Raw genomic sequence first — 92,473 nt, forward strand, 5'->3', positions numbered from 1 at the left:
CCTCACCCATGGCGCCCCGCCCCCGGCCCGCCGCCGGGAACCACAGGGCGACGCCCGGACAGCAGCACCATCAGGCGGTGACGGGGGCGCGGCGTGCTGCTGGATCAGGCCGCGCGCGAGTTCAGACGTACGGTGCCGGGCGCCTGGACCGGTGGGAGAGCCGTGCGACCCGCGCCTGATGAGCGCATTGGCGGCCCGCCGAGCCGGTCGCCGGAAAATGGTTGTACGGAATCGCGTTCGGGTTGATAGCGTGCGGGAACCGTGACAGGCCGCAAGGAGGTGAGACCCATGAACGCTGTATCGATGTGGGTGCTCCCCCTCGTCATCACGGTTGGGCGATTGACATAGGTGTCGCCGGGAGTGCCTCAACAAGGCAATCCCGAAAGGCAACAACCTATGAATAATTTCACTTCAGACATGGGCGAGCATCCCGTAGTGGTCGCGCGGGTCTCGGAGCGGCAATGGCACGCTGTGGCGGACGACCGAGTGGTCGGCCGCGGCGACACTTCGCGCAGGCCCGACGGACGGATCTTCGTCAGCATCGACGCGTGGCACGGCGCGGTCTTCGACCAACTCGCCGAAGCCATGCTGGCCGACCTGCCGAAGCCGCTGTACACGCTGGTCGACGAAACCGACCTCGAGTTGACGTCCCACTGGGAACGAGCCGGCTTCACGACCAGACGCCGCGAGTGGGAGTACCTCGTACCCACCGACCCGCAGGTCACGGGACTCGGCTCAGCGCCACCGCCGTCGGACGTGACGATCGTGGGCCTCGGCGAGGCGCAGGAGGGCCCTCTGCGCGAGCTGGACCGCGTGATCCGCGACGAGGTCGAAGCCACCGTCGGATGGCAGGAGATGCCGGCTGAGGTATTGCCCCTCCCGGACGGCGTTACCGTGCTGGACCCGTCGAAGTACGCGGTGGCCGCACAATCGGATGGATATGTGGGGCTGCTCCGCGTGGCGCCGGTCATCCGGCAGCCACGGATCGGGCTGATCGCGGTCCGGTCAGACCAGCACCGCCGCGGTATCGCCCGGGCGCTGCTCGCCCACGTGCTGGGCTCGCTGCACCGCCGCGGGATCGAAACGGCATCGGCCGAGGTGAACGAATCCAACGGGGCGGCCATGGCGCTCTTCGAGCGCGTCGGCGCCCAGCGGGCGAGCAGCAACCTGGAGCTGGTACTCCGCTGACGCCCCACCCATCGCCGGGCGAGACGGTCGGGTCACGGCCGCCGTCCGCGACAACCGCGCCCGCCGAGGCGCCCCGATCACGGTTGCGGCAACAGGATCCGTTTCCGCACCGACCTCACAGCCACTCCGGAGAAATCATGGCAAGAAAAGCAGGCGGCATCGAAGTGGAGGGCACCGTCATCGAGTGCCTACGCAACGCCACCTTCAAGGTAGAGCTCGAGAACGGCCACAAGGTGCTGGCGCACATCAGCGGGAAGATACGGAAGAACTACATCAAGATCTTGCCGTACGACCGGGTGCTCGTGGAGATCAGCCCTTACGACCTCACCCGCGGCCGAATCCTCTACCGCTACAGGTAGCGGCGGGCCTCGGTCGATCCCCCATTCTCCATCGGCTCAGAAGAGGGTGTGCCGTGATCACCGCACACCCTCTCTGGCATTCCGAAGGGATCTTCACGGGGCTCCCAGAGCAGGTGGAGGCGGGCCGAACCATCGGGTCAGAGCGCTGGACGGTGGCCTCACGCCTGTCGGCGGGTTCACTCATCGGTATCTCCTGACGCGGGCGTACAGGTGGGCGGTTTGGGAGCGGGACGGCCCATGACGAGATCGGCCGCGCTGGGAAAGCACTCCACGCACGCGGCGTTGATCCGGTAGAAGGCCGAGGTGCCGACACGTTCGACCAGCACGAACCGCACCTCGGACAGAATCCTGAGGTGCGCCGAGACGGTGGACTGGCCCACGTCGACGGCCTCGACGATCTCGCCCACGCTCATCGGCGCGCCACGCCGGGCCAGCAGCGAGACGATCTGCACGCGGGTGGTGTCCGCCAGAGCCCTGAACCAGGAGGCGTACTCGGCGGCGGTAGGCCGATCGAGCGGCCCCTTCTCTCCAGTCATCGTTAATCGACGATAGACGATGAAGAATGGTGGCGGAAGCCTCAGATGACGCCATTCCATGCGGGCATGAGAGCGACCGGACTCAGCAGAGAGTTCAGGTGACGATGGGGCTCCGACGCTCGATCAGTACGACATCCCGCCAGATGCCGTGGTGGCGGCCGATGCGTTCGCGGGTGCCGATCACCCGGAAGCCGGCGCGGGCATGCAGAGCGAGGCTGGCGATGTTCTCGGGGAAGATGCCGGACTGAATGGTCCAGATGCCCGCGGCTTCGGTTGAGGCGATCAGTGCCCGCAGCAGAGCCAGGCCGACGCCTCGTCGGCGGGCACCGGGGTGTACATAGACCGAATGCTCGACCACTCCGGCGTAGGCGCTGCGGGCCGAAGCGGCCGATGCGGCGATCCAGCCGAGTACCCGGCCGGGCGTGTCATCGAGGGCGCCGAGGGCGACGTGGCGGTGGTCGGACAGCTTGGACGCGTCGAACTGGGGCCAGGCCGGGGCGGTGGTCTCGAAGGTGGCCTGGCCTTCGTCGATGCCGAGCTGGTAGACGGCCAGAACCTGATCGGCCTGGGCGGCACGCATGGGCTCGATGAGTGGCCCGTCCGGATTCGCGGTGACGCTCACCTGACCGCAGTGTCCGCGGGAGTGGAGCCGAGGTCGGCGATCAGCGCGCGCACACGGGCCTCGATCGCGTCCCGGATCGGACGTACGGCTGCGACGCCCTGCCCGGCCGGGTCGTCCAGCACCCAGTCCTCGTACCGTTTGCCGGGAAAGATCGGGCAGGCGTCGCCGCAACCCATGGTGATCACGACGTCGCCGGCCTGGACGGCATCGACCGTGAGCACCTTGGGGATCTCGGCGGAGATGTCGATGCCACGCTCTGCCATCGCCTCCACCACGGCCGGGTTCACCTGGTCGGCGGGGGCGGAACCGGCCGAACGCACGCGTACCCGGTCGCCGGCCAGGTGGGTCAGGAAGGCGGCGGCCATCTGGGAGCGGCCGGCGTTGTGCACGCACACGAACAACACCTGCGGCAGCACGTCGGGCACGGGTTTCTCCTATCGAAGCTGATCGGCGGCGGCCTGGTGGGTGGAACCGGTGACGGGTTGCGGGCTGTTCGGGTAGAGCATGACCAGCAGCAGGCCGCCCAGTGCGGCACCGGCCAGCTGGGCGGCGATGAAGCCGGGCACCGAGGCGGGAGCGATCCCGGCGAAGGTGTCGGTGAAGGCCCGCCCCAGGGTGACGGCAGGGTTGGCGAAGCTCGTACTGCTGGTGAACCAGTAGGCGGCGCCGATGTAGCCACCGACCGCGACCGGTGCCAGCGCGGCGCGGCCTTGCCGGGTCAGGGCGAAGATGACCACGATGAGCCCGGCGGTGGCCACCACCTCGCCCAGCAGTAGGTGCGGCGCGGACCGGGCACGAGCCGAGATCTGAACGGCCGGGAGCGCGTACATGGCGTTCGCCAGGACGGCCCCGGCGATGGCTCCGGCGACTTGGGCGGGCACATAGGCCGCCACGTCCCGGCCACGCACCGCCGGGGCGGCGTCTCGTCGGGTGAGCACCCAGGCCGCCACCGAAACGACCGGATTGAAGTGCGCGCCGGACACGGGTCCGAGGATCAAGATGAGCACCGCCAGGCCCGCCGCCGTGGCCAGGCTGTTGGCCAGCAGTTGCACGCCGACGTCACGCGACAGATCGGCCGCCATGATGCCGGAGCCGACCACCACCGCCACCAGGGCGGCCGTGCCGGCGAACTCGGCCAGCGCCCGGCGCGCCAGGTTCACCGCACGTCCGCGGCAAGCGTCTCGGGCAGAGCCAGCACGCCGGTCAGGCGCTTGAGCGTGGCCGCGACGATCCAGTAGTAGACCCAGGTGCCGCGCCGTTCACTGTCGATCAGACCGGCCTCACGCAACACTTTGAGATGGTGCGAGATCGTCGGCGCGGTGACCGTGAAAGCCTCGGTCAGCTCGCACACGCACACCCCGTCGCCGACCTGGCGGCCACTTTCGTGGGCACCGATCAGGGACAGCAGCCGCAACCGGATCGGGTCGCCCAGTGCCTTGAACACGCGGGCCGTCTCGGCGGCCTCGTCTTCCGTGATCGGCTCCGCGATCAGCGGCGTGCAGCATCCGGAGGCGAACACCGGCAGCTCCTGCTTCGACATATCTCTAATTTGACAGACTTCTAAGCAAGAGCGCAAACTCGAGACTACTTAGACATCCGTCGAAACAACGATCGGAGATCGTCATGTCTCGCGTCCAGCTCGCCCTTCGCGTCGCCGACCTGGAGAGCTCGATCACCTTCTACTCCAAGCTGTTCGGCACCGAACCGGCCAAGCTTCGCCCCGGCTACGCCAACTTCGCCATCGCCGAGCCACCGCTCAAGCTGGTGCTGATCGAAGGCGAGGAGGGAGAGGCGACCCGCATGGACCACCTCGGCGTCGAGGTCGAGGACACCGCCCAGGTCGACGCCGCCACCCGGCGGCTCAAGGACGCCGGCCTGGCCACCTTCGAGGAGAACGACACCTCCTGCTGCTACGCCCTCCAGGACAAGGTGTGGGTGCACGGCCCGGGGGCCGAGCCATGGGAGGTGTACGTGGTCAAGGGCGACGCCGACACCCTGACCAAGGAGACCGACTCAGTCTGCTGCACCCCAGCCACCGCATCGGGCGACGAACCGGTCACCGCCTCGAAGAACTGCTGCTGAGCGCGATCGATCTCGCTGTGGTCTGTGGGTCGGCGGATGAGTGGCTGGGCCGGGCGATGTCGTCAACCGCCAATGAGCGGCTAGGCCAGGCGATGTCGTCAACCGCCAGAAACCGCTCGCCGACCACGGTCGCGGGGGTCAAGCCGGTGAACGCCACGACATCCCGATGGAGGTGGGACTGGTCCGCGTAGCCGGCGTCGGCCGCGACTCGGGCCGCGCCTTCACCCGCGACCAGGCGGTGGGCGGCATGGTCGAACCGGACCAGCTTCACGGCACGCTTGGGCGGCAGGCCGAGCTGCGAGCGGAACCGGGACCAAAGGCGCTTACGGCTCCAACCCACCTCGGCCGCCAGCCCGTCGACCCGGACCAGGCCACGGCCGCCGACGATCCGGTCCCAAGCCCAGGCCACCTCCGGGTCCACCGGCGGCGACCCCGCCGCGTACCGGCGGGTGAGCAGCGCGTCCGTCAACGCGAAGCGATCCTCCCACGACGAGACATCGCCCAGCCGCTCGCGGATCCGTGACGCCTCCCGGCCCCACAGGTCGTCGAGAGCCACCACGGCGCCGTCGAGTTCGGCGGGGGAAGCGCCCAGGATCGCGCGGGCGATCACCGGGGACAGGCGCACCTGTACGCACTCGACGTTCTCCCCTCGCGCCCAAAGCGCGCCTCCGGATCCGATCCCGGGCCCGGCGACGACGCTTCCCAACTGCTGCCGCCCGGCGGCATCGGCGAGGATGGGCGAACCGGCGCCGAAGTCCAGCAGCAGCGTCACGGCCGGGTGCGGGACCATCCGCAGCGCATCCAGGTCACGGACCCGGAACCCGGCCATGGTGACACCGGCCACCCGGCTGGGCCGCTGCGGGGACGCGACCTCCCACACAGCCGCACCGTGTACGAACGTCCGCACCGTCCCATGCTACGCACGCGGAGGAGGGGAACATTTGTCCAATCCGCCGGCGCGTACCGGCGGCGACAGTGGCCTCATGACCATTTCCGACGGCGTCAAAGGCCACGCCGAGACGACCCTGTCCCTGGACGGCGACGACATCTACGTGTGCCAGGACGGCCCCGACGACGCCCCCGTACTCCTGCTCATCCACGGGTCCGCGTCCTCGACCCGCTCATGGGACACGCTGGTTCCGCAGCTGACCACGTCCCATCGCGTCATCCGCATCGACCTGCTCGGCCACGGCCGGTCAGCCAAACCGGCCGACCGCGGCTACGCGACCCCGGAGCAGGGACGCCGGGTGGGCGCGGCACTGGACCGGCTCGGCGTCGAGCACGCCATCGTCGTCGGCCATTCCAGCGGCGGGGCGGTCGCCACCGCCCTCACCGAACAGCGGCCCGACCTGGTGACCGCGCTCGCGCTCATCAACACCGGACCCAGCCTGGGCGCCTTCATCGCCTCGGAGTCCGCCGCCATCGCGCCCTCGCAGTGGCCGCCGACCGACAAGCAGCTCCGCCAGTTCGCGAGCACCGGGTTCAGCCGCGCGGGCTACCAGATCCCCCAAGAGCTCCTGAACGAGGTGCGCGCGATGACCTACCACACGCTCACCGCGACGATGCAGGGCATCCGCGAGTATCTGGAACAGCAGGCGCTCCCGGAGCGGCTGACGCCCCTCGGCAAGCCACTGCTGGTGATCTTCGGCGCGGACGACCGGAGATGGCGATCCTCATCCGCCGCCGACTACCGCGCCATTCCGGGCGCGACGGTCGAGTTGCTGCCCGGTCTCGGGCACTCACCCATGCTCGAGGATCCGCCGCGGACCGCCGCACTCCTTCTAGCCTTCACCGCGCGAGCGAACTGATCACTGTCCCCATTTCGGCAGCCAGACGTCAGTGCCAGGTACGTCCACTCGTCTGGAGTCGAGATAGTCGCGGAGTTCGACGAGCGCGGGATGCGGGTTGTCGTCGCGCCAGATCAGTGACATCGGGTAGAGCGGCGCCGGGTCACGTACCGGTATGCGCCGCAGGTCGTAGCTGTCCGGCCACAGATACCGCGAGCCTTCGCCGACAAGGGTCGCCAGTTCGGCGGAGTCCGCGATCTCGGCCAGCAGCGCCTCGATTCCGAAGCTGGGCCCGACCATGTCGATCGTGAGACCGAACGCGGCGGCGAGTTCGTCGTAGTAGCCGGCCCATTCGGTTTCCGGGGCCATGCCGGGCATCCAGATTCGGTGCCCGGCAAGCTGCGCGGGCGTGACAGCGTGAGCTCTGGCGAGCGCGTGGCGGGGTCCTACGAGTAGTTGGTGCGGCTCGTCGATCACTCGGGCGGTCTTGATCGGGTCTGGCAGCCGCCGCGCGGGAACCGTGACGGCGTGGAACGTGGCGTCGATCGTCCCAGCCTCGACAGCGGCGATCGCGGCCTCGACGTCGCCCTTCAGGGTCACGACATCGAGCTCGATCTCGGGATGCGTACGGTAGAAGTCCTGCAGCAGCACCCCAGCCGCGACCCGCCGGTTGACGACGTCGACGCGTAGCGCACGCCGGCCAGGACGTACGGACGCGTCGGCCCGCTCTTCCACCCGGAGAAGCTCACGGGCGTGAGGCAGGAACGCCTGGCCGTCGATGGTGAGCTGGGCTCCGCGCGCCGTACGGGTGAACAGGCGCACACCGAGGTCCTTCTCCAGCATGGCGACGCGCTTGGAGACGGCCTGCTGGGTGATCGACAGCTCTGCGGCGGCTTCCTGGAACTGGCCGGCGTCCGCGACGGCGACGAAGGTCCGCACGGCGTTGAGATCCACACACCACACGCTACTCCCACAACGAATGGTTGTGGCTTCCCGCCAGTCCCGTTGTTTGATCCGCCTTCTCGGCCTTGCTTTGATCGGAGCGGTCAGCGGCAAGTTGTTCTGAGCGGGGAGATGCGGAGCTTCGTGGCTAGACGATCCTTGGGCCGGCGGTTCGGGTGGCTGTGGGCGGCGTACGCGGTCAGCGCCTACGGCTCCGGCTTGGGATTCGGGGCATTACCCCTGATAGCCGTGCTGGTGTTGCATGCCGGCCCCGCCCAGGTGTCCGCGCTGTCCGCTGTAGGACCGGCGGTTGGCGCGCTGATCGCGTTGCCGCTCGGACCGTGGGTGGAGTTCCGGCGCAAGCGGCCGATCATGATCGCGATGGACCTGGCCCGGTTCGCGGCCATGATGACGATCCCGGTCGCCTACGCGTTCAATCGGCTCAGTTTCGTACAGCTGCTGGTTGTCTCGGCGGTGATAGCCGCTGCCAAGATCGCCTTCGGCGCGGCCAGCGGCGCCTACCTCAGGACCCTCGTACGGCCGGACGATCTGCTCGTGGCCAACGCGCGGTTCGAGTCGACGACGTGGAGCTCGATCGCGATCGGGCCGCCGCTCGGCGGAGCGGCGATCGGCCTGTTCGGGCCGGTGACCACCGTGGTGGCCGACGCGCTCAGCTACCTTTTGTCCGCACTGGGGATCAGCGCCATTCGCGGCCGGGAAGAGCCCCCGAGGCGCACCGACAAGAGCCGGGCCAGGGCCGGCGAGCTGCTCGACGGCTGGCGGCACATCCTGACCCATCCCGGGCTGCGGGCGCTCTACTTCAACAATCTGCTCGTCAGCGGGCTCATCATGGCCACCGAGCCGCTGCTGGCCGTGCTCATGCTCCGCGAGCTCGGGTTCTCCCCCTGGGCGTACGGCCTCGCCTTCGCCGCCCCCTGCGTCGGCGGACTGATCGGCTCACGGCTTGCCCGCCGCGTCGTGGCACGGTACGGCCAGCACCAGATCCTCCGTACGGTCGGCACGCTGCGCGCGGTCTGGTTGATCGGCCTCGCCTTCGTCCGTCCCGGTGTCGCCGGCCTCGCGATCGTGATGGCTGTCGAGTTCGCGATCATCATCAGCATGAGCCTGTACAACCCGGTACTCGCCACCTACCGGCTTGAACACACTCCACACGACCGCACCGCCCGCACCCTGTCGGCCTGGTCGATCAGCAGCAGCGCCGCCATCGCCATCTTGAGCGCGCTCGCCGGACTGCTCGCCGACGCCACCAGCCCACGCGCGGCCATCACGATCGCGGGAGTGCTGATCCTCGCCAGCCCGCTGCTGCTGCCCCGCCGCCAGAGTCCCGAACTTGTACCCGGCCTTGAGCCGACAACAACTGGTCGGACGAAGCCAAGTAATAAGTGAAATTTTCGGCGCGCGAATGCGACTCTTGCAATCAGCTGCCGGGAAACCACTTCTGACAGCAGATTCGCATTCTCTCCCGCACGAGGCCGGCGATATGTGGCCTGCTTCATTCCGGTTTCGGCCCGTTGGCCGCGCGGCTGCTGGAAATTCTTGGTCAGTACGCGGAACGACTGCCGCTGCCCGTTCGCCCGGCGGTCCGCGCCCTGGCCGGTCGTCATACGGCTACGGCTTCCGCGATCACGATGACGGCGACGGCCTTCGGCATCGCGTTGACGGTCGTCGCGGTCGGCGTGACGGGGCAGAGCAGAGCCGACTACCTCCCTCGGGCCCGGCCCGTATCACTACCGCACATCTACCGAAAATTTTCTGCGCACAACAGTCGGCCGGCGGCCTCGCTCGATCCATAAATCAAAAACCCGGCTTGGGGTGCGTCCGAATTATCCGGCGTGGCGACATGAACAGCGGACATGACGCCAGGTGATCATGTCGATACGCGCCACCAATGGTCCGATATCAACAACACGCCATGACGCAGGTCCCGCGAATGCACCTATCGATCTACAGATCGTCAGCCATCTTTGTAAGTATTGCGTTTCTTTCGGACGAGACGGATCATTTCGATCATGGGTTGTGTCGCCGCCCAGGGGGGTGAGTCCCACACCGTTTCGTGCTCAGGAAGGACGATTCATGATCCGTCGCGCACTGGTCGCCGCAGCCCTGGCCACCACTGCTCTCATCGCCCTCCCCACCGGCCCCGCGCAGGCCTTGGCCTGCCCGGAAAACTACCTCTGCATCACCACCTACTACTCCGACGCCACCCACACCACCGAGGTCGGACTGAGAGAGGAACTCTGCGACGGCACCCTGTACGTCTGGGGTGTGCGCACCAACTACTCGGACTACTACCGAGGCCCCTGCTGAGCGGAACGGGAAACGCCGGGCAGTTCGTTTCCAGCGATCCCGCTTTCGTGCTGACGAAGGACCGTTCATGATCCGTCGCGCCTCATCGCCCTAGCCTGGCGACCATCGTCCTCGTCGCCCTCCCGACCGGTCCGGCACAGGCCAGGGCCGTCGCGGACCTATGAGCCGTTTCCCGGCAACTCTGCCGGGTCCCATCCGCTTTCCCGCAATCAGGAAGGACGATTCATGATCCGTCGCGTACTCGGCATCGCGACCTTGGCCGCCGCCGCACTCGCTGTCGTACCGGCCACCGCACAAGCCGGCACGCTGGGCTTCCGCTGCCCGGCCGGCTACATGTGCAACACGGCGTACTACTCCGACCCCGAGCACAACAACGTGGTCGGAGCCAAGACGGAATTCTGCGACGGTCAGGTCAACAGCTGGGGCACCACCTCCCGCTACAGCGAATGGACCTCGAGCCCCTGTAACTGAACGAAGGCATACAGGCGGGGTCGCGCACCGGCGGCCCCGCCGGATTTCCGTCCGGGCGAACAGGCGCCGATATTGTGAGCTCGCTCACAATGTGTCACAGCCGAGCAGGGCATGCCGTCTTAGAGGCCATGACAAACGCGGAACAGACCTCGGTATTGATCACTGGTGCCAACAAAGGACTCGGCCTCGAGGCAGCCCGGCGGCTCGGCGAGCTGGGTTGGACGATCTTTCTCGGCTCGCGTGACGAAGGCCGCGGGCGGGCAGCCGCCGACAAGCTGGCCACCGGTGGCGCGAACGTGGTCATGGTCCCCCTGGACGTGACCTCGGACGAATCGGTCACCGCCGCCGCAGACCTCGTCCGGAAGCACACCGACCGGCTGGATGTGCTGATCAACAACGCCGGCGCGCCAGGAAAGGCCATCGCACCGGCGGACGCGACCGTCGACGAGATTCATTCCGTCTACGACACCAACGTGTACGGACCGATCAGGGTCACGAACGCGTTCCTGCCCTTGCTGCGGGCGGCGGACCATCCGCGGGTGGTGATGGTGTCCAGCGGTGGCGGCTCCTTCGCGGTCGTGACCGATCCGGAGCAGCCCGTCTCGAAGATGCACGAGCTCGCCTACAGCTCGTCGAAAGCGGCGCTGAACATGATCACTGTCCGGTACGCCCAGGCGCTCCCGGAGATCAAGTTCAACATCGCCACTCCCGGAGAAGTCGCCAATCGCACATTCGCCGCCACCGACATGAACCATCACACCGGGCAGCTGACGGTCACCGAGGGCACCGACTCGATCGTGAGGCTGGCGACGATCGACGCCGACGGGCCGACCGGCATCTTCGTCGATCGCCTCGGCCCCGTCGCCTGGTGACCGCCGCGCGACCGTGATCGACGATCCGAGGGCCCCGGTTACCCTCCTCGAAGGACGTGCTGAGGGCCCCGATACTCTCCTCGAACAGCGAGATGAGCGGCAGTAGGCGAGTTGGCGGAGGGATTCGGTGTCTGGGCCGGCGGATGAGACGGGCGCGGTCGCGTACCGGCCGCTGCTGTTCTCCATCGCCTACGGGATGACCGGGTCGGTGGGCGACGCCGAGGACATCGTGCAGGACGCGTTCCTCGGCCTGACCCGGGCACGCCAGGCCGGGACCACGATCGCCGACCTGAAGGCGTACCTGACGACGACGGTGACGCGGCTGGGCATCGACCACCTGCGGTCGGCGCGGGTGCGGCGGGAGACGTACGTCGGGGACTGGCTGCCCGAGCCGGTCGTCGTGACCGCCGATGGGCAGGGGCCGGTCGAGCACGTCGAGCTGGCCGACTCGCTGACGATGGCGTTCCTCGTGCTGCTGGAGTCCCTTTCGCCAGTGGAGCGAGCGGTGTTCATGCTGCGCGAGGTGTTCGGGTACGGCTACCCGGACGTGGCCAAGGTGACCGGCAAGACCGAGGTGAACTGCCGGCAGATCTTCACCCGCGCCAGGCAGCGCATCGCCGCCGGGAGGCGGGGGCGCGACAGCGCTCCGTCCCCGGCGTCGCGCGACAGCGTGCCGCCTCCGGCGCGGCGGGCGGAAGGCGAGAAGCTCGCCCGCAGGTTCTTCGAGGCCGCCGCCGGCGGCGACATGGACGCGCTGCTCGGCATGCTCGCGCCCGACGCCGTGCTCATCGGGGACGGCGGCGGCAAGGCGCAGGCGATCGGCAAGCCCGCGACCGAGCCCCGGCGCGTCGCGCAACTGCTCGTCGGCGGGTTCCGCCGGATCCGGATGCTCGGCGTCTCCTTCCGGCCGGCCTGGGTCAACGACCGGCCGGGCGCGGTGATGTACGACGCCGAAGGGCGCGTGGCCAGCGTGGTCGAGCTCGACATCGCCGACGGCGTGGTCCAGGCGATCCATTCGGTGGCCAATCCCGACAAGCTCGGCCATCTCGGACCGGTATCCGATGTGGCGCGACTGCCGGAGAAGAACTGATCTCGCGTCCGAGCGAGTGGCGAGCGCCGTAGACCCGAGCGAGCGGCAGGTCCGAGCTCGGTAGAACGAGGCGGCTCGACACGTCTGGACAAATTGGGCATTGACGAAAAATACTTACATGTTTTGATGGATCAAGTCGGAAAGTTTCACCACCTCATCGGGGGACCCCCTGCACAGCCCACCCCAAGGAGGACGCGCATGGTGCGCCGCCAGCCCACTGACCCCCCACCCATCGACTTATACGCCTCCGTCCAAGGAGAGGTCTCCTGGTTCTGCTGCGGCACAGCCTGGGGACCGTGCAGCACCACCGGCAAGGGCGCCTGCGGCACCTGCAACTCGGGCAGCCTCCAGCACGCCTGGCCCAACACCTCCGACGCCTGCTTGGCCATCACCCACCCCGACACCTGCGGCGTCAGCCTCTCCCGGCGGACCTGCGGGTTCCAGCACAAGATCACGGCGCTCTGCAGCGGCACCAGCGTCGTCACCGCCATCGCCGACTGCGGCCCCCAGACGGACCTGTTCTGCGGTGAGAAGAGCTGCTGCGGCGCGACCTGCGCCAGCAACCGCCTGATCGACCTCACCCCGGCCGCCTACAGCAAGATCGCCAGCCTCTCCGCCGGCCTGAGGCCCTGCGAGATCTCGACCCCCTAGGGAGCTGACGATGACCAGTAGACGGCAAATGCTCAAGTCCGCCCTGCTCGGGGGCGGGGCCAGCGTGGTCGCCGCGACCGCGCTGGGCTCGCTCGGCCCGGAGGCGGCGTTCGCCACGGCCAGGGCGCCCGAAGTGGAGCCCGGCACCGTCGACCCCAACTTCGCCGAGGGCCGGATCCGCTCCATCAAGGACAACACGCTCCTCGTCCTGGGCTCGAACATGGTCTTCCACAACATCCGGGTCGTGGACGGCACGAGCCTCTGGAAGCTGGGGCCCGTCCCCTTCGACCAGGCCAAGCCGGGTGACGGCCTGTACGCCCGAGGTGTGCGGATGCCCGACGGGGTGCTCGCCGCCGAGTCGGTGTGGCTCAACATCGTCAACATCAAGGGCCACATCAAGAACATCACCAGCGACAAGATCCACCTCGACCACAACGGCCAAGAGGTCCTCTGCCACGTCGTGTCGGGCAAGTCGGTCGCCGTCCACTCCGAGTCACCGCCGTCCGCGGACCTGTCGATGCTGCGGGTGAGCCAGCACGTGCAGATCCTCGGCGCGTGGCGACCGGACACCAACGAGGTCGACATCGCCACCGTCTTCTCCCCCCACTAGGAGCGACACATGCAAGGGATCGCCGCGCTTCAGCCGTACGTGATCGCCCTCTTCCTCGTCTGGGCGGCCCTGATGAAACTGTTCAGCCGTCGAATGCGGGCGGAAGCCGGACGGACCGCACTGGCCCGGCTGGTCGGCTCGGCGCGCGCGGTCCCCACGCTCCGCCTCGTCGGGGTGGTGGAGCTCGCGGTGGCGGCCGCGCTGCTGCTACCGCCCGCCACCCCTGAGGAGGGCGCGGCCGCCGCCGTGCTCTCGGCGGGGTTCCTCGCCTATCTCGCCTATGCGTACGCGGCCGCGCCCACGTCGTCGTGCGGCTGCCTGGGCGCGCACTCCCATCCCGTGGACCTGCGTGCCTTCGCCCGCGCGGGGCTGCTGTGCGTCGCGGGCGTCGCGGCGATCTGGGCAGGGCCTTACCCGCTGGATCTCCCGCTCGTCGCGCTGGGTCTGGTGGAGGTCGTCGCCCTGCTGGGCCTCTCGGCGGAGCTGGACCGTTTCTGGCTGAGCCCACTGCGCCAGCTCCTCGTACGGCTCCGCCGCCCGCTGGCCGTACGCTCACCAGGGGAGATCCCGCTGGAGGTCTCGCTGCACCTGCTCTACCTCAGCCCCGCGTACTGCTCGGCGTCCGCGCAGCTCACCTCGGACGTACAGGACGTGTGGGACGAGGACGGCCTGCGGTTCGTGGTGTATGGGGCGCGCGAGCGGACGGCCGTCTTCTCCATCCCCCTTGCCGGAGCCGACCCCTCGGCCGTCCGCGTCGCGCTCACCTGATCAGGGCGTCTGACCGGGCTGATCGACGATCCCCGAGCCCAGCACGGACATGGAGCGGGTCTCGCCGTCCTGCTCGACCTTGATGCCCATGTAGTGGTAGTCCTCCGGGTCGAGGATGTACGTGCCCTTGCCCGCCTCGCCCAGGTCCAGGACGACGCCTATCCCCTTGCGACCGTCACCGTCCGAGATGTTCTCCTGGACGGTGACGTTCGGGATCTTCGCCAGGGCCCGGTACATCGCCGCCGCCTTGTCCGGCGGGATCATCGGCCCGAACTTCAGATACCACCCGATCGCCCCGAAGGCGTTGACGTCCGGGAGCGAGCCTTCCGGGCAGGCGGGCTGGCAGATGGACATCGGATACCGCTCCTCCTTGAGCCCGCGGAAGTGCGCCAGCAGCTCATCGGCATCGGCGGGCAGGGCCTCCAGTTCCTGTGCGGTCTTGCCCGGGTTCGTCGGGCCCTTCTCTCCGTTTCCGATCTTCAGCTTGCCCTTGACCCGTACGGCGTCCTTCGCCCCGTCCATCCGGCTCCAGTGCTCGAAGTCCGGGATGTTGCCGCCCATGTGCTGTGACTCTCTGAGGTAGAACCACTGGTCGGAGCGGATCTCGACGGCCTTGGTACGCGCGGCGACGAGGGCCGCGTTCTCCAGCAATCCGATCGCGTCGGGCTGCCGCAGTTTGACCGGCTGCTCGGCGCCGCCGAGTTGGGTCACGGTCACCGCGGCGGCGGCCACACCACAGGCGACCAGGGCAAGACCCCAGCGCGGGCGGAGATCGGGCGATCACCGCGGCATCGTCGGCCGTCTCCACGGCCTCGGGCCAGGGTGGTGTGCCCGTCCGGCTCTCGTGTCGCATCTCGTGCCTCTCGGGTGTCTGTCATGACACGAGTAATTGCCGCCAGGAGGCCACCCGGTTCCCGAAATATCGCCCACCGAGCTCAGCCGCGCGGCTGGGGCCGATGGGCCTGAGGCGACGCGCGCCTATGCCGGCGCGAGGGCCTTGGAGCGGTCGGCGATGAGGTGGACGGCGATGCCGGCGAGCACGGTGCCCATGAGGTACCGCTGGATCCGCAGCCAGAGCGGGCGGCCGGCCAGGAAGGCCGCCAGCGTGCCCGCCGACACCGCGATCAGCGCGTTGACCAGGGTGCCGATGAGGATCTGGACCGAGCCGAGCGCGAGGCTCTGCAGCAGCACGTGCCCCATGGCCGGGTCGATGAACTGCGGCAGCAGCGAGAGGTACAGGATCGCGATCTTCGGATTCAGCAGGCAGGTGAGCAGGCCCATGGCGAAGAGCTTGCGCGGCGGCTCGATCGCCAGCTCGCGCGGCTCGAAGGCGGAGGTGCCGCCGGGCTTGACGGCGTTCCAGGCCAGCCAGAGCAGGTAGGCGGCGCCGGCGAGCTTGAGCGCGGTGTAGGCGGCGGGTACGTACGCGAAGATCGCCGTCAGGCCCAGGCAGGTGGCCGTCAAATAGACGGTGAACCCGAGCGCCACCCCGATGAGGGAGATCAGGCCGGCCCGGCGGCCCTGGGTGATGGAGCGCGACACCAGATAGATCATGTTCGGCCCAGGGGTGAGAACCATGCCCAGCGACACCAACGCGATTCCCAGCAGACCACCCGTCATATGGGCAGATTAGCGGACATTGCGCCCGGCCACCTGTGAATACTCTGCGTAAGCGCACGGGTATGAGAGGTTCACCAGTGGCATCTATACGCCCCTTTCGGGAAGCTGTCATCCGAGCAGCACCCGAGAAGGGACCTCAGCGATGGACTTCAGGGACGACGCCAACCTCGATTCCTCACAGGTGGAGGACGTTGGCGGTAGTGGCGGCGGCGGGGGTGGCGGCGGGTTCCCGGGCGGCATGGTCATCGGCGGCGGCGGAATCGTCAGCCTGATCGTGCTCGTCATCGTCTTCGTCCTGAACAACCTGAACGGCGGAACCGACCAACCACCGCAACAGCGGCAGCCGTCCTCGAACCTGTCGCAGCAGTGCCGCACCGGCAAGGACGCCGACCAGTCGGAGAAATGCCGGGTCGTCGGCGTGGTCAACAGCATCCAGGACTACTGGAAGACCCAGATTTCCGACTATCGCCCGGCGAAGACCGTCCTGTACTCCGGCAGCCTGCGCACCGCCTGCGGCGCGGCCAGTTCGGCGGTCGGCCCCTTCTACTGCCCCGGCGACCAGCGCGTGTACCTGGACCTGAGCTTCTTCAACCAGTTGCAAAGCCAATTTGGCGCAAAAGGCGGCCCATTCGCACAGGCTTATGTAATCGCCCACGAGTACGGCCATCACGCCCAGGACCTCCTAGGCGAGCTCTCCCAGGGCAACTCGGTGGCGACGGAGTTGCAGGCCGACTGCTACGCGGGTGTGTGGGCCAAGCACGCCGTCGAGACCGGCTTCTACGAAAAGCCGTTCACCACCACGGAGATGGCCGAGGCGCTCGACGCGGCGGCGGCCGTCGGCGACGACCGGATCCAGCAGCGTACGCAGGGCAGGATCGACCCGGAGTCGTTCACGCACGGCAGCTCCGAGCAACGCGTCAGCGCCCTGAATCGCGGTTACAAGATCGGCGACCCGGCCAAATGCGCACAGGCCGATCTTGTATAACGGCGGCGCAGAACACGAGTAATCGGATTCTCTCCTAAAATCGTTGGGGTGATCTTTAAGCTTGTCGGTGACGGACGTCCTTATCCCGACCATGGTCTGACGCCCAGAGAGTGGGCGCAGATCCCCCCACGGCAGGTCCGGCTCGACTCGTTGATCACCACGAAGGCCATGCTGGACCTGCATTCCCTGCTCGCCGCCGACTCCACGTTCTACGGCGACCTCTTCCCGCACGTGGTGCAGTGGGAGGGCGAGCTCTACCTGGAGGACGGGTTGCACCGGGCGCTCCGGGCGGCCCTGCACCAGCGATCGATCCTGCACGCCCGAGTCCTGGAGATGCCCCGCTGACGGGCCCTGGAGAGTCCTGCTGGGAAAGAATTGTCGGACCCGTCCGGCAGGATGCCTCCATGGTCTCTTTTCAACTGGTGATCGACTGCGCCGACCCCGATCGGCTGGCGCGCTTCTGGGCCGACGGCTTGCGCTATGAGCTGGAGGAGCCGCCGGGCCACTTCGACACCTGGCGAGACTACTGGCAGAGCGTCGGCGTGCCGGATGAGGAGCTCGGCGACGGAGACTGCTCCGACAGCATCGTCGATCCGGAGGGCGGGGGCCCGCGGATCTGGTTCCAGCAGGTGCCTGAGGGCAAGGTGGTTAAAAACCGCTTCCACCTCGACATCAAGGTGGGCGGCAAGCGGGAGGAGGTCCCGCTGGCGATCCGCAGAGAGCGTGTGGACGCCGAGGTGGCGCGGCTGGTCAGCGCGGGCGCCTCCGTCGTACGCGTGCTCGCCGAGCCCGGAATGGACCACTACGCGGTGGCGATGACGGACCCGGAAGGCAACGAGTTCGACGTCGTCTGAGAGGTCGGCTGAGAGATCAGCTGAGGGGCCGTCTCAGGAGGTCGTCTCAGAGGGCGCCTGAGACGCCGTCCGGCTGAGAGTTGGTGCGATGGACGAGGCCATGGCCCGAGCGAAGTTCCTGGCAGCACGCAGCGCCAGGCTGGCCACCGTAGACGAGCAAGGGGCACCGCACCTGGTGCCCATCGTCTTCGCTGTGGACGGCGACATGATCGCCTTCGCTGTGGACGACAAACCAAAACGGACGACAGACCTCCGCAGACTTCGCAACATCGCGGGCGACAACCGGGTGTGCGTCCTGGTCGACCACTACGCCGACGACTGGCGGCGCCTGTGGTGGGCACGAGCCGACGGCACGGCCGCGCTCGTCGAAGACGACGTCACACGCGGCCAGTGGCTCGACCGGCTGGCCGCACGCTACGACCAATACGTGGCGCGACGCCCCACAGGTCCGGTGGTCGCGATCACCGTCGAGCGGTGGAGCGGCTGGGCCTACGACGAGTAGGAGGGACGTTGTCCGACAGCCGCCTTCGGCTCGGCGCCTGCCTGTCCTTGTCGGGCAAGTACGCCAGATTCGGCAGGCAGGCCGGACTCGCCCTGGACATCTGGCGGTCCACGACCGGCGCGGCAGACCTGCTCATCGAGGACGACGGCGGCGATCCCGACCGGCTGGCCGCCCTCCTCCCCAGGCTGTCGGCGGAGTGCGACCTCCTGCTCGGCCCCTACTCGACCATCCTCATGCGAAGAGCGGGAGCCGTCGCCACGGCCCTGGATCGCCTGATCTGGAACCACGGCGGATCGGGCGACGACGTGGAGACCGCCCACCCCGGCCACGTCGTGTCCGTGCCGACGCCGGCGAGCCGCTACGCGGAGCCCTTCGTCCGGCACCTCGCCGCCCGCGAGGATCCCCACCCGCTCCTGATCGTCCCCGGCAAGGGCCGTTTCGGCCGTCAGGTCGCCGACGGAGCCGAGCGCCTGGCGCGCGCCCTCGGGATACACACCATCCGCAGCCGCCCAAGCACACCGGAGGGCTACACCGGCTCGCTCGAAGAGAACTGGGACACCTTCCGCTCCGGCTCATTCGAGGAGGGCTGGGATCTCTTCTGCGCCGGTTCATTCGAGGAGGACGTGGAGACGGTCAACCGCGCCAAGTCCCTGCCGGCGCCCCCGCGGGCGGTGTGCGCAGTGGCAGCGGGCGTTCGCGAGTTCGGCCAGGCCGTCGACAACCCTCTGGGCGTCTACGGTGTCGGGCAGTGGTTTCCTGGCAGAGGCGGTCACGTCGCGCTGTCGTCCATCGCCGAGGACGACTTCCTGGTCGCCTACCGGGAGCGCACCGGTTCGCTCCCGGATTATCCAGCCGTACAGGCCGTCGCCGCTGCGATCATCGCGACGCACTGCGCCCGGCAAGCCGTCAGCACGGCCCGTGAGCCGCTGTGGTCCGCCGCCACGACGCTGGAGACCACCACCCTGTTCGGCACCTTCAAGGTGGATCCCCGCACGGGTGCCCAGATCGGGCACCAGACGGCACTCACCAGGTGGGGCGCCGAAGGCCCCGCCATCGTGACGTCAAGGCCCCGCCACCCCAAGGTCCCGCCATAACAGGGGCGCCGATGGCCCCGCCATCGTGACGTCAAGCTCCCGCCGTAGCGACGTCCTCGCTCGGCCTGGCCTCAGCCGAAAGTCAGCTTTGCGGGCGCTCACCCAGGGCCTCGGCCCAGCCCATGTCCTCGTACGTGACCTGCAGCGTCGGCGTCGATTGCCCTTGGTCGCGGAACTCGTGGGAGAGCAGCTCCGCCGTGTCGTCGTCCACGATCAGTCGAGACTCGCCCGCACCGTCCCCATTGCCCGCTGTGGTCCGCGCCAGGGCGACCCCTGCGCGTCCCAGCGAATCGGTGACCTCTCCCAGCGACTTGATCCCGGGCTGTTCGGCGAGCAGCCGGTAGAGGGCGGAGCGAGTCCCAGGGCTGATCGGACCGGCCAGCAGGTCCTGCGCCGCCGACCACACATAGTCGGTGAACTCCGGCTTGGCGGGCCACCAGTCGCTTTCGGACTCCTCGTCGAACAGCCGCCGCAACTGGCTCTCCAGCCTGTCCTTGCTGGTCGGCAGCTTGAGCAGTTGCCGGACCGTGAAGTTGTGGTTGCCGATCTGGAAGTGGAGTTCCATGTCGTAGTCGTTGGTCGACGGCTTCTCTTCGGCCAGGGCGGGCGAGCCCAGTCGCTTCCACTTCGCCTCGTCTCCCGAGGAAGCGAAGGTGACCTTCGGGTCCTGACCCGTCACGGTTCGGCTGGGCGCGCCTTTTTCGCTCGCGTACCAGCTGTCCTGGCTACTCGCCACGGTCGCCGAGAAGGGGGTCTTCTGCCGTTGCGGCTTCTTGAGTTTCTTCCCGAAATAATGCGCCGGCTGGGAGGTGCGTTGCCGGGTGTACCAGTAGGGGCCTGACGTGGCCGGCTCGCGGGCGGCGGTCTCGGCCGCGGCCAGCAGGACGGACCGGGCGTCCAGGGATTGCGTACGGGGAGAATGCGAAGAACGTGAACCGTCTCCGGAGAGCGGCGCACTGGCAATCGATGGCGGGCCTCCGGCCGGGACGACTCCACCGCTGCCCCAAACCACCACGATGGCTGCCGAGACAATGGCCGTTCCGGCGATGGCGCCCACCACGGCACGGGTCCGCCTGGCCCGGCGTCCCCGGCGTACCAGAGCCGACACCGGCGCGGGCGGGACCGGTTCACGCTGGGCGAGAGTCCGCAAGGCCTGTGCGAGCTCTTCATGCTCGTCGTTCATCGCGCTGCCTCCTGGTTGTCCCGCAGAGCAGTGCGCAGCCGCGCCATCGCTCTGGAGTGCTGACTCTTGACTGTGCCGACCGTGCAGCCGAGTGCCGCCGCGACCGCTTTCTCCGTCAGGTCCTCGTAGTGCCGGAGCACGACGATGGCGCGCTGCCTGCGCGGCAGGGTGAGCAGCGCGCGGCGTAAATCCTCGTGCGGCTCGTACGGCCCGGACCGAGGATCGGCGTGATCGGGCGGGTCGGCAGTGGGCAGTTCGCGTTGACGTCGCCGCCACCAGCTGACATTCCCGTTGACCAGCATGCGGCGCAGATAGGCATGCGGGTCGGTGGGACCTACGCGTCGCCATCGCACGTACAGCCGCACCAGGCAGTCCTGGAGCAGTTCCTCGGCCCGGTGGCGGTCGCCGGTGAGCAGGACGGCCACGGCCATGTGCCTGTTCCAGGCCGCCTCGGCGAAGGCGGCGTACGCGGCGTCTTCCGTTGGATCACTCACATGGCCTCAACGCGGAGGCACCGGAAAAAGGTTGGCAGAAGTGCGGGATTGTTTCCGCGTCCGCCTGGGACACACGTCAAATGGAGGGTGAGCAGTTTGGCAGGGTACCCAGCGTCATGTCCTCCGACAAGATGACATACTCCGTCACCCGCACCTGAGAGGAGCCGACGGTGGCCCTTGAGTGGACCGCGCTGTCCCCCGCCGACATGCCGGCGATCGCCGATCTCGCACGGCGGTGCGTGGCGCACGACGGCGGGCTCCAGGCGACCGCGTCCCCGCCCTTCCTGGAGCGCAGGTACGCCACGGGGACGGCGGTGGGCGCGTTCGCCGACGGCCGCCTGGTGGCCTGCGGGGCCGTGCGCCCCGTGGGCGACGCGTCAGCGGCGACCGGTCTGGTCGACCCGGGGCATCGGGGGCAAGGGCTGGGGTCGGGCCTGCTGGACCGGCTGATCGCGAAAGCGCGACCGGTCCGGCTGATCGGGGACGCGGGGCCGGTTCGGCTGATCGGGGAGCCGGGGCGGGTCCGGCTGGAGACCGAGTCGGTGACCCCGGAGGCCCACGCGCTGTTTCTCTCGCGCGGGCTCCGGCAGACGTTCGCCGAGGACGTCTACCGGCGTGACCTGAGCCGACCGCTGCCGCCGGAGCTGGAGCTGGAGCTGGAGCTGGAGGTCCAGGAATGGTCGCGGGACACCGAAGGGGCCTTCTACGAGGCCTACTCCGCGTCCTTCGCCGACCGTCCCGGCTTTCCCGGCTGGTCGCGGGAGGAGTGGGTGGACTGGCTGGTCGACGACGAGTTCCTGCCCGAGTGCTCGCTGGTGGCACGCGGAGCGGGCGGGGCCGCCGGCTTCGTGGCGTGCGCGGAAGGGTTCCTGATCCAGGTCGGCGCCGTGCCCGCGTGGCGGCGGCGGGGGCTCGCGCGGGCGCTGGCGGTCGCCGCGCTCGGCCGCATGCGTACGCGCGGCGCGACGGAGGTCTTCCTGGACGTCAACGTCAACAACCCGGCCTCGGCGGCGCTCTTCCGCGGCCTCGGATTCGAGGTGATCGCCCGCCGGGCCCGCTACGAATGACGGTCCCGCGTCAGCGGATCGGGAGGCGAATCTTCGGCACCGGCTGAGCGCGGCGGGCGGCCTCGGCCCGGAGCCGGCGCCTCAGCTGTTTGCCGTGGCGGAGAAAGGAGCGGGTCCGCAGGCGGCGGTCCTCGGGCAGGCTCCAGTCGGGCAGCGCGCGCTCGATCGCGACGCTGAGCCGGTCGTCGCCCTGGGCGGTGGCGGTGCCGAGCAGCACGACGTTCTCCTGCCATCGCATGCCGGGATCGTGCCGGTGGAAGGTCAGGCAGACCGGCCCCGGCACGGCCGCCACACCGGCCGGCAGGTCCAGCTCGTACCCGATCGAGGTAGGCGAGAAGGCACGTGCGGGCACGGACACGGGCCGGCCGTCCGCCACCGTCGACACGATCGGCCGGCCCAGGTCGCGGGCCCGGCGGGCGTACGGGCGCCAGTCGGCGGGCGGCGCGGAGCGGCCGGGCAGGCGGGGACCCGACGGAGCCGGGTCGGAGGCGGGGACCGTGGTGCCGGGCGGGCAGGTCCAGGTCAGCGGGTCGCGGGTCAGGTCGCCGCCGGGCCACCAGGTGATCCGCTCGGGGGTCACCTCGACGTAGATCCGCGCGAAATACCAGGTCAAGCGCTTGACCAGGAACCACGGCAGCCCCGCGAAGGCGTCCGGGATCTTGACCTGGGAGTCGCGGACGTACCGGTCGGTGTTGGCCTGCAGGTCGGCGTCGCGGACCGTGGCGCGGCCCTGCACCAGCACCACCGGATCGCCCTCGAACAGCAAGGCGACGCGGGGATCGCGGCGCGCTCGCTCGGCTTTGTCGGGATAGGTCAGGCCGGTGCTGACGTCGATCGTGCCGCGGGGGCCGGTGTACGGAGTGACGGGCCAGGTGATGGCCCGCCCGTCGCGGGTGAGCGAGGTGTAGGCGCACACCACGGAACTCCGGAACGTGGTGACGGGAAGCGTGATCGTCATGACCGCACACGCTAATGAGGAGGTCTTGGGCCCCACTTGAGGCCGATCTTCCAGACTCCCCCAAGAGCGAAGAGCCACGATGCCGGCATCCCTCCAAGATGAGAAGGAGTACGACCATGCGCACCGCCGCACACCCGAACCTGCCGCAGATCACGCTGCCCGGCCAGGCCGCCGCCGCGCCGGGGCCGCTCGACATGACCAACATGTACCTGGCGCACTACGGCTTCCGCCGCGACCTCGGCCATCTGATCACCGCGATCGGCCGGGTCCGCCTCGGCGACCGGCGGCGCGTCACCGCCCTGTGCGAGCACCACGCGTGGGTGCTGTTCGTGCTGCACCACCACCACACCGCCGAGGACGAGACGGTCTGGCCGCGGTTGCGGGAGCGGGCGCCGGAGGCGATCGGCACGATCGACGCGCTGGAGGCCGAGCACGAGGCCTGCGACCACTGGCTCCGCGAGAGCACCGAGGCCTTCCAGACGTTCGACGCCGGCCCGTCGGAGCAGGGGCGCGACCGGCTCATGGTCGCCCTGCGCGCGCTGGCCGACACCCTCGGGGCGCACCTGGCGCACGAGGAGACCGATGGGATCCCGCTGATGATGGCCCACATCATGCCGGAGGAGGACGCGGAAATGCACAAGACGCTCACGAAGCAGTACGGGCTCCGCAAGCTGATCATGCTGCTCGGCTGGATCACCTCTGAGCTGCCGGCCGACGTCGAGGCCCACGTGCGCAAGACCGCGCCCAGGCCGCTGCTGCTGCTCAGCACCCTGGTTGGGGGCCGATACCGGCGGCGCGCGTCCTATCTGTGGGGGTGACTCAGCTCCCGCTCCACGCTTTCGGCGTGCTCGGCATGCCGCCGCGCCGCCTCGGCGTCGCCCAGGGCCTCGGCCAGCTGCGCCAGCGACCGGCTGACCGGCCACATCAGCATGCTCAGTCCAGAGATCCCCATGCGGTCGGCGTACGGGGACGCCTCCTCGTACAGGTCGGCGCAGGCCTGCCGGTCGCCCAGCGCCGCCCAGATCTCGCAGCGGACGACCAGCCAGAACAAGTAGACGAACGTCCGTGGGATCGGCGATTGCCGCTCCCACGGCCCGAGCGCCTCACGCGCCTCCTCCAACCGGCCGCCGGCCACCAGGTAGTGGGCGTACCCGTCCAGGTTGAACTGGTCGAGCTGCTCGTGCGAGATGTTCAGCGGCGACTCCGCCGTATCCGCTGTCCCGCGGCGCAGGCGCATGAGCGCGATCTGGTACGTGGCGCCGGCCGTGGTCGACTCCGCACCCCACATCGAGGTCGCTCGCTGCTCGGCGTCGGTGGCCGCGAGCAGCGACTCGGCCGCCTCCAGGTCGCCGCGTTGGATGATGACGCCGAGCCGCAGCCAGTTCAGCATGATGCGCAGGTACGGCATGTGCGTACGGCCGATCAGCCGCTCCGCCTCGGCCAGCACGTCCAGAGCCTCCCGCACCCGGCACAGCTCCAGCAGCGTGCCGCCCTGGCAGGTGAGCCCGATCGTGCGCAGTTCGTCGTCGCCCGCCTCCAAACCGGCGCGGGCCATCTCCTCGCCCGCGTCCAGCCGCTGGTGCACCGAGTCCGGATCGAGCAGCGCGTAGTAGCGGGCGAACAGCACCCGGCCGAGCAGCGTCGCGTCGCTCTCCTGGCGGGCCAGCCGCGCCGCCTCGGCGCTCCACCGGTCCCGCTCCGCAGGGTCCCGCCCCGGCTGGTAGTACGCCTGAAGGGCCAAGCAAGCCAGCACCCGGGCCCGGGCCGACGGCTCCAGCCCTTTGTCGGCGGCCAGCTCCATCAGGTCCGCCAGCAGATCGGCGTCGTAGTCGCCGTAGACCTTCCAGGGCTGCAGGATGCGGCCGCCGTACCCGGTCGCGGCCTCGATCCAGCGCCGCCGGTCGCCCTCCTGCTTGGCCAGGCGGCGGATCCGCGTCAGCTCGGCCTCCTGTCCCGCCGAGTCGCCCGCCCCGAACCTGGCCTCGGCCAGCGCGAACAGCAGGTCCATCCGCTCGGCCGGGCCCAGCTCGGGGTCGTCCTCGGCCACGCGGTCGGCCCGCTCCAGCAGCTCGACGGCCACGTCGTACGCGCGCAGCCGTTTGGCCTCCTCGGCCGCCCGCCACGCCGCCCGCCAGGCACGCGCGATGTGGCCGGCGGGAATCGCCTGGAACCAGTGGTGCGCGGCGGTGGCCAACCGGTCGGAGGCCGAGCCGCCGGTACGTGACTCGATCGCGGCGGCCACGGCGGCGTGCAGCCGGGCCCGCCGCAGCACCGGCACCACCTCGGTGAGCGCCTCCTGCACCAGCGCGTGCACGAACCGGAACCGGCCGGGCCGCCCCTCCGCGACCAGGGCGGCGGCCATGGCCGGCTCCAGCCGGTCCAGCGCCGCGTCCAGGTCGAGCCCGGCGGCCTCGGCCACGATCGTCACGTCGAACTCCCGCCCGGCCACCGCCGCCACCCGCAACAACTCGGCGGACGGCTCGGGCAGCCGGTTCACCCGGCCGAGCACGACGTCCCGCACGCCCAGCGGCAGCGTGCCGCGGCCCGGTGATCCGGCTTCCAGGTAACGCGTCAGCTCCGTGACGAAGAACGGATTGCCGTTCGTGCGGTCTCTGAGCGCCCGGACGTCCGTGCCCGCCGGGGTCAGCTCGTCCAGTTCGGAAGCCGAAAGGCCGGACAGCGGCAGCCGCACCGCCTGCCGGCGCGAAAGCGCCTCGAACGCCTCGGCCAGCGCGCCCTCCGGCGGCGGCCAGTCGCGTGCCGTGCCCACCACGACCAGCCTGCCGTCCAGCACGTACCCGGCCAGGTAGCTCAGCAGCCGCAGCGAGGACCGGTCCGCCCAGTGCAGGTCGTCCAGCACCACCAGCACCGGCACCTGGCCCGCGGTCAGCGCCCGTGCCGCCGCCTCATAGGTACGAAACCTCGCGCCCTCGGGATCGGTCCCGGTCGCGGAGCCGACTCCGGGCAGGTTCGCGCGCACGTCGGCGGGCAGCGGCGGCAGCGTGTCGGCCAACCGCTCCAGCACCGTCACCCACGGCCAGAACGCCGGCGCGCCCTCCGTCGCCGCGCACCGCCCCACCGCGACCGTGAAACCCCGGGCACGGGCCCGGCTCACCAACGCCTCGGCCAGCCGCGTCTTGCCGATCCCCGGCTCCCCGGTGATCAGCGAGAACCCCGTGCGACCCGCCGCCGCCGCTTCCAGCAGCCCGTCCAGCGCGGCCAGCTCCTCCTCCCGGCCCGTGAGCCCCCGCTCGGCCACCCGCGGCTCAGGCGGCCGCGGCGGCCGGTGGGGGGACAGCGCGGGGGATTGGTCGAGAATGTCGCGTTCCAGCGCGCGCAGCTCCTCGCCCGGATCGATGCCGAGCTCCTCGGCCAGGATCCGGCGGACCGTGCGCAGCGTCTCCAGTGCCTCCCCTTGACGGCCGCTCCGGTAGAGCGCCAGCGCGCGCAGCGCCCACAGCCGTTCGCGCAGGGGGTGCTCGTAGGTCAGGGCCTCCAGCTCACCCAGCAACTCGCCGTGGCGGTCCTGCTGGATGACCGCGCTCACCCGCAGCTCGCGGGCCCGCTCCCGGGCCTCGCTGAGCCGCGCCCTGACAGCGGTCACATACTCCTGACCGTCCAGATCCTGGTACGGCTCACCGCGCCACAGCGCCAGCGCCTCGCCCGCCAACCGCTCCGCCTCGGCCGGCTCGGCCGCCTGCTCGGCCTGCCCGACCAGGCGCAGGAACCGCGTCGAATCCACCCGCTCCGGCTCGATCGCCAGCGTGTAGCCCACCGGCCCGAACATCAGCGACCGGCTCCGCGCCCTGGCCCGGCGTCCGGGCTCCAGCAGGCGGCGCAGGTTGGACACGTACGAGTGCAGCGACGCCATCGCCTCGGCCGGCGACTCCTCGCCCCACAACCGGTCGATCAGCGCCGCCGGGGCCACCGGCCGGCCCTCCGCCAGCACCAGCACGCTCACCAGCGCCCGCAGCTTCAGCGAGGTGATCTGACACAGCCGCCCGTCGTCACCGACGACCTCCAGCGGGCCCAGCACACGGATGTCCACAGCGCTACCACCCTCATGAAATCGCCTGATCTTACGACAAAGAGGAAGGCGGGCGGTCAGCCTGGCGGGGCCCGGTCTTGGGGTAGTCCTCTCAGCCGCCTGTGGCGTCCTTGCACAGCAAAAGGCCCCTGACCCGGTCAGACAGGTCAGAGGCCCAATAGGTGGCGGTGGTGGTGGGATTTGAACCCACGGATGAGTTGCCCCATCACACGCTTTCGAGGCGTGCGCCCTCGGCCACTAGGCGACACCACCGTCGACGAGCTTACCGGATCCGCCGAGTGCCGAAGAACTCCTTTAGTACCGCGGCGCATTCCTCACCCAGCACCCCCATAACGACCTCGGGGCGGTGGTTGAGCCTGCGGTCGCGGACCACGTCCCACAGTGACCCCACGGCCCCGGCCTTCTCGTCGACGGCCCCGTACACGATGCGGTCGACCCGGGCCAGCACCGCGGCCCCCGCGCACATCGTGCACGGCTCCAGCGTGACCACGAGCGTGCAGCCGCTCAGCCGCCACCCCCCTAGCGACCGGGCGGCCTGCTGGAGCGCCAGCACCTCCGCGTGGGCGGTCGGATCGGCGGAAGACTCGCGGGAGTTGCCGGCGGACGCGAGCACCTCGCCCCCCGGACCGAGCACGACCGCGCCGACGGGGACCTCGCCCCGGGCGCCGGCCGCGGCGGCCTCGGACAGGGCCAGGCGCATCGCGTCGGCGTGGTTCACCGCAACCGGTCGAGCTCGTCGGCGAAGGACAGCCGCTCGGCGATCACCGAGAGGATGTCGGCCGGCAGCACGCCTTCTTCCATGCTCAGCTCCAGCAGCTCTTCCGAGCCCACGCCCAGGTCGCTGAGCAGGTCGAAGTCGCCGGACGGCTTGACGCCCAGCCCGTTGCCGTCCTTGTCGGGCGCCACCCCGGCGAACTCCGCGAACAGCTCGCCGAGTGTGTCCGACATGATGGCGTGCGCGTCGGAGAGGAACACCCGCGGCTCGTCGTCACCGCGGTAGCGGACGATGGCGAACCACTCGTCCTCCACCTCGACGCAGAGCAGGGCGAGCTCGTCGCCGGACAGGCCGAGGGCCTCGGTCACCGCGTCGCCGAAGTCGTCGACGATCTCGGCGTCACCGAGATCGACCTCGGCGCCGCTCCAACCGCCGGAGATCTTGACGAAGGCCGCAGAGAAGGTGTTGGACGCCATGTCCGTGCTCCAGGGGTCAGCCGAAGACCGATTCGATGGCCCGCTCGAACGGCTCGGAGAAGCCGAGTCGCGCGGCGATGCTGGAGAGTACGTCTTCCGGGAGGAGTTCGATGTCGCCGGAGAGTATGCCCAGCTCCATCTCGTCGAGTCCCAGATCCGCGAAGATGGACAGATCGCCGGCCGGGAGCACCGTGTCCTCGTCCTGGAGGATCTCGTCGAGCTCCTCCTCGTCGGGGATCGGCACGTCGAGGTAGTCGAGGACCTGCTCGGCCAACGGGAAGTCCCAGGAGGCGGCGATGTCGGACAGGAAGACATCCACGCGATCACCCAGGACGCGCAGCGCCACGAAGAACTCGTCGCCCACGGCGACCAGGCCGATCGTGCCGCTCTCGCTCGGCTGCTGGCGCAGCGCCTTGATCAGCCCATGCAGATCGGACGTCAGCGCGACCGGCAGCAGGCCGGCGTCCCAGCACTCGTCCTCGCGATAGACCACGATGGCGAAGTCGAGCGCATCTTCTTCTGTCATCGTCCACCCCACGACGTGGTCACTACGGGATCCAATCGTTCCAGACCCGGCCACCCCCCGTGGGCTGCTCCGACCAAATTGTGATCAAAACCCATGACGCGACGTGCCGGTTCGTTGCACACAAGATAGCGTTGTCCCTTATGGAAACCCTCGTCGTCGACCATCCTCTCGTAGCGCACAAGCTCACCACGCTGCGCGATGTCCGGACGGACTCGCCGACGTTCCGCCGGCTCGCTGACGAGCTGGTGACGCTGCTGGCGTACGAGGCGACGCGTGATGTGCGGGTCGTGGACGTGAGCGTGCGGACCCCGGTCGCCGAGGCCCATGGAGTGCGGCTGGCCAAGCCCTATCCGCTGGTCGTGCCGATCCTGCGGGCGGGTCTGGGCATGCTCGACGGCATGACCAGGCTGCTGCCCACGGCCGAGGTCGGTTTCCTGGGCATGATCCGCAACGAGTCGACGCTGCAGGCCGAGACCTACGCCACCCGGCTGCCCGACGACCTTTCCGGGCGCCAGTGCTACGTGGTCGACCCCATGCTGGCCACCGGCGGCACGCTGGCCGCGGCCGTGCGGTTCCTGTTCGACCGCGGTGCGGTGGACGTCACGGCGATCTGCCTGCTCGCGGCGCCCGAAGGGCTGGCGTACATGGACAAGGTGTTCGCCAACTCCGGCAAGCCGATCCGCGTCGTGACCGCCGCCCTCGACGAGCGGCTGAACGAGAACGGTTACATCGTTCCAGGTCTGGGTGACGCCGGAGATCGTTTGTACGGGGTGGTCTGACTCGTCACGCTGCGCACTCACTTCGTTACATACTGTTGTCTCGTGGGTATGAGGTGAGAGGAAGGCAACTTCCGCACGCGCGTGGGGGGAGCAGCGATGAGCGTTTTTCCGGCTACCGAGGTGTTGTCGTGAGCGACCACACCGAGGCGGAGCCAAGTCCGTACGCGGACGTGGAGACGGCACTCCGCGAGGAGTTCGTCGGCATCCACTCCGCGATCACCGTAACGCGCTGCGTCGAAGCGGCGCACTACGGCGCGCTGGAGGTCACGGGCTACGCCCATCCGAGTCTCGTCGAGCGGATCGCGCGCAAGCACCTTCACGTCCTGGCTCTCGTGGCCAGCGAACGCGGCTAAGCAAGATCAAAACTATCCCGTCAAGTTACCTTTACCCCGGCATTGGGGTGGGTAATGTAGAGAGCGGGTGGAGTAGGTAAGTGGTACGGAGGCGACAGTGCAGGTCAAAAAGGTCCTCACATACGGTGGTATGGCTTTTGTGGCGTACTACCTGTTCGCGCGACCAACCGATGCCGCTGACGCGGTCAGAGGAGTGTTCGACAACGTGATCAACGCGGCCGACTCACTGGCCCAATTTGTGAACAACCTCGCATGAGACTTGTGACCCACGGGGACTCTGCTCCGGCGTCGGTCAACCGCTACCTTCTCCCCCACGAACAACAGGTCATCATGGTACGGCGTCACCCAGCCGTGCTGCTTCGCCCGGTCGCCGAAGTCTTCGGCGGCCTCATCATCGCCGGGTTGCTCAGCAAGATTTTCGGCGGCGAGGGGAGCAGCACGGCCCTCGTCGTCGTCTGGTGGCTCTGGCTTCTGCTCTTGATCCGTTTTGTTTGGAAAGTCGCGGAGTGGTCGGTCGACTACTTTGTGGTTACCTCAAAGCGGATGTTGCTCACCACGGGCCTCATCACGCGCAAAGTCGCGATGATGCCGTTGGGCAAGGTCACCGACATGAGCTTCCAAAGATCTCTCCTTGGGCGCATGCTCGGTTACGGTGAGTTCATCCTTGAATCCGCAGGTCAGGATCAGGCACTGTCAACAGTCGAGTACATTCCGTATCCGGAGACTCTGTACCTCGAAGTGTGCCAGATGCTTTTCCCCAGCAAGGACGACAGCGACGATTAATCCTGCCGTGGGGAATTCTTCACGTGGGGATACCCGATTGCGCCACTTCATGCAATCATTGCGGAGTGTTGACCCTTCCCCGCCTTGAGAGATGAGATGCCGAGTCAGGGAACCATCGGTGACCGCGTCCGAGGACTGCGGCTAAACAGGCGGATGTCACAGGCCCAACTGGCCGGACCCGACCTGTCTGACAGTTATGTCTCGCTCATCGAGTCGGGCAAGCGGACTCCGACTCCGGTTGTAGCAAGACTCCTGGCCGAGCGCCTGGGGTGCACCACCGAGTTCCTCCTGCATGGGATCGAGCCTCGGCAGCGCATCGATACCGAGCTCGGTCTGCGCCACGCTGAGCTGGAGCTACAGCATGGCGACCCCGTTCTCGCGGCCGACCGCTTCACGGAGATCGTGAAGGCGGCCGACGAGGAAAACGCACTGCTGACCGCGCACGCCCGCCTCGGCAGGGCCCGCGCACTCGAAGCGCAAGGACGACTCGGCCAGGCGGTCGAGGCGTTCGAGCGGCTGCGCAGGGAGGCGGCGGCCCATCCTGAGCGGCTGGCCGACCTGCCGCTCACCGTCGCGCTGAGCCGCTGCTACCAGCGGGCGGGCGACCGCCTGCGGGCCCGCGACCTGGCCACGTACGCGCTGGAGCAGGCGGAGCGGCTGGCGGTCACACAAGGCGAGATCGCCATCGACCTGGCCGCCGCGCTGGTAGAGGTGCGCAGCGGACACGAGGGCGACTCTCCCGAGCTCGGATTCGTCCGGCGGGTGCTCGACGCCGGCGGCGTACCTGAGATTGTGGACCGTTCCGCTGAGATCCACGCCCTCTGGCAGGCCAGTGTGGCCGCGGCCGGTGGCGAGGACTCCGCGCTGGCCGTACGCCTGGCCGACGACGCGATCATGGCGGGCCGACCCGCCAGGCTCACGCTGCAGCTGGCCCGCGTGGCCATGCACTGGGCCAGGCTCGACTCCGCGCCGATCGCCGAAGCAGACCGGTGGGCCGAAGCGGCGACTCGTGTGTTCGCGAGCACCGCGGGCAGCACGCAGGAGCACGGCGAGAGCCTCATCGCGCACGCCAGGGTCAAGCTGCGGGCGCGAGACGCCGTGCGAGCGGGCGAGCTGGCCACCTCGGCGCTCGACCTGGTGCACGACGCCCCGGGCACGGCACCGGCCGAGGCCCACCTCGTGCTCGCCACCGTCGCGCTCGCCCTGGACGCCGACGCGTCGAGGTCTCTCGGCGAGGCCCGGCAGCTGCTCGAGACGCTCAACCGCCCAGTGTTCGGCTCCGACAGGCAGGCCGCACGTTGCTGGCGGGAGCTGGGCGACCTCTACGGCAGCTCCGGGGACAAGGCCCAGCAGACCAGCGCCTATCGCAGGGCGTTGGAGGCCGCCGGAGTCCATTCCGCACTGGCAGGGGTGAAGATCGACGTTTCAGTAAATCGCTGACCCTCCGGGAGCTCCAGATTTGGTTTTTGAGTCTGGAATAATTAGGGTCTACCAGTCATTGACTCATGGGATGACTGGCACCCCCGGAGGAGGCGGACTGTGAGTCTGCGTACGGCTCAGCGAGCTTCGCTCGTCGACCAGGTGATCGATCAGCTCAAGGAGCAGATCACCTCAGGGTTGTGGCAGATGAACGGCAAGATCCCAACTGAGACGGTGCTCGCGGAGCAGCTCGGAGTGGGACGCAACACCGTTCGCGAAGCCGTACGCGCGCTTACACACGCCGGGCTGCTGGAGTGCCGCCAGGGTGACGGGACCTATGTCCGCGCCACCAGCGAGCTCTCCGGCGCCATGCTGAGGCGCCTGCGCCAGGCCGAGCAGCTGGAGATCCTCGAGGTGCGCCGCGCACTGGAGGTCGAATCTGCTCGCCTGGCCGCCACCAGGCGCACCGACGAGGACATCCTGCGCATCGAGGCCGCTCTGGCCGAGCGCGACCGCGCCTGGGAGCTGGACGACCCGGACGCCTTCGTCGAGGCGGACCTGGCCTTCCACATGTCCGTGGCGCACGCCACGCACAACCTCGTGCTGATCGACCTCTATGAGGACTTCTCGGCGGCGCTGCGGGCCAGCATCACGGCCGCGGGCACGTCGCTGAACAAGAGCTACATCCCGCACGACGCCATCGCGCGCGCCATCTCCTCGGGCGACGCCACCGCCGCCGAGCGCGCCGGGCATGCCTGCATGGAGCACATTCTCATCGCGCTCACCGAGGGCGAATAACCCTCACCCGAGGCGGAGCGACATCACCAAGTAGCGGAAGCTGGGCTGCCCGTCGCCAGGAACGTCCTGGATCAGGGCGGCTCTCGTCGGTGACTCCATGTTGAGGCGGGCCAGGTCGGTCTCTATGCCGGTCAGGCCGTCGAGGAGGAACTGCGACTGGAAGGCGATCTGGATGTCGTCGCCGCGCAGCTCGCACTCGACCACCTCGGAGCCGCGGCCGATGTCGCCGCCGCCGGCCTGGATGCGCACGTGGCCCTGGCTGAACGACAGCCGGATAGCGGTGTTGCGCTCGGCCACCAGCGCCACCCGCTTGATGGCGTTGACGAACGCCGTCACCGGCAAGTCGGCCCTGATCGACCAGTCGGCGGTCAGCCTGGCGCGGTAGTCGATGAACTGCTCGTCGAGCAGGCGGACCGTGGTGCTGCGGCCGACGCTCTCGAAGCCCGCCACGCCGTCGCCCAGCGCCACCGCCACCTCGCCGCCGCGCAGCGTCTTGGCCACGTCGACCAGCACACGGGCGGGCACCATGGCCGACACCGCGACGTCGGGCGTGGCCGGGCGCCAGGTGAGGTCGCGGGCCGCGATGCGGTAGCGGTCGGTGGCCGCCATCGTGACCGACTCGCCCTCGATGTCGACCCTGATGCCCGTGAGCATCGGCAGCGTGTCGTCGCGGCTGGAGGCGGGCGCGACCTGGCCAACGGCCGAGGCGAAGACGCCGCCACCGATGGCGCCGATGCTCGGCGGCATCGTGGGCATGGTCGGGAAGTCCTCGACAGGCATCGTGATCAGGCCGAACTCGGCGCTGCCACAGGTCAGGACCGCCTCCTGCCCCTCGGTGACGATCTCGACGTCCTCGGCGGGCAGGCTGCGGCTGATCTCCGCCAGCAGGCGGCCGGGGATGAGCACCTGGCCCTGCTCGGCCACGTCGGCCTCGATCCTGGCCTGAGCCGAGACGTCGTAGTCGAACGCGGACAGGCTCAGCTCCTCATCGGCGCCCAGCAGCAGGCCCGAGAGCACGGGCACCACAGGGCGGCTGGGCAGCACCCTGGCGGCCCATGCCACCGCGTCTGCCAGAACATCGCGGTTTACCCGGATTTTCACCTGACCCACCCTTTCGTGTTGCTGCCTCCTATGAAAGGTAGCCGGTGTCACCGACAATGCGGCTATCTGCTGTTGAGGTAGGCGAGCACCGCCAGGACCCGGCGATTGTCGTCGTCAGAAGGGGCCAGACCCAGCTTGGCGAAGATGCCGGCCGTGTGCTTGGCCACCGCGCTCTCGCTGAGGTAGAGCCGCTGGGAGATGGCGGCGTTGGAGCGTCCTTCGGCCATCGCCTCCAGCACCTCGCGCTCGCGTGGCGTGAGTGCGGCCAGTGGCTCGTTCCTGGCGTTGCTGGCCAGGAGCTTGGCGATCACGTCTGGGTCCATCGCGGTGCCGCCTTGGGCGACCCGGCGTACGGCGTCGATGAACTGCTCGGCGTTGAACACCCGATCCTTGAGCAGGTAGCCGATCGCGCCGGACCCGTCCGCGAGCAGCTCGCGCGCGTACAGCTGCTCGACGTGCTGCGACAGCACCAGGATCGGCAACCCGGGCACCTGCTGACGGGCTGCCAGGGCGGCCTGCAGACCTTCGTCGGTGAAGGTGGGCGGCAACCGTACGTCCACGATCGAGACGTCGGGCCGCAGCTCGATCAGCCCTTTGAGCAGCTCGGGACCGCTCTCCACGGCGGCCACGACCGTGAAGCCGTGCGCCTGGAGCAGGTGGACCAGGCCGTCTCTGAGCAGATAGAGGTCTTCGGCGACGAGAACGCGGTTCATCTGCTGAACCATAGACGGCGCGGTGTCGCCTCCGCCCACCAGCGCTGTTTGTTGTGGCAGGCCGGAATCAGGGTGGCCGTCACGTACATGGCACAGCCAAGCGCGATCATGAAAAGGATGACCGGCCACTGCCACGGCTCGGGCATGTACAGCGCGAGGAACCAGGCCTTCTCCGGGATGCCGAAGACCTTGAAGATGCCCGCCACGATGCCCTGCGGGAACAGCGGACACCAGGAGGTCAGCCAGAGCGCGACCACCACGGCGGCCTTCCAGCGCGGCAGCTTGGGCAGGCTGCCCGCCCAGTGGTTCGGCAGGACCTTGGGCATGCTCATGGTCACCGTGGTCGGTCCGCCGGGCGGGCTGTGCACCGCGAGCACCCCGTCGAAGGCCGCCAGCCGCCGCTCTATGCCCATGAGGCCGCTGCCCTTGCCGGGGTCGGCGCCGCCCATGCCGTCGTCGATCACGGAGATCCGCAGGTCGGAGCCGTTACCGCTGATGTCGACAGTGGCCGTGGCGGCCCCGCCGTGCCGGGCCGCGTTGGACAGCAGCTCGCTGACCGCGAAGTAGGCGGCGGCCTCCACCGGCGGCTCCGGGCGGTGCGGCAGGTCGACGTCCACACTCACCCGGAGCGGGCTGTCGATGGCCAGGGCGCGCACGGCGTCGGCGAGCCCGCGCTCGGCCAGCACCGGCGGGTGGATGCCGCGGATGACGGTACGCAGCTCGGTCAGCGTTTCCGAGGACGCCTCCTTGGCCTTGGACAGCAGCGCCTTGGCCGCGGCCGGGTCGGTGTCGACGAGCTGCTCGACGGCGCCGAGCGTCATGCCGATCGCCACCAGCCGCGCCTGCGTGCCGTCATGCAGGTCCCGCTCGATCCTGCGCATCTCGGCGGACTGGGTGTCGGCCGCCAGGTTGCGTACCCGCTGAAGGTGGCTGACCTGCCCCGCCAGGCGGCTCGCCGCGGTCGGGGCCAGCACCAGCTCGCACCACATGCCGTAGACGCGCAGCCCGCGGTCGGGCAGCAGCAGGAGCAGGGGCAGCAGGCCCAGCTTGACCACGGGGTCCAGGACCAGCCAGGCGCAGTCGCGCCAGGTCGCCGGGTCGGTGATCAGCCACTTCCACCGGTCGTTCCAGGCCGGCACCCGCGGCGACTTGTAGAGCGTGCGGTTCGAGCGGTACATCCCGTCGGCCTGCCGCATCGGGGGCGGCGGCTTGGGCAGGTACGGCGAGTCGATCCGGACCTCTAACCACTCCCCGACCAGCCGTCTCCTGTGCTCCGCCACCCGCCTGACCAGCCGCACCTGCGCTGGGAGGAGAGGGACCACGCCGAGGCCGAAGGTCAGGACGAGCAGGCCGAAGGAGACGGCGGCGGCGGGCACCTCGACGAGGATCAGCGCCAGCAGCCCCGCGACCTGGGCGTACCTTCTCAGCATGCTCCCAGTGTGCGCGATCTGGAGGATCCCGCATATTGCACCTAGATACACCTTTGCCGGGTACCCAGCCCGATTCTCCGTGAGGGCCGGAATTCCTAGCGTCTAAGGCATGAAAGTCATCGAGGTCAGAAACCTCCACAAGCGGTACCCGAATCATGTCGCGGTGGACGACGTGTCGTTCGAGGTGTCGGATGGCGAGATCTTCGGCATCCTCGGCCCGAACGGCGCCGGCAAGACCACGACCGTCGAGTGCGTCGCGGGGTTGCGCACTCCCGATCGTGGCACCGTACGCGTGACCGGCATCGACCCCCACCAGGACAGGGACGCGTTACGGCGGGTGCTCGGCGCGCAGCTGCAGAGTGCCGAACTGCCGGAGAAGATCAAGGTGTGGGAGGCGCTGGACCTCTACGCCTCCTTCTATCCGGATCCGGCCGACTGGTCCGAGCTGATCGAGCGCGTCGGGCTCGGCGGCAAGCGGGAGGAGCGCTTCGGCAAACTCTCCGGCGGTCAGCGGCAGCGCCTGTCCATCGCGCTGGCGTTGGTGGGCCGGCCACGTGTCGCAGTGCTCGACGAGCTCACCACCGGCCTCGACCCGCAGGCCCGCAGGGACACCTGGGAGCTGGTCGAGCAGGTGCGCGGCTCCGGCGTGACGATCGTGCTCGTCACCCACTTCATGGAGGAGGCCGAGCGGCTCTGCGACCGCGTCGCGCTCATCGACGCGGGCCGGGTCGTCGCCACCGACACGCCCGCGGGGTTGATCGCCCAGGTGGGCGGGGCTCAGCGGCTGCGGTTCCGGCCGACCGCGCCCTTCTCTGACGACCTCCTGCTGGCCCTGCCCGAGGTGAGCGAGGTCGCCAGGAGCGGCGAGCAGGTCGTGGTGACGGGCACCGGCGACCTCGCCACCTCCGTCATGCTGACGCTCGCCCGGCATGAGGTCGTACCCGCCGACCTGCGCATCGAGCAGGCCACGCTCGACGACGCGTTCCTCGCTCTGACCGGAAGGAAACTGTCATGAGGAAGATCCTCCTCGTCGAGACCAAGCTGCATCTGCGGCAGTGGTCCACGATCGTCTTCACCCTCGGCCTGCCGCTCGCCCTGCTGCTGGTGCTCGGCGGCATCCCCGACATGTCCGAGCCCGATCCGGCGATGGGCGGCGAGCGGATCGTCGACACCCAGCTGCCGGCCCAGATGACCTTGCTCGCGGTGCTGACGCTCGCCTGCACGGTGCTGCCGGCCGTCCTGGTCACCTATCGCGAGCAGGGGGTGCTCAGGCGGATGTCGACGACGCCCGTTGCGCCGGGGCGGCTGCTGGCCGCCCAGCTCATCATCAACCTGGCCATCGGCACCGTGTCGGTCGTCCTCCTGGTGGTGGTCGGGAACCTGGTGCGCGGCGTCGCGATACCCAGGCAGCTCCCCGGTTTCGCGCTGGTCTTCCTGCTCGGCTCGGCCGCCCTGCTGGCCCTGGGGCTGGTGATCGCCTCGGTCGCGCCGTCGGGGAAGGCGGCGCCGGGGATCGGGTCGGTGGTGATGTTCCCGCTGATGTTCGTGGCGGGCATGTGGATCCCACGCGAGTTCATGCCGGACGCGCTGCGGGTGGTGAGCGACTATTCGGTGGCGGGGCCGTTCGCCCAGGCGTTGCGCGACACCTGGGCGGGCCACGCGCCGCAGCCGCTGCACCTCGTCGTCATGGCGGCCGGCCTGCTGGTCTTCGGCGGGATCGCGATCCGGTTGTTCCGCTGGGAGTAGTGCTTGTTCGGTGGTTCTCGCCGGGAATAGCGCTGTTTTCGCCGGGAGTAGCGCTACGACCAGACGGGGCGGGCGCCCGTGACGTTCAGCATCACCGAGTAGAGCGAGGAGGCGGCCGCGATGAAGAGCCTGTTGCGCTTCAGGCCGCCGAACACCAGGTTGGCGACATCGTCGGGCAGGCGGAGCCGGCCGATCAGCGTCCCGTCGGGGTCGTGGCAGAGCACCGCCTTGCCCGCCGCCGCCCACACCCGGCCCGTGTCGTCCAGTCGCATCCCGTCGAAGCGGTCGTCGTCGCCTCCCTGCGCGAAGACCTTGCCGCCCGAGAGGGTGCCGTTGTCGTGCACGTCGAGCACGCGTATGTGCCTGCGGCGGGTGTCGGCGATGTACAGACGGGACTCGTCCAGCGAGAAGGCCAGCCCGTTGGGCCGGTCGAAGTCGTCGGCCACCCGGCTCACCTCACCCGTCACCGGATCGACCCGGTAGACATGGCAGCCGTCGATCTCCGGCTCGGCCCGAAAGCCCTCGTAGTCGCTGTCGATGCCATAGGCGGGGTCGGTGAACCAGATGGAGCCGTCAGAGCGCACCACCGCGTCGTTCGGGCTGTTGAGCCGCTTGCCCTGCCAGCGGTCGGCGATCACGGTGATGGAGCCGTCGGCCTCGGTGCGGGTGACCCGGCGCAGGCCCTGCTCGCACGAGATCAGGCGGCCCTGGCGGTCGAGCGTGTTGCCGTTGACGTAGCCGGCGGGCTGCCGGAACGGGCCCACGGCGCCGGTCATCTCGTCCCAGCGCAGCATCCGGTCGTTGGGGATGTCGCTCCAGGCCAGGAACCGGCCCGCCGGGAAATAGACCGGCCCCTCGGCCCAGCGGGTGCCGAAGTAGATGCGCTCGATCAGGTCGTCGCCGCCGACCGCGGCGAAGCGCTCGTCCAGCACCTCCAGCTCCGTGGGGATGTGACCATATAGTGTTTGGTGAAGAGGCTGCATAGTCGAATATCATACTGTTATGGATGAGATCGACAAGATGCTGATCGGCCTGCTTCAGGAAGACGCGACGCGGTCGTACGCGGTTCTCGGCAAGGCGGTCGGCCTGTCGAGTGGGGCGGCGCACGAGCGGGTGCGCAAACTGCGCGAGCGGGGAGTGATCAAGCGCACCACGATCGAGGTGGATCCGGCCGCGCTCGGGCGCGAGGTCGTGGCGTATGTGCTGGTCGACGGCGGCGCCTGGATGGGCGACTCCGCCGCGCGGCTGGCGGCCATCGCGCCGGTCGAGGAGGCCCACGTCATCGCCGGCCCGGCCTCGGTCCTGCTCAAGGTCCGTACATCCGACACGAGGGAGTTACAGCAGGTCCTGCGGCAGGTGTTCGAGGTGGACGGCGTGACCGGGACCCAGACGGTCGTCGTGCTGGAGACGTTCTTCGAGCGGCCCGTACACGTGGAATAGGGTGCTCACGTGGCGATTTTTGCGCAGATCAGTGATACCCACATCGGTGGCTCCGACGAGAGCGTCGAACGTACGCGGCAGGTCATGGAGCACCTGCGTACGCTGCGCCTCGACGCCGTCCTGGTCACGGGTGACATCGCCGACCACGCGTTGCCGGAGGAATACGCGATCGCGGAGGAACTGCTCCGCGACGAGCGGCCGGTGGCCATCTGTCCGGGCAACCATGACGCGGTGCCGGAGTTCGAGAAGCTGCTCGGGCCGGCCAACCAGGCGCTCAGGCTCGACGACCTGACCATCGCCCTGGCCGATTCGAGCGTACCCGGTCACCACCACGGCTACCTGGCCGATGACACGCTGGCCTGGCTCGACGAGGTGCTGTCGGAGCGGCCCGACGTCCCGGCGTTCGTGGGCATGCACCATCCGCCGATCGAGCTGGGCGTCCCGTACGTCGACCAGATCCGGCTGCGCGAGCCGGAACGGCTGGCGGACCTGCTCTCACGGCACCCGCACGTGGCCGGGGTGCTGACCGGCCACGCGCACACCGCCGTGTCGGCCCGGTTCGCCGGACTGCCGCTCGTCGTCGCGCCCGGTGTCATCTCCACCTGCCTGACCCGTGTGGAGACCGAGGCCGAGATCCCCGTCACGTACGACCTGCCGCCCGCGTACGCGCTGCACATCTTCGACGGCCGGCAACTGGTCACCCACTTCCGGCCGGTAATCCTCAAGTATTCTTGAGGTTATGACCAAGGTGGCGTGGAACTCCAAGGAGCTGACCGTCGGCCAGCTCGCCGAACGCAGCGGCGTGGCCGTGTCGGCGCTGCACTTCTACGAGGCCAAGGGGCTCATCGGGAGCCGCCGCACCGCGGGCAACCAGCGGCGCTACACCCGTGACACGCTGCGCCGGGTCGCGTTCGTCCGGCTGTCGCAACGGCTGGGCATCCCGCTGCGGACCATCAAGGACGCCCTGGGCGAGCTGCCCGAGGAGCGCACGCCCACCCGTGACGACTGGGCGCGGCTGTCGGCGGCCTGGCGCAGCGAGCTCGACGACCGGATCGAGCAGCTGCAGCGGCTCCGCGACGACCTCACGGAGTGCATCGGGTGCGGATGCCTGTCGCTCGACCGGTGCGCGCTGGCCAATCCGCACGACCGGCTGGGCAACGAGGGGCCGGGGGCGAGGCGCATCGACACGCGGCTCACCCCGTCCAAGGAAGGCTGCTTGGGCGCCCCGCAGGCCGTCTGCTCGGCCCCACAGGGCGCCGGCTAGTGCGGTCTTTCGGGTGGTTCGTCACGCGACCGTCTCAGTCTCTGTGACGGTCCGTCGTGGTTGGGGTCCTTCTGGGGAGATAGCCCCTGCGGGGCAGAAGGAAGAGGTCGGTCCGTCGCGGCTGGGGTTCCTTTGACGGGACACCCCTCCGGGGCGGGAGGAAGAAGACGGTCCGTCGCGGCTGGCCCTATGGAGGCCTCCTTCGGGGACGGATACCCCGCGAACGGTCGTGGGCCGATCAGTGCTTGGTCGGTGGGACGATCAGGGTCGGCCGGTGGGCGTGGTGCAGCACGTGGTTGGAGACGCTGCCCAGGAGCACGGAGCGTACACCGGCAAGTCCTCGCGACCCCGTGACCACCAGCGACGCGTCGACCTCATCCGCGACGTCCACGATCGTCCGCCAGATCGACTCGTTGTCGGCCACCGCCCGATACATCACATCCGCGAGCCCGGCGGCGATCGCCAGCTCGGCCCCCTCCTTGGCGTACTGCTCGGCCTGGACCCGCCACTCATCACTGCCGTCGGCGAGGACCGCGGCACCGGCCAGCGGATACCTCTTGAGCTGCACGAGCAGCGGCTCCCACACGGTCACGATGAGCGTGGGCTCGGCGGCCAGGTGCTTGGCCGCGAACTCGATGGCGGCGCGCGAGTCGGCTGAGCCGTCGTAGGCGACGAGGATGGTCATGGCGTGCTTCCCTTCAGTTGAAGCTCACTCTCTCGTTGCAGCACTGGGACGATCAGCCGGGATTCCGGGAGCCGCTGTCTGTTGTGTCACACCGGAAGTTGTGTCACACCGGAAGTTGTGTCACAGCTGAAGGACCAGCGAGGATCGGTCTTCGTGACACTCCCCCGCGTGCCCCGCCTCGACATCGACGGCGTCCTGCGCGAGCTCGACGTACCGCTCGTCTATGAAGGCCCGTGCCCCGGCGGCCAGGTCGGCGCCGCCTACGTACGCTGGCCCGACGGCCGCCGGTCGGTGCTCAGCCGCGGATCCGATGTCGGCGCGCTGCTGGAGGTGGCCCGCGCGGCGGGCATCCCCGCTCCGCGCTACGAGTTGGTGCGCCCGCCCGTCGTGGTGCAGGAGCTGCTGCCGGGTTCTCCCCCGCTCAAGCCCTCCCGGGTCACGATCGAGTCGATGCTCGACGTCAACCGGCGCTGCCGCGGCCTGCTGGCCGGCCGTACGGACCTGCCCGGATTCGCGCTCTTCCTGCGCGCCGACGGACCGGGCTTCTGCCTGCACGAGCCACTGCGGACGTACGACAGCCGCACGCGGCGGCTGCTCGACCAGGTCGAGGAGATCGGCGCCGCCCTCCCCGAGCGGCTGGACGGCGACGACCTCGTACACACCGACTTCCATCCCGAGAACGTGCTGGTCGACGCCTCGGGCACGGTCACCGGAGTGATCGACTGGGACGGCGCCACGCGGGGTGACGCGGACTTCGATCTCTTCACGCTGCGCTTCGACCTCACACACCGGGCCCCGGAGCTCGCTCGGCTGCTCGACGGAACGGTGTCCGAGGAGGCGGCGCCGGCCTGCTGGGCGCACATGAGCCTGCGCATGGTCGACTGGGCGATCCGGCACTTCACCGCCACCGAGGTCACCGTCTGGCTCGACATCGCCGAACGCCTCCGGCCGCTCTGACCGTCCTGACCCTCCTGACCGGAAACGCTTCGGGTCGCTCGGTCCAAGTAGAGGTGTAGGGCGAGCGACGAAGGGAGCGAGGCCCGTGCGCCTCAACGAGGACCCCGAGGCCTTTGAGGCCTTTTATCGCCGCCATGTCGATGGCGTCATGCGGTTCGTCGTACGCCGGGTGAGCGATGCTCATCTGGCCGCCGACCTGACTGCCGACATCTTCCTGGCGGTCTTGGACTCCGGGCACACCTACCGCCCCGGCCGAGGCAGCGAGACCGGTTGGTTGTACGGCGTGGCGCGCAATGTCGTGTCCGCCCAGTATCGACGCACGGCCCGCGAGGCGAAGGCGACCAGCCGCGTCGCAGGCCGGCGAATGATGGACGACCACGACCTCGACCGCATGGAGGAGCGGATCGACGCCGAGCGCCAGATGCGGCGCGCGCTGGCGGCCATGGGCGACCTGCCCGAGGGCGAGCGGGCCGTGCTGGAGCTCGTGGCGATCGATCAGCTCACCGTCAAGGAGGCCGCCGTGGCCTTGGGCATCAACGGGGTGACCGCCCGGGTCCGCCTGCATCGGGCCAGACGCGCCCTGGAAGACGTCGCTTCGCCGTCGGCTGTGTACGTGGAGGGACAGGCATGAACAACTTCGAGGAGCGTCTGCTCACCGCACTCAAGGACGACATCGCCGGCAGGAGGGCGGACCCGGTCGTCCAGCCGCCGGCGCGACGCCGCAGGACCGGGCGGGTCGTGGGACTGGCCACCGCGGTGGCGGGAGTCACAGCGGCCACTGTGATGGCCATGAACGTGTACGGCGGAGCCACCACCCCGGCTTTCGCCGTGACCAGGAACGCGGACGGATCAGTCGGGGTGCGGATCAACGAGTTCCGCGATCCCGGTGAACTGAGGGCCAAGCTGGCCGCGGCGGGGGTGACGGCGGTGGTCGACTACCTGCCGGCGGACCAGACCTGCAAGCAGCCGCGAGGCGGGCACGGGGCCGGCGGCGGGCGGGCCGAGAACAGCTTCCTGTTCAGGACGGTCGGCACGGGGATGGTGTTCCTGATCGGCAAAGGGCAGGCCGGCGACGGCCTGACGCTGGTCCTGGCGGTCTCGGTCGACCAGCCGGACAAGCCTCCCACCGCGATCTCATTGGAGGTGGTCAAGGGAGCGGTGGCCCCCTGCGAGGCGACCGCGCTGAACCTTCCCCCGGCTACTGACTCGACCGGCGACGGCCCGTCCACCAGCGAGAAGAAGGACGACTCCCCCGGCACCGCTGAGAAGACGGACAGCACCGTCGGCGGAGGCTGAGGCCCGCCGGGGCGTCAGCCTCCGCGCTGGGCGAGCGGGTAGCTGGGACCGCGGAACCCTCGTTTCCTCGGGTGGTTCGTCACACAACCGTCTCAATCACCGTGACGGTCCGTGGCGGTTGAGGTCCCATGGGGGGAACCCCTCCGGGGGGCGAGAAAGAAGCAGGCCCATGGCGGCTGAGGTCCCCATGGAGGGATTCCCCTCCGAAAATGAGGAAGAAGCAGGCCCGTGATAGCCGGGGTCCCTACGAGGGGCCGCCTCCGGGGGTAGGACCTGTCGTGGCCGGGGATCCCTTTGGATACCCCGTTCGGAATAAAACCCTCTGCGATGTCCGACCGGTGAGAAGATCGAGGGTGCTCCGAATAGCAAAAGCAGTGCTCGAAAGATTACCGGACCCGCTGCACGCCCTCGCGCTGAAGCACCGTGAGCTGCTGAAGTTCGCGGTAGTGGGTGGCACAGCGTTCTTGGTGGACAACACGGTGTTCTACGGGCTGAAGCTCACCATTTTGGAACCAAAGCCGGTGACCGCGAAGATCATCGCGGTGCTCGTGGCGACGATCGTGTCCTACGTGCTGAACCGCGAATGGTCGTTCCGGACCAGGGGCGGCCGCGAGCGCCGTCACGAGGCGGCGCTGTTCTTCCTGGTCAGCGGCGTCGGTCTGGTGCTCAGCTCCGCGCCGCTATGGATCTCCCGGTACGCATTTCACCTGGAGACACCGGATGTGAGCCTGGTCACCCAGGAGATCGCCGACTTCATGAGCGCGCAGGTCGTCGGCACGCTGATCGCGATGGTCTTCCGCTTCTGGGCGTTCCGGAAGTGGGTCTTCCCCGACGAGAAGGCCCCGTCCGGCAGCCTGCGGCTGGTCCCCACTCCCGATCCCACGGACGAGGCGGCATGACCGCCCTGCAAAGCTGTAGGGTCTCAGTTTCTGTGTCACCCGCCGAGCGTCTGACCTGCGGAGCATGGTTTTGTCTCAAGGGCTTGGCACGGTTGTTTGCCTCACGGTGATGTCACTTTCCTCAGGTGTGAGCTCCTCTGGGGTGTGACCCAGATACGCTCCAAACCCGCCACGAGATGATCTTGGGCTAGGCCGTCGCGACGTCGTGCCGCGTAGGTCAGAGAACCGCAGGACAGTCCGGGCAGGAGAACAGGAACACCGCCAGTGCTTCCGCTCAGCTCTTCCGCTCACTCAGGACGCAGAACTCGTTGCCCTCCGGGTCGAGGAGGGTCACCCAGTGCTGCTCGTCCTGTACGGTGTCGGCGCGCCGGGCACCGAGGGAGAGCAGCCGGGCGACCTCGGCCTCCTGGTCGTCGGGGCGGAAGTCGGGGTGGAGCCGGTTCTTCGACGTCTTGCCCTCGGGGACAGGCACGAAGAGCAGCCCCGGCATCTGGTCCGGCTCAGGCCGGATCTCGATGATCTCCTCGGATTCGTCGACCACTACCCAGCCGAGAGCCTTGGCCCACCAGCGCCCGAGAGCGACGGGGTCAACGGAGTCGACGATGATCTGCTCCCATTCCAGTGCCATGGGCCTGAGCATAGACCGGACCGGCGGCCCACCCGTCCCTCCGTCGAGGGGCGGGCCGCCCCGGCGGCCCTGACTCATCATCTCCCGGCAATGACAGGAGAGCGAGCACGGCCTCGACGTCCTGGTTCAGACACCAGCCGCAAGGTAGCGGTGGATCACGCCCCTGCGGTCGCGGTGGCCTGTTCGTCGTGTTCCTGCAGCATCCGCATGACGGTAGCCGGTGACGGGTGCTGACCCTTCTTCTTGCCGCTGGGGATGACGAGCTTCGCGGCCATGTCGCGCAGGCTCAGACCTCTATTTCAGCGGAAGGTTCGCCATGGTACGGCGGTCCGCAGCGTGTTGAGGGGCACTTCCGATCACTCAGCGCCATGAACTAGATCGCCCTCAAGAGGGGAAAGCTCAGGGTCGCCGAGAGGACAGCGGGTGTCGTCATGCTGAACCCCCACATCTTGGGATCATTGTCGGCGAAGCGCCATGCGGCTACGGCGGGCGAGCAATGCATCTCAGAATGTGAAGGTTAAGCCCAAAGCCATTGATGCCGCTGGCAAATTCTCAATCCCGTGCCACTTGTGCGATTCAGGTGTCATCGCGAATGAGAAAGTGACACGGAATTTGAGAACCTACAAGCCCGAGGCTAGTGCTGCGCCATGTCGACGAAGCGGCTGTAGTGCCCCTGGAAGGCCACCGTGACGGTCGCCGTGGGGCCGTTTCGGTGCTTGGCCACAATGAGGTCCGCCTCGCCCGCCCGCGGCGACTCCCGTTCGTAGGCGTCTTCGCGGTGCAGCAGGATGACCATGTCGGCGTCCTGCTCGATGCTGTTGTGGACGGAGATCCCGTTGGCGACGAAGTTGTGGGTTCCCAGCACCGTGGCGTCATAGACCGGCTGCTCGCCTAGGCTCTCGATCGAAACGACCTCGTCCCAGAAGACGTCGTTCGTCGCCAGCATCTCCATCTGGGCGTCATCCAGAATCGCCGCCACCCGACCCAGGCGCTCCCGGCTGGGTGCGTGCTTCCACAAGGCGCTGCCGCAGAATTGGGTCCCCAGCGCGTTCGAGAACGCCCGATGGGTCATGCTCTTCTCTATCAACACGTCCCGAACACGGTCCCAGATCTCACGGGGAACCGTGTCGAGGTTGGTGTTGCTCTTGGCTGCCCGCAACACTGGAAGGCAGCGAGCGGCATGCTTTGCTCGTTCGCCGACCACGCCCACCTCCTCCAGGAACCGGAGTTGGTTCTCCGCGCCGTAGATGTGCAGTTGATACCCCGGCCGGTAGTCGCCCTTCCGGGTTGTTTTGATACGAGTCATTACGTTGAACCGGAGCAGCAGCCGCGCGACGTCGTCGATCAGCCGCCGGCTCGTCGAGGCATAGTAGATCCGCGACTGGCCGAGCTTCTCGTCCCACCAGACGCATCCGTCTGTCGCCCACAGGTGACGCAGGAACAGGGCGATCTGCTTCTTCGGCAGAGAGAAGACCCCCTGGGGAACGAACTTGTCGTGACTGCGAAGGCCGAACAGACCCAGACCGTCGAGCCAGGCGGCGATGGGGTTGCGCCTGCCGCGCGTGAGCCGATAGGGGGCAGGTAGCCGCACCGTGGTGACCCGCGCGGCGGCATAGTCGTCCCGGACCGCACTCACTCCAAAATGCGTGGCGGCCATCGTCACAGCTTCCAAGCAAGTCTCGTCCGTGCTTGCGTACCGAATCGGCTGGTTCCTGACGAACGAACCATCTCCGATCATGTGCCCGAGGAGGATGACCTCCTCCTCGGGCCACTCCTGAAGATCTTGAGGGGCGGGAACGTGGCGCGGAACGGCAAGGCGACTACCCGGACCGATCTCCCCCAGAGGCCGCCAGCCGTCGTAGGTCATGAAGGGGTGGTTGGCCGTCGCCTCGATCTCCCGGCCCGACGTCAGGCGCAGCCTGAAGACCTCCTTGGTTCCACTGGGAAAGACATGCGTCATAGTGCGCGGCACGAGCCGCAACTTCTCATCCAGCGACCACACGGGGATGTCGCGTGCGCCAGACTCCAGAAGCTCCCCCAGCGACACCTCCGCGCCCGTGTCAGCCCGAAGGACGCGGGTGGCTGCCGTCAGGCAGCCGGACTCGCGCAGGTCGCTGACCGCGGGCCGCTTGTCCGTGCGCTGCTCGGGGCCTCGGTTGAGCTGGGAGATCGCGATGACCGGCACCTCCAGCTCCTTGGCCAGCAGCTTGATCGCACGGGAGATCTCCGAGACCTCGTTCTGGCGGCTCTCGGTCTTCTTCGGCGAGCTCATCAGCTGGAGGTAGTCGATGACCACGAAGCGCAGGTCGTTGCGCTGCTTCAGGCGCCGGCACTTGGCCCGGATCTCCATCATCGACATGTTGGGCGAGTCGTCGATGAACAGCGGCGCCTCGGCCACCTCGCTCATCCGCCGGGCCAGCCTGGTCCAGTCGTCGTCGCCCATGCTGCCCGAGCGCATGGCGTGCAGCGCCACCCGCGCCTCAGCCGACAACAGACGCATGGTGATCTCGTTGCGCGACATTTCCAGCGAGAAGATGACGGTGGTCATCCCATGCTTGATAGCCGCAGAACGGGCGAAATCTAGACCTAGGGTGCTTTTCCCGATGGCCGGGCGGGCGGCGACGACGATCATCTGGCCCGGGTGCAGGCCGTTGGTGAGCTGGTCGAGGTCCTGGAAGCCGGTCGGCACGCCGACCATCTGGCCGCTGCGGCTGCCGATGGCCTCCAGCTCGTCGAGGGCGCCCGGCATGATGTCGGCCAGCGGCGCGTAGTCCTCGGACGTGCGTCGCTCGGTGACCTTGTAGATCTCCGCCTGCGCGCGGTCGACCAGGTCGTCGACCTCTTCGTTCTGGCCGCCGTAGCCGAAGGAGACGATGCGCGTGCCGGCCTCGATGAGGCGGCGGAGGATGGCCTGCTCACGGACGATCTTCGCGTAGTAGCCGGCGTTGGCCGCGGTGGGGACGACGGCCGTCAGCGTGTGGAGGTAGGCGGCACCTCCGACCCGGGCCATCTCGCCGCGCTTCTGCAGGTCGTCGAAGACCGTGACGGCGTCGGCGGGCTCGCCGCGGCCGTAGAGATCGGTGATGACGTCATAGATCATCTGATGGGCGGGCCGGTAGAAGTCGTCGGAACGGATGATCTCCACCACGTCCGCGATCGCGTCCTTGGACAGCAGCATGCCGCCCAGAACCGACTGCTCCGCCTCGATGTTGCTGGGCGGCGTACGTTCGAACCCCGGGCCCGCGCCGCCCTCTTCGTCAATGCTCACCGCGCCCCCTCAACACCTTGCAGGCGGTCGCACCACCCCCACTTGTAGTCGACCGGTCTGACAGTTTCGCGGGTTCGCGGTGAGACGGCAACGCGGCCTGTGGACAACCCTGTGGTCAAGCTGTGCACTATTCGGCTCAGGGTGTGAAACAACTGTGGACGGAGCTGTGGATAACTCTGTCCACAATCCACAGCACCCCATCTGACCTGCGAGAACTTTGTCCACCGGCTGTGGAGGAAAGAAAGTTGGCCCGACACGCCGTGTAATGGCCATAATGGGTAAATGCCCATTACGCCGCAGGACAGGGAGATTCTGCGCCTGGCCGTGCCCGCGTTCGGCGCGCTGGTCGCCGAACCGCTCTTCCTGCTCGCCGACTATGCCATCGTGGGGCACGGGCTGGGCACCACCGCCCTGGGTGCCCTGGGCGTCGCGGGCACGATCCTGGCCACGGTGGTGAACCTCTGTGTCTTCCTCGCGTACGGCACGACGGCGTCCGTGGCCCGCCAGACCGGTGCGGGCCATCATGCCAGGGCGATGCGCAGCGGCGTGGACGGCATCTGGCTCGCGCTGGCCATCGGCGCCGCCCTCATCGCGGTCTGCTGGCCGCTCGCCCCATCGATCGTCGGGCTGTTCGGGGCGGTCCCGGAGCAGGCCGGGCAGGCTACGACGTACCTGCGCATCTCGCTGCTCGGCGCGCCCGGCATGCTCGTCGTGCTGGCCGGGACGGGCGTGCTGCGCGGCCTGCAGGACACGGTCACGCCGCTGGCCGTCGCGGTGGGCTCGTTCGCGCTCAACGCGGGGCTGAACGCGTGGTTCGTGCTCGGACTGCACTGGGGCATCGCGGGCTCGGCCTGGGGCACCGTGCTGGCTCAGACGCTGGGTGCGGCCGTCTACCTCGTCGTGGTGGCCAGGGGCGCGCTGCGGCTCGGCATATCGCTCACGCCTCACCTGGCGGGCGTCAAGCAGGCGGGTACGGCCGGCTTCGCGCTGCTCATCAGGACCCTCTGCCTGCGCGTCGTGCTGATCGCGGCGACCGTGGTGGCCACCAGGATGGGCCAGGCCCAGCTGGCCGCGTACGCCATCGCCACCCAGGTCTGGACCCTGCTGGCCTTCGCCCTGGACGCCATCGCCATCGCCGGCCAGGCCATCACCGGCCGTACGCTCGGCGCCGGCGACGTGGCCGCCACCAGGGCCGCGACCCGGCGCATGGTGCGGTGGGGCCTCTGGTCGGGGTTCGTGCTCGGCGTGCTCGTCGTCGCGGCCCGGCCGCTGCTTCCCGGCCTGTTCGACGCCGATCCACAGGTGACCGAGCAGTTGCTGGCCGTGCTCTGGCCGGTGGCGCTGTTCCAGCCGGTGTGCGGCGTGGTGTTCGTGCTCGACGGGGTGCTGATCGGCGCCGGTGACCAGCGCTACCTCGCGTGGGCGGCCCTGTGGACGACGCTCGCGTACCTGCCGTGTGCCTTTCTCGCCTCCGGATTCGGCATCGTCGCACTCTGGTGCGCACTCGGGGTGTGGATGATCGCACGTTTGATCACGCTTGGACAGCGGGCGCTCGGTACGACATGGCTGGTGACCGGGGCGTAATCGTCCCGTGCTTGCTGTTACGCGTGTGGTGCGACACTGTGGGCGGGTTCCCTGAGCGGGGTGTGCCTTTGTCCACGATCCTCCGGCGGCTGCCGCCCGACGCGGCGACCGGGTTACGCACAGGCGCGCGCCACAGCCTCGCCGAGCTGTACCGGCCCGCCGATCTGGTCGTGCTCGGGCTCGGTGTGATGATCGGCGCGGGTATCTTCAGCATCGCCGGGCAGCAGGCCGCGACCATGGCGGGCCCCGGAGTGATCCTTTCGTTCATGATCGCCGGGATCGCCTGCCTGCTGGCCTGCCTGTGTTACGCCGAGCTGTCGTCCACGATGCCGACCTCGGGCAGCGCGTACACCTTCACCTACGTCATCTTCGGCGAGGTATGGGCGTGGATCATCGGCTGGGCGCTGATCCTGGAGCTGGAGCTGGCCGCCGCCGTGGTGGCCAGGGCCTGGGCGCTGATCACCGTCCGGGCGATCACCGGGTTCGGGGTGCGCCTGCCGTACCAGAACGTGATCGAGGACGTGTTCGTCCTGTTCATCCTGGTGGTGCTGACGAGCGTCGTGGCGCTCAACGCGCGGGTCGGGCTGCGGGCGCTGTGGGTGATGGTGGCGGCCAAGCTGCTGGCCATCGGGGCGGTCATCGTCGTCGGGGCGCGGTACGTCAAGGTGGCCAACTTCGGCGACCTCTACACCGAGCCGAAGCCCACCACCAGCCCGGCGGCGACCGTGCTCGACATGGTCGTGGGGCAGAGTCACGCGTTCGGCTGGTTCGGGGTGTTCGCGGCGGCGTCGGCCATCGCGTTCGCGTACATCGGCTTCGACGTCGTCGCCACCGCCGCCGAGGAGACCGTGAACGCCTCCAGAGCCATCCCCAAGGGCATGATCCGCAGCCTGGTGATCGCCACGGTCATCTACCTCGCGGTGGCCGTGGTCATGGTCGGCATGATCCCCTACACCGGCATCTCCCCCGACTCGCCGCTGTCCAGCGCGTTCCGCGTGGTGGGTGTCGACTGGATGGCGCACGTCATCGACATCGGCGCGGTGCTCGGGCTGACCACGGTCATCCTGGTGCTGATCGTGGGGCAGACGCGCGTACTGTTCTCGATCGCCCGCGACGGCCTGATGCCGCGCCGTCTGGCCACGATCAGCCGCAAATATCACACCCCCACGCGGGTCACGCTGCTCATCGGAGTGATCGCGATCCTGCTGGCCGAGCTCGTGCCGGTGTTCACGCTGCAGCAGCTGGTGGTGATCGGGACGCTGTTCGCGTTCATGTTCGTCGCCGCGGGTGTGATCGTCATGCGGCGCCGGATGCCGCACCTCGACCGCGGATTCCGCGTCCCGCTCTCGCCGCTGCTGCCCGCGCTGTCCCTGGTGGCGACGCTCTGGCTGATGGTGAATCTGCAGGTGCTCACCTGGGCGTGGTTCGCGCTGTGGATGGCTTTCGGGCTGCTTGTCTATCTTGTGTACGGTCGGCGGCACAGCCTGCTGGCTCAGCCTGAGCTGCCTCCCCTGAACCACGCCAGAGGGCGCCATCGGCGTTAAGCCCCGGTGGTTTGTCACGACCGTCTCAATCCCTGTGGCGGTCCGTGGTGGCTGGTGTCCTTCGGGAGAGATCCCCTTCGGGGGCGAATGAAATTGGTCCGTCGTGGCTGTGGTCCCTAGGACGGGACCCCCTCCAGGGAGGCGAGGAAACCGGTCCGCCGTGGCAAGAGCCCCAAAGGGGGACACCCCGCTCCCTGCGAGCGGACGAAACGGCCCGCCGTGGCCGAGGTCCCCAGGAAGGGACCCCCTCCAGGAGGAGCGGACGAAACGGCCCGCCGTGGCCGAGGTCCCCAGGAAGGGACCCCCTCCAGGAGGAGCGGTCGAAACGACCCACCGTGGCCCAGGCCCCCAGGAAGGGACCTCCTCCAAGAGCGCGAGAGGAAACCGGTCCGTTGTGGTCGGGGTCCCAGGAAGGGACCCCCTTCGGGGAGCGGGTACCCGCCCGACGTTCGTGGACGCCGCGTCAGAGCCGCCCGGAGTCCAGTACGGCTTTCAGGAAGTCCCTCGTACGGGCCTGCTCCGGATCGGTGAAGATCATCTCCGGCGGGCCCTTCTCCAGCATGACCCCGCCGTCCAGGAAGCACACCGTGTCGGAGATGTCGCGGCAGAAGCCCATCTCGTGCGTCGCCAGGATCATCGTCATGCCCGAGTCCTTGAGCTCCCTGATGACCTGGAGCACCTCCACGACCAGCACCGGGTCGAGCGCCGAGGTGACCTCGTCGAGCAGCATCAGCCGTGGCTTGGTGGCCAGCGCGCGGACGATGGCCACCCGCTGCTGCTGGCCGCCGGAGAGCTGGTCGGGGTAGGAGCGGGCCTTGTCCGCCAGCCCGAACCTGGCCAGGAGCTCGCCCGCCTGCTCCTCCGCCTCGGCCTTGGCCACCCCGTGCACCCGCCGGGGCGCGAGCGTGATGTTGTCGAGCACCGTCATGTGCGGGAACAGGTTGAACGCCTGGAACACGATGCCCAGCCGACGACGTACATCGTCGACGTCCGCCCGAGGGTCGGTGATCTCCTGCCCGTCGAGGTGGATGGCGCCGTCGTCGATGGTCTCCAGCAGGTTGACGCAGCGCAGCAGCGTGGACTTGCCCGACCCTGACGCGCCGATCAGGCTGACCACCTCGTGCGGGCGTACCTCCAGGTCGATGCCGCGCAGGACGCTGTGGCCGCGGAAGTTCTTCCACACCCCATCGATGGTCAGCAGGCTCATCCGCGCCTCCTTCGCGTACGGGCGGCCAGGTGGTCGGTGAAGCGGGCCATCGGGATCGTGAGCAGGATGAACAGCAGCGACGCCACCAGGTAAGGCGTGTAGTTGAACTTGCTTGCCGCGATGATATTCGCCGACCTCAGCGCCTCCAGCGGCCCGATGGTGGCCACCAGCGCCGTGTCCTTCTGCAGGGAGATGAAGTCGTTGAGCAGCGGCGGGACGATCCGGCGAGTGGCCTGCGGAAGCACGACGAACCGCATCGCCTTGAGGTGGCTCAGGCCGAGCGAGCGGGCCGCCGCCACCTGGCTGGGATGGACCGACTCGATGCCCGCCCGGAACACCTCGGCTACGTACGCGCCGTACGAGAGTGTCAGGCCGATGATGCCGAGTGTGGCCAGATCCGTGGGAATCCCCTGCAGCCTGAGCGCGGGCAGCCCGAAGCCGACCAGGTAGATGACCAGGATCGTCGGCACGCCACGGAAGATGTCGGTGTAGAGCGTGGCCAGCGCCCGGACCGGGAAGAAGGCGGGCGCCGTGACGGTCCTGGCCAGGGCCACCAGCACCCCGACCAGCAGGATCAGCGGCTCCGCGATCAGGAACATCTTGATGTTGAGCAGGAACCCGGTCAGGACCTCCGGCCACGCCTTGACGAACCACTCCGGATTGAAGAACGACTCCCGCACCCGTGGCCAGCCGGGCGAATGGGTGACCACCACCACGGCCAGGACGAGGAAGACGATCGTCGAGGCGCCGGCGATGGACGTCGAGCGCCGGGCCCGCGACCTGCGGACCCGCTCGCGTTCGAGCTGTCGCTCGCTCTTGACCCAGCCCGCGGTGCTCTCACTCACCTCAACCCCGCTCACTTCAACTCGGGCGCGCCCGCGGCCGCGCTGAGCCACTGCTGCTCGATCTTGGTCAGCTCGCCCTTGGACTTCAGCGCGTCGACGGCCTTGTCGACGCACGGCTTGAGCGCGCTGCCCTTCTCCATGACCAGGCCGAACTCCTCGGGCGTGCCACCGGTCGAGCTGAACTGACCGACGATCTTCGACTTCTCGACCTGCGCGGCCGTTACGTAGAAGGCCGTGGGCAGGTCCACGACGATGGCGTCGACCTGCTTGTTCTTCAGCGCGTTGATGGCGTCGATCTGGTCGGTGTAGACGTTGGGCTCGGCGCCGGGCTTGATGACCTCCTTGACCGCGTTGAGGGAGGTCGTGCCCACCTGTACGCCTATCTTGGCGTCCTTGAGCTCGGCCAGGCTCTTCGCGGCGGCGAACTTGCCGTCCCCCATGGCCACGACGGCCTGCTTGACCGTGTAGTAGCCGTGGCTGAAGTCGACCGCCTTGGCCCGGTCCGGGGTGATCGAGACCTCGTTGACGTCGAAGTCGAACTGCTTGGCACCCGGTGCGAAGGCCGAGTCGAACTTGACCGTGCTCCACTGCACCTCGGAGCGGTCGAAGCCGAGCTCGCCCGCCACGGCGAACGCGACCGCGCTCTCGAAGCCCTGGCCGTTGCTCGGGTCGTCGTCCTTGAACCACGGCTCGAAGGCGGGCTTGTCGGTGGCGATCGTCAGCTTGCCCGCGTTGACGAGCTTGAGCTGGTCCTTGGTGCATGCGGCGGACGCCGTGGGACTGAGCGGGGCGGCGCTCGGCGGAGTGTCGGCGGGGGCGCAGGCGACGGCCGCCGCCGCGAGCACGCCAACGGCCAGCAGCTTCGAGGGTCGGGCCATGGCTGGGGGCCTCCAGGGAAGGGGCGCGGGAAGAACGAGCAAATCTTACGCTGCCGCACCGTGAACTATGTCCCCTACCTGCACCCATACGGCCATAGAGACAGCGCTGCCCCCTCTCGCAAGCGAGAGGGGGCAGCGGTGAGACTGAGAGTCGTCAGCCGGCGACGACCTCGACGTCGACCGACGCCGAGACCTCGGGGTGCAGCTTGACGCTGACCTTGTGCGAGCCGACGCTCTTGATCGGGTTGACGATCTCGATGCGGCGGCGGTCGAGGATGGGACCGCCGGCGGCCTTGACGGCCTCGGCGACGTCACCCGTGGTGATCGACCCGAACAGGCGGCCGGAGTCGCCAGCGCGGGTGACCAGGCGGACGCGAAGGGCGCCGAGCTGGCCGGCGACCTCCTTGGCCGTGCCCAGGTCGCGGATCTCGCGAGCGTCACGAGCCTTCTTGATGGACTCGATCTGCTTCTCGGCGCCACGCGTCCAGCGCATGGCGTAGCCGCGCGGGATGAGGAAGTTACGGCCGTAGCCGTCCTTGACCTCGACGATGTCGCCAGGGGTGCCGAGGCCGGAGACCTCGTTGGTGAGGATGAGCTTCATATCGACAGTCCTCCCTTAGCGCGCGGTGCTCGTGTAAGGCAGCAGGGCCACCTCACGGGCGTTCTTGATCGCGGTCGCCACGTCACGCTGGTGCTGGGTGCAGTTGCCCGTCACCCGGCGGGCCCGGATCTTGCCGCGGTCGGAGATGAACTTCCGCAGCAGAGCCGTGTCCTTGTAGTCGACGTAGGAGATCTTGTCGTGGCAGAACAGGCAAACCTTCTTCTTGGGCTTGCGCAGTGCCGGCTTTGCCATCGTGGTGCTCCTTTCAGAGCCCCGCCGTCAAGCGGGAATGGACTCGGGCTGGTGAACTGGAATTAGAAAGGCGGTTCGTCGCTGAAGTCGTTGCCGCCGCCGCCGAAGCCGCCGGAGCCGCCCTGCTGACCGCCGCCCTGGTAGCCGCCGCCACCGCCGCCGCCGAAACCGCCGCCGCCCTGGGGCGGAGCGGGCGACGCGGAGGCCCACGGGTCGTCGGCCGGGCCGCCACCGAAGCCGCCGCCACCGCCACCACCCTGACGGGAGGTGCGGTTGACCTTGGCCGTGGCGTTACGCAGAGACGGGCCGACCTCGTCGACCTCGACCTCGTAGACCGTGCGCTTCTCGCCTTCCTTGGTCTCGTAAGACCGCTGCTTGAGCCGCCCCTGCACGATGACCCGCATGCCGCGCTGGAGGCTCTCGGCGGCGTTCTCCGCCGCCTGCCGCCACACGTTGCAGGTCAGGAAGAGGCTTTCGCCGTCTTTCCACTCGTTGGTCTGGCGGTCCATGAACCGCGGAGTGGACGCGATGCGGAATCGAGCCACGGCTTGACCCGTGGGGGTGAAGCGCAGCTCCGGATCGTCGACAAGGTTGCCGACGATGGTGATTACGGTGTCGCCTGCTGCCATGGCTTGCGCTCGCCTTCCTGCACGCCTTCGCTTTGGTTACGGCTCAGAGTACGGCTGCCGCCCGACAAAAAGCCGGGCAACCGCTGCTTAGTGCACGTCGGGGCGGAGAACCTTGGTGCGCAGGATGCCCTCGTTGAGGTTCATCTGCCGGTCGAGCTCCTTGACCGTCGCGGGCTCCGCGGACAGGTCGATGACGGCGTAGATGCCTTCCGACTTCTTGTCGATGTCGTAGGCGAGACGGCGACGGCCCCAGACGTCGACCTTCTCCACAGTGCCGCCGTCGTTGCGGACGACGGTGAGGAACTGGTCGAGGGACGGCGCCACAGTGCGCTCATCGAGCGAAGGGTCCAGAATGACCATTACTTCGTAACGACGCATGCGGGACTCCAACCTCCTCTGGACTCTTGCGGTCACGACACTCTGCCGTGACAGGAGGACGCTGACGTCAGGACCCGGACACCCCTTTCGGCGTCTCAGGCTGATGGATCACCCATCACAACGCAGCTTGACCAGGTTACCAGCCGCTCGCGGATGGGAAGGACCTGTAGGAAACCCATGGGGGTGACATTAGTGCCGCACATCCTGCAACCTCCGGAGACCCAGCGGTTCAGACTCACGCTCAACAGCGACGGGGCACCGCACCCGATCGAGAACGTCCTGGCCGTCGCCACGCTCGTGTGCGGGCTGGTGGCCTTCATCTCGACGTTCTTCGTCGCCGCCCACCCGATCTCCGCGTGGTTCGGCACGCTCGGATTCGGGATGGGGCTCTACTCGCAGTACGTCTCGGTGACCACGCCCCAGCGCTCGCTGAACATCATCGGCCTGGTCGCGTCGTTCGTCGGTGTCGCGCTCGGTATCGCGCACGGCGGCTTCCTGCCGTAAACGGCTCGTGGCACGCGAAACGGTCCCGGCATGGCCGGGACCGTTCGCCTGAGGTCATTTACCAATATGCAGATCCACACCGAGCAGCACCAGGAACCACAGGAAGACCGCGAGGAGCGCCTCGGCGATGTTCCGGAGGATCCCCGGGGTGATGTAGTGGTAGACCCAGGCCACATAGATGCCGATGAGAACCCAGATTAAGAAGATCAGTGAGCGCCAGCGCCAGCGCGTCATATCGTTCTCCTCGCGTAGGGGGCGCCTGGCGACTTCCCTGAGCCCTCTGCTCCAAACGGATAAGCTCGTGACATGGTGCGCATCGGAGCTCACGTAGGTCAGGACGCCCCAGCCGCCCACGCGGCCGCGATCGGGGCCGAGGTGGTGCAGTTCTTCCTGGGCGATCCACAGGGCTACAAGAAGCCGGTGCTGCCGGCCGAGCCGGTCGAGGGCGTCGACATCTACATCCACGCGCCCTACCTGATCAACGTCGCCACCACCAACAACCGCATCAGGATCCCCAGCCGCAAGCTGCTCGCCCAGCACCTGGAGGCGGCGGCCGGGCTCGGCGCCAAAGGCCTGATCGTGCACGGCGGCCACCTGAACAAGAACGAGGACCCGCAGATCGGGTTCGACAACTGGCGCAAGGTGTTCGAGCGCATGGAGTGCCCGATCCCGGTGCTGATCGAGAACACCGCGGGCGGCGACAACGCGATAGCCCGCAGGCTCGACCGCATCGCCCGGCTCTGGGACGCCCTCGACGGCTTCGACGTGGGCTTCTGCCTCGACACCTGCCACGCGCACGCGGGCGGCGAGGAGCTCCTCGACCTGGTCGACCGGGTCAAGGCGATCACCGGCCGCATCGACCTGGTGCACTGCAACGACTCACGCGACGAGTTCGACTCCGGTGCCGACCGGCACGCCAACCTGGGCAACGGGAAGATCGACCCTGAGCTCATCCTGGCGGTCTGCCGCGCGGCGGCCGCGCCCATCGTGGTGGAGACGCCCGGCGATGGTCAGGCCGACGACATCGCGTTCCTGAGGAAGAACCTCTAGCGAATACACACAGCCTGTGGATAACTTCCCTGGATTACCGAGTCCTGAAAGTGGGTATGAAGATCATCCTGCCCAGGCGCCGCTCAGGAAGCGGACCACGTCGAGCAGCATGAGCGGCCCCGCCACCAGGGCGTACACCACCATCACCCATGGATGCCGGGCCACCAGTCGACCGAACGCCACCCACAGCGGAAACCACAGCAGCAGCGAGCGCGGGATCGACAGGTAGTACGCCGAGGTCATGAGCGCCCCCGCCTGTAACCCTGTGTAGACCAGCTCGCTCCACCGGCGCATGACCAGCAGCCAGACGAGCGCGGCCACTGAGACCACCGCACCGGCCAACTCCATGCGGAAGGCGATCGCGAAGTCACCCGCGCCCATGGCCGACTGCCATGTGGTGTTCCACGCCTGCCACGGCCACACCATCTGCCGTCCCCACCCGGCCTCCTGGGCGTGCTTCCAGGCGAGCCAGTCTCCCGAGCGGTTGTAGTGGAAGAAGGAGTACGCCACCAGCGGCAGGAAGGGGACCAGCAGCCACGGCGCCCGCCGGATGGGCTGCCTGCTGGTGAAGAACTCCACGATCAGCGCGACCGCCAGGAACAACCCGGTGATGCGTACGCAGGAGGCGCCCGCGGCCAGGGCGGCGGCCAGCGGCCAGCGGCCCTGGCGGGCGGCCAGCCAGGCGGGGATCGCGAACGCCAGGAACAGCGCCTCGCTGTAGCCGGCGACCAGGAAGACGGCCATCGGGAACAGCAGCAGCCCGGCCACCGCGGCCCACCCCGAGCCGCCCTCGAACTCCGTCAGCCTGGCCAGCGCCACCACCGCCACCAGACCGGCGACCAGCGAGACGATCAGCCCGCAGGCCGTCCAGTCCGGCACCACGAGGTGGACCACCCGCATCGCCAGCGGCAGGCCGGGGAAGAACGCGGGCAGCCCGGCGTCCGGCGGCCTGCCGGGATCGCCGTCGTAGCCGTGCTCGGCGATCGTGATGAACAGCCCGGCGTCCCACTTCCGCCACGTGCCCACGTAGTCGTGCAGCGCGACCCCGAGCAGGGTCGCCACCAGCAGCCCGCCGCGCGAGGCGAACCAGAGGAGCGTCGCGTCGCGGTCGGCCGAGCGGGTGATCATGGCTAGGCCGGGCGCAGGGTGAACCGGTCCGGCGCGCCGTCGAAGACGCCGCCCGCCTGGTCGTCGATGCCTGTCTGCCGGATGACGTCCTTGTCGGGACGCAGGATGTCACGTACCACGAAGGCCATCATGATGGCGATCGTGAGGACCCGTCCCCATACGGCGGTGAAGTAGGTGTTGTCGCCGATGCCCAGGTCGGGACGGCTGACCGGAGACTGGGAGAGCAGATAGAGCCAGATCGCGCAGAAATACCAGATCTCGGCGACCTGCCAGAGCACGATCGGCTTCCAGTTGGGTCTGGCCAGCACCGCGAACGGCACCAGCCACAGGACGAACTGCGGCGACCACACCTTGTTCGTCATCATGAACGCGGCCAGCGCGAGGAAGCAGATCTGCGCCAGCCGCGGCCGGCGCGGCGCCATCAGCGTGAGGGCCGCGATGCCCAGGCACAGCAGGCCCAGCGAGACCATGCCCAGACGGCTGACGTCGGTGTCACCCAGGATCGGCCAGCCCTTGCTCTGGAAGAACAGCCAGGGCGAGCCCCAGTCGACGCCGCGTTCCTCGGAGAAGACGTAGAACCGGCGCCAGCCGTCCCAGGCCAGCACCATGAACGGCACGTTGACCACCAGCCACGACCCGGCGGTCGCGCCCATCGTGACGAGGAAGGGCCGCCATCGCGCGGTGCGCATGGTGAGCAGCAGGAGCGCGCCGACGAACATGATCGGGTAGAACTTCGTCGCGATCGCCAGGCCGAGCAGCACACCGGCCAGCACCTGCCGCTTTCGGGCCCAGGCCAGCAGCATGCCCATCGACAGCGCGCCCGCGACCAGGTCCCAGTTGATGTAGGCGGCCAGGACGATCGACGGGGCGAGCGCGTACCAGAGCGCGTCCCACCGCCTGGTCGGTCCCGCCACCGCCGCCATCAGCAGCACGCCGGCCACCAGGCAGACGCCGAGCAGGATGACGGTGATGTCGTAGAACCTGACCGCCTGGGCGACCACGTCGCGCTCCAGCCAGCGGGCGATCCAGCTGACCACCTGCATGACCTCGCCGAGGACCACCGGATATTCGACGTGCTTGTCGAACGGCACGTCGGCGAAGTAGGGGTTCTGCGTCGCCAGCTGCCGGTCGAAGTAGAGCGGGTAGATGTCGGTGTAGCAGAAGTTCTGGTACGTCGAGACCTGGTCGTTCCACCCGCCCGTGCGGCAGGGCAGCCGCACGATATAGGCGAGCGTGGCCCCCAGGGCCGCGAACAGCCCCAGGGGAAGGTACGGCACGGCCCGGTTCATGAGCGGTGGGCGGACCTCGGTGCTCGACTTCACCAGTCCTCGCGTCTGCTCGGCATCGGACCGGGAACGATGACCGGGTTGGACCCCTGGCTCTGGCGGCCCCGCCCGTCGAAACCGCCGCCGTCGTCCTGCTGCTGCTCACCGTTGTTGTTGGGGTCGACCGTGATGATCTGGTCGGGGTCGTCGCCGGTGCACGGCGGGACGACGCCGCAGTTGGCGTTGGGGTCCCCGTCCTCAAGGGACGGGTCGTCCTCGGTGGGCGTCGGCGTGGGCGTCGGGCTCGGCACGATGTTCTCAGGCTGCCCGATGTCGGCCCTGGTGGGGAACTGCTCGACCGGCTTGTTCTGGAGTGCGGCGGTCATGAACGCGCGCCAGATCGTCGTGGGCGTGTCCGCACCCTCGAAGCCCAGCGTCGTCTCATATGCCTTGGTGTACGGCTTGTCGTTGTTGTATCTCTTGGAAGGCTGACCCTTCGGGGTGATGGGGCAGTTCGAGTTGATGGGCTGGACGGTGGTGCCCTTCTTCGTCTTGCACACCTCGCGGTACATACCCACCGCGGTAGAAAGCTGCGGGGTGTAACCGACGAACCAGGCTTCCTTCTCGTCGTTGTTCGTGCCGGTCTTGCCCGCCGCCGGGCGGTTGCCCAGGCCCTTGCCCCGCGCGGTGCCGCTCCGCAGCACCTCCTGCATGGCGACCGTCGCGTCGGCGGCGGCCTCAGGGCTGATCACGTTCTTGGAGGCCCGCTGCTCGGGGTAGGCGACCTGCTTGTTCAGCTTGATCTTCTCCACCACGTGATATTTGGTGTACTTGCCGGCGTTGGCGAAGATCGAGTATCCGGCCGCCTGCTCCACGGCGGTCACCGGTGCGCTGCCGATGGCGAACCCGAAGCCGTGGTCCTTGACGTCCTGCTCCATGCGCTTCTCGCTGAACCCGGCCGCCTCGACGAGACTCTTGACGTCGTCGAGCTTGTCGGGCAGCGCGTACGCCATCGACACATAGGCGGTGTTGACGGACTGCGCGGTCGCCTTGACCACGTCAATCGAGGCGCCCACGTTGTGGCTGTTCTTGAATCCGCCGGGCTGCTGTCCAGGCAGCACCTTCGGCACCGTCACGCTGCCCGGCACGTAGCTGCTGAGCGATTTCCCGGCCTTCAGCCACGCGGCCAGGACGTAGGGCTTGAACGCGGAGGCGGCCTGCTTGGCCGAGTCGAAGGGCTCGTTCCACGGATCCTTGAGGTAGTCAGTGCCTCCGTAGAAGGCCACCACGCGGCCGGTCTTGGGGTCGACCGCGGCGAGACTGGTGTGGTACTCCTTCGACTTGCCCCTCGTCGCGTCCAGCACCGCGGTCTTGGCGGCCTGCATGAGCCTCTTGTCGAAGGTGGTGACGATCTCGTAGCCGCTGCTCTTGATGGCGTCCAGGGTGATGCCGCGACCCTCGAGCTCCCGGGTGACCGCCTCGAGCATGTAGCCGTTGAGACCCGCGTAGGCGCTGTCCGCGTTGGACTTCACGATCTTGGGCCACTCCGCCGTCTTCCGCTCCTCGGCGTATTTGTCCGGCCACTGCTTGGCCATGTAGTCCAGGACGGTCTTCCAGCGGAATTTGAGCGCGGGGTCCTCGGAGCCCCAGCTCGGCGTCTGGATGTGCGCCGCCAGGTAGGCCGCCTCCGACAGGGTGAGATTCGAGGCGTGCTTCTTCCTGCCGAAGTAAGCCTGGGCCGCCGCCTCGACGCCGTAGGCCCGGCCGAAGTTGACGGTGTTGAGGTAGGTCTTCAGGATATCTTCTTTGGACTTCGTCTGGTTGAGCTTGACCGCGATGAAGATCTCGCTGACCTTACGCTTGATCGAGACTTCCGAGCTGAGGCCGCCGTAGTAACCGCGGGCCATCTGCTGGGTGATCGTCGAGGCGCCCTGCAACTGCTGACCCGTCGCGGTCATCCACAGCGAGCGGGCCATACCGGAGATGGAGATGCCGGAGTCCTCGTAGAACGTGTCGTTCTCGATGGCCACCGTGGCATCCCTGAGCTTCTCGGACATTTGCTCGTACGGGATGATCTTCCGGGGCGTGCCGAGCTTGGCGATGACCGTCTTGCCGTCTGAGAAGTAGACGGTGCTGCCCTGCGCGGTCGCCCCGGCCTGCGTGTCCTTCTCGTCGGGCACCGGGGTGTTGGCGTAGGCCACCGCGATCATGCCGAAGATGCCGGCCGCGAGGACCGTCATCGAGGCCATGACGATCTTCCAGCTGGGGATGAAGCGGCGCCACTTCGGCCGCTCGTCCCCGGGCCGCTCGGGACCCTCGGGACCGCCGGGGCCGCCAGGTCCTTGGGGTCCGCCGGAGCCGCGCCCGCGCGCCCGCCTGGGCGAGTCGCTGATCATGGTCTCCTGGTTGCTGCGGGCGCGGGTGTCGTATTCGCCTTCGCCGCGCGAACGCTCACGGCTACCCTGGCGCCGCCCCGGCTCGCGCGGCGCGGCCTCGCGCCGACCCGGCTGGCGGGGGCCGGGACCGCCCGGACCCGGCTGCTGGGGGCCTGGTTGCGGCATGCCCATTTGCTGGGTACCTGGCTGCTGGGGGTCCGCGTATGGCTGGGCGGCCATCGCGCCGGTCTGTTCGTACGCGGCTTCCGGCCGACGCTGAGGCTGTGCCGCCCCCCAGCCTGCTTCGCCGGTTTGCGGCGAGTTGTCTTGGGGCACAGAACGGGATGAGTTGGAGCGACGGCGCCTTCCAGGCCGACCCGTCCCCTCATTGCTGCTGTTACTCACACGTCCTCACAACGTCGTCGGATAGCACGGCGGATGGGCGTGGGGCTCCTCGCCGTCCTCGGTCTTCTACGGTCGCCCGACGCGGTCCGGCGGTCCGTTGCCGAGGACGAACGACACCGTCAGGTGGTTCCAGGAACAACCTTGACAGACCTCGACGGCGTACACCCGGAACTCATCGTAATCATGGGCCATATCGGCGAGTTCCGACGCGACCTTTGCCTCACCGGCATGGCGTCCCGGGGAATCCCCGGAGACGTAGGTCACGCTGGTGACGTTCTCTCCCTCGCACACCGGGCAGAGGTGTTCGGTCGGTTCGCCGAAGTGGCGCGCCGCGCGAAGGAGGCATGGCTGTGCGTCACGAAAATCCCCAGGCGACGTACGCCTGGGGTGCGGAAAGTCGACCACCGCCCGCTTGGCAAGGCCGTAGTCCACCACCTTTCCCTGTGACCACATGAGCGCCAGACTACGGCGTTTTGCTGAATCCTCCCAACGCCTTGGCAAAGTCGTTAATTGCGGCGATATAGCGGCGCGACGTATCATCGGGATGTATCGGCTCGATACATCGACGTGAGAGGGGGCGGTTCCAGTGGCCAGCGGACAGGGCAGAGTGCTGGAGCTGGCCGTGCTCGGGTCGCTGCACGAGACGCCGCTACACGGCTATGAGCTGCGCAAACGGCTCAATGCCTTGCTGGGCATGTTCCGCGCCTTCTCCTACGGGTCGCTCTACCCCTGTCTGCGCTCACTGCTCGAACAGGGCCTCATCGTGGAGGAGCAGCCGGCGCCCGCCGCGATCGTCGGGGGCCGGTCGAAGATCGTCTACAAGCTGACCGCGGAGGGCAAGGAACGGCTGCAGGACCTGCTGACGCAGGCGGGGCCGTCCGCGTGGGAGGACGAGAGTTTCGGCGTCCACTTCGCGTTCTTCAGGCACACGGAGGCGGAGGTGAGACTGCGGATCCTCGAAGGCCGCCGCAGTCGCCTGGAGGAACGCCTCGACAGCGTGCGTACGGCCCTGGCCCGCACCAGGGAGCGCCTCGACAGCTACACGCTCGAACTACAACGTCACGGGCTCGAATCGGTCGAACGCGAGGTGCGGTGGCTGAACGAGCTGATCGCGACAGAGAGACGGGGCTCCTCTGAGGAGAACCCCGAGAGATCAACTGATGAGTAAGGGAGCGAGTGCGATGAGTTCGGTTCGCGTGGCCATTGTCGGTGTTGGCAACTGCGCGGCGTCACTGGTTCAGGGCGTTCACTATTACAAGGACGCCGACCCGGCCACACGGGTGCCGGGCCTGATGCACGTGAAGTTCGGCGACTATCACGTGGGCGACGTCGAGTTCGTCGCCGCGTTCGACGTCGACGCCAAGAAGGTCGGCCGCGACCTGTCCGAGGCGATCGGCGCCAGCGAGAACAACACGATCAAGTTCGCGGACGTGCCGCCCACCGGGGTGATCGTCCAGCGCGGCCATACCTTCGACGGGCTTGGCGAGTACTACCGCGAGATCATCGAAGAGTCCGACGAGTCGCCGGTCGACGTCGTCCAGGCACTCCGCGAGAGCCAGGTGGACGTCCTGGTGTCCTACCTCCCGGTGGGCTCCGAGGCGGCCGACCGGTTCTACGCCCAGTGCGCGCTGGACGCCAAGGTGGCGTTCGTCAACGCGCTGCCGGTGTTCATCGCGTCCGACCCGGAATGGGCGGAGAAGTTCACCGCGGCCGGCGTGCCGATCGTCGGCGACGACATCAAGTCGCAGGTCGGCGCCACCATCACGCACCGCGTGCTGGCCAAGCTGTTCGAGGACCGCGGGGTCGAGCTGCTGCGCACGTACCAGCTCAACGTCGGCGGCAACATGGACTTCATGAACATGCTGGAGCGCAAGCGCCTCCAGTCGAAGAAGATCTCCAAGACGCAGTCGGTCACCTCGCAGATCCCGCACGAGATGGCCAAGGCCGACGTGCACATCGGCCCGTCGGACCACGTGCCGTGGCTCGACGACCGGAAGCTGGCCTTCGTGCGGCTGGAGGGGCGCTCGTTCGGCGACACGCCGCTCACCCTGGAGTACAAGCTGGAGGTGTGGGACTCGCCCAACTCGGCGGGCATCATCATCGACGCCGTGCGCGCCGCCAAGATCGCCCTCGACCGGGGGATCGCGGGACCGATCCTGAGCGCGTCCTCCTACTTCATGAAGTCGCCGCCGGTCCAATACTCCGACGACGACGCACGCGACTACGTCGAGAAGTTCATCCGCGGCGAAGTGGACAGATAGGTCCGTGGTCCGGCGCCGTGCACTCCGCGCGGCGCCCCACAAAGCCCTACAGAGCGGTACGGGCAGCGCTTCGGGCGGCCGGAGGCAGCTCCGCCACCGAGGCCGGGCGCCAGTCCAGGGGGTTGGTGCCCAGTTCGTTCAGCATGGGGACCTGTTCGCGGCACCACGGGCTGATCGCCAGCAGGGTGCTCAGAACGCCGTCCGCGAACTCCTTCCAGGGCATCCACCGGATTTCGTCGACCTCGTCCGGGTTCGGGATGGCGGAGGCGTCGACTGTCACGCGGTAGACAGGGCAGAGCTCGTGTTCGACGATGCCGTTGGGCATGACCGCGCGATAGGTGAACGTCGGCAGCATGAGATCCACCCGGTCGACCGTCAGACCGAGCTCGTAGGACAGCCGGCGGATGACCGCGTGGTCCAGCGGCTCGCCGGGCAGCGGGTGGCCGCAGCAGCTGTTGGTCCACACGCCCGGCCAGGTCAGTTTGCCCGCGGCGCGCCTGGTCAGCAGGACGCGACTGTCCTCGTCGAAGACGTAACTGGAGAACGCCAGGTGGAGCGGGGTTTCCTGGCCGTGCACCGAGCTCTTGGGAGCGGTGCCGATCGCGTTGCCGTCGCCGTCGACCAACACCACGTGTTCTTCCATCGTCACGCTACGAAGCGTACGTGATCATGTTGGCCACTGGCGACGAATGACTGCCTGCTGTACCAACCTGTGAATCGGGCGGAAGTAGGCTGACTGCGTGTCATTCGTCGCCGATCTTCGCGTGGTCCTGAAGGGCAGGGACTTCCGACGGCTGTTCGCCACCCGGCTGGTCTCCCAGTTCTCCGACGGGGTCTTCCAGTTCGCCGTGGTCGGGTTCGCCTTCTTCAGCCCGGAGACGCAGACCACGGCTCTGCAGGTGGCGGCCGGGCTGGCCGTGCTGCTGCTGCCGTACAGCATTCTCGGCCCGTTCGTCGGCGTCTTCATCGACCGCTGGTCGCGGCGGCAGATCCTCGTCGTCGCGCCGATCGTGCGCGGCGCGCTGTTGGTCGTGGCGGCGGCGCTGGTCGCCGTCGACGTGCCCGACACGGTCTTCTACGCGGCCGCGCTCGGCGTGCTCGCGGCCAACCGGTTCTTCCTGGCCGCCCTCGGCGCGTCGCTGCCGCACGTGGTGCCGGAAGATCGGCTGATGGCCGCCAACGCGGTCACGCCCACCTCGGGCACGGTTTTCACCTTCCTCGGCGCCGGAGTGGGGTTCCTGCTGCGTGAGCTGTTCGGCAGCGGCGATTTCGGCGTGGCGCTGCTGCTGGTCGTCTCGGGCGTGGTCGCCGGGATGAGCGCGCTGATCGCCCGCACCATGGAGCGCTCGCTGCTCGGCCCCTCCTTCGACCCCGAGCGGCCGCAGGCCCGCGAGGCCGTGCGCAACGTGCTCATCGGCCTCGTCGACGGCGCCAAGCACCTGGTGGGTCACCGCACGGCCGCCGCCACGATGGGCGCGATGGCGACACACCGCTTCATGTACGGCATGGCGACCGCGCTCGGCATCATCCTCTACCGCTACTACTTCTCCGGCGGCGACTCCGAGGTGGCGCTGCGTGGGCTCAGCCTGGTCGTGGCCACCTCGGGTGTCGGCTTCTTCCTCGCGGTGATCGTCACTCCGTGGGCCACCGCGCGGTTCACGATCGAGCGGTGGGTGCCGATCGCGCTGGTCGTGGCCGGCGTGCTCACGGCGGTGCTGGTCGTGCCGTTCCAGACGTGGAGCCTGCCGATCGCCGGGTTCGTGCTCGGCATCGCCGGGCAGAGCGTCAAGATCTGCGCCGACGTCACGGTCCAGCGCGACGTGGAGGACGTCTACCTGGGCCGGGCCTTCTCGATCTACGACATGCTGTTCAACGGCATGTACGTGCTGGCGGCCGCCCTGTCCGCGGCGATCCTGCCCGCCAACGGCAAGTCCTACGCGGCCGTGGCGATCGTGACGGTCGGTTACCTGGCGGGCGCCCTGATCTACCGAATGATCATCCCGACGCCGCGCGCGACAGCCTCCCGCTGATATCAGGCCGACGCCGTGTCGCCGGCGGGTGACGCACCGCTCTCCCGCGCCCACTCCAGCAGCGCCTCGGTGGCGGTCTCCTTGCCGACCATCCCCTTGTCCAGGCGGAGCTCCAGCAGGAATTTGTACGCCCGCCCGACGATCGGGCCGGGACCGACGCCGAGGATCCGCTGGATCTCGTTGCCGTCGAGCTCCGGGCGGATCTTGGCCAGCTCCTCCTCGTCGGCCAGCCGGGCGATGCGCTCCTCTAGCTGGTCGTACGTACGCGACAGCGTGGCCGCCTTGCGCTTGTTGCGCGTCGTGCAGTCGGCCCTGGTCAGCTTGTGGAGCCGGTCGAGCAGGTGACCGGCGTCGCGCACATAGCGGCGCACCGCGCTGTCGGTCCACTCCCCCGTGCCGTAACCGTGGAAGCGCAGGTGCAGCTCCACCAGCTGCGACACATCGGCCACCACGTCCTTGGGGAACTTGAGCTCGGTCATGCGCTTCTTGGCCATCTGCGCCCCCACCACCTCGTGGTGATGGAAGGAGACCCGGCCGCCCGGCTCGTGCCGCCGCGTCTTGGGCTTGCCGATATCGTGCAGCAGCGCGGCCCAGCGCAGGATCCGGTCGGGCTTGCCGTCGTCCTCCTGGGCGATGGCCTGGTCGAGAACGGTCAGCGTGTGCTCGTAGACGTCCTTGTGCCGGTGGTGCTCGTCGATCTCCAGGCGCAGCTTGGGCAGCTCGGGCAGCACGTGCGCGGCCAGCCCGGTCTCGACCAGCAGGCGCAGGCCCTCGCGCGGGTAGGTGCCGCAGATCAGCTTGTCGAGCTCGTCACGGATGCGCTCGGCCGAGACGATCTCGATGCGCTCCGCCATGTCGGTCATCGCCCCGAGCGCCTTGGCGTCGACCGTGAAGCCGAGCTGCGAGGCGAACCTGGCGGCGCGCAGCATGCGCAGCGGGTCGTCGTCGAAGGACTGCTCGGGCGTGCCCGGCGTGCGCAGCAGCTTGGCCGACAGGTCGGTCAGGCCGCCGTAGGGGTCGACGAACTCGTGCCCCGGCAGCCGCACGGCCATCGCGTTGACCGCGAAGTCGCGCCGCTCCAGGTCGGCCTCCAGCGTCTCGCCGTACATGACCTCCGGCTTGCGGGACTTGGGGTCGTACGACTCGCTGCGGTAGGTGGTGATCTCCAGCAGCGAGCCGCCCTTCCGCACGCCGACCGTGCCGAAGTCGATGCCGATCGTCCAGACCGAGTCAGCCCAATCACGGACCATTTCCAGGACCCGTTCGGGCCTGGCGTCGGTGGTCAGGTCGAGATCGTTGCCCACGCGGCCGAGCAGGATGTCGCGCACCGGGCCGCCGACGAGGGCCAGCTCGTGCCCATGCGCGGCGAACAACCGGCCGAGCTCGTCGGCCACTGGAGCGATCTTACGGAACAGGTCGGTCATGGCCCGCTGCTGGCTTTCGGTCAGATTTGAGTCGGACAAGCTGGGTAGGTCCTTTGATTCCGGAACATATCCCCCGAGCAATATCCAGTCGGGGTTACCGTCGGTCAGGGGACCGTCGGGGGCCATGGAACCAGGCCAGGAGGTCTTCTATGAAGGACGCCCTCGCGATCCACCGCTGGCTCCTCGCACACCAGGTCCATCATGAGATCGTACGCCTTCCGCGCCCCATGACTTGCGTGGACGAGTTGCCTGAGGCGGTCTCCGCCGCGCCCGGGCGGTGCGTGGCGGTCACGGTGTTCGAGGTCGCCACGAGAATCGGCCGCGAGGTCGTCGTCGCCGTCGTCTCCGCCGTCTCGGACCCACCGCAGGCCGGGGCCGTCTGCGGCGCGCTCGGCGTGCGGCAGGTACGCCTCGCCCCCGACTTTCTGGTCAATTCCGCCACAGACTACGCGGCCGGGCTCGTCAGCCCGTTGCTGCTGCCCGAGGGCCTGGCCGTGGCGGTGGACGACCGCCTCCGCGCCGATACCGACCCGATCTTCACGGCCACCGGGGAACGCCACACAGCCCTCTCCATGCGCGCCCTTGACCTGCTGACACTCCTGCCCGGTAAGACCGTGAACCTGCGGATCCCGCGACCCAGGGGATCCCGCCAGGCGGTCGCGATACGGCACTGAACCCGTACCATTGCGGGCGTGCGTCGTACTCCAGCTCGGGCGGACGCGTGATCCGTAAGGTCTCGCTCCTCGCCGTACTGTCCGCCGCGTTGCTCACGCCCATGGCCGTGACGACGCCGAGTACTGCTGCCACAAAGACGCCGGGCCCGGCCGCCGGGAAGGCGAGCAGGCAGTCGATGGACGTGTCGATCACCTCCATCACACCCGATGTGCCGTCGAGCCTGACCACGCCGATCAAGATCGCCGGCGTGGTCCGTAACGACACCGGCGAGACGATGACCGGGCTGAGCGTCCGGCTGCTGTACACAGCGCAGAAGTTCCCCGACCGCGCCACCATGACCGCCTACCAGACCGACCAGAACTCGGCGACTCTGCCAGGGCAGGTCTCGTCCAGCTCGGCCGTGCTGCTCCCCGCCCTGGAGGCGGGCGCGTCCAAGCCCTTCGAGATCACGCGGACGCCCGCGCAGCTCGGGCTGACGTCGTTCGGTGTCTATCCGATCGCCGTCGACGTGGCCCGGTTCACTGTGCCGATCTCCACTCCGCAGCGCACCTACCTGACGTACGCGCCGCCGACCCCGCAGAAACTGCCGCGCAACCGGCTGGCCATCGCGCTGCCCATCATCGACCAGACGCATCGCGCCGAGAACGACAACTTCGTCGACGACAAGCTGGGCTCGCAGCTGACCGGCAAGGGCCGGCTCGCCGAGCTGGCCGGCATCGCCGCCACGGCGCCAAAGGACGTCACCTGGTTCATGGACCCCGCGCTCCTCGACGACGTGCAGGCCTTGTCTCGCAAGCACCGGCTCAAGGGCAAGGACCAGGCCGCCGACCCCAACGCCACGCAGTGGCTCAACTCGCTGCGCACCGCGCTGGCCTCCTCCCCGGTCGTGGCCACGCCGTACGCCGATCCCGACGTCGCCGCGCTCGCCCACCAGGGGCTGGACGGCCAGACCGCCACGGCGATCGCGATGGGCGGCCAGGTCGCCACGGAGCTGCTCAAGCGCGACGTGTCGCTGACGACGAACTGGCCGGTCGCGGGCGTGCTCGATCCCGACGCGCTCGACCTGCTCAACGTCGCCAAGGTCAACCGGGTCCTGCTCAACTCCACGAACCTGCCGCCGCAGCCGCCGGTCACGTTCACGCCCGACGCCGTCACCACGCTCGACGCCGTCGAGGGGACGGTCACCGCGCTGGTCGCCGACGCGGAGCTCACGCGCACCTTCGAGCCCGACTCCACCACGCCGGGTTCGGTCTTCCTGAGCAAGCAGCGCTTCATCGCCGAGACCGCGATGGTCGCCGCCGAGCCTGGCCAGACCAATCCCCGGTCGCTGGTCATCGCGCCCTCGCGCCGCTGGGACCCGAACCCGAAGCTGGTCAACACCCTGCTCAAGACCGCGAACCGGCTGCCGTGGCTGAGGCTGACCAAGCTCGACTCGCTCAAACCGAGCAAGGCGTCCGTGCCCAGGGCCGCGCTCACCTACACCGACCAGGACCGCAAGGACGAGCTCAGCGCCAAATACCTCGGCCCGCTCAAGAAAGTCGCCGAGAAGGCACAGCTCACCGCCCTGATCGCCGAGGAGCCCAAGCCACACTCCGACTTCGACGCCGCGGTGCTCAGGCTGGCCTCCTCGTCCTGGCGCAACAACACGCGCGCGGGCCGCGCGGCCACCAAGCTGGTCGACGGGGCAGTCCAGGCCCAGATGAACAAGATCTCGATAACCGGCGCCGGCCCCGACGGCACCCGCCAGCTGGCCGGGAGCAACGGCCAGGTGCCCATCAGCGTGAAGAATTCGATCGGTGAGACGGTCGCCCTCTACATCGACGTGAAGAGCAACAACCCCGGGCTCCTCCAGATCGACAACACGCCGGTCAAGAAGCTGCTGACGATCCCCAACGATCAAAATGGCGGCGTCCAGGTGGGGATGAACGCGACGACCAGCGGTGACGCCACGGTGAGCGTCCAGCTGACGACCAGGAACGGCCTGCCGTACGGCAAGCCCGTCAAGCTGACGATCCGCACCACCGGCTACACAGGGATCGCCCTGGTCATCGTCGGAGCGGCGCTGACGGTCATGCTCGCCGCGGTCGTGACACGGGTGCTACGGCGCAGATCGCAGCGACGGCTCGCTCGGGCCGCAAAGAGCCGGGAGAGTGAGATCGTATGAGCCGCATGTTGCGGGCCAGCGCCATCATGGCGGCGGGCACGATGGTGTCCAGGGTCACGGGATTCGTGCGGACGATGGTGCTCGCCTCGGCGATCGGCACCCTCGCCATGGGTGACGCCTACAACGCCGCGTACGCGATCCCGTACAGCATTCTCGACCTGCTGCTGCTCGGCGTGCTCAGCAGTGTCGTGGTGCCGATGATCGTCAAGGCGCAGCAGCGCGACTACGACGGCGGCCGGGCGTACGAGCAGCGGCTCATGACGCTGGCCACGGCCGCGCTGCTGGTCGTCGCCGTGCTCGCCGTGCTGGCGGCCCCGCTGCTCATCGACCTCTACACCACCGACTGGGTGCCCGGCAGCCGCAAGTTCGAGGTCGCGGTGCTCCTCGCCCGGTTCATCCTGCCGCAGCTGGCCTTCTTCGGCGTCGGCGCGGTGGCCGGGGCCATTCTCAACACGCGTGACCGCTACGCGGCTCCCATGTGGGCGCCGGTGGTCAACAACCTCGTGGTCATCTGTGTGCTCGTGCTCTACATGGTGGTGGCCGGCCAGACGGGCGGCGACATCGCCCTGGTCTCCAACGGCCAGATCGCGCTGCTCGGCCTGGGCACCACGGCGGGCATCGTGGCGCAGGCCGCCGTGCTGATCGTCGCGCTCAAGCGGATCGGGTTCTCCTTCGTCCCGCGCTTCGACGTGCGCAACGCGCGGCTCGGCGAGATGGGCCGGGCCGGGATCTGGACCATCGGCTACGTGGTGGTCACGCAGCTCGGCTTCATGCTGACGACCAACCTGTCCAGCGCGGCGGGCGACGCGGTGCCCGGCCACGGCATCAGCCCGTACACCCTGGCCTTCCAGCTCTTCCAGCTGCCCTACGGTGTCATCGGCGTCTCGGTGATCACGGCCATGCTGCCCAGGATGAGCCGGGCGGTCGAGGCCGGGCAGCTCGACGAGGTCCGCTCCGAGTTCGGGTCGAGCGTGCGGCTGATCAGCTCGGTGATGGTCCCGGTGTCGCTGCTGCTGATGGTGCTCGGCCCGGCGATCACCGTGCCGTTGTACGCCCACGGTGTCACCTCGGCCGACGCGGCCGTCTACATCGGCAACGTGCTGCAGGTCTACGGCCTGGCGCTGGTGCCGTTCTCGATCTTCCAGTTGCTGCTGCGAGTCTTCTACAGCTTCGGCGACACCCGGACGCCCGTTTATGTGGGCGCGGCGACGACGGCGGTCAACGCGCTGCTGATGGTAGTCTTCAACGTCCTGCTGCCGGCTCGGTACGCGGTGATGGGGTTGGCCTTCGCCTACGCCGTCGCCTACACCATCGGGGCCGGCGGCGCCTGGATTCTCGCCGCCCGCCGGGTCAAGGGGCTGGGCGGCTGGAAGATCGGGATGGCTCTGACGAGGATGTACCTGTCCGCACTGCCCGCGGCGGCACTGGCGCTGGTGGCCGTCTGGGCGGTTCAGGATGTGTTCGGCGGGCTCACCTTCCTCAACTCGGTGATCGCCTTGGCCGTGGGCGGCGGTCTGGGCATGCTGTTGTATCTGGGAGTGGCTCATCGCATGCGTATCCCGGAGATCAACTCGATCGTTGGAATGGTTGCCGGGCGGGTAGGCAGGTAAGGAACGCGGGTGGAATCGGCGCGGCACTAGCATGGTGCCGACACGGCGCGAATGGAAGCAGGAGGGGCGTGGGCGGATCCACCCGGCATAGCGTGCCTACGTGGTACACCCCCACGCAGGTGAGTCGAGTCATGAGCACCCCCGAGCGGCCGAGCGGAGTCAGTCAGTGAGCACGTCGTCGGTCGAACCCGGCACCCGTCTCGCCGAACGCTTCCGGCTGGAGGACCGGGTGACCGAGTCCGATGGAGCCACCCTGTGGAAAGCCATCGACGAGATCCTCGCCCGGCCCGTCGCGGTCCACACCTTCTCCCCTGACTTTCCCCGCGTCCACGAGGTGGTCACGGCCGCCCGCGCCGCCAGCAGGCTCACCGATCCGCGCCTGACGCAGGTGTTCGACGCCGCCGAGCACGACGATCATTCGTACGTGGTCAGCGAGTGGGTCACCGGCGACACTCTGTCCGACCTGCTCGCGGCCGGCCCGCTGGAGCCGGAACGGGCCGCCGGCCTGGTCGCCGAGGCGGCCGAGGCGCTGACCCACGCGCATGAGGCCGACCTCTACCATTTGTGCCTGCGCCCCGCGCACCTGGTGTGGACGACCGGCAACACGGTCAAGGTGCTCGGCGTCGCGGTCGACGCCGCCCTGTCCGGCCTCACCACCGACCAGCCCGCCCTCGACGACGCCGAAGGGCTGGGCCGCCTGCTGTACGCGGGGCTGTCCGGCCACTGGCCGGGTGACGAGGAAGAAGGCGGCCTGCCCACGGCGCCGATGATCGACGGGCACTTCTGCACGCCCCGTCAGGTCACCGCCGGAGTGCCCGGATACCTCGACGCGGTCACCATCAGGTCCTGCCTGCCCGAGTCCCGCAAGGGGCAGGCCGCCCTGTCCAGCCCGTCCGAGATCGCCGACGCGCTCGCCAACGTGGCCCGGCCCATGCCGATCCCGATCGCCTATTCCCAGACGCCGGCGGTGCAGTCGGTCTCGCACTCCGAGGGCATCGAGACCGAGCGGCGCCCGCCGCGCCCACCGCTGCCGACGCAGCCCAGGCCCATGCCGCCCCGCCCGCCCAGCGGCGGCAGCATGATCAACCGGGTGCTGATGACCGTCGTGGTGCTGCTCGTCATCGCCGCGGTCGGCGTCGGGGCCTGGACGATCGGCCGCAGTCTGGGCAGTCCCAACTCCCCTCAGGCGGAGACCTCCCCGAGCACCTCGGCCTCCGCGTCGGCGCAGCCGATGGTCGTCGTGAAGCCGGAGAAGGCGACCGGCTTCGATCCGCTCGCCGACCGGGATGAGAAGAACGAGATGGCGCCGCTCGCCATCGACGGCAAGCCCAGCACGCTCTGGAAAACGGAGAACTACAACAGCGCCGACCTGGGCAACCTCAAGGCCGGGGTGGGATTGCTGCTCGATATGGGCAAGAGCATGCCCATCGGCGACGTGGTGGCTACGCTGGCCGATGCATCGGGCGCGAGCGTCGAGCTGAAGGTCGGCGACTCGCCCGAGTTGGGCTCGCTGAAGACCGTCGCCAAAGAGAAGAACGGGTCCGGAAAGATCACCTTGAAGCCTGATCAAGCCGCAAGCGGCAGGTACGTTTTGATCTGGTTTACCCGTCTTCCGGCAGATGCGGGCAAGTTTCATGGCACCATCTATGAAGTAGTGGTGCATTCTCCCGGATCGGCATAACCCAGGAATCCCTCTTGTGAACTCCCCACCCGAGCCACCCTCCTCCGCGGAGCGGCCCGCCGTCACCGACGCCGAGCTGCTGACCGCGCACATCAACGGGGATCCTCACGCCTTCAGCGAGATCGTCAAGAGACACCGTGACCGCATGTGGGCCGTGGCCCTGCGCACGCTGGGCGATCCCGACGAAGCGGCCGACGCGGTGCAGGACGCCTTCGTCTCCGCCTACCGGAAGGCGAGCACGTTCCGCGGCGAGGCCGCGGTCACGACCTGGCTGCACCGGATCGTGGTGAACGCCTGCCTCGACCGGATGCGCCGCAAGTCCGTCAGACCGGTCGCCGATGACGAGCTCATCGAGGCCGCCGAGCGTGACACGCCGATGCCCGACCAGACGGGTGAGCGTGAGGTTTCGATGGAGGTTTCGGCCGCACTGAAACTGCTTCCGACCGACCAGCGCGCCGCACTGGTGCTCGTCGACATGATGGGCTATTCGGTCGAAGACGCAGCTCAGGTGCTTGAAGTGCCCAGCGGGACGGTGAAGAGCCGGTGTGCGCGGGGGCGCGCGAAACTTGCCCCAATTCTTTCGCATCTGCGGAACCGATCGGACCTCGGTCGCGTCTCATCCGCGAAGGGAGCAGAACTTCGTGACGGGTGATACGCACTACGATCTGGAAATCCTGGCCGAGCTGGCCGAGGGTCTCCTAGACGCTGGCACGGCCCGCCAGGTCCGCGAGCATCTCGCGGTATGCGACCCCTGTGGGGAGCTACTGGCCGACCTGGCAGCGGTTCGCGAGGTGCTCGCGGCGACTCCGACACCGGCCATGCCGATGGGGGTCGCACTGCGCATCGACAAGGCGCTGGCCGCCGAGGCGGGATCCGCCCGCGGGGGTGGTGTCGGCCTGGCGGAACCCCCCAACTGGGATGAGCTCATGCGGGACTCCCCGTGGGAGCAAGCCCCGCGGGAGCCGGTACGCCTCGGGGTGGTCTCCGACGACGGCACCATCGTCCCTGCCAAGCGCACGGCCGCACGACGGCGCCGATGGGCGATGCCCGCGGTCGCCGCTGCTGCCACGGCGGCTGTGGTGGGCACCGCGGTGCTCTCCACCGGCCTGCTCACGGGCGGTGGTGGTGGCACCATCGCCAGCGGGAAGCAGTTGCTGACCGGTGAGGCGTCGTCGCCGCCGCCCAAGGTGGAGGTGCCGCGCAGGGCGTACGCGCTGACCGACAGCGGGTACAACTACAGCGACAAGTCGCTGCGGCAGCCGCTTGAAGGCATCTTCGGGCCCGCGCCCATAGCGGGTGGCGGTTCCTCGGACATCGACGTGGTCGACAAGTGCGTCAGCCGGGTGGCCAACCGTACGAAGCTCAAGGTCTTCGCGGTCGACCAGGGCCAGTACAACGGGTCGGAGGCCATCATCATGACCTCCTGGAAGAACAAGGCGGCCAAGACGCTCCGCGTCGACATCGTCGACCCGTTCAACTGCAAGAGCCTGCGTAAGCCCATGGTGGGGCGCTGGTAGTTCGGTGATCCCTTAATTGCCCACGTCAGAGCCCGCTTCGGCGGGCTCTTTCGTTTTCGGCGTGCGTTGAGGACGGGGCCGGGAATCACGGCGGCCTAGGATCTGTTGAGGCGACAGGCAAGAGCAGACTAGGAAGGCGTGAGAGCGTTGAGCGACGTGCGTAACGTGATCATCATTGGATCCGGCCCCGCTGGATACACGGCGGCCGTCTACTCCGCGCGCGCCGAGCTCAAGCCGTTGGTCTTCGAGGGCTCGGTGACGGCGGGCGGCGCGCTGATGAACACCACCGATGTCGAGAACTTCCCCGGTTTCCCCGACGGCATCATGGGCCCCGATCTGATGGACAACCTGCGTAAGCAGGCCGAGCGGTTCGGCGCCGAGCTGGTCGCGGACGACGTACTCGAAGTGGACCTTGAGGCCAATCCCAAGGTGATCAAGACCCACAGCGAGACCTACTACGCCAAGTCGGTCATCCTGGCGATGGGCTCCGGCTACCGCGAGCTGGGCCTGGTCAACGAGAAGCGCCTGTCCGGGCGGGGCGTCTCCTGGTGTGCCACCTGTGACGGCTTCTTCTTCCGCAACAAGGACATCGTGGTCGTCGGCGGTGGTGACACCGCGATGGAGGAGGCCACGTTCCTGACCCGCTTCGGCCGCATGGTCACCGTCGTGCACCGCCGTGACGAACTGCGGGCCAGCAAGATCATGCAGGAGCGGGCGTTCGCGAACGACAAGATCCGCTTCGTCTGGGACAGCGAGGTCGTCGACGTCCTCGGCGCGGACAGGGTCGAGGCCGTCAAGCTGCGCAACCTCAAGACGGGCGAGGAATGCGAGCTGGCCACCGACGCGCTGTTCCTGGCGATCGGCCACGACCCGCGCAGTGATCTGGTCAAGGGCCAGATCGACCTCGACGAGGACGGCTACGTCAAGGTGGCCGCGCCCAGCACGGCGACCAACATCGACGGCGTCTTCGCCTCGGGCGACCTCGTCGACCACATCTATCGGCAGGCCATCACCGCGGCCGGCACCGGCTGCTCGGCGTCACTCGACTCCGAGCGCTGGCTGGCCTCGAACGAAAACTAAGGAGCGCACCGTGAAGGCAGTAACCGACGCCACCTTCGAGGCCGAGGTCCTCAAGAGCGACAAGCCCGTGCTCGTTGACTTCTGGGCCGAGTGGTGCGGCCCATGCCGTCAGGTATCTCCCATCCTCGAGGAGATCGCCAAGGAGCACGGCGACAAGCTGGAGATCGTCAAGCTCAACATCGACGAGAACCCGAATGTCCCGCGTGACTACGGTGTGCTCCAAATCCCCACCTTGAACGTCTACCAGGGTGGAGAGGTCGTGAAGCAGATCATCGGCGCCAAGCCGAAGGCCATGCTGCTGCGCGAGCTCGAGGGCATCATCTGACGACGCCCGCAGCGTTTCAGTGAGAAGCCCCCTGGCGATGGTTCGCTCAGGGGGCTTCTGCCTGTTCGCCTTTGGCGTCCTTGAGATGGCGTCAGACGGGGCGAAGAGCGCGTTCTGGGCTCATGGAGCCGAGTAGGCGCTCCAGGGCCACCTCGACGTCCTCGCGCCACGAGACGGCGGTCTTCAGCTCCAGCCGGAGCCGGGGGAAGCGCAGATGCGGGCGTACCGTCTTGAAGCCCACGGAAAGCAGATAGTCGGCCGGGACCACGCAGCTCGGCTCCTCCCACTTGAGGTCGCCGAACGCCTCGATGGCCTTCACGCCACGTCGCGTCAGGTCCTTGGCCACGCCCTGGATCAGCATCCGGCCCAGACCGCCGCCCGAGAACTCCGGAATGATGTGCGCGGTCATCAGCAGCACCGCGTCGGCACTGACCGGCGAGGTGGGGAAGGCCACCGAGCGGGGGCTGTAGAGCGGCGGGCTGTAGACGACGAATCCGGCGGGCACCCCGTCGACGTACACGATCTTGCCGCAGCTGCCCCATTCGAGCAGCGTGCCGGAGATCCATGCCTCTTTCTCCAGCTCTGGACCACCGGAATCGATCGCGCGCTCCCCGCTGACCGGGTCGAGCTCCCAAAAGACGCACCGCCGGCAGCGGCGCGGCAGATCATCCAGATTGTCCAGGGTTATGTTGACCAGCCGACGCGACAACTACGGCCCCAATCGTTGACCCGGAAAAGCGCGCGAAAAACGCGTCCCCAGCTGGCATCGTAGCCCAGTGACGTCCCGCCATCGGGTACCACGACGGTCGAGCCCGGTCACAGCCGACATGTCCGACTGCCGTAATCTGGTAGTTCAGCGACAAATGACACCAAGGAGGTGGACCGTGACAGGAGAGCTGGATCACGGTCAGACGCCCGCGACCCAAGGGTCGCGCATCGACGCCTACGTCGATCGGTACGCCGCACGAGCTACCGGGATGGTCGCCTCCGAGATCCGAGCTCTTTTCGCCGTCGCGTCGAGGCCCGAGGTGGTCTCGCTCGCCGGCGGCATGCCGTACGTCACGGCCCTCCCCCTCGACATGGTCGGCGAGCTGGTGTCCGATCTGGTCACCAGGCGCGGCCCCGTCGCGTTGCAGTACGGCTCCGGCCAGGGCGATCCGCACCTGCGCGAGCAGATCTGCGACGTGATGCGGCTGGAGGGGATCCAGGCCGGGGCGAACGACGTGGTCGTCACCGTAGGTTCGCAGCAAGCGCTTGATTTGGTCACCCGGATCTTCATCGACCCGGGTGACGTGGTGCTGGCCGAAGGCCCGTCGTACGTAGGCGCCCTCGGAACTTTCGCCGCATACCAGGCCAAAGTGGTGCATATCGCCATGGACGATCAGGGCATCATTCCCGAGTCCCTCGCGCAGACCATCTACGCGCTGGAGACCGCGGGCGCCCCGATCAAGTTTCTCTACACGATCCCGACCTTCCACAACCCCGCCGGTGTCACCCTGAACCTGGCGCGGCGGCAGCAGGTGCTCGACATCTGCCAGCGGGCCGGAGTGCTCATCATCGAGGACAACCCGTACGGGCTGCTCGGCTTCGACGGCGAGCCCATGCGCGCGCTGCGGGCCGACAATCCCGACGGCGTGGTCTATCTCGGGTCGTTCTCCAAGACACTCGCCCCTGGGTTCCGGGTCGGCTGGGCGCTGGCGCCGCACGCCGTCCGCGACAAGCTCGTGCTGGCGATGGAGTCGGCCGTACTGTCGCACTCGTCCTTCACTCAGCTGGCCGTGGGCCAGTACCTCGCCACGCAGCCGTGGCAGGAGCAGATCAAAACGTTCAGGGAGCTCTATCGCGAGCGACGTGACACGCTGCTCGACGCGCTCTCGGCGCTCATGCCCCCCGAGGTCACCTGGACACGACCGGCCGGGGGCTTCTTCGTGTGGGCGACGCTGCCGGAGGGCCTGGATTCGAAGGCCATCCTGCCGAGGGCAGTGGCGGAGCGGGTGGCGTTCGTACCGGGGACCGGGTTCTTCTCCGACGGGAGCGGGGCTCGGCAGATGCGCCTGTCCTACTGCTTCCCTGAGCCGGACCGGATTCGGGAAGGAGTCCGGCGGCTGGCTGGGGTGATCGAGCAGGAGATCCAGCTGCGGGACACGTTCGGGACGGGGTCGGCTCGGGGGCATGCGGGAGTGGACACGCCCGGACCTGACCTGGCCTGATCCGCTTCTCGTCGGCCGGCGTCTCGGTTGAGGCGCCGGCTGTTCCCCTCGCAGTGCATATCTATGCATACCGTTGGTCATGGCCCGCACGGTAGAAAGCGCCTGCCGTACACCATTCCACCCCAGCCCCGGTACGGTTGGACAGCGTGCGATCAGCGGAGGAGAACAAATGAGCGATCTGGGCCACGTGCTCGTGCTGGCCGGGGGCCTCTCCTATGAACGGGAGGTGTCCCTGCGCTCCGGTCGCCGGGTGAGTGAGGTGCTGCGGGCGGCGGGCATCGACGTGGAGGCCCGCGACACCGACGCGTCCCTCGTGCCGTCCATCCTGGCCGACCCACCGGACGCGGTCTTCGTCACGCTGCACGGCGGCGCGGGCGAGGACGGCGCCATCCGTTCCATCCTCGAACTGCTGAACGTCCCCTATGTCGGCGCCGACCCCGACGCCTGCCGCGTCGCCTTCGACAAGCCCACCGCCAAGGGCGTCGTACGCTCGGTCGGCCTGCGCACCCCCGAGTCGGTCACCCTGCCCAAGGAGACCTTCCACGACCTCGGCGCCACGGTCGTCCTGGGCCGCATCGTGGAACATCTCGGCCTCCCCCTGTTCGTCAAGCCCGCCCGCGGCGGCTCCGCCCTGGGCGCCTCGATCGTCCGCACCGCCGAAGAGCTCCCGGCCGCGATGGTCGGCTGTTTCGCGTACGGCGACACGGCGCTGATCGAGCGGTACGTGGCGGGCGTCGAAGTAGCGGTCTCGGTCGTCGACCTGGGCAACGGCCCGATCGCCCTGCCCGCCGTCGAGATCGTCCCGGACGAGGGCGTCTACGACTACGCGGCCCGCTACACCGCCGGCCACACCGAGTTCTTCGCGCCCGCCCGCCTCTCCGCCGAGGCGGCCGCGGCCTGCGCCGAAACCGCCGTGACGGCCCACACCGCCCTGGGACTCCGGGACATCTCCCGCACCGACCTCATCGTCGACGCCTCAGACCAGCCCCACTTCCTGGAGGTCAACGTGGCCCCTGGGATGACGGAGACGTCGCTGCTGCCGATGGCGGCGGAGGCCGCGGGCCAGGACCTGGGCGACCTCTGCCGCATCCTCCTGCAGAACGCCGCCTCCCGCGTACACGCTTGAGGTCTACGGGTCCTCCGCTCTCCCCTGGCGCTTAAGGGTTAGATACGACGTCTACCTCTGTTTGCGGCGCTGGCCTCTGACCCGTTGGGCCTTCCCGCAGGCCCGGTGTCGGATTCACCTCGGTGTCGCATGCCCCGCGTCCGGAGTTACCCCCAACACTCACTCGGCCCGCACCCCCCTTACCCTCTCGGGCCCTCACCCCTGAGGCCCTCATCACCCCCTTGCGCCCACCCTCGTCGGACCCGCACCCCTTGCGGAGGTCCACGCCTGGTGAGGCCCACACCCGGTGGGCCCACGATGCCTGAACCACAGCTTGGACCCACAGCTTGGACCCCACACCTTCGGCTCACGCTGCCGATCCACATCCCCTGGCTCCCACCACAACAGGCGCATCACCGACGGCAGGGCGCATCACCGCGAACTAGTGAGGCAGCACCCGAGCCAGCAGACACCTCCGACGACCCAGGGCCCACCCTCGCCTCTCGCCTCTCTGAATCTTGTGAGGTGAGTCGTGAAAGTAGCCTGGGCAGGTGCCGATCGATTCGACCTATCCCAAGAGCTTCGCCAGCGACAATCACGCAGGCGTCCACCCCACCATTCTCGAAGCCATGGCGGCGGCGAACCACGGGGACGCACCCGCCTACGGTGGCGACCGCTGGACATCAACCTTCCAGGACCACATCAAGGACATCTTCGGCCCCGAGGCGGAAGGCTTCGCCGTCCTGAACGGAGCCGGCGCGAACATGGTCGGCCTCGCCCCCATGCTCGGCCGCTACGACGCCATCATCTGCGCCGACACCGCCCACATCGCCACCCACGAAACAGGCGCGACAGAACGCCTACTGGGCTCGAAGCTCCTGACGACCCCCACAGCCGACGGCAAGCTACGCCCCCAGGACATCACCACACGACTCGACACCTTGGGCAGCCACCACAACCCCCAGCCCCGAGTCGTCTCCATCTCCCAGGTAACCGAACTGGGCACCTGCTACTCCCCCGAAGAAATCGCCGCCCTCGCCGATACGGCACACGCCTCCGGCCTGCTCCTCCACATGGACGGCGCCAGACTGGCGAACGCGGCCGCCCACCTGAACACCACCCTCAGCGCCATCACCACGGAAGTCGGCGTGGACATCTTCAGCTTCGGCGGCACCAAGAACGGCGCGCTGGCAGCTGAAGCGGTAGTGGTCCTCTCCTCTCCTTCCCTCACACACGCCATTCCCTTCCTCCGCCGACAGTCCCTCCAGCTGGCCTCCAAGATGCGCTTCGTCTCAGCCCAGCTCTCGGCCCTCCTCACGAACAACCTTTGGCGCCACAACGCGACCCACGCCAACGAAATGGCCATCCGCCTCGCCAACGGCATCGCCGACCTCCCCGGCATCACCCTGGCCTACCCCGTCCAATCGAACGCCGTCTTCGCCACCCTCCCCAAACCAGCCACGGCCGCCCTCCTCGCCCGCTACCTGTTCCACTACTGGGACGAGGCCGCCGGTACCGTCCGCTGGATGACCGCCTTCGACACCACCCCGGACCACGTGGACGACTTCCTCGAAGACATCCGCAAGTCCCTCGTCCTTCCCTGATCCTCCGGCCCTGGCATGCGCGTGAGCTCCTCCACCCTGGCATGCGCGTGAGACTCCCCCGCCTCCCTACTCCGCAAGCCCTCCGTCCACGGTTTCACGTGAAACAAGCCTCCCCAGGCCGCCGGTCGGCCAGGCCACCGGCGGTCCCTGTTTCACGTGAAACCATCTACCCGCCAGCGCAGAGGCACCTCATCTACCACTCTCTCTCCCTAGAGCACTCCATGGATGCCGTCCCCGCAGCGCGGTGTAGTTTCCCCAACCGCAGCCACCGTGCCGAGGTGCTGATGCTCTCGACCAGAGAGGTACAGCAGACGCTCAAAAGCTCAGTTGGCGCCTGCTCTTCGGGGCGTGATCGAGGGCCGCACCTCCGGGCAGCGGACCCCGTTGGCCGGGACTGACTGTGAGATCAGGTAGCGGTCGATCGCCCCGATGGTGCATTCGCTTCGGCCGTACACGCTTTGCCCCGAGCCCTCGTAGGTGAGTACGCGGGCCTCGGCACGAGCCCCGCCCCCGACGAACGCGAACGCATCCGCGCCGCCATGGACCGCATCCTGGCCGGCACCCCACAGAACTCCAACGGCGCTCTCACCATCGTCGCGCTCGCCCACGAAGCCGACGTTCCCAGAAACGCGCTGACCCAGCGGCATCCCGACCTGCGGAACGAGTTCTACGAGCGCGTCAAAGCACGCGGGGCGACCCCTGACGTTGAAGTGCGCCTGCGCGAGACGATCCGCAAGTTGAAGAAGACAATCGCGAACAAGAACAAGGAACTCGCCCAGATCCGGGAGGACGTCCCCGCGCTGGTTCGGGCCGTGCATCAGCTCACCCTGGAGAAGCAGGAACTGCGGGCGCAGCCGGAGTTGCCCAAGCCGAACGTAACCCCGCTCCACCGCCAGCGCTGAGAGCCTGCCGGCAACGACCCGCTGGTCACGATTCGCATGCAACCGCTGCCGGAGTGCCCGCCAACGATGACGACAAGGGCGTGAACAGACGCAAAGCCCGCTGGCGGATCGCCGTCGCCGTGCTGGCCGTCCTGGCGGTGGTCATCGCGGTGGTCGCGGTCTGGCGGGCGTTGACACCGGGTGCCGAGGTCAACCTCGCCGACGTCGTCGCCGTGGCACTGGCCGGGGCAATGGCAGTGGGAGCAGTGGTGGCCTGGGCCAGGCGTCCCACGACGGCGTCCACCCCGGCCGACGTGAACGCACATGTGGATGTCGACGCCGCCGCGCAGGTGCTGGCCAGTCTGGTAGAGCAGCAGTGGCGGACCGAAGCCCGGCACCGACTACTGGACGATCCCGAACCGATCCCGGTGCACTGGCAACTCATCGCCGATGCGGCGGCCACCGCCCGCTCAGGCCGGTAGGTAGTACCGAGGCAGTACATCTGACATGACTGACATGCCTGGCTGCTAAGAGTCACCCAAGATAAACGCGGCTCGATCTCAACAGCACGGCGCGGTTCCGAAGACGCGGCCCCGAAGACATGGGGCGCTCCTCAGGACGCGGCGCGCTCTTCAGGACGCGGCGCGGTCCGAAGGCGAGGCCGCTTTCGAGCCGCGGTGCCCACAAGGCGCGTGGCGCTCTCAAGCGAGTGGCGCTCCCAAGCAAGACGCGGACCGGTCCTGCGGGCGCGGCGCCGCCTCGAATGCGGGGCATCGAAGGCACGGCGCAACGCCGAAGCCGCCACCCGGCTGCCGTCAGCCGGCACCCAAGACATGCGTCTCCCTCACGCGGCGCCTCCCAATCAACTGGCACGAGGCGTGACCCGCCCTCTAGATGCGGTGTGCCTCCACGACGTGGCGCGGCCCCTCGACGCGGCGCGAACCCACGATGGGGTGCGGCCCCGAAGGCGGGGTGATCTCAAGGTGCGACGCTGACCGGTACGGCGGTGTAGTCCCGAGAGCGACTGAGGCGGTGGGCGATAGGAGACGTGAGGCGACAGGAGACGAAGCAGGGACCGAGAGCTATCGAGAGCTATGAGGCCGTGGTGCCACCTCGCCTGGCCGCGACGCGCGTGGGAACCCACAGGCCGCCCTACGGCCCACAGCACGGCCTGGAGGCGTCCCGCTGAACGGTGGATCACGATCTCGCCGCAGGGCTTTCTACCAGTGACGAACAGGGCTGAGTGACGGAGAAGCCACACCGCTCTGCGGGGAACACCGTCCACGGCCCCGCCCGTGACCCACCCATAAGGCGTCTATAGGTCGTCCGCGACCCGCCTTACACCCCACCCTCGGCCTCTATGGGCCGCCCCCGCCGAGACCGCCCCTCGACGTTCGGGAGACTCGCCAGCGCATATGGCGGCGGTTGGTGACGTCGGAGCTGGTGGTGTTTCACGTGAAACACGAGCCACTCCGGCGGACAGCCATCCGGGCAAAGCGGCGCCAAGCGGGCCATGGTTTCACGTGGAACAGCCAATGGTTTCACGTGAAACAGGGGTTAGTCTTCGGAGTCCTTCATAGCCCGGACGGCCTCGGGAGCCATGGTGCCGATGATGCGCTCAAGGTCATCGATCGTCGCGAACTCCACCACGATGCGACCCTTGCGGCGGCCAAGGTCGACTTTGACCTTGGTCTCGAAGTGGTCCGAGAGGCGGTCGGCGAGGTGGACGAGGCCGGGCGCGGACGGCTTGTTGGGCTGGCGGTCGCGGGTGGCCTTGGGGGCCGCCTTTGAGCTGCCGAGGGAGACGATCTCCTCCACTGCTCTGACGGAGAGCAGTTCGGCGACGATCCGCTTGGCCAGCTGGATCTGCTCTTCCGGGCTGTCGAGGCTGAGGAGGGCGCGGGCATGGCCGGCGCTGACAGTGCCGGCGGCGACGCGGAGCTGAACCTCCGGCGGAAGGTTCAGCAAGCGAAGGGTGTTGGTGATGTGAGAACGGGATCGGCCGACCTTCTGGGCAAGCTGTTCATGTGTCGCTTGGAAGTCATCGAGGAGCTGCTGGTACGCGGCGGCTTCTTCCAAGGCGTTGAGTTGCTCGCGCTGGAGGTTCTCGATCAGAGCGTCTCTGAGGAGTTCGTCGTCCTGGGTGTTGCGGACGATCGCGGGGATCGGGTCGAGCTCGGCCAGTTGGCAGGCGCGCCAACGGCGCTCCCCCATGATCAGCTCGTACTTACCGCCACCCACCGAGCGCACGACGATCGGTTGCAGCAGACCAACCTCGCGGATGGATGCAGACAACTCATGGAGCCGCTCGTCGTCGAAGACATCACGGGGCTGGCGTGGGTTGGGGACGATCGCGCTGAGGGCGATCTCCTTGAAGTACGCTCCAGCAATCGGCCTCGGGCCGGCGGTCTCCGCCGTCGCGCCGTTCGCGGGGGCAACTGTCCCCGTGGTGTCAACGATGGGACCGGTCGGGATGAGCGCCCCGAGTCCCTTGCCCAGTCCCCGCCGATGCTGACTCACTGCTTCTCCTCATCCACCGGGCCGATTCCGGTCACTCCAGGAGAGGTTACCGTCGACAACGCAACAGGGTGCCCGCTCGCCACACGCGGTTCCTCCGGATTTACACCGCCACAACCTCACGCGTACACATCCGACCAGGCATGCACTCGGCAGGCCCCCTACCCCATGGGTTTGGCCGCGTAGACAGACCGTTCGGAGAGACTGGGATCTTGGAGCAGGAGTGTGGGGGTTTGTCCCCAAGGAGTGGGCGCCGCCTCGTGTCGCGTTGTGCTGCGTTTCCCTCGAACGCCGTGCTGTCGGCCCCCGCATCACGACCCTGTGGGTGTGCGCGGACTTCGAGGGCATGGTGAGCGACCGCGGTCCCATGAGTGTGCATGCAAGGCCCTACTCGGCCTGCAAGGCTCCCACAGGGCTGTCGGGGCGCCGCCTGGCCGAGTTCTACGCTTGCCCCGCCACGCTCACCCCGACCACGCTCGAGTTCGGCGGTCTGGGAATGCCGAGGACGAGGAGCTCGGTGGTCCGGAAGTGCCCGGGGGACGAGGAGCTCGGTGGTCGGGCAGTACAGAAGCGCGGCGGGCCGGGGGGTGCGGGAGTCCGAAAGCCCGGAGAACCGGGGATCTGGGGATCTGGAGGGGTCTGGGAGTCCGGCAGCCCTGCCCCGGGCCCGGGCCCTGCCCCGGGCCCGGGCCCGGGCCCGGGGCAGGGCCCGGGGCAGGGCCCGGGGCAGGGGCAGGGGCAGGGAGGGCCGAGGAGGTCGGGGCCGTGGACCAGGAGGGCCAGGGGCCGAGGGCCGAGGGCCGAGGGCCGGGAGCCGGGAGGGCCGGGAGCCGGGGGCCGCGAGCCGGGAGCCGGGAGGGTCGGGGCCGGGGGTGCAGAGGCCGGGAGGGCCGGGGAGCTGGGCGCGGGGAGCTGGGCGCGGTCTACGGGTCGTCCGTGAGCTGAAGCCGTTTGTAGATCGTCGCGGCAAGCGAGCATTGGGCCGGGGACGAGCGGGAGCGGTCCTGTGTGGATACCGAAAGCGGGCGGTGAGGCCCTGCGGACGCTAGAGGCGAGCGGTGACGGCCGTGGGCATACGACAGACGAGCGCGGTGAAGACCGTGTTCATGCCGGAGGCGAGCGGTGAGGCCATACGGATGCGGGAACGAGCGGTAAGGGCTGGTCTGCGTGGATGCGGGCTACGAGCAGCAGCGGATCGTCCGTACGAATACGGAACCCAAGAGACGGGGACCAGCCCCCAGCAAGGGGCCATCGGCGGACAGCCCGTGGAAAGTGAACGGAGGAACGGGTGGTGGTTCGCAGGGCGGCAGCCGCCGCATTCAAGCCGTACGACATACGTACAGGATCGACCCCCTACGACGCGGCGAACAGGTCAGACGGTGGCGCGATGGGCGATTTCCCGGGCGGCGTCCATGTAGGCCATGGCGCCACTCGAGCCAGGGTCATACGTCATCACCGACTGCCCATAGCTGGGCGCCTCAGAGAGGCGGACGCTGCGCGGGATGACCGTGCTGAGGACCGTCTCCCCGAAGTGGGCGCGGACCTCGTCGGCGACCTGGGACGCCAGACGGGTGCGGCCGTCGTACATGGTGAGGACGATCGTCGACAGGCTGAGCGTGGGGTTCAGGTGCGCCTTGATGAGGTCGACGTTGCGGAGGAGCTGGCCCAGGCCCTCCAGCGCGTAATACTCGCACTGGATGGGGATCATGACCTCTTCGGCGGCGACCAGGGCGTTGACGGTCAGGAGGCCGAGCGACGGCGGGCAGTCGATGATGATGTAGTCGAGCTCGATCTCCTCGAACGCCCCCAGTGCGCGCCTGAGGCGGGCTTCGCGGGCGACGAGTGAGACGAGCTCGATCTCGGCGCCGGCGAGGTCGATGGTGGCGGGGGCGCAGTAGAGGCCCGGCATGTCCGGCACCTCCTTGACGATGTCGGCCATCGGCAAGTCGTCAACGAGCACCTGATAGACATCCGGGACATCGCCCCGGTGCTCAGTGGCCAAGGCCGTGGAGGCGTTGCCCTGGGGGTCGAGGTCGACCACGAGTACGCGCTGGCCGTGCATCGAGAGTGCGGCGGCGATGTTGACCGAGGTCGTGGTCTTTCCGACGCCACCCTTCTGGTTCGCCACGGCGATCACTCGGCACTTGGGCGGCCTGGGCCAGGCGCCGTCGCCTCCCCCAGGCGCTTCGCCCGCCTTGGCGACGGCTGTTTGGGTGGCAGATGTTTCACGTGAAACCACTGAGCTGAGCGCCTCTCGTACCAACGGCGAATCACCGGGGTTTAGGGGGGTCTGGGTCACGTTGGCCATCCTTTCAACCAGTGGCAGGCCGGTGCCAGGAATTCGCTGTCGCGACACGCCCATTTCGGGCCAGCCAACCCCGCTGGGACTCTCGGACAGAGGGCTGTCCGGCCAGCCAAGACCGCATGACGCGATTGGCACGACCGTCACCTCCTTCGTCGCCGCCTACCGGGCTCCGGCGCGCGACCTGCTACCACCCGAACCAATGTTGCAGGCGGCTCGACCTTACCGCGCCCGACGGTCACAAGCTCGGCTGTCCTCGCCCCGCTGGCCCGCAATTGGGGCTCCGCCTCGGCAAGTTCCTCCGCGGCGCGCTCCCCCTTCATGGCGATCAACTCGCCACCTTCGCGAAGAAGTGGCATGGCCCACTTCAGCAGCCGGTCAAGCGGCGCGACCGCGCGGGCGCTGGCGACGTCGAATTCGCGCTTGCCCGCCAGCTCTTCCGCGCGACCGCGCAACACCTCGACGTTGTCCAGTTTGAGCGCTTCGACGCACTCCTCCAGGAAGACGGTACGGCGAAGCAGCGGCTCCAGCAGGGTCACCGTGATGTCCTGCCGTACGATCGCCAGCACGAGCCCCGGCAATCCGGCGCCTGAGCCGATGTCGACCAGCCGCACCTCCGGCGGCACGGCCTCGGCGACGACGGCGCAGTTGAGCAGATGACGATCCCAGATCCGGGGGACCTCTCGTGGGCCCAGCAGCCCGCGTACCACCCCAGGGCCGGCGAGGAGCTCGGCGAACGCCTGTGCGCGGCCCCAAGCCTCGCCGGTGAAGACCTCTCGCGCCACATCGGGCGGAGGCGGCAGCTCACGCGCTTCGTCGGGCGGAGGCGGCAGCTCGTCGGTCACTGGTGGGTGGCCCTTCCTCGGGGGTCATGGGCGATGGTCTCTACTCAAGGCTAGGTGAGCGATCACTTGGGAAGACTAGCGGGCCGCCCTGAATGAGGGACGCGCGCCACACTCCCCGCACTCCGCGCCGAGGTGGAAGTCGCGGAAGACTTGGAAATGATCATAATGCTCCAAATTTCACAAAAAATGCCAAAGGGCAAATAGGGGAGCAATAGACCATGGAGCGGACAAGCTGTACGTACATCAAGAATGCCCTCACGCGAACCGGCCGCCGTCCCCCGAGTGCGGGACGGCGGCCGGTCGGCGAGCGAGTGTGCGTACGTACGTGTGGTCAGACCGGGAGGACGACCACGTAGCGGTGCGGTTCCTCCCCCTCGGACTCGCTACGGAGCCCGGCGGCCGCCACCGCGTCATGGACGATCTTGCGCTCGAAGGGCGTCATCGCGTGCAGCGCCTTGGGCTCGCCCTTCTCCTTCACCTCGTTGGCGATCTCGGTGCCGAGCTTGGTGAGCTCGGCGCGGCGCCGCTCGCGGTAGCCGGCGACGTCGAGCATCAGCCGGGACCGCTCCCCCGTCTGCCGGTGCACGGCCAGGCGGGTCAGCTCCTGGAGCGCCTCCAGAACCTCCCCCTCGGGCCCGACGAGGCCGGTGCCCTTGAGGCCCACGACCGAGACCATCGCGCGGTCACCCTCGACGTCCATGTCGATGTCGCCGTCGATGTCGGCGATATCCAGGAGACCCTCGACGTAGTCTGCCGCGATCTCGCCTTCCTGCTCGAGCGCGTTGAGATCAGGAGTCTTCTCCTGCTCGGCCTCGGTCATGGCCGGCCTCTCCTTCGTGTTCACGACTTCTTGCTGCCGGTGCGCTTGCTGCGGGACTGACGACTGGGCTGCTGCCGAATGATCTTAGGCTCCGGCGGCGCGGAAGGCACTTCCTCTTCCGGAGTGGCGCCCTTACGGAGTTTCGAGAGCAGACCGGCCTTCGGCTCGACCGGGATCACGTTGCCCTTGGCGTCGAACTGCGGCATCGGGTGGCGGCTGTAGAACCAGTGCTGCTGACCGAGCGTCCACAGGTTCGTGGTGACCCAGTACATGATCAGGCCGAGCGGGAAGTTCAGGCTGAAGAAGGCGAACAGCGGAGAGATGTACATCAGGATCTTCTGCTGCTGCGCCATGGGGTTGTCCGGCATCTGGGCCATGGAGCGGGTGACGCTCTGCCGGACGGTGAGGAACGTGGTCAGCGAGCTGATCGCCACGAAGACGCCCAGCACGATCTTCGTCGTGACGACGGTGGCCCCGAAACCCTCGACCTGGGCCTGCGACATCCAGAAGCTGGCCGGCAGCGGCGCGCCGAAGATGTGCGCGGATCGGGCGCTGTCGACGAGCTGCTGCGACATGCCGTAGACCGGGCGGCCGTCGGCCATGGCCCGCAGCACGGTGAACATCGAGATGAAGATGGGGAACTGCGCGACCACGGGCAGGCAGCCACCGAGCGGGTTGGCGCCCGCGCCCTGGTAGACCGCCATGACTTCCTGGTTCATGCGCTGCTTGTCGTTCTTGTAGCGCTTGCGGAGCTCTGCCACCTTGGGGGCGAGTTCCTGCATCTTGCGCGACGAGCGCATCTGCTTCAGGAAGAGCGGGAAGATCAGGACCCGCATGAAAACGGTCAGCGTGATGATGGTCAGGGCCCATGTCAGCCCGCTGTCCGGGTTGAGGAATGTGCTGTATCCCTGATGGATCCAGATGATGACATGGGCTACGGCTTCATAGAGCCAGCTCAGCCAGGACAGCTCCACCGAGCTATCTCCCTTGCGTTTCGTGGGACCGAACCGGGCGTGGGGGCACCGGGTCTATACCTCCGGGATGGAATGGGTGGCACCGCCCGATGCGCCGGACAGTCAGCCATGTGCCGCGCAATGCACCGTGTACGGCTATCGCTTCGAGCCCGTAGGCACTGCACGACGGATAGAAACGGCAACGTGGACCGAGCATCGGGCTGATGAAGGCCCGATAGAACCGGATCGGGATGATCAATGCCCGAGCGGGGAGGCTCGGCATCCCTTGCGGCTGCTCCGTCATCTGTGTCCATCCATCGCGGACTCGCGCCGCCTGAACAAACGATCCAACGCGAGGTCGAGCTCGGCGGCAAGGTGCTCGTATCGCGCTGACGCGGCCGGTGGATTGGCGCGTACCACCAGCAGGCTACCTCGCGGGAGCCGGTCGAGACGGTCCCGCATCAGGTGTCGGAGCCGCCGCTTGACCTTGTTACGGACGGCGGCGCCACCCACAGCTCGGCTCACCACGAAACCAACCAGAGGCGTCGAATCCCCAGAAATGCTTAGATGCACTACCAGGGTAGGACGACCCGCGCGCTTCCCACGCTTGACGGCCGCCTCGAACTCCTCCCCGCGTCGCATGCGGGATTGACGGGAAAGCACCATATACGCCTATCGCCCGCCGGCGGACTTCACCGGCGGGCGGACTATCGGACGCGAGTCGATCAGGCCGACAGCGTTTCGCGGCCCTTACGGCGGCGAGCGGCCAGGATGGCGCGACCGGCCCGGGTGCGCATCCGCAGCCGGAAGCCGTGGGTCTTCGCGCGGCGACGGTTGTTCGGCTGGAAAGTACGCTTGCTCACGGGTGGGCTCCAGGCTTGAAGGTGCGCCGCAAGGGCGCTGATACACACATGGCTGGCTTGCCAAGAGAGCGAGGGCACGCGAAATAGCCGTCGCGTGACAAGCCGACCATGGCACGTTACGGGGCAAGCATGCCCCAGGTCAAACTGGCGGCCCGGCGAACGAGGTTATCCACTAATCCACATGCGGGTTTTCCACATCCTCGGCCACGTCCACAGTATGTGCACTCAGGTACCACTAGGCTGTGGACAACGCTTGAACACAGCTGTGCACAGAGCTACTGTCAGCCCTCCCAGAGCCGCTCAAGGCCTGTGCGTAACCTGTGGATGGCCTGTGGATGGTGTGGGTGTCCAGCTCGGCCGACACGCTGTGGACCAAGGCGCCGGCCGCCCTTGCGGGTGGGAGCTCCATGTGGATAACTCGCCCCGGTGGACAGCCAGTGACGGTGCGCCGACGACTTGTGACGTACGTGTGCGAAGCGCCACTAATCAGGCCGCAACAGCACCAATGCCCGCACTGGGCAGGCGGTAAACGATCGATCGCGGGGGGCCGCGAGAGGAAGGAGGGGTACCGCAC

The 92,473-nt window shown here is 68.3% G+C and carries 101 protein-coding genes and 1 tRNA gene; 54 read left to right on the plus strand and 48 right to left on the minus strand.

Annotation, left to right across the window (positions count from 1 at the left end):
• Positions 1–417 precede the first annotated feature (417 nt).
• A complete protein-coding gene (locus tag ACQP2T_RS62810) occupies positions 418–1,188 on the plus strand; it encodes a GNAT family N-acetyltransferase (RefSeq protein WP_433514066.1) in 771 nt (256 codons plus the stop codon).
• Between the two features lie 137 nt (positions 1,189–1,325).
• Positions 1,326–1,547: a translation initiation factor IF-1 gene (gene infA, locus ACQP2T_RS62815; RefSeq protein ID WP_433514067.1), complete on the plus strand. Its 222-nt coding sequence runs from the start codon at positions 1,326–1,328 to the stop codon at positions 1,545–1,547.
• A 176-nt stretch (positions 1,548–1,723) separates the two neighbouring features.
• Here infA and ACQP2T_RS62820 read toward each other — a convergent pair whose 3' ends face one another.
• From ACQP2T_RS62820 to ACQP2T_RS62840, 5 genes are all read right to left on the minus strand, one after another.
• The gene (locus ACQP2T_RS62820; protein ID WP_433514068.1) at positions 1,724–2,083 is read right to left on the minus strand and encodes an ArsR/SmtB family transcription factor; all 360 of its coding nucleotides are present in this window, start codon (positions 2,081–2,083) and stop codon (positions 1,724–1,726) included.
• Between the two features lie 94 nt (positions 2,084–2,177).
• Entirely contained in the window at positions 2,178–2,705 is a 528-nt protein-coding gene (locus ACQP2T_RS62825) for an N-acetyltransferase family protein (protein WP_433514069.1), read from the minus strand.
• Positions 2,702–3,070 (minus strand): arsenate reductase ArsC, encoded by a 369-nt coding sequence (locus ACQP2T_RS62830; protein WP_433520000.1) that lies wholly within the window; start codon positions 3,068–3,070, stop codon positions 2,702–2,704. Before ACQP2T_RS62830 ends, ACQP2T_RS62825 begins: the two co-directional genes overlap by 4 nt.
• A 69-nt stretch (positions 3,071–3,139) precedes the next feature.
• Entirely contained in the window at positions 3,140–3,865 is a 726-nt protein-coding gene (locus tag ACQP2T_RS62835) for an aquaporin (RefSeq protein WP_433514070.1), read from the minus strand.
• On the minus strand, positions 3,862–4,245 hold the full coding sequence (locus ACQP2T_RS62840) for an ArsR/SmtB family transcription factor (RefSeq protein WP_433514071.1): 384 nt from the start codon (positions 4,243–4,245) through the stop codon (positions 3,862–3,864). The genes ACQP2T_RS62835 and ACQP2T_RS62840 overlap by 4 nt, the downstream gene beginning before the upstream one ends.
• Before the next feature lie 83 nt (positions 4,246–4,328).
• Between ACQP2T_RS62840 and ACQP2T_RS62845 the strand changes: the two genes are divergently transcribed.
• The gene (locus ACQP2T_RS62845; RefSeq protein ID WP_433514072.1) at positions 4,329–4,787 is read left to right on the plus strand and encodes an ArsI/CadI family heavy metal resistance metalloenzyme; all 459 of its coding nucleotides are present in this window, start codon (positions 4,329–4,331) and stop codon (positions 4,785–4,787) included.
• On the opposite strand, the gene ACQP2T_RS62850 is transcribed toward ACQP2T_RS62845, so the two are convergent.
• Complete coding sequence (locus ACQP2T_RS62850) at positions 4,762–5,694, minus strand: helix-turn-helix domain-containing protein (RefSeq protein ID WP_433514073.1); 933 nt, start codon at positions 5,692–5,694, stop codon at positions 4,762–4,764. The two genes, ACQP2T_RS62845 and ACQP2T_RS62850, sit on opposite strands and share 26 nt — an antisense overlap.
• A gap of 76 nt (positions 5,695–5,770) precedes the next feature.
• Between ACQP2T_RS62850 and ACQP2T_RS62855 the strand changes: the two genes are divergently transcribed.
• On the plus strand, positions 5,771–6,595 hold the full coding sequence (locus ACQP2T_RS62855; protein WP_433514074.1) for an alpha/beta fold hydrolase: 825 nt from the start codon (positions 5,771–5,773) through the stop codon (positions 6,593–6,595).
• On the opposite strand, the gene ACQP2T_RS62860 is transcribed toward ACQP2T_RS62855, so the two are convergent.
• Complete coding sequence (locus ACQP2T_RS62860; protein ID WP_433514075.1) at positions 6,596–7,528, minus strand: LysR family transcriptional regulator; 933 nt, start codon at positions 7,526–7,528, stop codon at positions 6,596–6,598.
• A gap of 132 nt (positions 7,529–7,660) precedes the next feature.
• On the opposite strand from ACQP2T_RS62860, the gene ACQP2T_RS62865 reads away from it, so the two are divergent.
• The 8 genes from ACQP2T_RS62865 to ACQP2T_RS62900 all read left to right on the plus strand — a co-directional run bounded on the left by ACQP2T_RS62865 (position 7,661) and on the right by ACQP2T_RS62900 (position 14,306).
• Complete coding sequence (locus ACQP2T_RS62865) at positions 7,661–8,923, plus strand: MFS transporter (protein ID WP_433514076.1); 1,263 nt, start codon at positions 7,661–7,663, stop codon at positions 8,921–8,923.
• Between the two features lie 687 nt (positions 8,924–9,610).
• The gene (locus ACQP2T_RS62870; protein WP_433514077.1) at positions 9,611–9,844 is read left to right on the plus strand and encodes a DUF6289 family protein; all 234 of its coding nucleotides are present in this window, start codon (positions 9,611–9,613) and stop codon (positions 9,842–9,844) included.
• Between the two features lie 225 nt (positions 9,845–10,069).
• Positions 10,070–10,315, plus strand: a complete 246-nt coding sequence (locus ACQP2T_RS62875) for a DUF6289 family protein (protein ID WP_433514078.1) — start codon at positions 10,070–10,072, stop codon at positions 10,313–10,315.
• Between the two features lie 128 nt (positions 10,316–10,443).
• Entirely contained in the window at positions 10,444–11,187 is a 744-nt protein-coding gene (locus tag ACQP2T_RS62880) for an SDR family oxidoreductase (RefSeq protein WP_433514079.1), read from the plus strand.
• A 127-nt stretch (positions 11,188–11,314) separates the two neighbouring features.
• Entirely contained in the window at positions 11,315–12,277 is a 963-nt protein-coding gene (gene sigJ / locus ACQP2T_RS62885; protein ID WP_433514080.1) for an RNA polymerase sigma factor SigJ, read from the plus strand.
• A gap of 198 nt (positions 12,278–12,475) precedes the next feature.
• Positions 12,476–12,928, plus strand: a complete 453-nt coding sequence (locus ACQP2T_RS62890) for a hypothetical protein (protein ID WP_357937936.1) — start codon at positions 12,476–12,478, stop codon at positions 12,926–12,928.
• 10 nt (positions 12,929–12,938) lie between these two features.
• Complete coding sequence (locus ACQP2T_RS62895; protein WP_357655210.1) at positions 12,939–13,538, plus strand: cell wall protein; 600 nt, start codon at positions 12,939–12,941, stop codon at positions 13,536–13,538.
• Between the two features lie 9 nt (positions 13,539–13,547).
• The gene (locus tag ACQP2T_RS62900) at positions 13,548–14,306 is read left to right on the plus strand and encodes a MauE/DoxX family redox-associated membrane protein (protein ID WP_433514081.1); all 759 of its coding nucleotides are present in this window, start codon (positions 13,548–13,550) and stop codon (positions 14,304–14,306) included.
• Here the strand turns inward: ACQP2T_RS62900 and ACQP2T_RS62905 are convergent, their stop codons facing one another.
• Both ACQP2T_RS62905 and ACQP2T_RS62910 read right to left on the minus strand, forming a co-directional pair.
• Positions 14,307–15,023: a CU044_5270 family protein gene (locus ACQP2T_RS62905; RefSeq protein ID WP_433514082.1), complete on the minus strand. Its 717-nt coding sequence runs from the start codon at positions 15,021–15,023 to the stop codon at positions 14,307–14,309.
• Positions 15,024–15,284: 261 nt separating this feature from the next.
• Positions 15,285–15,926, minus strand: coding sequence for a LysE family translocator (locus ACQP2T_RS62910; protein WP_357937945.1), 642 nt, complete (start codon positions 15,924–15,926; stop codon positions 15,285–15,287).
• Between the two features lie 142 nt (positions 15,927–16,068).
• On the opposite strand from ACQP2T_RS62910, the gene ypfJ reads away from it, so the two are divergent.
• The 5 genes from ypfJ to ACQP2T_RS62935 all read left to right on the plus strand — a co-directional run bounded on the left by ypfJ (position 16,069) and on the right by ACQP2T_RS62935 (position 19,361).
• The gene (gene ypfJ, locus ACQP2T_RS62915) at positions 16,069–16,911 is read left to right on the plus strand and encodes a KPN_02809 family neutral zinc metallopeptidase (RefSeq protein WP_433514083.1); all 843 of its coding nucleotides are present in this window, start codon (positions 16,069–16,071) and stop codon (positions 16,909–16,911) included.
• 48 nt (positions 16,912–16,959) lie between these two features.
• Positions 16,960–17,256 (plus strand): type II toxin-antitoxin system VapB family antitoxin, encoded by a 297-nt coding sequence (locus ACQP2T_RS62920; RefSeq protein WP_357937951.1) that lies wholly within the window; start codon positions 16,960–16,962, stop codon positions 17,254–17,256.
• A gap of 59 nt (positions 17,257–17,315) precedes the next feature.
• Entirely contained in the window at positions 17,316–17,765 is a 450-nt protein-coding gene (locus tag ACQP2T_RS62925) for a VOC family protein (RefSeq protein ID WP_433514084.1), read from the plus strand.
• Between the two features lie 88 nt (positions 17,766–17,853).
• Complete coding sequence (locus ACQP2T_RS62930) at positions 17,854–18,267, plus strand: TIGR03668 family PPOX class F420-dependent oxidoreductase (protein WP_433514085.1); 414 nt, start codon at positions 17,854–17,856, stop codon at positions 18,265–18,267.
• An 8-nt stretch (positions 18,268–18,275) separates the two neighbouring features.
• Positions 18,276–19,361 carry an ABC transporter substrate-binding protein gene (locus ACQP2T_RS62935; RefSeq protein ID WP_433514086.1) on the plus strand — a complete coding sequence of 362 codons (1,086 nt, stop codon included), beginning with the start codon at positions 18,276–18,278 and terminating at the stop codon, positions 19,359–19,361.
• Positions 19,362–19,443: 82 nt separating this feature from the next.
• On the opposite strand, the gene ACQP2T_RS62940 is transcribed toward ACQP2T_RS62935, so the two are convergent.
• Together ACQP2T_RS62940 and ACQP2T_RS62945 are read right to left on the minus strand one after the other, a co-directional pair.
• The gene (locus ACQP2T_RS62940; RefSeq protein WP_433514087.1) at positions 19,444–20,544 is read right to left on the minus strand and encodes a CU044_5270 family protein; all 1,101 of its coding nucleotides are present in this window, start codon (positions 20,542–20,544) and stop codon (positions 19,444–19,446) included.
• Positions 20,541–21,038 carry a SigE family RNA polymerase sigma factor gene (locus ACQP2T_RS62945; protein WP_433514088.1) on the minus strand — a complete coding sequence of 166 codons (498 nt, stop codon included), beginning with the start codon at positions 21,036–21,038 and terminating at the stop codon, positions 20,541–20,543. Before ACQP2T_RS62945 ends, ACQP2T_RS62940 begins: the two co-directional genes overlap by 4 nt.
• Positions 21,039–21,208: 170 nt before the next feature.
• Here ACQP2T_RS62945 and ACQP2T_RS62950 point away from each other — a divergent pair, with 170 nt between their 5' ends.
• Complete coding sequence (locus tag ACQP2T_RS62950) at positions 21,209–22,105, plus strand: GNAT family N-acetyltransferase (RefSeq protein ID WP_433514089.1); 897 nt, start codon at positions 21,209–21,211, stop codon at positions 22,103–22,105.
• 10 nt (positions 22,106–22,115) lie between these two features.
• On the opposite strand, the gene ACQP2T_RS62955 is transcribed toward ACQP2T_RS62950, so the two are convergent.
• Positions 22,116–23,063 (minus strand): hypothetical protein, encoded by a 948-nt coding sequence (locus tag ACQP2T_RS62955; protein WP_433514090.1) that lies wholly within the window; start codon positions 23,061–23,063, stop codon positions 22,116–22,118.
• Between the two features lie 116 nt (positions 23,064–23,179).
• Here ACQP2T_RS62955 and ACQP2T_RS62960 point away from each other — a divergent pair, with 116 nt between their 5' ends.
• Positions 23,180–23,881, plus strand: a complete 702-nt coding sequence (locus ACQP2T_RS62960; protein ID WP_433514091.1) for a hemerythrin domain-containing protein — start codon at positions 23,180–23,182, stop codon at positions 23,879–23,881.
• Here ACQP2T_RS62960 and ACQP2T_RS62965 read toward each other — a convergent pair.
• From ACQP2T_RS62965 to ACQP2T_RS62985, 5 genes are all read right to left on the minus strand, one after another.
• Complete coding sequence (locus ACQP2T_RS62965) at positions 23,866–27,111, minus strand: BTAD domain-containing putative transcriptional regulator (RefSeq protein WP_433514092.1); 3,246 nt, start codon at positions 27,109–27,111, stop codon at positions 23,866–23,868. The two genes, ACQP2T_RS62960 and ACQP2T_RS62965, sit on opposite strands and share 16 nt — an antisense overlap.
• Positions 27,112–27,273: 162 nt before the next feature.
• A tRNA-Ser gene (locus ACQP2T_RS62970) sits at positions 27,274–27,363 on the minus strand.
• A 10-nt stretch (positions 27,364–27,373) separates the two neighbouring features.
• On the minus strand, positions 27,374–27,811 hold the full coding sequence (gene tadA, locus ACQP2T_RS62975; protein WP_433520001.1) for a tRNA adenosine(34) deaminase TadA: 438 nt from the start codon (positions 27,809–27,811) through the stop codon (positions 27,374–27,376).
• A gap of 14 nt (positions 27,812–27,825) precedes the next feature.
• Complete coding sequence (locus ACQP2T_RS62980; protein ID WP_393474211.1) at positions 27,826–28,302, minus strand: tRNA adenosine deaminase-associated protein; 477 nt, start codon at positions 28,300–28,302, stop codon at positions 27,826–27,828.
• Positions 28,303–28,318: 16 nt separating this feature from the next.
• On the minus strand, positions 28,319–28,828 hold the full coding sequence (locus ACQP2T_RS62985) for a tRNA adenosine deaminase-associated protein (protein ID WP_357655246.1): 510 nt from the start codon (positions 28,826–28,828) through the stop codon (positions 28,319–28,321).
• Positions 28,829–28,968: 140 nt separating this feature from the next.
• Between ACQP2T_RS62985 and upp the strand changes: the two genes are divergently transcribed.
• From upp to ACQP2T_RS63015, 6 genes are all read left to right on the plus strand, one after another.
• Positions 28,969–29,607 (plus strand): uracil phosphoribosyltransferase, encoded by a 639-nt coding sequence (gene upp, locus ACQP2T_RS62990; protein WP_358534429.1) that lies wholly within the window; start codon positions 28,969–28,971, stop codon positions 29,605–29,607.
• A 128-nt stretch (positions 29,608–29,735) separates the two neighbouring features.
• Positions 29,736–29,960, plus strand: coding sequence for a hypothetical protein (locus tag ACQP2T_RS62995; RefSeq protein ID WP_225300976.1), 225 nt, complete (start codon positions 29,736–29,738; stop codon positions 29,958–29,960).
• A gap of 97 nt (positions 29,961–30,057) precedes the next feature.
• A complete protein-coding gene (locus tag ACQP2T_RS63000) occupies positions 30,058–30,216 on the plus strand; it encodes a hypothetical protein (RefSeq protein ID WP_225300975.1) in 159 nt (52 codons plus the stop codon).
• Positions 30,213–30,743 (plus strand): PH domain-containing protein, encoded by a 531-nt coding sequence (locus ACQP2T_RS63005; RefSeq protein WP_225300974.1) that lies wholly within the window; start codon positions 30,213–30,215, stop codon positions 30,741–30,743. Before ACQP2T_RS63000 ends, ACQP2T_RS63005 begins: the two co-directional genes overlap by 4 nt.
• A gap of 153 nt (positions 30,744–30,896) precedes the next feature.
• Positions 30,897–32,183: a helix-turn-helix domain-containing protein gene (locus tag ACQP2T_RS63010; RefSeq protein WP_433514093.1), complete on the plus strand. Its 1,287-nt coding sequence runs from the start codon at positions 30,897–30,899 to the stop codon at positions 32,181–32,183.
• 99 nt (positions 32,184–32,282) lie between these two features.
• Positions 32,283–32,960: a FadR/GntR family transcriptional regulator gene (locus ACQP2T_RS63015; RefSeq protein WP_225300972.1), complete on the plus strand. Its 678-nt coding sequence runs from the start codon at positions 32,283–32,285 to the stop codon at positions 32,958–32,960.
• A gap of 3 nt (positions 32,961–32,963) precedes the next feature.
• Here ACQP2T_RS63015 and dnaN read toward each other — a convergent pair whose 3' ends face one another.
• The 3 genes from dnaN to ACQP2T_RS63030 all read right to left on the minus strand — a co-directional run bounded on the left by dnaN (position 32,964) and on the right by ACQP2T_RS63030 (position 36,204).
• Entirely contained in the window at positions 32,964–34,061 is a 1,098-nt protein-coding gene (gene dnaN, locus ACQP2T_RS63020) for a DNA polymerase III subunit beta (RefSeq protein ID WP_433514094.1), read from the minus strand.
• 62 nt (positions 34,062–34,123) lie between these two features.
• Complete coding sequence (locus ACQP2T_RS63025; RefSeq protein WP_225300970.1) at positions 34,124–34,774, minus strand: response regulator; 651 nt, start codon at positions 34,772–34,774, stop codon at positions 34,124–34,126.
• Positions 34,771–36,204: a histidine kinase gene (locus ACQP2T_RS63030; RefSeq protein ID WP_433514095.1), complete on the minus strand. Its 1,434-nt coding sequence runs from the start codon at positions 36,202–36,204 to the stop codon at positions 34,771–34,773. The genes ACQP2T_RS63025 and ACQP2T_RS63030 overlap by 4 nt, the downstream gene beginning before the upstream one ends.
• 109 nt (positions 36,205–36,313) lie before the next feature.
• Here ACQP2T_RS63030 and ACQP2T_RS63035 point away from each other — a divergent pair, with 109 nt between their 5' ends.
• Together ACQP2T_RS63035 and ACQP2T_RS63040 are read left to right on the plus strand one after the other, a co-directional pair.
• A complete protein-coding gene (locus ACQP2T_RS63035; RefSeq protein ID WP_433514096.1) occupies positions 36,314–37,219 on the plus strand; it encodes an ATP-binding cassette domain-containing protein in 906 nt (301 codons plus the stop codon).
• Entirely contained in the window at positions 37,216–37,950 is a 735-nt protein-coding gene (locus ACQP2T_RS63040) for an ABC transporter permease (protein ID WP_433514097.1), read from the plus strand. The genes ACQP2T_RS63035 and ACQP2T_RS63040 overlap by 4 nt, the downstream gene beginning before the upstream one ends.
• Before the next feature lie 53 nt (positions 37,951–38,003).
• Here ACQP2T_RS63040 and ACQP2T_RS63045 read toward each other — a convergent pair whose 3' ends face one another.
• Positions 38,004–38,882, minus strand: coding sequence for an SMP-30/gluconolactonase/LRE family protein (locus tag ACQP2T_RS63045; RefSeq protein WP_433514098.1), 879 nt, complete (start codon positions 38,880–38,882; stop codon positions 38,004–38,006).
• A 70-nt stretch (positions 38,883–38,952) separates the two neighbouring features.
• Here ACQP2T_RS63045 and ACQP2T_RS63050 point away from each other — a divergent pair, with 70 nt between their 5' ends.
• The 3 genes from ACQP2T_RS63050 to soxR are packed head-to-tail and all read left to right on the plus strand — an operon-like array spanning position 38,953 to position 40,654.
• Complete coding sequence (locus tag ACQP2T_RS63050) at positions 38,953–39,390, plus strand: Lrp/AsnC family transcriptional regulator (RefSeq protein ID WP_433514099.1); 438 nt, start codon at positions 38,953–38,955, stop codon at positions 39,388–39,390.
• Between the two features lie 9 nt (positions 39,391–39,399).
• Positions 39,400–40,125 (plus strand): metallophosphoesterase, encoded by a 726-nt coding sequence (locus ACQP2T_RS63055; RefSeq protein ID WP_433514100.1) that lies wholly within the window; start codon positions 39,400–39,402, stop codon positions 40,123–40,125.
• A 4-nt stretch (positions 40,126–40,129) separates the two neighbouring features.
• A complete protein-coding gene (soxR, locus tag ACQP2T_RS63060; protein WP_433514101.1) occupies positions 40,130–40,654 on the plus strand; it encodes a redox-sensitive transcriptional activator SoxR in 525 nt (174 codons plus the stop codon).
• A gap of 238 nt (positions 40,655–40,892) precedes the next feature.
• Here the strand turns inward: soxR and ACQP2T_RS63065 are convergent, their stop codons facing one another.
• Positions 40,893–41,339 (minus strand): universal stress protein, encoded by a 447-nt coding sequence (locus ACQP2T_RS63065; RefSeq protein ID WP_433514102.1) that lies wholly within the window; start codon positions 41,337–41,339, stop codon positions 40,893–40,895.
• A gap of 153 nt (positions 41,340–41,492) precedes the next feature.
• Between ACQP2T_RS63065 and ACQP2T_RS63070 the strand changes: the two genes are divergently transcribed.
• From ACQP2T_RS63070 to ACQP2T_RS63085, 4 genes are all read left to right on the plus strand, one after another.
• A complete protein-coding gene (locus ACQP2T_RS63070) occupies positions 41,493–42,296 on the plus strand; it encodes a phosphotransferase family protein (protein ID WP_433514103.1) in 804 nt (267 codons plus the stop codon).
• An 85-nt stretch (positions 42,297–42,381) separates the two neighbouring features.
• Entirely contained in the window at positions 42,382–42,927 is a 546-nt protein-coding gene (locus ACQP2T_RS63075; protein WP_363992093.1) for an RNA polymerase sigma factor, read from the plus strand.
• A complete protein-coding gene (locus tag ACQP2T_RS63080) occupies positions 42,924–43,592 on the plus strand; it encodes a hypothetical protein (RefSeq protein ID WP_433514104.1) in 669 nt (222 codons plus the stop codon). The genes ACQP2T_RS63075 and ACQP2T_RS63080 overlap by 4 nt, the downstream gene beginning before the upstream one ends.
• A 374-nt stretch (positions 43,593–43,966) precedes the next feature.
• The gene (locus ACQP2T_RS63085; protein ID WP_433514105.1) at positions 43,967–44,491 is read left to right on the plus strand and encodes a GtrA family protein; all 525 of its coding nucleotides are present in this window, start codon (positions 43,967–43,969) and stop codon (positions 44,489–44,491) included.
• Between the two features lie 274 nt (positions 44,492–44,765).
• On the opposite strand, the gene ACQP2T_RS63090 is transcribed toward ACQP2T_RS63085, so the two are convergent.
• Entirely contained in the window at positions 44,766–45,119 is a 354-nt protein-coding gene (locus ACQP2T_RS63090; RefSeq protein WP_433514106.1) for a VOC family protein, read from the minus strand.
• A gap of 634 nt (positions 45,120–45,753) precedes the next feature.
• Entirely contained in the window at positions 45,754–48,297 is a 2,544-nt protein-coding gene (locus tag ACQP2T_RS63095) for a replicative DNA helicase (protein ID WP_433520002.1), read from the minus strand.
• A 372-nt stretch (positions 48,298–48,669) separates the two neighbouring features.
• Here ACQP2T_RS63095 and ACQP2T_RS63100 point away from each other — a divergent pair, with 372 nt between their 5' ends.
• Positions 48,670–49,971, plus strand: a complete 1,302-nt coding sequence (locus ACQP2T_RS63100) for an MATE family efflux transporter (protein WP_433514107.1) — start codon at positions 48,670–48,672, stop codon at positions 49,969–49,971.
• 62 nt (positions 49,972–50,033) lie between these two features.
• Complete coding sequence (locus tag ACQP2T_RS63105) at positions 50,034–51,515, plus strand: APC family permease (RefSeq protein WP_433520003.1); 1,482 nt, start codon at positions 50,034–50,036, stop codon at positions 51,513–51,515.
• Positions 51,516–51,978: 463 nt separating this feature from the next.
• Here the strand turns inward: ACQP2T_RS63105 and ACQP2T_RS63110 are convergent, their stop codons facing one another.
• From ACQP2T_RS63110 to rpsF, 7 genes are all read right to left on the minus strand, one after another.
• Positions 51,979–52,722 (minus strand): amino acid ABC transporter ATP-binding protein, encoded by a 744-nt coding sequence (locus ACQP2T_RS63110; RefSeq protein WP_433514108.1) that lies wholly within the window; start codon positions 52,720–52,722, stop codon positions 51,979–51,981.
• The gene (locus ACQP2T_RS63115) at positions 52,719–53,567 is read right to left on the minus strand and encodes an amino acid ABC transporter permease (RefSeq protein WP_433514109.1); all 849 of its coding nucleotides are present in this window, start codon (positions 53,565–53,567) and stop codon (positions 52,719–52,721) included. The genes ACQP2T_RS63110 and ACQP2T_RS63115 overlap by 4 nt, the downstream gene beginning before the upstream one ends.
• A gap of 11 nt (positions 53,568–53,578) precedes the next feature.
• The gene (locus tag ACQP2T_RS63120; protein ID WP_433514110.1) at positions 53,579–54,445 is read right to left on the minus strand and encodes an ABC transporter substrate-binding protein; all 867 of its coding nucleotides are present in this window, start codon (positions 54,443–54,445) and stop codon (positions 53,579–53,581) included.
• Positions 54,446–54,599: 154 nt separating this feature from the next.
• Positions 54,600–55,046, minus strand: a complete 447-nt coding sequence (gene rplI, locus ACQP2T_RS63125; protein ID WP_225300946.1) for a 50S ribosomal protein L9 — start codon at positions 55,044–55,046, stop codon at positions 54,600–54,602.
• A 15-nt stretch (positions 55,047–55,061) separates the two neighbouring features.
• On the minus strand, positions 55,062–55,298 hold the full coding sequence (gene rpsR / locus ACQP2T_RS63130) for a 30S ribosomal protein S18 (RefSeq protein WP_020543048.1): 237 nt from the start codon (positions 55,296–55,298) through the stop codon (positions 55,062–55,064).
• A gap of 62 nt (positions 55,299–55,360) precedes the next feature.
• Positions 55,361–55,927: a single-stranded DNA-binding protein gene (locus ACQP2T_RS63135; RefSeq protein ID WP_433514111.1), complete on the minus strand. Its 567-nt coding sequence runs from the start codon at positions 55,925–55,927 to the stop codon at positions 55,361–55,363.
• Positions 55,928–56,014: 87 nt separating this feature from the next.
• The gene (gene rpsF, locus ACQP2T_RS63140; RefSeq protein WP_026214314.1) at positions 56,015–56,305 is read right to left on the minus strand and encodes a 30S ribosomal protein S6; all 291 of its coding nucleotides are present in this window, start codon (positions 56,303–56,305) and stop codon (positions 56,015–56,017) included.
• 177 nt (positions 56,306–56,482) lie between these two features.
• On the opposite strand from rpsF, the gene ACQP2T_RS63145 reads away from it, so the two are divergent.
• Complete coding sequence (locus ACQP2T_RS63145) at positions 56,483–56,809, plus strand: hypothetical protein (RefSeq protein ID WP_357938121.1); 327 nt, start codon at positions 56,483–56,485, stop codon at positions 56,807–56,809.
• 54 nt (positions 56,810–56,863) lie between these two features.
• Here ACQP2T_RS63145 and ACQP2T_RS63150 read toward each other — a convergent pair whose 3' ends face one another.
• The gene (locus tag ACQP2T_RS63150) at positions 56,864–57,043 is read right to left on the minus strand and encodes a hypothetical protein (RefSeq protein WP_225300943.1); all 180 of its coding nucleotides are present in this window, start codon (positions 57,041–57,043) and stop codon (positions 56,864–56,866) included.
• A 72-nt stretch (positions 57,044–57,115) separates the two neighbouring features.
• Between ACQP2T_RS63150 and ACQP2T_RS63155 the strand changes: the two genes are divergently transcribed.
• Positions 57,116–57,859: a deoxyribonuclease IV gene (locus ACQP2T_RS63155; protein WP_433514112.1), complete on the plus strand. Its 744-nt coding sequence runs from the start codon at positions 57,116–57,118 to the stop codon at positions 57,857–57,859.
• Positions 57,860–57,922: 63 nt separating this feature from the next.
• On the opposite strand, the gene ACQP2T_RS63160 is transcribed toward ACQP2T_RS63155, so the two are convergent.
• The 4 genes from ACQP2T_RS63160 to ACQP2T_RS63175 form a co-directional block, all read right to left on the minus strand.
• Entirely contained in the window at positions 57,923–58,987 is a 1,065-nt protein-coding gene (locus tag ACQP2T_RS63160) for a mannosyltransferase family protein (RefSeq protein WP_433514113.1), read from the minus strand.
• 2 nt (positions 58,988–58,989) lie between these two features.
• Positions 58,990–60,309: a glycosyltransferase family 87 protein gene (locus ACQP2T_RS63165; RefSeq protein ID WP_433514114.1), complete on the minus strand. Its 1,320-nt coding sequence runs from the start codon at positions 60,307–60,309 to the stop codon at positions 58,990–58,992.
• Positions 60,306–62,813, minus strand: coding sequence for a transglycosylase domain-containing protein (locus ACQP2T_RS63170; RefSeq protein WP_433514115.1), 2,508 nt, complete (start codon positions 62,811–62,813; stop codon positions 60,306–60,308). The genes ACQP2T_RS63165 and ACQP2T_RS63170 overlap by 4 nt, the downstream gene beginning before the upstream one ends.
• A gap of 285 nt (positions 62,814–63,098) precedes the next feature.
• The gene (locus ACQP2T_RS63175; protein ID WP_433514116.1) at positions 63,099–63,485 is read right to left on the minus strand and encodes a DUF5318 family protein; all 387 of its coding nucleotides are present in this window, start codon (positions 63,483–63,485) and stop codon (positions 63,099–63,101) included.
• A gap of 133 nt (positions 63,486–63,618) precedes the next feature.
• Between ACQP2T_RS63175 and ACQP2T_RS63180 the strand changes: the two genes are divergently transcribed.
• Together ACQP2T_RS63180 and ACQP2T_RS63185 are read left to right on the plus strand one after the other, a co-directional pair.
• On the plus strand, positions 63,619–64,200 hold the full coding sequence (locus ACQP2T_RS63180) for a PadR family transcriptional regulator (RefSeq protein WP_357655325.1): 582 nt from the start codon (positions 63,619–63,621) through the stop codon (positions 64,198–64,200).
• 13 nt (positions 64,201–64,213) lie between these two features.
• A complete protein-coding gene (locus ACQP2T_RS63185) occupies positions 64,214–65,293 on the plus strand; it encodes an inositol-3-phosphate synthase (RefSeq protein ID WP_433514117.1) in 1,080 nt (359 codons plus the stop codon).
• A 46-nt stretch (positions 65,294–65,339) separates the two neighbouring features.
• Here the strand turns inward: ACQP2T_RS63185 and idi are convergent, their stop codons facing one another.
• A complete protein-coding gene (idi, locus tag ACQP2T_RS63190; RefSeq protein ID WP_433520004.1) occupies positions 65,340–65,936 on the minus strand; it encodes an isopentenyl-diphosphate Delta-isomerase in 597 nt (198 codons plus the stop codon).
• 97 nt (positions 65,937–66,033) lie between these two features.
• On the opposite strand from idi, the gene ACQP2T_RS63195 reads away from it, so the two are divergent.
• Positions 66,034–67,323: an MFS transporter gene (locus tag ACQP2T_RS63195; protein ID WP_433514118.1), complete on the plus strand. Its 1,290-nt coding sequence runs from the start codon at positions 66,034–66,036 to the stop codon at positions 67,321–67,323.
• A 2-nt stretch (positions 67,324–67,325) separates the two neighbouring features.
• Here the strand turns inward: ACQP2T_RS63195 and ACQP2T_RS63200 are convergent, their stop codons facing one another.
• Entirely contained in the window at positions 67,326–68,747 is a 1,422-nt protein-coding gene (locus tag ACQP2T_RS63200; RefSeq protein ID WP_433520005.1) for a CCA tRNA nucleotidyltransferase, read from the minus strand.
• Positions 68,748–68,896: 149 nt separating this feature from the next.
• On the opposite strand from ACQP2T_RS63200, the gene ACQP2T_RS63205 reads away from it, so the two are divergent.
• The 8 genes from ACQP2T_RS63205 to trxA all read left to right on the plus strand — a co-directional run bounded on the left by ACQP2T_RS63205 (position 68,897) and on the right by trxA (position 77,799).
• Positions 68,897–69,421 (plus strand): aminoacyl-tRNA deacylase, encoded by a 525-nt coding sequence (locus tag ACQP2T_RS63205; protein ID WP_433514119.1) that lies wholly within the window; start codon positions 68,897–68,899, stop codon positions 69,419–69,421.
• A gap of 47 nt (positions 69,422–69,468) precedes the next feature.
• Positions 69,469–71,586 (plus strand): DUF6049 family protein, encoded by a 2,118-nt coding sequence (locus tag ACQP2T_RS63210; RefSeq protein WP_433514120.1) that lies wholly within the window; start codon positions 69,469–69,471, stop codon positions 71,584–71,586.
• Entirely contained in the window at positions 71,583–73,196 is a 1,614-nt protein-coding gene (gene murJ / locus ACQP2T_RS63215; protein ID WP_433514121.1) for a murein biosynthesis integral membrane protein MurJ, read from the plus strand. The genes ACQP2T_RS63210 and murJ overlap by 4 nt, the downstream gene beginning before the upstream one ends.
• Before the next feature lie 166 nt (positions 73,197–73,362).
• A complete protein-coding gene (locus ACQP2T_RS63220) occupies positions 73,363–74,877 on the plus strand; it encodes a protein kinase family protein (RefSeq protein WP_433514122.1) in 1,515 nt (504 codons plus the stop codon).
• Positions 74,878–74,893: 16 nt separating this feature from the next.
• The gene (gene sigM / locus ACQP2T_RS63225) at positions 74,894–75,529 is read left to right on the plus strand and encodes an RNA polymerase sigma factor SigM (RefSeq protein ID WP_433514123.1); all 636 of its coding nucleotides are present in this window, start codon (positions 74,894–74,896) and stop codon (positions 75,527–75,529) included.
• Positions 75,519–76,394 carry an anti-sigma factor family protein gene (locus ACQP2T_RS63230; RefSeq protein WP_433514124.1) on the plus strand — a complete coding sequence of 292 codons (876 nt, stop codon included), beginning with the start codon at positions 75,519–75,521 and terminating at the stop codon, positions 76,392–76,394. Before sigM ends, ACQP2T_RS63230 begins: the two co-directional genes overlap by 11 nt.
• A gap of 147 nt (positions 76,395–76,541) precedes the next feature.
• Positions 76,542–77,474, plus strand: a complete 933-nt coding sequence (gene trxB / locus ACQP2T_RS63235; RefSeq protein ID WP_433520006.1) for a thioredoxin-disulfide reductase — start codon at positions 76,542–76,544, stop codon at positions 77,472–77,474.
• A 10-nt stretch (positions 77,475–77,484) separates the two neighbouring features.
• Entirely contained in the window at positions 77,485–77,799 is a 315-nt protein-coding gene (gene trxA, locus ACQP2T_RS63240) for a thioredoxin (RefSeq protein WP_433514125.1), read from the plus strand.
• Positions 77,800–77,890: 91 nt separating this feature from the next.
• Here trxA and ACQP2T_RS63245 read toward each other — a convergent pair whose 3' ends face one another.
• Positions 77,891–78,508 carry a GNAT family N-acetyltransferase gene (locus ACQP2T_RS63245; protein ID WP_433514126.1) on the minus strand — a complete coding sequence of 206 codons (618 nt, stop codon included), beginning with the start codon at positions 78,506–78,508 and terminating at the stop codon, positions 77,891–77,893.
• Positions 78,509–78,662: 154 nt separating this feature from the next.
• Between ACQP2T_RS63245 and ACQP2T_RS63250 the strand changes: the two genes are divergently transcribed.
• The 3 genes from ACQP2T_RS63250 (at position 78,663) to ACQP2T_RS63260 (ending at position 82,718) form a co-directional block, all read left to right on the plus strand.
• Positions 78,663–80,009, plus strand: coding sequence for a PLP-dependent aminotransferase family protein (locus ACQP2T_RS63250; protein ID WP_433514127.1), 1,347 nt, complete (start codon positions 78,663–78,665; stop codon positions 80,007–80,009).
• Between the two features lie 169 nt (positions 80,010–80,178).
• Positions 80,179–81,135 carry a D-alanine--D-alanine ligase family protein gene (locus ACQP2T_RS63255; RefSeq protein WP_433514128.1) on the plus strand — a complete coding sequence of 319 codons (957 nt, stop codon included), beginning with the start codon at positions 80,179–80,181 and terminating at the stop codon, positions 81,133–81,135.
• 530 nt (positions 81,136–81,665) lie between these two features.
• Positions 81,666–82,718, plus strand: a complete 1,053-nt coding sequence (locus ACQP2T_RS63260) for a threonine aldolase family protein (RefSeq protein WP_433514129.1) — start codon at positions 81,666–81,668, stop codon at positions 82,716–82,718.
• A gap of 323 nt (positions 82,719–83,041) precedes the next feature.
• Here ACQP2T_RS63260 and ACQP2T_RS63265 read toward each other — a convergent pair whose 3' ends face one another.
• Positions 83,042–83,365, minus strand: a complete 324-nt coding sequence (locus tag ACQP2T_RS63265) for an alpha/beta hydrolase (protein WP_433514130.1) — start codon at positions 83,363–83,365, stop codon at positions 83,042–83,044.
• Here ACQP2T_RS63265 and ACQP2T_RS63270 point away from each other — a divergent pair.
• Positions 83,258–83,620 (plus strand): hypothetical protein, encoded by a 363-nt coding sequence (locus ACQP2T_RS63270; RefSeq protein ID WP_433520020.1) that lies wholly within the window; start codon positions 83,258–83,260, stop codon positions 83,618–83,620. The two genes, ACQP2T_RS63265 and ACQP2T_RS63270, sit on opposite strands and share 108 nt — an antisense overlap.
• A gap of 80 nt (positions 83,621–83,700) precedes the next feature.
• On the plus strand, positions 83,701–84,081 hold the full coding sequence (locus ACQP2T_RS63275) for a hypothetical protein (protein WP_433514131.1): 381 nt from the start codon (positions 83,701–83,703) through the stop codon (positions 84,079–84,081).
• A gap of 1,075 nt (positions 84,082–85,156) precedes the next feature.
• On the opposite strand, the gene ACQP2T_RS63280 is transcribed toward ACQP2T_RS63275, so the two are convergent.
• The 8 genes from ACQP2T_RS63280 to rpmH all read right to left on the minus strand — a co-directional run bounded on the left by ACQP2T_RS63280 (position 85,157) and on the right by rpmH (position 91,899).
• Complete coding sequence (locus tag ACQP2T_RS63280; RefSeq protein WP_433514132.1) at positions 85,157–86,119, minus strand: ParB/RepB/Spo0J family partition protein; 963 nt, start codon at positions 86,117–86,119, stop codon at positions 85,157–85,159.
• Between the two features lie 1,369 nt (positions 86,120–87,488).
• A complete protein-coding gene (locus tag ACQP2T_RS63285) occupies positions 87,489–88,424 on the minus strand; it encodes a ParA family protein (RefSeq protein WP_433514133.1) in 936 nt (311 codons plus the stop codon).
• Positions 88,425–88,561: 137 nt separating this feature from the next.
• A complete protein-coding gene (gene rsmG / locus ACQP2T_RS63290) occupies positions 88,562–89,221 on the minus strand; it encodes a 16S rRNA (guanine(527)-N(7))-methyltransferase RsmG (RefSeq protein ID WP_358534826.1) in 660 nt (219 codons plus the stop codon).
• 373 nt (positions 89,222–89,594) lie between these two features.
• Positions 89,595–90,083, minus strand: coding sequence for a protein jag (locus ACQP2T_RS63295; protein WP_433514134.1), 489 nt, complete (start codon positions 90,081–90,083; stop codon positions 89,595–89,597).
• Positions 90,084–90,103: 20 nt separating this feature from the next.
• Positions 90,104–91,057: a membrane protein insertase YidC gene (gene yidC, locus ACQP2T_RS63300; protein WP_433514135.1), complete on the minus strand. Its 954-nt coding sequence runs from the start codon at positions 91,055–91,057 to the stop codon at positions 90,104–90,106.
• A gap of 4 nt (positions 91,058–91,061) precedes the next feature.
• Positions 91,062–91,319, minus strand: coding sequence for a membrane protein insertion efficiency factor YidD (gene yidD / locus ACQP2T_RS63305; RefSeq protein WP_357655404.1), 258 nt, complete (start codon positions 91,317–91,319; stop codon positions 91,062–91,064).
• Positions 91,320–91,336: 17 nt separating this feature from the next.
• A complete protein-coding gene (rnpA, locus tag ACQP2T_RS63310) occupies positions 91,337–91,702 on the minus strand; it encodes a ribonuclease P protein component (RefSeq protein ID WP_225300917.1) in 366 nt (121 codons plus the stop codon).
• Between the two features lie 59 nt (positions 91,703–91,761).
• A complete protein-coding gene (gene rpmH, locus ACQP2T_RS63315; protein WP_093172456.1) occupies positions 91,762–91,899 on the minus strand; it encodes a 50S ribosomal protein L34 in 138 nt (45 codons plus the stop codon).
• Positions 91,900–92,473 lie beyond the last annotated feature (574 nt).

This window comes from Nonomuraea sp. CA-143628 (assembly GCF_050942315.1).
GTDB lineage: Bacteria > Actinomycetota > Actinomycetes > Streptosporangiales > Streptosporangiaceae > Nonomuraea.

Excerpts from the sequence above, each read along its gene's own strand:
- ACQP2T_RS62810 (WP_433514066.1), top strand. The coding sequence starts at position 418 with ATGGGCGAGCATCCCGTAGTGGTCGCGCGGGTCTCGGAGCGGCAATGG.
- infA (WP_433514067.1), top strand. The coding sequence starts at position 1,326 with ATGGCAAGAAAAGCAGGCGGCATCGAAGTGGAGGGCACCGTCATCGAG.
- ACQP2T_RS62820 (WP_433514068.1), bottom strand. The coding sequence starts at position 2,083 with ATGACTGGAGAGAAGGGGCCGCTCGATCGGCCTACCGCCGCCGAGTAC.
- ACQP2T_RS62830 (WP_433520000.1), bottom strand. The coding sequence starts at position 3,070 with ATGGCCGCCGCCTTCCTGACCCACCTGGCCGGCGACCGGGTACGCGTG.
- ACQP2T_RS62840 (WP_433514071.1), bottom strand. The coding sequence starts at position 4,245 with ATGTCGAAGCAGGAGCTGCCGGTGTTCGCCTCCGGATGCTGCACGCCG.
- ACQP2T_RS62845 (WP_433514072.1), top strand. The coding sequence starts at position 4,329 with ATGTCTCGCGTCCAGCTCGCCCTTCGCGTCGCCGACCTGGAGAGCTCG.
- ACQP2T_RS62855 (WP_433514074.1), top strand. The coding sequence starts at position 5,771 with ATGACCATTTCCGACGGCGTCAAAGGCCACGCCGAGACGACCCTGTCC.
- ACQP2T_RS62870 (WP_433514077.1), top strand. The coding sequence starts at position 9,611 with ATGATCCGTCGCGCACTGGTCGCCGCAGCCCTGGCCACCACTGCTCTC.
- ACQP2T_RS62875 (WP_433514078.1), top strand. The coding sequence starts at position 10,070 with ATGATCCGTCGCGTACTCGGCATCGCGACCTTGGCCGCCGCCGCACTC.
- ACQP2T_RS62880 (WP_433514079.1), top strand. The coding sequence starts at position 10,444 with ATGACAAACGCGGAACAGACCTCGGTATTGATCACTGGTGCCAACAAA.
- ACQP2T_RS62890 (WP_357937936.1), top strand. The coding sequence starts at position 12,476 with ATGGTGCGCCGCCAGCCCACTGACCCCCCACCCATCGACTTATACGCC.
- ACQP2T_RS62895 (WP_357655210.1), top strand. The coding sequence starts at position 12,939 with ATGACCAGTAGACGGCAAATGCTCAAGTCCGCCCTGCTCGGGGGCGGG.
- ACQP2T_RS62900 (WP_433514081.1), top strand. The coding sequence starts at position 13,548 with ATGCAAGGGATCGCCGCGCTTCAGCCGTACGTGATCGCCCTCTTCCTC.
- ACQP2T_RS62910 (WP_357937945.1), bottom strand. The coding sequence starts at position 15,926 with ATGACGGGTGGTCTGCTGGGAATCGCGTTGGTGTCGCTGGGCATGGTT.
- ypfJ (WP_433514083.1), top strand. The coding sequence starts at position 16,069 with ATGGACTTCAGGGACGACGCCAACCTCGATTCCTCACAGGTGGAGGAC.
- ACQP2T_RS62925 (WP_433514084.1), top strand. The coding sequence starts at position 17,316 with ATGGTCTCTTTTCAACTGGTGATCGACTGCGCCGACCCCGATCGGCTG.
- ACQP2T_RS62930 (WP_433514085.1), top strand. The coding sequence starts at position 17,854 with ATGGACGAGGCCATGGCCCGAGCGAAGTTCCTGGCAGCACGCAGCGCC.
- ACQP2T_RS62940 (WP_433514087.1), bottom strand. The coding sequence starts at position 20,544 with ATGAACGACGAGCATGAAGAGCTCGCACAGGCCTTGCGGACTCTCGCC.
- ACQP2T_RS62955 (WP_433514090.1), bottom strand. The coding sequence starts at position 23,063 with ATGACGATCACGCTTCCCGTCACCACGTTCCGGAGTTCCGTGGTGTGC.
- ACQP2T_RS62960 (WP_433514091.1), top strand. The coding sequence starts at position 23,180 with ATGCGCACCGCCGCACACCCGAACCTGCCGCAGATCACGCTGCCCGGC.
- tadA (WP_433520001.1), bottom strand. The coding sequence starts at position 27,811 with ATGCGCCTGGCCCTGTCCGAGGCCGCCGCGGCCGGCGCCCGGGGCGAG.
- ACQP2T_RS62980 (WP_393474211.1), bottom strand. The coding sequence starts at position 28,302 with ATGGCGTCCAACACCTTCTCTGCGGCCTTCGTCAAGATCTCCGGCGGT.
- ACQP2T_RS62985 (WP_357655246.1), bottom strand. The coding sequence starts at position 28,828 with ATGACAGAAGAAGATGCGCTCGACTTCGCCATCGTGGTCTATCGCGAG.
- upp (WP_358534429.1), top strand. The coding sequence starts at position 28,969 with ATGGAAACCCTCGTCGTCGACCATCCTCTCGTAGCGCACAAGCTCACC.
- ACQP2T_RS63005 (WP_225300974.1), top strand. The coding sequence starts at position 30,213 with ATGAGACTTGTGACCCACGGGGACTCTGCTCCGGCGTCGGTCAACCGC.
- ACQP2T_RS63010 (WP_433514093.1), top strand. The coding sequence starts at position 30,897 with ATGTCACAGGCCCAACTGGCCGGACCCGACCTGTCTGACAGTTATGTC.
- ACQP2T_RS63025 (WP_225300970.1), bottom strand. The coding sequence starts at position 34,774 with ATGAACCGCGTTCTCGTCGCCGAAGACCTCTATCTGCTCAGAGACGGC.
- ACQP2T_RS63030 (WP_433514095.1), bottom strand. The coding sequence starts at position 36,204 with ATGCTGAGAAGGTACGCCCAGGTCGCGGGGCTGCTGGCGCTGATCCTC.
- ACQP2T_RS63035 (WP_433514096.1), top strand. The coding sequence starts at position 36,314 with ATGAAAGTCATCGAGGTCAGAAACCTCCACAAGCGGTACCCGAATCAT.
- ACQP2T_RS63040 (WP_433514097.1), top strand. The coding sequence starts at position 37,216 with ATGAGGAAGATCCTCCTCGTCGAGACCAAGCTGCATCTGCGGCAGTGG.
- ACQP2T_RS63050 (WP_433514099.1), top strand. The coding sequence starts at position 38,953 with ATGGATGAGATCGACAAGATGCTGATCGGCCTGCTTCAGGAAGACGCG.
- soxR (WP_433514101.1), top strand. The coding sequence starts at position 40,130 with ATGACCAAGGTGGCGTGGAACTCCAAGGAGCTGACCGTCGGCCAGCTC.
- ACQP2T_RS63065 (WP_433514102.1), bottom strand. The coding sequence starts at position 41,339 with ATGACCATCCTCGTCGCCTACGACGGCTCAGCCGACTCGCGCGCCGCC.
- ACQP2T_RS63080 (WP_433514104.1), top strand. The coding sequence starts at position 42,924 with ATGAACAACTTCGAGGAGCGTCTGCTCACCGCACTCAAGGACGACATC.
- ACQP2T_RS63090 (WP_433514106.1), bottom strand. The coding sequence starts at position 45,119 with ATGGCACTGGAATGGGAGCAGATCATCGTCGACTCCGTTGACCCCGTC.
- ACQP2T_RS63095 (WP_433520002.1), bottom strand. The coding sequence starts at position 48,297 with ATGCTGCTGTCCAAGGACGCGATCGCGGACGTGGTGGAGATCATCCGT.
- ACQP2T_RS63100 (WP_433514107.1), top strand. The coding sequence starts at position 48,670 with ATGCCCATTACGCCGCAGGACAGGGAGATTCTGCGCCTGGCCGTGCCC.
- ACQP2T_RS63110 (WP_433514108.1), bottom strand. The coding sequence starts at position 52,722 with ATGAGCCTGCTGACCATCGATGGGGTGTGGAAGAACTTCCGCGGCCAC.
- ACQP2T_RS63120 (WP_433514110.1), bottom strand. The coding sequence starts at position 54,445 with ATGGCCCGACCCTCGAAGCTGCTGGCCGTTGGCGTGCTCGCGGCGGCG.
- rplI (WP_225300946.1), bottom strand. The coding sequence starts at position 55,046 with ATGAAGCTCATCCTCACCAACGAGGTCTCCGGCCTCGGCACCCCTGGC.
- rpsR (WP_020543048.1), bottom strand. The coding sequence starts at position 55,298 with ATGGCAAAGCCGGCACTGCGCAAGCCCAAGAAGAAGGTTTGCCTGTTC.
- ACQP2T_RS63135 (WP_433514111.1), bottom strand. The coding sequence starts at position 55,927 with ATGGCAGCAGGCGACACCGTAATCACCATCGTCGGCAACCTTGTCGAC.
- rpsF (WP_026214314.1), bottom strand. The coding sequence starts at position 56,305 with ATGCGTCGTTACGAAGTAATGGTCATTCTGGACCCTTCGCTCGATGAG.
- ACQP2T_RS63145 (WP_357938121.1), top strand. The coding sequence starts at position 56,483 with ATGGGGGTGACATTAGTGCCGCACATCCTGCAACCTCCGGAGACCCAG.
- ACQP2T_RS63150 (WP_225300943.1), bottom strand. The coding sequence starts at position 57,043 with ATGACGCGCTGGCGCTGGCGCTCACTGATCTTCTTAATCTGGGTTCTC.
- ACQP2T_RS63155 (WP_433514112.1), top strand. The coding sequence starts at position 57,116 with ATGGTGCGCATCGGAGCTCACGTAGGTCAGGACGCCCCAGCCGCCCAC.
- ACQP2T_RS63160 (WP_433514113.1), bottom strand. The coding sequence starts at position 58,987 with ATGATCACCCGCTCGGCCGACCGCGACGCGACGCTCCTCTGGTTCGCC.
- ACQP2T_RS63170 (WP_433514115.1), bottom strand. The coding sequence starts at position 62,813 with ATGCCGCAACCAGGCCCCCAGCAGCCGGGTCCGGGCGGTCCCGGCCCC.
- ACQP2T_RS63175 (WP_433514116.1), bottom strand. The coding sequence starts at position 63,485 with ATGTGGTCACAGGGAAAGGTGGTGGACTACGGCCTTGCCAAGCGGGCG.
- ACQP2T_RS63185 (WP_433514117.1), top strand. The coding sequence starts at position 64,214 with ATGAGTTCGGTTCGCGTGGCCATTGTCGGTGTTGGCAACTGCGCGGCG.
- idi (WP_433520004.1), bottom strand. The coding sequence starts at position 65,936 with ATGGAAGAACACGTGGTGTTGGTCGACGGCGACGGCAACGCGATCGGC.
- ACQP2T_RS63200 (WP_433520005.1), bottom strand. The coding sequence starts at position 68,747 with ATGACCGACCTGTTCCGTAAGATCGCTCCAGTGGCCGACGAGCTCGGC.
- ACQP2T_RS63205 (WP_433514119.1), top strand. The coding sequence starts at position 68,897 with ATGAAGGACGCCCTCGCGATCCACCGCTGGCTCCTCGCACACCAGGTC.
- murJ (WP_433514121.1), top strand. The coding sequence starts at position 71,583 with ATGAGCCGCATGTTGCGGGCCAGCGCCATCATGGCGGCGGGCACGATG.
- ACQP2T_RS63250 (WP_433514127.1), top strand. The coding sequence starts at position 78,663 with ATGACACCAAGGAGGTGGACCGTGACAGGAGAGCTGGATCACGGTCAG.
- ACQP2T_RS63255 (WP_433514128.1), top strand. The coding sequence starts at position 80,179 with ATGAGCGATCTGGGCCACGTGCTCGTGCTGGCCGGGGGCCTCTCCTAT.
- ACQP2T_RS63270 (WP_433520020.1), top strand. The coding sequence starts at position 83,258 with ATGGACCGCATCCTGGCCGGCACCCCACAGAACTCCAACGGCGCTCTC.
- ACQP2T_RS63265 (WP_433514130.1), bottom strand. The coding sequence starts at position 83,365 with ATGCCGCTGGGTCAGCGCGTTTCTGGGAACGTCGGCTTCGTGGGCGAG.
- ACQP2T_RS63285 (WP_433514133.1), bottom strand. The coding sequence starts at position 88,424 with ATGGCCAACGTGACCCAGACCCCCCTAAACCCCGGTGATTCGCCGTTG.
- ACQP2T_RS63295 (WP_433514134.1), bottom strand. The coding sequence starts at position 90,083 with ATGACCGAGGCCGAGCAGGAGAAGACTCCTGATCTCAACGCGCTCGAG.
- yidD (WP_357655404.1), bottom strand. The coding sequence starts at position 91,319 with ATGCCGAGCCTCCCCGCTCGGGCATTGATCATCCCGATCCGGTTCTAT.
- rnpA (WP_225300917.1), bottom strand. The coding sequence starts at position 91,702 with ATGGTGCTTTCCCGTCAATCCCGCATGCGACGCGGGGAGGAGTTCGAG.